The organism is Sphingobium fontiphilum, from assembly GCF_014196635.1.
Taxonomy (GTDB): domain Bacteria; phylum Pseudomonadota; class Alphaproteobacteria; order Sphingomonadales; family Sphingomonadaceae; genus Sphingobium; species Sphingobium fontiphilum.
On record NZ_JACIEB010000001.1, the window covers coordinates 56,983 to 172,325 of the forward strand.

The following is a 115,343-nucleotide window of genomic DNA, read 5'->3' on the forward strand; positions in this document are numbered from 1 at the left end:
CACCTGCGCGACATTGGCGAAGACGCCGCCGGTCACCAGGCTGAACAGATCCTTGAAGGCGTTGGAGGTCGTGCCGATATTGCCGCTGATCCCCAGCGAGGGATAAAGCTGGGCCTGCGCCACGCCGATGCGCGCGGTGGCGGCGGCCAGCGCCCGTTCGGCCGATCGCACGTCAGGCCGCTGGCGCAGCGTGTCGGCAGGGATGCCAGCGGCGATCGCGATGGGCGCGGCGGGCAGCGGGGCCGGGCTTTCCAGCGCGCGGGTGGCTTCGCCCGGCGCTTCGCCCGTCAACACGGCAATGCGATTGAGGCTGCCTTTCAGGTTCGCTTCAATCTGGGGGATGGCGGCGCTGGTCTGGGCCAGTTGGGCGCGGGCCTGCTGTTTGTCGAGCGAAGAGACGAGCCCGGCTTGCAAACGCCATCCGGCGATGTCGTAATTATCCTTCTGGATCGTCTGGCTATCGCGGGTGATGCGCAATTGTTCCTGCGCCAACCGCGCCTGCACATAATTATTCACCAGTTCCGCGATGATCGTCATCCGCACGGTGGCCAGGTCATAGCCCGACGCCTGCAACTGGGCGCGGGCCGCTTCCTTAGTGCGGGACAGTTCGCCGAACAGGTCGATCTGCCAACTGGCGCTCGCTCCCAGGGAATAGCTGCTCGACCAGTTGCTGGCGCCGGTGCTGATGACGTTGCCATTGCTATCAACACGGGTGCCCCCGGCCTCGCTGCGGTAATTCTTGCCGCCGCTGGCTGATCCGCTGACCTGCGGCAGGAAGGATGCATTGGCCTGACGCAGCGATTCCCGCGCCTGCCGCAACCGCGACTGCGCCTGGACAATGTCCAGATTGGCGGACACGGCCCGGTCGATCAGGGCGGACAGGGCCGGGTCGTCCAGCCGGGTCCACCATTGCGACAGGGCCGCTTCGTCCAGCGCCGCGCCGGGGCCGGTGCTGAACTGGTCGGGCAGTGCCAGCGCCGCGCCGGTGGGCGCGTGATAATCCGGCCCGGCGGCGCAGGCCGACAGCGTCAGCGCCGTTCCCGCCATCCATGCAATGCGATATCGCACCTTTTCCTTGCACTCCGTGATCGTTAAAGGGGCCTGCGTTTGTCCCGGAATGGTCCGGGGCGCGGGTCTGTTGGGGGGTAGTGCCCAAATCGCAGGGGCGCCTCAACGGCAATTGTGTCTCAAAGTGTAACGGCTTCGGAAAATGCGCTATTCCGGGGCGTGACGGTCAGAGGATGGAAGATGAGGGCATTTCTGTTTCCGGGGCAAGGCAGCCAGTCGGTGGGCATGGGCAAGGCGCTGGCCGAAGCCAGTCCGGCCGCGAAGGAATTGTTCCAGGAGGTCGACGATGCGCTGAACCAGCATCTCTTCCGCATCATGATGGAGGGGCCGGAAAACGACCTGACCCTGACTGAAAACGCCCAGCCCGCGATTATGGCGAACGCGCTCGCCACCCTGCGGGTGATGCAGAGGGAAGGCGGCTTTTCGCTGGCCGACAAGGGCGATTATGTCGCCGGGCACAGCCTTGGCGAATATAGCGCCTTGTGCGCGGCCGAAGCGTTCGACATTGCCACCACCGCGCGCCTTTTGAAGTTGCGCGGGCAGGCGATGCAGGCCGCCGTGCCGGTGGGCATGGGCGCGATGGCCGCCCTTCTGGGCGCGGACATCGAAAAGGCGCAGGCGCTGGCCGACGCCGCCGCGCAGGGCGAAGTGTGCACCGTCGCCAACGACAATGATCCGACCCAGGTTGTCATTTCCGGCCATCGGGGTGCGATCGAACGCGCGGTCGCCATGGTGAAGGACCATGGCATCAAGCGCGGCGTGCTGTTGCCCGTCTCCGCGCCCTTTCACTGTCCGCTGATGCAGCCCGCCGCCGACGCCATGGCCGATGCGCTGGGCAAGGCGGCGATCAGCGCGCCATTGTTGCCGGTCTACGCCAATGTGCTGGCCGCGCCGGTTGCCGACCCGGAAGAGATCAAGGCGCGGCTGGTGGAGCAGGTGACGGGCCGGGTGCGCTGGCGCGAATCCGTCGCCGCCATGTGGGACGCGGGCGTCACCGATTTCGTCGAACTGGGCGGCAAGGTGCTGGGCCCCATGGTCAAGCGCATCGCGCCGGATGCCAGGGTGACCAGCATCGTGACGATGGACGACATAGAGGCCGCGCTGGGGGCAATTTGAGTTTTTCGCGCAGAGGCGCAGAGGACGCGGAGACAATGTGAGGCCGATTGACGACATCACGCGGGATGTGATCGGGGTTGCGATGAACATTCTCGCGATCTGGGTCCCGGACTGCTGGAGAGCGTATATGAAGCCATATTGTTGGGGAAGCTCACCCGTCTGGGTTATAAGGTCGACCGGCAAATGCCGATCGACATTCAATTTGAGGATGTGCATTTCCAGGCTGCATTTCGTGTCGACATGTTGGTTGACGACCGACTGGTGCTTGAGATCAAGTCAGTCGATCAGTTGCATAAGGTTCATGCCAAGCAACTGTTGACCTATTTGCGGCTGATGAAACAGCCTGTTGGCCTGATCCTCAACTTTGGCGGCGAAACGATCAAGGAAGGCATTCGTCGTCTCGTCAATAGTCACACCGACTCTGCGCCCTCTGCGCCTTTGCGCGAATAAAAAACAACGGAGTAAAAGACATGTTCGACCTGACAGGCATGACCGCGCTGGTGACCGGCGCTTCGGGGGGGCTGGGTTCCTCCATCGCGCGGGCGCTGGCGGCGCAGGGGGCGACGCTGGCGCTGTCGGGCAGCAATGAGGAAAAGCTCAAGGCCTTTGCCGCCGAATTGGGGGGCGATCACAAGACGGTGGTCTGTAACCTGTCCGACGCGGCTTCGGTTGACGCGCTGGTGCCGCAGGCGGTGGAAGCCCTGGGCGGCAAGATCGACATCCTCGTCAACAATGCCGGCATCACCCGCGACAACCTGATCATGCGGATGAAGGATGACGAATGGAGCCAGGTGATCCAAGTCAATCTGGAGGCGACATTCCGCCTGTGCCGCGCGGCGGCCAAGCCGATGATGAAGGCGCGTTTCGGCCGGATCATCTCCATCACCTCGGTCGTGGGCGTCACCGGCAATCCGGGGCAGGCCAATTATTGCGCGTCTAAGGCTGGCATCATCGGCATGTCGAAGTCGCTCGGGCAGGAACTGGCGAGCCGCGGCATCACCGTGAACTGCGTCGCCCCCGGCTTCATGCGGTCGGCCATGACCGACGCGCTCAACGATGCGCAGAAGTCGACGATCCTGGCGAAGATTCCGGCGGGCGACCTGGGCAGCGGCGACGATATCGGCGCGGCGGTCGTCTATCTGGCGAGCAGGGAAGCGGGCTATGTCACCGGCCAGACGCTGCATGTGAATGGCGGCATGGCGATGATCTGATGCGTCTGGGCGGGGCTCAGGCGGCCAGCCGCCCGTCCCGCCAGCGCCTGAACGGAGCGAGCGCGTCGTCCATTTGGATCGCGCGCCGCATCGCCAGCGTCAGGACGGCAATCGCGGCGATCATGTTGACCGGAATATGCGTATATTCCGCTATCGCCCGACCAAAGAGCGGCGCGATCCAGGCATAGGCGAGCCAGCCCGGCTCGCCCGCCAACACGCCGCGCGCGCGCATGTCGGCATAGAGAAACGCGATGGCGACGCCCAGCAGCACGAAATCATAGTCCAGCACATAAGGGGTTGAGAGCAGCGCCGCGCTGAGCACCGCCGCGCCGCGCACCGCCATGGTTCCGCGCCGGCTCGCCAGCGCCGCGAGCGCGATGGCGATGGCTGTGATGACGCCCTGCACGCCATAGGCCAGCGCGATAGAGCCGCCCCATTGGCGGACGGCGGCGAAGGGGCTCTGGATTTTTTCCCAGCCCGTCGCGCCCGCTTCGATGATGATGTGGCGGGTCAGCGACAGCGAATCGATGAAGGCGGCCCAGACCGGCCAGCCCCATATGGCGAGGGTCAGCAGGCAAAGCCCCGCCACCGTCAGCCCGGCCGACAGGAAGGCGCGAATATTGCCGCGCGCCAGAATTACGATTGGGATCAGCACGGCGAATTGCGGCTTATAGACCAATGCGCCGAGCAACATGCCCGCGATCCATGGTCGCCGGTCGAGGAGCAGCATCCCTCCGCCCAGCAGGCTGGCCGTCATAAAGGCGTTCTGGCCATGGCCCAGACACACCAGCACCACTGGCGCGCCAGCCGCGACCAGCAACGCATCCCGGCAATCGGGCAATATGCGCCGCACCACCAGCAGCGCCAGCGCCAGCGTCATTCCCTGCCAGATCAGCAGCGCGGCGACATAGGGGAACTGCGCCAGCAGCGATGCGATGATCAGGAAAGGCGGGGGATAATGCCAGCCATAGAAGGGGATGGCGGGATCGTCGTGAATCTGTTTCTGCACCTCATGCTGGGTCGGCCAATCCCACGCCTGCGCGGCGCGGCCATGGTCGGCCATCCATCCGGCGGTCCAGACGTTGGAAAAATCCGTGCCCAGCGGACGACCCAGCGAATCCACCGTGCCATGGGCGGTTGCGAACAGGTAAAGCAGGCCGATCACGGTTGAAGCCAGCACCAGCGCGGCGGTCATCCGCACGCGCGCGGCCGTGACATGGCGGTCGATGGAAAGCCCTGCGATCATCGCGCTTTAGTGACAAGGCTGGCTCAACATTTGGTTAAGCATGATGGTGCGGGATCAAAAATGACCTATTTCATCCGCACAAGCGCGATAAAGCGTCTTGGCTCCCTTGCCTCTTGCCTCTATTCGCCCATGCCACTAGGGCAGTGGCTGAAAGCCATTCATAGACCCAGTGTACCAAGAAGAAGGACCACTCATGAGTGAGACCGCGGATCGCGTAAAGAAAATCGTCGTCGAGCATCTGGGCGTGGAAGCCGAGAAGGTGACGGAAGACGCCAGCTTCATCGACGATCTGGGCGCCGACAGCCTCGACATCGTTGAGCTGGTCATGGCGTTCGAAGAAGAATTCAGCGTCGAAATCCCCGACGATGCCGCCGAGAAGATCGCCACCGTCAAGGACGCGATCGATTATATCGACAGCAAGCTGTAAGGCGGATTTCCGGGGCGAGCCCATGTAGGCAGCCCCGGTTTGACCTAAATAACAGGCGGCTCTCCTGCCGGTCATGCCGGATCGTGGGGAGCCGTTTCGCATCTGGCCGTCTTTCACCCCTTCGACAAGCGGTCGCCAAGCCGCTATTGGAACGGCCGGGAGCAGGAATGAAGTTTGGAGCTACGCTATGCGTCGTGTCGTCGTAACAGGCCTTGGCATGATCAGCCCGCTGGGTGCGGATGTCGAGACCACATGGAAGAATATCCTCGCCTCCAAATCGGGCGCGGCCCAGATTACCCGGTTCGACGCCACCGACTATAAATGCCGCATCGCCTGTGAAGTGAAGCCCGTCGGCCATGAATATGGCTTCGACGCTTCGCTGGAGGTTGACCACAAGATCCAGCGGCAGGTCGATCCGTTCATCGTGTTTGGCATCGCCGCCGCCAGCGAGGCGCTGCGCGACGCGGGTCTGACCGACATGACCGAGGAGGAGCGTCTGCGCGCGGGCTGCTCCATCGGTTCGGGCATTGGCGGCCTGCCGGGCATTGAGAGCGAATCTCTGGTGCTGGCCAATAAGGGACCGGGCCGCGTGTCGCCGCACTTCGTTCACGGCCGCCTGATCAACCTGATCTCGGGCCAGGTTTCGATCAAATATGGCCTGATGGGCCCCAACCATGCCGTCGTCACCGCTTGCTCGACCGGCGCCCACTCGATCGGCGACGCCGCGCGGATGATCGCGATGGACGATGCCGACGTGATGCTGGCGGGCGGCGCGGAAAGCGCGATCTGCCCCATCGGCATCGCGGGTTTCGCGCAGGCGCGCGCGCTCTCCACCGGCTTCAACGATACGCCGGAAAAGGCAAGCCGCCCTTATGACGTCAACCGTGACGGCTTCGTCATGGGCGAAGGCGCGGGCGTGGTCGTGCTGGAGGAATATGAGCGGGCCAAGGCGCGCGGAGCGAAAATCTATGCCGAGGTCGTGGGCTATGGCCTGTCGGGCGACGCCTATCATGTGACGGCGCCGCATCCGGAAGGGTCGGGCGCCTATCGTTCGATGGAAATGGCGCTGAAGAAGTCGGGCCTGTCGCTGGCCGACATCGACTATGTGAACGCCCATGGCACATCGACCCCGCTGGGCGACGAACTGGAACTGGGCGCGGTCAAGCGGCTGTTCGGCGGCCATCTGGCCACCATGTCGATGTCGTCGACCAAGTCGGCCATCGGCCATCTGCTGGGCGGCGCGGGCGCGGTGGAGAGCATTTTCTGCATTCTCGCCCTGCGCGACCAGATCGTGCCGCCGACGCTGAACCTGGACGAACCGAGCGAGAGCTGCCTTGGCGTCGACCTGGTGCCCCATGTCGCCAAGCAGCGCAAGGTGCGCGCGGTGCTGAACAATAGTTTCGGTTTCGGCGGCACCAACGCCTCGCTGATCATGAAGGCGATCTGACGGTAACGCCATGCGTCGGCTGGGCTGCATCATCTTGCTGATCGGTCTGGCCGTCGCCGCTCTGGTGACGTTCCAGTTCGTGCGCGGCTGGACCGAGGATGGTCCGGGCAAGGACGTCATCGTCGTTGTTCCTGAAGGATCGACGCTGGCCGATGCCGCCATTATGTTGAAGGGGGCAGGGGTCATCCGCTCGGCCGACGCCTTCGTCGCCCGTGCGCGCGTCTTCGGCGGCGGCGCGTCGATCAAGGCGGGCGAGTTCCGAATCCCGGCCGGCGCCAGCAATCGCGACATATTGGCGATTTTGCAGGGGGGGAAGGCCGTCACCCGGCTGGTGACGATCCCCGAAGGGATGCCGTCCGTTCTGGTCCACGAGCGGCTGATGGCCAATGACCAGTTGACCGGGGACGTCGCGGTGCCGGAGGAAGGCACCGTCCTTCCCGACAGCTATGCCTTTGACAAGGGCGAGCCGCGCGCCGCCGTGCTGACGCGGATGCAGACGGCGATGACGAAGTTCCTGTCGGCCGAATGGCCCAAGCGGTCGCCACGCGCCGTAGTCAAGACCCCGCGCGAGGCGATCATCCTCGCCTCCATCGTCGAGAAGGAAACCAGCGTCGCGGCCGAACGGCCGATTGTCGCGGGCGTCTATGGCAACCGGCTGCGCGCCAACATGATGCTTCAGGCCGATCCGACGATCATCTACCCGATCACCAGGGGCAAGCCGCTGGGACGCCGGATCAGGAAGTCCGAAATCGCGGCGGTCAATGATTACAACACCTATGCAATGGTGGGTATGCCCAAGGGGCCGATCGCCAATCCGGGGCGGCTGTCCATCCGGGCGGTGTTGCAACCGGCTGACACCAGAGCGCTCTACTTCGTGGCCGACGGCAAGGGCGGGCATATATTTGCCAACACCTATCAGGAACATAATGAAAATGTCCGCCGCTGGTTCGAAATCCGGCGCGCGCGCGGGGAACTCTGACCGCGCGAAACGATCACCGGATGATGAGGGTTACCGTTTAGTCAACCTACTAGTGGTCAGTGTTTCCGCCATGACCTAAGCCTGCATTCGCCGATCAACGGCGGAGGGATTTACCCGAAAGAATAGCGGATTATGGCGCGGCTGTGCTGTTTGCCATGGCTGCAATCTCGACCTCCGTCGCTTCGGAGGGCGGGTTTCCTCCATGTCATCGAAGGAGATCAAGATGAAACGCGCGATCCTCATTGCCCTTGGTTGCGGCGCTGCATTCTGGGCCTTGCCCGCCAGCGCCGTGCCGTCGAGCTTTCAGCAGACCTGCACCGACATCAAGCTGACGACCACCCGCGGCTCGGCGACCATCTCGGCCAACTGCAAAAAGCGGGATGGCACCCCCATTCCGGCGTCGCTCAAGCTCAAGAACTTGACCAACATCAATGGCGTCCTGACCTTGAACCCGCAGGATCCGGGCGCGTCGTTCACGCTGACTTGCTTCACCCCGACACTGAAGCCGGAGTCGGTCACGCTGTCGGCGCGTTGCCAGGACTCAAAGGGTGTCACTTAGCCGTGGACGTCAGTTGTCTTGCAAAATATCGGCAATTTTGACGGCGTGCTGAAATACGCGGAGTAAGGCCCGGCGAGCGAGCCGGCTGTCGTCGATCCGCAAGCGGGTATCGGCTGCCTGGTCAATCGACAGGTGCCGAAAAGTGCCGAATGGCGAGGAAGGGCATGGTCGTGACCATGCCCTTTTTTGCATGACCCAGATCCGTTCCGGCCCGCGGCGCCATGGCCTGGGCCGGTTCGCCAGGGCAACGAAAGGCGGGTTGAAGGCGCGTAAAGATATGCCATCAATGGCTGATGCTTGCGCGCCGGGCGCAGCCGCCTATCTGTTCGCCATCACGAATCATCACGGGACTTTGCCGCCATGACCGCCACTCACTCCACCCGCATGTTGATCCTGGGTTCCGGCCCGGCTGGTCTGTCCGCCGCCATTTACGGCGCGCGCGCCGGCCTGGCCCCGATCGTGGTGCAGGGGATGCAGCCCGGCGGCCAGTTGACCATCACCACCGATGTCGAAAATTATCCGGGCTTCAAGGATGTGATCCAGGGCCCCTGGCTGATGGAACAGATGCAGGCGCAGGCCGAGCATGTCGGCGCGCAGATGATGTATGACCAGATTGTCGACGTCGACCTTTCCGAACGCCCCTTTCGCCTGCGTGGTGATGGCGGCACGCTCTATGTCGCCGACACGCTGGTCATCTGCACCGGCGCGCAGGCCAAATGGCTGGGCGCGGATGGGGAGCAGTTGTTGCAGGGCAAGGGTGTTTCGGCCTGCGCGACCTGCGACGGCTTTTTCTATCGCGGCAAGAAGGTGGTGGTCATCGGCGGGGGCAACACCGCGGTCGAAGAGGCGCTGTATCTCACCAACCACAGCCATGACGTGACGCTGATCCACCGTCGCGATTCGTTGCGCGCGGAAAAGATCCTGCAGCAGCGGCTGTTCGCCCATCCGAACATCAAGGTGCTGTGGAACAAGGCGATCGACCGTTTCGTCGGCGGTGGTCAGCCCGAGGGGCTGGTGGGTGTCGACCTGATCGACACCGTGACGGGCGAGAAGAGCCACATCGAAACCGACGGCGCGTTCGTCGCCATTGGCCATCAGCCCGCGACCGAGTTGTTTGTCGACAAGCTGCCGCTCGACGAAGGTTATCTGCTGGTGGAGAAGGGCACGACCCGCACGGCGGTGCCGGGCGTGTTCGCGGCGGGCGATGTGACCGACAAAATCTATCGTCAGGCGGTGACTGCGGCCGGCATGGGCTGCATGGCGGCGCTGGACGTGGAAAAATTCCTGGCGGAAGCGGATTTCGAAATGGTGGCAGCCGAATAAGCGGCTGCGCATGGGAAATGGGGGGCGGGATCAGCCCTCCAGCTTGCTTCCCAAAAAGGCGGTCAATGTGCCGAAGGTTTCGAACGTGTCGCCGTCAATATCCTCATCATCGATCAGGATGTCGAAGCGATCCTCCATTTCGGTCAGCAATGTAGCCACCGCCATGGAATCCAGTTCAGGCAGAGCGCCGAACAGCGGCGTTTCCGGGGTGAAGCCGTCGACCCGATCCTGCGACAGCGCCAGCGCGTCGCGCAACAGCGCGCGCACCTGCTGGGCGAGTTCCGACATGTGGTCGACCTGTTGCGGGTTGGTGGCGCGCATGGTGGCGGTCGCCTTAGCGGCTCAAGGTTCAGCCGACAAGCGCGGAAATGGCTGTTTTCGCGCTCGGTAGCCAACTGGATGCAAAGCGCGGGTTGAAACAGTCGACCCGCCACAACACTTCCCGCCGCTCCATCCAGTCCGCCTTGTAGCCATTGTCGCCCGTGCCGTAATCGATGCGGGTGACGCCATCGCGGTCGATGGCGTGGGCGAACATCGCATGGCCCAGCAGCGTGCCCGGCGATAAGGAATCGTGCGCCCGGTCGTGCGCCAGTTTGTGGATCAGCGCGCGGCCATGGTCGACCGTCCACAACTGCGTTGCGATCGGTTCCCCATGGAGTTCGGCAAAGCCGAAGCGCAGCGCGCCGGCCGCGCCCTCCCGCTCCGCCAATGCGCGCAGCAAAGGCAGGCCGGGGTCGGCCTCCTTCCAGCTTCGCGCATGAATGGCGACATAGGCGTGCCAGTTCTTCGGCGAAAAATGGTCAGCGATGCGGATGCGAAGCGGAGAGCGATGCGCCTTGCGCTTGATGGTGGTGCGAAGTTGCCCGGGGCGTCCGGCCCAATATTGAGCGAAATCGCGCCCGGCGAGGTCCAGATCGTGGCGCGCGCCATAGGCCCGTCGGAATGCCAGCCAGCCGGCGTGGCGAAACGCGCCCATGAGCAGCGGAGCCATGCCGTCGTCCAGCGTGACAGGATAGAAATCCGCCATCGCCACGTCCCGCTTCATCAGGCGGGCGATGGCTGTCAGCATCGCCTGTTGCCCGTCCCTGTCGGGATCGCCCAGAAATATGGGATTCCAGGAAAAACTATACCAGTTCGCCAGCGCCGATACGCGCCGCGATTCCCGGCCGACGAGGAACATCCATGCCTGCGCATCATCGTCGCCTTTGGCCTGAAATGCGCGGATCGGCAAGCGACCGAAACAATGGCGATGCAGCGATTCCAGCCAATCCAGCCGATCGAACAGGCAAGAGGCATGGGCGCGCGACAACCGGTCGCCGACCAGCGAGCGCACTTCCGACAGGCTTCGATATTCCCTTGCGACCTGCAACCGACTATCTCCCGGTTCATGCGGGCGGGGTTTAATGGGAAAAACTGGAGATGATGTTAACCACAGTCCCCGAAAATCCGCCGATTGCAAGGCCGATCGACCATATTTTGCTGGATGGCGCGCCAGACGCGCCGGCGCTGGACGGCCGATCGGGGCTGCACAGCTATGCCGAACTGGAGCTGTGCGTCGGTCGACTGGCGGCATGGCTCGCGGGTTTCGGCCTGCCGCCGGGCGCGCGGGTGGCGAGCTGGATCGCCAAGGGCCCGGTCGCCGCGCTGATGCCGCTGGCCGCGCCGCGAGCGGGACTGGTGCATGTGCCGGTCAATCCGCTGCTCAAACATGCGCAGGTCGCGCATATCCTTTTTGACAGTGGCGCGCGGCTGCTGATCGGCACGGAAAGCCGGATCGCCACGCTTGGGGCCGAGGACATTCCGCCCGATTGCGCGACCCATCGCGAGGATGATGCGGCCTGCGCCATGACGGGGGGCGAGGCGATACCGCCCTCCGATGCCGCTCCGGACGATCTGGCCGCCATCCTCTACACCAGCGGATCGACCGGGCGGCCCAAGGGGGTGATGCTGTCCCACGCCAATTTATGGCTGGGAGCGGCGGCGGTGGCCGATTATCTCCGCATGGGGCCGGATGACAGGACGCTGTGCGTGCTGCCGTTCAGTTTCGATTATGGCCAGAATCAGCTGTTTTCGACCTGGAAGGCGGGGGGATGCGTCTATCCGCTCGATTATCTGACGCCGCGCGATGTGATGAAGCTGGTCGACCGGCGCGATATCACCACGCTGGCGGGGGTGCCGCCGCTGTGGGTGCAACTGGTCGAGCTGGACTGGCCGGTGGAGGTGGCGGCCAAGCTCCGGCGGCTGACCAATAGCGGCGGCGCGCTGACCCGGCCGCTGGTGGCGCGGATGCGGGCGTTGTTCCCGCAGGCGGATCTTTATCCCATGTATGGGCTGACCGAGGCTTTCCGGTCCACTTACCTGCCGCCTGCTCTGGTCGACAGTCATCCCGATTCCATGGGATCGGCCATCCCCTTTGCCGAGATATTGGTGGTGCGGCCCGACGGCAGCGTCGCGGGGGATGATGAGCCGGGCGAACTGGTTCATTGCGGTCCGCTGGTGGCGCAGGGCTATTGGCGCGACCCTGAACGCACGGCTGAGCGTTTCCGGCCAGCCCCGCCCGCGTCAACCTATGGCGGCATGGCGGTATGGTCGGGCGACACGGTGCGGCGTGATGGGCAAGGCCTGCTCTATTTCGTCGGGCGCGACGACGCGATGATCAAGTCGGCTGGCAACCGGATCAGCCCGACCGAGATCGAGGAGGCGGCGGTCGCGGTCGAGGGCGTCTCCGAAGCGGTGGCGCTGGGCGTGCCCGACGACCGGTTGGGGCAGGCGGTGCTGCTGATGATCCGCGCGGCGCAGGATGTCGTGCCGCTGGTCGAGGCGCGGTTGAAGGCGGAGTTGCCCAATTTCATGCATCCGCGCGCCATCCGCGCCTTGCCATCCTTTCCGCGCAACCCCAATGGCAAGATTGATCGCGTGGCGCTGGCCCACGCGCAGTTGCACCCGGAGCAAGACGCATGAAGCCCATGGGGCCAATCCCCGCCTGGTTTGCCGGTGAAGAGGGCATGTTGCTGATCGGCGGATGCGGTGCGGCATCGCTGGTCGACGACGCGGGCGACACGCCGTTGTTCGTCTATGACATGGCGATTATGGAGGCGCAGGTGCGCCGGTTGCGCGACGCTATGCCAGAGGCGTTGGACATTCATTATGCGATCAAGGCCAATCCCTATCCGCCGCTGCTGGAACGGATGGCGACACTGGTGGACGGGTTCGACATTGCGTCCGGCGGCGAACTGGACCGGGCGCTGACGGCGGGCATGGCGGCCGACCACATCAGCTTTGCCGGGCCCGGCAAGCGCGACGACGAACTGGCCGCCGCCATTTTCGCGGGCGCGACCATCAACCTGGAATCGGAAGGCGAAGCTCAGAGGGCTCTGCGCTTCGCGGCGGAGCAGGGGCGGACGGCGCGGCTGGCGGTGCGGGTGAACCCGGATTTCGACCTCAAAGGCTCGGGCATGCGGATGGGCGGCGGGGCCAAGCCCTTTGGCGTTGATGCTGACCGGGCGGCGGCGTTGGCCCGTCATGTCATCGACGCCGGGGCCGACTGGCGGGGCTGGCATATCTTTGCCGGTAGTCAGAATCTGGACGCCATGGCGATCATTGAAGCGCAGGCGGCGACCATCGCGCTGGCGGCCCGTTTGTCCGAACAGGTGGGCGTTACGCCCCCGCTGGTCAATCTGGGCGGCGGCTTTGGCGTCGCCTATTTCCCTGGCGACGTGCCGCTCGACATCCGGCCGATCGGCGTGGCGCTGGGCGCGGTGCTGGACGAACGCCCGGCCATTTTGCGCGACAGCCGTTTCGCCATGGAACTGGGCCGCTGGCTGGTGGCGGAGGCGGGGGTTTACCTGACCCGTGTCGTGGATGTGAAGCAGAGCCAGGGCGAGACGTTCGTCGTCGTCGACGGCGGCCTGCACCATCAACTGGCCGCGAGCGGCAATTTCGGCACGGTCGTGCGCCGCAACTATCCGATCGCTATCGCCAATCATTTCGGCGCGCCGCCGGCCGGAGACGCGGTGAACGTGGTCGGGTGCCTGTGCACGCCGATCGACCGTCTTGGGGACAAGGTTGCGCTGCCGCTGGTCGCGGTCGGTGACCTTATCGCCATTTTTCTTGCCGGAGCCTATGGCGCTTCGGCAAGCCCCATGGCGTTTCTGGGGCATCCCGCGCCGCGCGAGATGCTGCTGGACTGACGGGTCAGGACGAAGGCTGGATGGCGCAGGTTCCCCGGTGAATCCAGCTGACGTCAACCGTCACGGCATCGGCGGCGCGTGATACGAATGCGCTCATCGTGCCGGGCGTGCCCGGCAATTCGTCGAGCAGGATGAAGGAAAAGGCCTTGCCCATGATCGTCTTGCCGACCTCGACATGGCGGGGCCAGTAGTCGGCGACGCGGTCGAATGTCGGGCCGGCCATGGCGAATAATTTCTGCGGGTCGCTGGCGATCTTGTAGGAAGGATCGGGCGCTGTGCCGGGCTCCGCCGTGCCGACGCCCACAGCCTTGGGAACATGGCCTGCGCCAAGGACCAGCGTGAACTGAGACGTTTGGCCGTAAATGATGTCGCTTTCGGCCTGCGCTTTTGCCGGGTCGATGTTGGTGGCGTGATGGACAGTGCAAAGCAGGGTGCGTTCGGGCGCGTCCTGATCGGGCACCTGTGGCGCGCCTTCGTTAAAGGGCACATCTTCCTTGTTCAGTTCCTGCGCTGCGACGGCGGGGGCGATTCCGCCCAGAAGGAGTAGCGTCGGCAGAGCGATGCGGAAGGAAGCGAACATGGTCATCCGATCAATGGGGCAAGAGGCAGAAAAAGGCCCGGCGCAATTGCGCCGGGCCAGTTTGTCGCATGTATTGCAGTGATTAGCCGCCGATCGGGCGACCGAATTCGCCGGTGTTCGGGCACCAGCTGCGCTGACCACGGGTGTGGATCGTCAGCTGCGTGCCATCGGGATCGGTCGGATCGTTGAAGGTGCGCTGGATGGCGACGCGCCAGGCCGGCGGCAGCGGCATGAAGCCGGACGAAACCAGCAAGCCAAGCGCGTTGTCCGAAATGGTGCGGTTCTTCATATAGTAGGTGATGAAGCCGTTCAGCACGGTGCGCGAAGAGTTCACTGCGTAGCAGCTATAACCCAGATAGTTGGACGTGCCGACGATGGCATAGGCGCGAACGTCGGTCGGGTTGGCCAGCGGGCTGGTCTTCGACGCGGGTTCGACCCAGTCCTGCGGCTGGTTGCGGCAACGGGCGCTGAGGTCGTTCGACGCACAGGCGCCGACCGGCGTGTAGACGCCGCTGCTGTTGGTTTCGGGCGGCAGGACCGAACCGAAGGCGGCGTTGATGGCGACCGGGGTCGGCGCACGGAACGCGCCGGCGGCGTTCTGGACGTCCGAGGTGTGCAGGTTGAAGGTGTTCTGTTCGGTGAACAGCACGCCGGGCAGCACATAGTCGGGGCCGACATAGCCCATACGGCCCTGGATCACCGTGTCACCGGGGGTCGAGGTCGGATCCTGGGTGAAGTCCAGATATTTGGCGACGCCGTCATTGCCATCGGCGACGGTGTACTTGCCCGCCACTTCGGCGTCGTTGCCGGTGTAGAAGACGCGGCCAGCGCCGAAATTGTCGGAGGTCTTGTCCCAGACCGCGCCGACCAGATCGTCGCCATTGGCGGCGGTGGTGGTGCGGGTCGAACCGCCGGCATCCTTGTAGGTGCCCGGCAGGCGGCTGGTCGAGTCGCCATAGTTGTTGCCCGGCACGGCGGCGCAGGCATTGGCCAGGAAGCGGGTCCACAGCGAGGTCGTGCCCGAGCTGTCCTGACGGCCGACGATCTGCAGCGGCACGCTGAACGTGTCGGAGTCGCTCGGATCCTTCAGCGAGACGTTGCCGTTCAGCTGAGTCAGGCGCGCAAAGTTCCAGTTCTTGATCTGGCCGTTGAAGATCTGGCAGACGGCGAGCTGGCTGAGGCGCAGACCGCCCGTGCCGTCGGCGCGGGGGAAGTTCAGGTTGTAGCTATATTCGGTGATCGAACCGTCGCCCTGGCGCACCTTCTTGTAGACCGGATCATAAGCGATGGTCACCGGCGCGATCAGCAGCGGGAACTGGACCATGGCGCCATAGTTGTAGCGCGGGTTGGGATACTGGCCCGACGGGGGCGTGACGCCCGGCGCGACAACGGTGACGCCCTGGACGGTGCCGCCATTGTTATAGGCGTTGACGTCGCTGGTGCCCAGCGAGGTTTCCGACAGCGCATAGTGGATCGCCGGGAACAGCTGCGTGCCTTCGGCGGGATCGATGTCGCCAGCGACGGCGGGCGAGTGGCTGTAGAAGGCGGCGATGCCGGTGCCCGAACCGGTCGACTTGTAGGTCACGCGGTGGTTGGGGTTGAAGTCGGTGGTGGCGCAATCCTGCGGCGGCGTGCCGGCAAAGTTGAAGTCGGGCAGCGTCTGCGTCGTCGGCGGGGTGCCGGCGAAGATCAGGTCGGTCTTGACGCCGTAGCAGTCAGCGGCCTGGCGCCAGTAGGGGGCAGGCAGCGACGCGCCGTTGCCATAGGCATTGAGAACGGTCTGGGCGCCGGAAACGGCCGGCAGGCCCGCCGCGACGACAACGGCCGCCGAAGCAAGAAACTGAACTGTACGAAGCATGAAATCCTCCTGTTCGAAACACAAGCGCATGCGCTTTCCGAATATTCAGGGCATGAATATTCGAAATTTTGCCGATACCGGCAAAACTGTCATAAAAATGAAACTTTAAATGGAGCGCCGGCCATGGCGCTGTTTCAGATGGCCTAGAATATACCCCACCAAATAACGACCTTTTTTGAGTCGCTATGACCAAAAGCCTTATTCTCGTAGGAGATTCGACTCTTCAATGCGGTATAGACACTAGGACAGTAACAATTTTATGACATGATTCGGTAAGGGGACTTTAGGGGCTGTCCTCTTGTCGCGTCGGGGGCGGGTCTGCGCCGGGTTCGGAGGGTTGCGTGGTGGGGGGAATGATTGTGTCGGCGCCGGCGCCCGATGATGGGCGGCCGGTCGCAGCGGTCGTCCACGAAGAATTTCACGATGTCATGATCGCGCGTCTGGTTGCCGCGGGCCTGCTCTCGCGGGAGGCCGGGCAGCGGGCGGGTCATGTACAGCAGGAAACGGGGGACAGGATCGAAACCGTGCTGACGCGCCTGGGCATGATATCCGAACGTCGCCTGGCCCAGTTTCTGTCTGAAACGGCAAGGGCGCCATTGATCCTTGCGCAGCAATTTCCCGATGATCCGGTCGGCGCCGGCGTCATCTCTCACCGTTTTCTGCGCGATCAGCGGGTGCTGCCGATTTCCGATGCCGGTGGCGTCATGGTGATCGCGGTCGCCAATCCGCTGGACCACTATGCCCGCGACGCCATCGCGTTCAGCACCGGGACGCCAGTGCGGGTGATGGTGGGCATGGCGACCGATATAGATGCGGCGCTGGAGCGCCTGTACGGAGAGGAGCGCGGTGGAGAGGCAGACCTGACCGAAATGGGCGAAGAGGATCTGGAGAGGCTGAAGGACCAGACCAGCGACGCTCCGGCGATCCGGGCAGTCAATCGTCTGATCGCGCGGGCGGGCGAGATGCAGGCGTCCGACATTCATCTGGAACCGACCGAAGACGGTTTGGCGGTGCGTTTCCGCATTGATGGCGTCATGCGCGAAATGGTGCCGCTGCCCGCATCGATGAAACAGTCGCTGGTCAGCCGGATCAAGGTGATGGCGTCGCTGAACATCGCCGAGCGGCGATTGCCGCAGGATGGGCGCCTGCGTCTGGCCGTGCGCGGGCACGAAATCGACCTGCGCGTCGCCACCTCGCCAACGATCCATGGCGAAAGCGTCGTGATGCGCCTGCTCGACCGGTCGAATGTCGCGCTCGACTTCAAGGCGCTGGGCTATGGTGAGGAACAGGCGGAGGCGCTTTTGCGCAATGTGCGCCGCCCGCACGGCATCGTTTTGGTCACCGGCCCCACGGGCAGCGGCAAGACGACCACGCTCTACGCTGCGCTCGACCAGATCAACACGCCCGAGCGCAAGATATTGACCATTGAGGATCCGATCGAATATCGACTGGCGGGCGTCAACCAGACCCAGGTGCAACCCGGCATCGGCCTGACCTTCGCTTCGGCGCTGCGATCCTTCCTGCGGCAGGATCCCGACGTTGTCATGGTCGGCGAAATTCGCGATCTGGAAACGGCGCAGATCGCCGTGCAGGCGGCCCTGACCGGCCACAGCATCCTGTCGACCCTGCATACAAACAGCGCCGCCGCCGCCGTGGCCCGGTTGATGGATATGGGAATCGAACCTTTCCTGCTGACCAGCACGCTCAACGCAGTGCTCGCCCAGCGACTGGTGCGGCGCCTGTGCCCCCATTGCAGCCAGCCGGCTCCTCATGCGGCGGCGCGTCTGGAAGCGGCCGGAATTGAACCGGCGCTGCTGGCGAATATCCCCCAGCATAGCGATTTTCGACAACCGGTCGGGTGCGATAGCTGTGGCGGATCCGGCTATCAGGGGCGTCTGGCGCTGGTCGAGCTGCTGGAGGTCGACGATCGGCTGGCGGAACTGATATTGCAGCGCGCCGAGGGTCGCGAGTTGCAGCGCGCGGCGCAGGCAGGCGGAATGCGGGTGATGCTGGCCGATGGTCTGGTCAAGGCGGCGGCGGGCGTGACCACGATCGAGGAAGTGTTGCGGGTGACGCGCGAGATCTGATGAGCATGGCCACGTTTCACTATCGTGCGGCATCCATGACCGGCGCCATTCGTGAAGGCGCGATAGAGGCCGCGTCGCTGGCGCAGGCGGTCGCCCAGTTGCAGGGGCAGGGGCTGCGCCCGATCCGCACGACGGAGGTCGTGGCGGGCGGCAAGACCGGGCGCAAGCGCAGGGTCGATCCCGATCAGATGGTCAAGGCGATCAACGAGATGGGCGTGCTGGTTGCAGCCGGCCTGTCGCTGGACCGCAGCCTCGTCATCGTTACCGACAATATAGAAGGTGCAGCGCTGAAGGCGACCTTTGGCGATGTTCATCGGCTGGTGAAGGAGGGCAAGCCGTTGTCGGAGGCTGTTCAATCCTTCGGCGATGTTTTCCCCGCGATGGCCGCCCCGATGATTGCGGCCGGCGAAGCCAATGGCGATCCCGGCGCGGCGCTGGCCAAGCTGGCGGCGACGCTGGAGCGGATGCAGAAATTGCGGCGTGAGGTGACATCCGCGCTTATCTACCCGGCGATATTGGTCGCGCTGGCCAGCAGCGTCATCATGTTGATGCTGTTGTTCGTGGTGCCCCAGTTCGAAGGGCTTTTCGCGGGCGCCGAAGACCGGCTGCCGGCGATGACCCGCATGGTTGTCGGCGCCAGCCGGGGTTTTCGCGCTTATGGGCTGGTGATGCTGCTGATTGCGGTGGGGGCCGTCGCCCTGCTTCGGCTGTGGCTGGCGCAGCCCGCCATGCGAGAGAGCATCGACCGCGCTTTGCTGGCGCTGCCGTTGCTTGGCGATCTGGTGCGCCGCATGGAGATTGGCCGTTTCGCGCGTGTGCTGGGCAATCTGCTGGGCGGCGGCGTGCCGTTGCCGACGGCGTTGGCGCTGGCCCAGCGCACGGTGGCCAACCGGGTCATCGGCGCGGCCATCGTCCAGATTGCCGAGCGCGTGCGCGAGGGCGGCCTGTTGTCGCAAATGGTCGCGCAATCGGGGCAATTTCCCCGCATGGCTTTGAGCTTTGTCCGCACCGGCGAGGAGACCGCTCGACTTGATACCATGCTGGATCGGCTGGCCGATGTACTGGATGATGAGGTGGCGTTGCGACTGAAGCGCCTCACCGCTATGCTGACGCCGATCATCACGATTGTCATGGGCGTGACCGTTGCCGTCATTATCGGCTCCATCATGACTGCGATTCTGGGTTTCAACGAGCTTGCACTGGAGTGATGATGATTGCGCGCGAACATGGGGCCGATGGTCGACCCGTCACGGGGGAAGGCGGCTTCACCCTGCTGGAACTGTTGGTGGTGATCGCCATTCTGGGACTGCTCGCGGCCATCGTCGCGCCGCAGGCGCTGCGTTATCTGGGCAGTTCGAAAAGCCAGACAGCCAAGGTGCAGATCAGGAATATCGCGTCGGCCATGGAATTATATCGTTTCGACAATGGCGGCCCGCCGCCGCAGGCGGCCGGGTTGGAAGCGCTGGTGAAGGCGCCTGCCAGTGCGGCGGCCTGGAACGGGCCCTATTTGCCGCAGGCGAGCGCGTTGATCGACCCATGGGGCAAGCCCTATCAGTTCAAGGCGCCGGGCGAACATGGCGAATTCGATATCTTCACCCTGGGGTCGGACGGCGCACCCGGCGGCACCGGCGAGGCCAAGGATGTCGGCAATTGGTGATTCGCCTTGACGCTGCTTGAAAGTCTGGTGACCGTCGCCATCACGCTGCTGCTGGCGACCATCGCCTTTCCCGCTATGGATCGCGCCGCCCAAAGTCTGGCGCAGGCGCAGGCGCGGGTGGCGTTGGTGGCCGATGTGCGGACCGCGCGCGCCAGCGCCTTGCGCGAAGGGCGGGCGGTGGCTCTGGTGATCGGCGAGAATGGCGACCGTTACATGGTCGACGGCCGGATTGTCGTTCTGCCCGACGGGTTGCGCCTCTCGTCGCGTCCGGGAAGGGCCATCGCCTTCTACCCGGACGGAACCGCCAATGGTTCGACACTGGCCCTGACCGGTCCAAAGAGCATCGGCCTTTGGCGGGTCGCACCCGCGACCGGCCTGATCGCGTCACTGGAGGCTGCACAGTGAACGAGCGGGGCTCCATCTTCATCGAGACGCTGATCGCATCGGCGATATTGGCGCTGATCCTGGGGGCCATGTTCCAGATATTGCAGGATAGCGCCCATCGGGCTGCGCGCGTCGCGGGACAGCGCGAGGCGCTGGCCATCGCCCAGTCGCGCCTGGCCGAATATCCTCTGAACCAACCGGCCGCGACGATGACGCGAAACGGTGTCGAAGGGCAATATCGCTGGCATGTGGAGGTGCGCGACGGCGTTCCGGGCGTTCCGGCGGGATTGGCCCGCGTTGTGGTGACGGTGGCGCGGGCTGGCGACCGGATGCCGCTGACCCGGATCGCGACGCTTCGTCCGGGCGGGCGGCCATGAACGCCGCTATGCGCGCGCAGGCTGGTTTCACGCTGGTGGAACTGCTGGTCAGCCTGGCGATCATGGGCATGATGGCGGCCATGCTGATGTCGGGGCTGGTGACCGGGCGGCGCGTGTGGGAGCGGGTGGAGCATCGCACACAGGCGGGCGAGGATGTCATGGCGGCGCAGGATGCGGTGCGGTCGCTGGTGCGGCGGTCGATCGCCCTGGGCAGCCTGGATGGCAGCCGGACGCGCGTGCTGTTCACGGGTGACGAACGGCAGATGCAGTTTCTTTCCGCCGCGCCCGACGCGCTGGCGCCCATGCCGCCCATGTCCTACCGGCTGGGGTTGTCGGCGGGTGGCGCGCTGACCCTCGACCGGCTGCCCGATCTTGCGACGGACGATAGTGGTGCATTGACCCGGCTGGTGCTGGCGCGCGGGATAACGGGTCTGGAATTCAGCTATTTTGGACCGACCCCGCCGGACAACAGCCTGCGCTGGCGAACAAGATGGGTCCGCCAGCCCACGATGCCGCGCCTCGTCCGCATTCGCGCCACCTATCGGCCGGGAGACAGGCGGGTGTGGCCCGACCTCATCATGCAACCCAGCGCGACGATCGATACCTTGTGCGTCTACGCGCCTGCGACCGGGCGTTGCCGGGGGCGGACATGACGATCAACGAGATATTGTCGGCTGACATGCCGACCATGCGCCGATGGATCGGGCAGGGCTGGCGTTGGTGGGTCGACCAGATGGCGTCAATGATCCCTATGGGCGCTCGCCTGTCCGGCCATCGCGGGCCGATCATCGAACGCTCTGCTGCCCATGAGGGCGGCTGGCGCGTGGCGGGTTCGGATCAGCCCGCGCTAATGCTGTCGGGCCGCCGCCGGGCGCGAGTGCTGATGGCGTTGACGCCTGACGATCTGCTGTGCCGGACCATAGAGGCTCCAGCATTGGGCCGCGGCGAGTTGCGCGCCATGCTGGAGATGGACATTGACAGGATCGGGCCGTTGACCGCCGATCAGGTCTGTTTCGACCATGAGATTGTCGCTCGGCCGGATCAGCGCCTGACCCTTCGCATCGCCATGACGCATCGCGCGCGACTGACAGGCTGGATCGGGGAACTGGCCGCGCTTGACATCGCCCCGACGCGCGTTGCCCTGCGCGAAGCGGATGGCGGACTGCATTTCGACTTTCTGCCGCAACTCGACAGGGGCGCTGGAGCGGCAAGCGGAGCGTGGCGTTGGTGGCTGGCCGTCGCCATGCTGTTCGCGCTCAATCTGGGCGCGATGGTGTGGCGCGACCGGGCGGCGGTGGATGCGATGCGCGCGACCATGGAGGAACAGGCGCCGGCGGGGCGGACCGCGCTTCTGATCCGCCAGCGCCTGCTGACCGAACAGCAGCGGCGCGCGCAACTGATAGCGGCCCGCGCCAACACCGATCCGTTACGGGTGATGGCGGCGGTCAGCGCCGCGCTGCCGCGCGGGGCGTGGGTGCAGCGGTTTGAACTGAAAGGGCGCAGCCTGCGCCTTGTCGGCTTTGCGCCCGCCGATGTGGATATTCTCGAAGCTCTCGGCCAATCGCCGGTTTTGCGGCAGGTGGCGGACAATGGCGGCGATTCCGCGCCGCCCGCCGATGCGGGCCAACTGGCGGCGTTCGACGTGGTGGCGAGCGTGGGAGCGAGCCGATGAAAACGCCCAGCCTGCGGGAGCAGCGCCTGATCGCCATCCTGATCTTGATCGGCGTCGTCGCGATTGTGTGGTTGGGCATGGCCCAACCCATGATCGACGGCTTTGCCGAGCGGCGGGCGGCGCGCGCGCAATTGCTGGCCCAGCATCAGCGAAACCAGCAAATGGCCGCTTCGCTGCCATTGCTGCGCGCGGCCGCACGACGGCAGCGCGAGGATGCCGCCCGTTTCGCTCTGCCAGCAGCATCCGCCGACGCGGCGCAAGGCCGCCTGCGCGATCTGGTCAGCAGGATCGCCGTTCGTAACAATATCGTCATCAAAAAGTCGCAGAGCGAAACCAGCCGACCGGGGTGGGCAAGCTTGCGGATCAATGGCGTTCTCATGCTGGATCAATTGGCGCGTTTCATGGCCGATATTCAGAATGAGCAACCCGTGATCCTGATTGAGTCGACCAGCATCGCGGCCAACGCGGCGCTCCAGAGCGGAGTGGCTGCGCCGATGGAGGTTCAACTTGAAATTTCCGCGCCTTTCGACGCTTCGGCGATCCGCTGAAGCCGCGCCGCTTCCGGCGGCGATGTCGGTGCTGCTGGCCATCGCGCTGCTGTTCCAGCTGCTGATGCCGGTGGACCCGGACTTGCCCGCGGTGCCGGTGGGTGCGGGCAAGGCGCTGACGCTGCCGCGCCAGGCCATTGCGACGGTGGAGATTCCCTCCGCCATTGGCGCGCGCGCCATGTTCGCCCCCGGCGGCGGCGGCGCGAAGAGCGATAGCGGCGTGCCCATGCTGATCGGGCTGGCGCGATCAAGGGGGGCGGGCGTCGCGGTGCTGCGCGGATCGGACGGGGTCGCCCATATGTTGACGATCGGCCAGTCCATCGGTCGCTGGCGACTGGTCGGTTTGGATAGCGCCTCTGTCAGGCTGAACGACGGCGAACGCAGCCTGTTGTTGCGGGTCGGGGAAGCCGCATCGACGGGAGCGCCGCAATGATGCGCGATCAGCTCAAGCGCATCGGGCTTGGCCTGTTGCTGGTCGCGCTTGTCGCGCCGGCCGCCGCGCAGGAGGACGATAGCGCACGCGATGTTCGGACGACCATCGTCCCGGGCAATGGCAATATCCCTGCGCCTCGCCTGAGCGGGGGAGACAAGCCACTGGCGCGCGGCGACATATCGCTGAATTTCCCGGGCGTCAGCGTGCAGCAGGTCGCGCGCGCCGTGCTGGGCGACATTTTGCACGTTCCCTTCAGCATTGATCCGACGCTCGATACGCCGGTCACGGTCGTGTCCGATCGGCCGATCGCACGGTCGGCGGTCATGCCGTTTCTGGAAGGGGCGTTTCGCGCCTCGGGCCTCGCCATTATCAACAGCAATGGCACCTACATCGTCACCACGGTCGAACAGGCGCGCCAGCAGGCGGGACTGGTGGGTGAAGGCAATAGCGGCTTTGGCAATGAAAGCTTCACCCTGCAGTTCGTCAGTGCGACGCTGTTGCAGCGGGTGCTGGAAACGGTCCTTCCGGGGCTGGTCGTCAACATCGATGCGGGTCAGAATGTGCTGACTATCGCTGGGACCACCGGCCAGCGCAGCGCGGTGCGCGATCTGGTGCAGCGGTTCGACGTCAACTGGCTGCGCAACATGTCCTTCGCGCTTTATGTGCCGCGCCGGACGGACGCGCGGCTGATCGTGCCCGAACTGGAAAAACTGGTCGACGGGCCGGGCGCGCCGACGGCGGGTCTGGTGAAGCTGATCGCGATGGACCGCCTCAACGGCATATTGGCGGTGTCGTCGCAACCCCAATATTTGCAGGATGTGCAGCGTTGGGTCGACATACTCGACCGCGAGGGCGAAAACAGCCAGCCGCGCATATTCGTCTATCGGGTGCAGAATGGCCGTTCGGCTGATCTGGCCAAAACGATACTGGCCGCGTTCGGCATGGCGCGCGGAGGCGCATCGGGGCAGGCGCGTGGCAACGCGACGGAAGACGGGCTTGCGACTGGCGCAGCCGGCAATGGTCGCGGCCTCTATGGCCAAAATCAGGCTGCCGACGCCGATGGGTCGGGCGGCGGGGGCGAAGCCATGCCGACCGTTGGCAATGGCCAGCAGGAGGGGGCCAGGGGAAGCGGCGGCCTGCCCACCGGCATGACCATCACCAGCGACGAAGCGAACAACGCGGTCGTCGTCTATGCCACGCCCCAGACCTACGCGATCATCGAGGATGCACTGCGCAAGTTGGACATTCCGCCGTTGCAGGTGTTGATCGAGGTGGCGATCACCGAAGTGTCGCTGAACGACGAACTGCGCTACGGCGTCCAGTGGCTGTTCCGCGACGGCAATGACGAGGCGGCGTTGACGCGCGGCACGAGCGCGGTGCCGACACGCATCTTTCCGGGACTTTCGCTCGGCTATTCCAATGGCGGCAGCGTGCAGGCGACGCTCAACGCGCTGGAGGGGCTGACCAAGGTCAATGTCGTGTCCGCACCCAAATTACTAGTCATCAACAATCAGACCGCCTCGCTTCAGGTCGGCGATCAGGTGCCCATATCCTCATCGTCGGCGGTCAGCGTGCAAAACCCGGACGCGCCGATCGTCAACGCGATCGAGTATAAGGATACGGGCGTCATCCTGAAGATCACGCCGCGCGTCAACAGCGGCGGCCTGGTCCTGCTCGACATCAGTCAGGAGGTGAGCGACGTGTCGTCGACCAGCACGTCCAATATCGATTCGCCCACCATTTCGACGCGCCGACTGGCCACATCCATCGCCGTGCAGGACAGCCAGACCATCGCGCTGGGCGGCCTGATCCGGGCGATCAAGACGCAGGGAAATGATGGCATTCCGCTGCTGTCGCGCATTCCGGTTCTGGGCGCGCTGTTCGGCACGAAGACGCAGAATGATCGACGCACCGAACTGCTCATCATGTTGCGGCCGCGCGTGGTGCGCACCGTGGACGACGGACGCGCCATCACCGACGAACTGCGGGACAAGATCCAGACGCTCAAGCCCGGCACCCGGGGTGCGGACCTTTAAAGCCCCGCCGCCCGGAGAGGCGGGCTATGCTTTACTAGCGGCCGTCGCCGGGCTGGCGGTGTTTGGCTATATCGCCTTTGCGATGCTCGCGGCCGAGCGCGGCGGCCTTTCGGGGACGATCGCGCAGGGGCAGCGCGCACGATTGTCCGCGGCGGCCGATGCCGGGCTGGTGCTTGCCGCGTCGAACCTTGCTGCTGGCGAATTCGGCCGGGAACCCTGGCGGATCGACGGGCGGCCCTATCATATCCGCTTTGAAGGTTTTGCGCTCACGATTCGGGTTGAGGACGAGAGGGGCAAAATCCGGATCAATCAGTTGAGCGAGGATCAGGTGCGACTGATGTTCCAGAGCGCCGGGATTGACGGGCGCCGACTGGACGAGGTCACCGATGCGTTTCTCGACTGGATCGACGTTGACAATGACCGGCGCCCCTATGGCGCGGAGGCAGAGGATTATGCCGGGCTGGGATATCGGCCGCGCAATGGTCCATTGCGATCGCTTGCGGAACTGGCGCTCATCAGGGGCGTTGACAAGCCGCTCCATGACCGGATCGCGCCAGCCGCGACGCTGTTCTTCGGTGGAGCGGGGGCATTCAGCCCGTCGACCGGCCACCCGCTCGCCATCGCCGTGATGACGGGAACCGGCATGGGTTCGCCCCAAGTGATTGAGCGTCAGCGCGCGATTGCGGGCCAGCGTGTCGCTATCGACCTGTCGGAAGGGGAGAGCCTCACCGCGCGACCGCTGACGGTGCGCGTCCTGGCTGAGGATGGCCAGCGCGGCAGGCTTGAGCGGGCAACCATCATCGAATTTCCTCGTGGCCCCGGTGGAGGCTGGGAAATACGCCAGGAGGAATAGCCTGGTTGCGGCGCCCGGACCGGCGCCGCAATCATGCGCCCGCACCCTTATTGCGCGGGGCAGTCGGCCGGGCGCGGGGTCTGGTCGCAACGGTCCTTGTCCCCCGCATAACCCTGAACATCGACGAAGATCTGCGTTCGTTGCTCGTCGCCCTTGCCAGCGGTGGCCGCCTTGGCGGCTTCGCTCGCCGCGGCCGAGGCCGCATTGGACGCCGCTACTGCGCCTGCATCGACCACGGGGGAGGATACGACGCCGATGCTGGCGCCGCCGACCTGGAAATTGTCGGCATTGGCGACCGCTGCTGCGGCGACGAACAGATTGCCCGCAACGCGCACGCCTGCATCGCCTGCGTCGACGGTGCCGCGCGGCGCGATCAGGAACACGTCGGGCGGGGTCACGCCCACGGCCGGAGCAAAGGCGGCGATGCCCGCGCCCGAAACGCCGCCCACGGCGTCGACCTGGCTAAAGCCATTTTCGTCGATCCGCACGACGACCGGCGGGAAGCTGGCGGCGCTCTTTGGCCCCTGCCCGGCGTTGAGGTCGCCGTTCGAGGACCAGAGCGTGATGTCGCCGCCGCCGCGCGTGAACAGGCGGCTCTGGTTGAGCAGCAGGCTGCCGTCGGTAAAGCTCATCAGGCGGCCGCCGCGCAGGGTGATGATGCCTTCATAACCCGCCGGGATCGACGAGATGGTAGCCGGGCTGATCTGGCTGAAGCCGAGCGCGGGGTTGCCGTTGGCCGAGAGCGAGACGGCGCGGTCGCCGGCGAACAGGCGGGTGCCGTCATAAGTGCGGCGGGCGGCCTGTTCCGACGTGCGTACGGTCGAGCCGGCGAGGATGCGTCCGCCCGGCCCCAACAGCGCGATGTCGCCGCCGCGCGCGGTCTGGATCGTCGCGATGCGGAGGTCAAGATTACCGGTTTCCACCGTGTCCGACGCCCCAGCCTCGCCCCCTTCCAGATTGTTGGCGGTATAGCCAAGATCGGGCGAAAACAGCGTGTTCACCGCACGATAGCCACGGCTATATTGGAGATAGGAGGGGCCGTCGGGCCGCGATGTCATTTCCAGCTCGTTGAAATAGATTTCCTTGATGAGGAAGCTGCGCTGGTTAAGTTCCGGCAGTGTCAGGAAGGCGTCATAAGCCTGCTGCGCCGTCACGGATGTGGAGCCATAGCGTTGCGACAGCAGATCGGCGGCGTGAGCCTTCATCCAGGCGATCAGGATCGGGCCATAGATGGGCTGGGTGCGATCAGCGATCAGGTTGCCGTTGGCGTCCTCCACCTGCACGAACAGGTCGTCGTCGAGGTCGGCGATGTTGGCCGGGTCGACATAGATGTCGCGCAAGCTGGCGTAATCAGCGCCCTTGCCTACGCCGAACAGCACGTTGATGTCTGCGCCGGTTTCGCCCAGCGCAGGGTTCCATTCATTGCCGATGGAGAGGATTCCGCCACCCATGGACAACTGGCCATAAAAGTCGATTTCGCCGTCACGAACCCGGCGCGGGTCGACTACCGCCGAATTGAGGAACGGTCCTGCATCGCGCCCTGCCTCCAGAACGAAAGCGCCGGGGCCGCCGATGACGAAGCTGTTGCCCTGAAGCGCGGGCAGCGGATCGCCAAAGACGCCATTGCCTAACTGCGCGCGCGTCAGTGTCGCGGTGGCGATGATGTCGCGCCCGGCGACAACGCGGGTGATGTCGTTGGCGGTGATATTCTGGTTGAACAACATCATGTTGACGATGTCGCGCCCGGCGCTGATCCGCGCCTGCTTGGGCAGGGACAGAATCAGGTCCAGGGCATCGCCACCGGCATGGACGCGCACCGGCTCATCGTCGCCCAGATGGGTGATGGCGCTGTTGTGCAGCGCGGCGCGCTCGGCCGTCGATGTATCGGGCAGGATGACCGGGAAACTGAAATCCTGACCGGCGACCAGCGTTGCCGGTTCGGTGACGCTGAACGCCGAGAAATAGCCGGGCAACTGGCCGGGATCGCGATCCTCCATGGTGATCGTTGTGGCGTTGATGTCGCCGCCCGCCAGCAGGCGCAACTGGCCCGTCGGGCTGGGGAAGAGGTTGATGGTGCGTGCGCCGCCCGGCTCGGCCCGCGCCGCCGTCAGCGTGAGGTCGCCGGTTAAAGAGGCGAGGTTGACTGTGGCGGGATAGACGGCCGTTGCCGCTTGCCCCGTGCGCCCGGTCACCACGGTCGCGCCCTGATCCAATATCGAAATGCCGCCATTGGCGATCAGGTCGATGGCCGAATTGGCCGAGTAGAAGCCAAAGGCATTGAGAGCCATGGTCGGGTCGCTGCCGTCGCCGCGCGCGCCCAGAGCGGCGATGCCTTGCAATTGGGCGGATCCGCCGACGTTGAAACGGATATGGGCGTCGTTGATGCGCACCCGCAGCAGATTTTGCGCCAGTTCGCCGCTGACGAAGCTGGCCAGCGTGCCTGCGCTTCGGATGGACCCGGCGATGGCCAGCGCGCCGTCGCCATGGGCCAGATCGATCCTGCCGCCCAGCAGGTCGCCGCCAGCATTGACCAGAATGTTGCCGCTGCCCCAGTTCATCAGCGTGCGGGTAACGGTCAGCCCGTCGCTGCTCACCGCGTCGGCGGTTGTCGTGCTGGACAGGGAAGCCAAGGTCAGGTCGGAAATGTCGCCGCCAGCACGGAGCGTGAGCGATCCGCCACCCAGTGCGCCGATGCCGGACGTAAAGAGCTGGGTGTTGATGCGCTGGTTGACGCTGTCGCCAATCGCGCCGATCCGCCAGGGCTGATCCGATGAACCAATGAATGAGAAGCCTGCGTTGGCGACGCGGGCTTCGCCATAGACGTCACGACGGCCCAGCACATCGCCCAGCGCACCGACGCCGATGTCGCCGCCGCCGGTCAGATAGGCAGGATCGTTGGCGAACAGGCCGGCAAGCGCCGATTGCGATCCACGGCCATAACGGAAGCTGCCGATTTCCTCATCGCTTGGCGCAGCGGCCAGATAGGATGAGGGGTCGACCGTCAAAACTTCGCCGGTCTGCATGTTGGTGGCCATGACCAGCCCCGTCGCGGCCAAATGGCCGACCGTGTAGACCGATGTCCCGCCCACCTGGTATCGAGTGCTGCCCACGGCGCGGGTTGTGACCGTGTCGCCGTTGCGCAGGTCGACGTCGCCCGCGGCGGCGATGCTGATGTCGCCGGTGCCCGTGCGGACCAGCGTGCGAACAAAGGCAGTCGTGGATGTTTGCGACGAGCCGCCCGACACGATGCCCGTTGCAGGATCAAGCACCAGCGCCGTCAGGTCCGCCTCAATCTCCGTCAGGAACGCTTCGGCCAGGGCGGCCGTGGTGCTGACCGCGGTGGGATTGGTCGATCCCCCTTCATAGCGATAGGCGCCAGTGGTCTGGGCGCCGAAATAGGCCAGGGCCCGCGCCCGCAGGAAGGAGGAAATGGCACCATAACGGCCGCCCGACAGGTTGATGGTGGTGTAGCCGTTTTCGCGCGGGCGCAGCGCGTCGCCATTTTCGCTGACCAGCTCGTCAAAGCCATAATAGAAGCGGCCGTTGCCCAGGACGATATCGCCACCGAAGGTCGCGCCGCCACCCGCGCCATAGCCATAGCTGCGTTCGCCTTCCACCGACACCTTGCCCAGCGATGCGGCGTCGACACGCAGCGGATCGATGGAGGGGAGGCCGCTGGTGCCCAAGCCCAGATCGGCGCCGCCGACAAGCGTGTAGCTCCACGAACCCGCGACGCTGCCATCAGACAGGATCGGGAACAGGCTGGCCGAACCGATTGGATCGCCCGCGCCATCCGTTCCAGCGCCCAGTGCGGCCGCACTGTTGGCAAGCGCATTATAAGGCATGTCGTTGGGCAGTGGCTGCGGCGGCACCGATACTTCGGTGCTGGTCGAGGACAGGGCGCTGAAATTGATCAGCGCGCGCAGCAGTTGGCCCGAGTTGGTGTAGGAGACGATGCCCGGGCAACTGCGTGGACCAAAGCAACTGAGCGGCACGACAATCTGACGCGAACCGCCCGTGCCGCCGATCACCTTGACCAGATAATCGGGATCGGACTGGTCGCCGAAGGTGAACATGCCGTCCGTGATCGAACCGGCGATGGTGAGGTCGCCACCGGCCCGCAGCGTCAGTGCTCCGGCCGCGCCATAGATGCTGCCGCCGACGCGATAGAGGAAATCGGCATGATTTTCGAGCAGTTCGGCCTCACGCCCGGCGTTCACGACGACCTTTCCGGGCAGCAATGTCGACTGGCGCATCACGCCAGCGGCCATTGCGCCGTCCACATCGATGTTCGCGGCGGCGAAATTCCAGTTCGACGCCAGCTTGATGTCGCCGCCATAGGTCAGTTCGATGCCGGGACGGGCGAGGAAGACCGGATTGTCCGACAGGGCGCCCAGATTGGCATAGGCCGCCGAAATATCGAAATTCTCGATGAACTGCGGAATCGTGCCGTCGCCGCGCGCCGCCAGGAAATTGACGAGGCCGGTTGCCGTCTGCGCGGTGTCGAGCACGGCCGTGCCGTTGACAATCGTGACGCCCGTATAGCGCCCGTCAGCGGCGATAGCGCCCAGATCATAGCGTTTGAACGCTTCCGCCGTAATCGCGCGTGCGCCGTTGATCGTGCCTGCGAAGCTGGCGTTGATGCTGTCCGCGCCATCCTGTTCGATGATCGGCGCGCGCAGCGTCAACGTGCCGCCCTGATCGGAATCGACATAGCTGAACAATGTTTCGCCGTTGCGGATGACCGGCACCAGCCGGTTGCCCGAACGCAGCGCCCGCAGGTCGATGGTCGCGCCGCTGTCGATCGTCAGCGCGCCTGTTCCATCGGTGCCGAGCAGCACATCCCCCGCGCTGGCCTGACGGGAATCGTCATTGGCATAGCCATCGGCGCTGGCGTCGATCAGCGATCCGGCACGCAAACGCACCCCGGTGCGACCATAGAGCGAAACGTCGCCGCCATTGATGCCCGAAGTGTCAATGGCGCCGCCAATGTCGACGCCGCCATTTTCCGACGCCAGCAACAGATTTTCAGCGATCAGCGTGCGTCCGGCGGAGAGGGTAAGATCGCCCGAGCCCGCATGGATATTGATCGTCCCGGTAAAGCCCTGGGGCGCGGCGCTGAAACCGTCCAGGTCGAATGCGCCCCCCGTATCGAGCGTCAGCGAGCCGCCGCCATCGGGGGCAGCGCCGTCGATGACACCGCCCAGCGTCACCAGACCCTTCGCCGCGCGAAGCGCCAGCGCGCCAGCCTTGCCCTGCGTTCCGCCCACGCTCATGCGGGTGCCGGTGCCGGCGATGATGCTGCCATCGACGCTGGTGAGGCTGAGCGTTCCACCCGGCGCCGACACCAGATACGGATCGGCTGAATCGCCAAATTGGCGAGCGTAGGACGGTGCTTCCAATATGGCGCCGTCGGTCAGGCTGATATCGCCCGTCGCCCTGGCGCTGAGCAAACCTGCGGTGGCGCGCAGATGCGTGCCCGAAATGAGAATGTCCTGCGCTGTCAAAGCCAGCTTTGCGCCGGGTGTGCCATCGGGCAGCACGACGCCCGCCGTGCCGGTGATCGACAGGCTGGCGTCGGTGCCCAGCGACAGTGACGGCAGCGTGGCTTCGACCCCCGGCAGCAGCGTGATCGCGGCGTCGGCGATGAACGGGGTGGCGAGAGACAGGTCCGCGCCACCCACCGACAGGCCGCCCACGCCGTCATAACGGATACCGTTCGTCGCGCTGATCGACACCGACTTGCCAAAGCCATCGACACCCAGAATGCCCGAGCCGAAGCTCAGCGCGCCGGTTTCGACAAACAGGGATCCTTCCGCGCAGGGCGCCGCACAATTGATCGTCGCGCCGCTGCTGTTGGCGAGGCGCAGCGAGTCCGAACGGATGGTGACCGATGCGGCGCTGTCACCGATCAGGCCAAAGCCGCTGCTGTCGAAGGTGACGGCGCCAAATTCATACAGGCTGCCGCCGTCCGCCGCTTCAAAGCGGATTGCGCCTGGCGAGCGGACGGTGAGGTGATCGGCGCCGGCAAAGGCGGCGCGCAGGCCAGGGGTGATGACCAGCCCGGAAAGGCCATCGCTACTGGCCGCGAAGCTGACTTCGCGGGCGTCGAGCGCGACATTGCTGGCGGTTAGCACAGCCGATGCGTCGATGGACAGATCGCCGCTGGAACTGGCCAGCACGGATGTGCCTGACAGGGTGGCGGAGCCCACCGCAAGAGCGGGCAGGGCGCTTATCGTATCGCTGTTGACGCGCGAAACCATCCGCTCCACGCCATTGGCGACGCGCAGCACCGCGCCTTGCCCGGTCATGCCGCTGGTCGCACCGTCGATCAGAAAATCGGCGTTGTTGGGATCGGCCAGCGCGCCACTGGCTTTGATCGCTACCCCATCCGCGACGGTCAGCGTCGAACCTGCGCCATCGGTCGCGAACAGCAGTTCGGGCGCGGACAGGATGTGATCGGCGTCGTTTTCGATGCTGATGCTGGAGGCGCGAATGGAGAGGGAGGTTTTGCCGCTGGCCGTTTCGGTCCGGATGCCGCCGATGAACAGGCTCTGCACGCCAAGGGCGGTCAGATTGTCGGCGTCAAGCCGGATCACGCCATCGCTGCCCGCGTCGGCGCTGAGGTCTGAAACGATGCGGAACGCCTGGCCGCTGATGTCGGCCTGCGCGCCGCGACCGTCCTTGCCGGGGGTGGTCAGCAGGCTGGCTTCCAGCAGCAGGTTCGCAATCGGTTCCAGGATGATCCGACCGGCGTCGATCGGCAAGCGCGGAATGGCGAGACCATCGCGCTTTGCGGCGGCGGCGAATACGCTGTTCGCCGAGGTCGTCACGATCTTCGAATATTGGCGGAACGTGTCGGATGTCTGGAGCGAGAATGTCCGCAGCGTCGATTCACGCTGGCCAGTGGCTTCCGATCCATAATAGCCGGTGACGATCTGCGACCCGTCGCGCAGTTTCGCCGAGGAACCGACGATCGCCTCCGTGCCGGTCTGTTCGACGATGCGTATGCCGCCGGGCAGAACGGCGTATTTGGCGGGCAGCAGCACATACCAGCCACTGGCGAGACCGGCGACATTTTCCAGATAGACGCTCTTGCCGACCGCAGACGCGCCATAAAGGTCGCCATAATCGGCGCCGAATATAGGATCGAACGCCGCCGCCGCGTCGCTGCTCAGGCCCGGGACGATGGCGTAGACCTGACGGCCGTCGGGGTAGCTCAGGCCATTGGTGCTGCTGTATGGGTCGGCGTTGAAGCGGTCGAGCACATCGCGCGAGCCGCCCGTGCCCGGCACGAATTCATAAGCGAAGACATCGCCCCCGCCGCTGAGGTCGATGGTCGCGCCCGATTGCGTCTCAACGCTGGTTCCCGCCAGCCGCAGCACGCCGGTGGGCGGCGCGGTGAGCGGATCGTTGCTGGTCGGGTTGAAATAATATTCGATCTCGTCCGTGGTGGTGCCATAGGGGATGGACAGTCCGCCTGCGGACACGGAGGTGATGCTGCCCGTTCCGATGACCACCGACGCGGTGACCGGGGCGAAGCGGCCGCTGCCGCCCGGCGTGAAGCTGGTTTCGTTCTCCAGCGCGGTGGTCGAACCCAGGGTGAGTTGGCCAAGCGGCGCATATAGGCTGCCATCCTGGACAATATTGGCGGCCTGCACCAGCAGGTTCGATCCCGCCGAATAGGGCGTTGTGGCGCTGCCGCCCTGGGGCCGGGCGAAGCGGATCGTCCCTTCATCGGCGGCGGAGGCGACCAGAAAGGACGAGCCGGTGGTGCTGTATGTGCGCGCTGCGCTCAATGTCAGGTCGCCGTTGACGACAAGCTGGCCGAGAAGCGAATTGCTGACCGCCGTGTCGAGTCCGAGCCGCTGTTCCACCGGCACGGCGCCGATCAGGCGCAGGTCGCCGGAACTCGCCAGGATGACATCCGAAATGCTGCGGTCGAACAGCACCGCGCCGCGCACGTCGACCGACTTTCCGGTGAAGCGAACCGTGCCTTCGCCGGTTGTGCCGACCAAGGGCGATGTCATGGCTTGAAGGAGGCTGTCGAAACGAATGAAGGGCGCGTCGATCGCCAGATCGCCCTCCGCCGAAACCGTGGGAAGATAGGCGCTGAAATCCGTCGCGTCCCCGTCAAACGGGCGCGACGAGAGGATGAAGGCGCGGCCGAGCGACAGCGACACATCGCCGCCGCCGGTCAGCGAACCATAGGCGATCAGGGTGTCAAAGCCCGATTGCATCACCTGATCGGCGGCGATCTGGCCCATACCATCGGCGTCTGCAATGCCCTGAACCAGTTGCGGGTCGACGAAGCTGAGCGTCCCCCCCTGCGCCAGCGCTGAACCGCCATGAGCGTCGATCAATGCGCCGCTGATCGATCCGCCGCCGCCGATCGACAGGGAACCGCCCGCGCTCCACGCAGCCTGGCTGACATAACGGTTATTGCTGTCGATCAGGTCATAAGTGTCGCTGGCGCCTGAAAGGTCGATGGTCGCGCCGGTCTCGGCCATGATCGTGCGTTCGGGGCGCACCGCGGCCGTGGCGATGGCGGTGCTGGCGAACACGCCTTCGCCCAGCAGGGGGCGATCAAAGAAGCTGCCTGCGCTGATCAGGCGGGACGCGGTGGACAGCGATCCGCCATCATAGAGATTGCCGGTGGCGCGCAGGGCGTTGGACCCGGCGATGGTGGGCGCGCGGGGATTGCGGATGCTGGCGCCCGACAGGTTGATGCTGCTGCCGCTCGACAGTCGAATGCCTTCGTCCGCGCCCAGTTCGCCGAGCAGATAGAGCGGCCGCAGGGCGAGTTGGGCGTTGGTGAGAAGTTGGCCCTCGTCGCTGATGCCCAGGGCGTTGACGCCATTTTCGGCGATCAGGCCGTCGCTTCTGACCGAGAAGAAATCGTTGAAGGCGCGGGCGCCGATGGCGTTGGCGTAAAGGGCGGGCAGCGTTTCCGCCTGGGTGACGCTGCCCCCGATCAGGCGAATCGACCCTTCGTTCCACAATTTGGGCGTTGTAAGCGCCGCGCGGGCGTCGCCGGTAATGCTGCCGCCCTGTTCGACATGCAGTTCCAGCAGCCCGCCCAGCGTCAGCGTCGCGCCCAGACGGTCATAAGCGTCGGGCATGACGAGCGGCGTCAGTATCGAATAGAGGCTGCCGCCGGTTTCCAGGTTCATCAGCGACAATTGCTGGGCTGCGGACAGGACCGGGGTGAAGCGGCTTTGCGTCAGGTTGAGCGTTTCGCCCGCGCCGATGGCCAGCGTCTGCGTCTTCAGCAGCGCATTATAGCCGTCCAGCCGGTTGATGAAGTTGTTTTCCGTCAGCGATGTGCCGAAGGAGGTGAGCGCGTAGTTGGCGAAACCGGTTTTTTCGAAAAAGTCGAGCGAGAGCGCGGTGCCGCTTTCGGCAGGCTCTTCGCCAAAGCTGAGCGCCGGGGTTTCGAGCGAGAATGTGCCGCCACCGGCGAAACCATGGGCCAGAATGGAGCCGTCGGCGATGCTGACGCGGGCGTTGATCGCATCGGGGTTGATGGCGTTTTCGGGCGCGGGATTATTGGTGACCCGGATTCCCGGAACATTGCCCTCCGCTTCCAGCCCCAGCAGCGGGATGGGCGAAAGCTGGAAATAATTGGTCTGGTTGATGAGGCTGACATCGCCGCCACGTGCGCGCATGTCGACGCGGCCGTTCACGTCGACATAGCCGCCGCCCGACACGTCCAGCGTCGCGCCGTCGTTGATCAGGATGCTGCCCGAAACATCCTCTCGCACCTTGTTGGTGCCCGCCACCGCTATGGCGACGCGCGGCGCCACGCGCAGGCTGATCGAACCGCCGTCGAGATAGGCCGCGCCGTCGATCAGACCGCTATTGCCGAAATCATTGGCCCAGCGGCCGCGCGTCGACAGCGTGCCGTTGACGACGATATCGAAGCTGCCCGCGGCAATGGGGTCGTCGGTGAAAACCGATCCTTGCGTGATCTGCACGGTGCGCAGGTCGATGGCGCCGCCATGCGTCGTGACCGAACCATCAATGCCGATCCCACGCCCAGCGATGCCGATGAAGGCGCCGCCATCGGCAAGGGAAATGGCGGCGTCGGCGTCGAGGCCGATCCGGCCGGAGGTTTGCAGCGTGAGTTGCGACAGGCCCGCTTCGTTGAGCATGTCGGCCGACAGCCAGATGCTGTCGCGCCGTCCCGCGTCGAGATAAGAGCCGGCGTCGCGTTCGGTGCGGACCAGCTTGCCATTTTCATCGAAGGAGAAGGATTGGCCGAAGGTCAGCGAAGAAGACAGGGGGGCGATGTCCGAAGCGCGGATGATGCGAATGTCGCCCGCGCCGCCCAGCACGTCCGTCGTGATCTGGCTCAGGCCCTGGACATTGAGATAGCCTGAAGCGGGAAGTTCGGAAGCGGAGCCCTGAAGCGCGCGGGTATCGCCATAAATGGTCGAGGCGGCAGTGCCCACTTTGGCTTCGGCGCGCTGGCGCGCGCCAGCGAACGCCTGTGCGCTCAGCGTGCCGTCAAAGGCGATGGCGGACCCTTTGAGGGTCAGCGAGCCTGCATCGCGCCCCTCTGTATAGGCGGCCTCCACGCGCGCGCCGGTAAGAACCGGATTGGCATAGGTGGTGGACAGGCCAAAGCGCGGCTGAACCTCGGTATAGCCTTCGACCAGGCCGACATAGTCGCCGTTGGGATCGGCCAGGCCGATGTCGACCAATTGCCCCGAACGGGTGAGCAGGCGGCTCGTCTGCACGGGGCCGCCTTCATACCGCACCCAGCCGCCCGATATGTCGATGCGCGCGCCGGACTTGACGATGATGTCGGGCGCCAGCGCGGAATCGGCGGCGCCATGGCCTGATACGCCCAGCGTCACATTGCCGCCGCTGGTCATCAATTCCGAAGCCGCGACGCCGACCTGCTCATAATAGCTCGCGGCTTCGATCAGCGGAGAGCCGATCCAGCGTACGCCGTCTTCGCGCACGCCCGACAGGCGCGGATCGATCAGAACGGTCGTTCCGTTCAGAAACTCCGCCCGGTAGAGGGGCGTGTCGCGCAGTTCATTGCCCTTGACCGGCGAAATGCGGATCAGGTTGCGGCTGGAGGGGACGACATAGTCCTTGACCCCGCCGACATCGATGGTCGCGCCGCTGTCGATGAAGATGCGCGATTGCCCGGCGGTGGCGTCCTCGGCCAATATGCCCGCCAGTCCGGCGTTCGCGCCAATCGTGACGTCGGCGCTGGGCGCCAGCAACAGGCTGTCCGAACCGATTTCGATCCGGGAGGTGGCGCTGCCGATCTGGATCTGCGACGTCTTGAAGCTGGCGATGGAGGCGGCCGATTGCGGAATGGTTTCCGCGCCGGTGTCGGGATTGAGCAGCAGCAGGCTGCCCGCATCCAGCCGGATGTCGCCGCCCGTCACCGAAATCATGCCGTTGCGCGCGACGCTGGTCGTCGAACGCAATATGCCGCTCTGAAGAACCGCGCCATTTTGCGATGCGCCCAGCGACACATAGCCGCGATCGGCGCTGATGATCGCGCCCGCGCCGTTGATGACGCTGTCGGGGGCGTCATTGGCCAGCGCCTGCGTGGTGATGACCAGCCCGCGAATAAAGGGGCTGATGCTGGTGGCCGTGCCTTCCGAACGGTCGAGGAAGAAGCGGCGTCCCGATTGCAGACTGACCTGACCGTTGGAGGAGGTCAGCGTGCCCATGTTGACGATGTCGGGGGCCAGGCCGATGATGAAACCGGAATCGCCGCTGGTGATGCGCGCGCCGCGCGCGATGGTGATGCCGCCCTCGCTGCCGTCCGATCCGGCCATGGGCGAGAAGGCGAAGGCGGATGGCCGCTCCGCGCTCGACGCCTGATCCCGGAAACCCAGCAGGCCATAGGCCAAATATTCGCGGTTGCGTTCGGCCAGCGTCAACGCCTGGCTGATCGACCCGTTCAGCGCGGTGGCGCGGCCGATTTCCATGCTGGAAACCAGCAGCGAATGGGTGTTGACCTGGGCGTTGGCGCCGAACATGACGCCCGCCTGATTGAGGATCAGGACGGTGCCGTCGGCCTTGATCGATCCCAGTATCTGGGTCGGGGACAGCGTGGACCCGGCCGTTCGCAGCCCCGTTGCGGGATCAATTTCGCCAACGATCCGGTTCAGCGCCACCCAGTCCTTCTGAGCGACGCCATTCTCCTTCTGGCTGAAGGTCAGCGTCGTGTTCGCGCCGACATTCATGCTTTCCCAGGACAGGATCGCGCGCTTTTCCGTCTGGGTGACGACAACGTCGCTCTTGCCGTTCGTTATCGTTTCAACCGGCGCCAGCGCGCCCTGCCATGTGCGCAGTCCGGTCAGGTCGCTGGCCATCGGCGTCGGATTGGCGACGGGCATCAATCCGCCCCTCACCAGGCCGTTGGGCACGGCGCCAGCGGCGGCGGCGGCCGCGCGCGCCGCCGCCTGCGCCTGCTGCGCCAGGTTCATCTGCTGCGCGGCCTTCGCCTGATTGGCGAGGGCGGACGCCGCCGCGCGCTGCTGTGCCGCGGTCAGCGGATTGGCGGACGCCGGACGCACGGTGACAGGCGAGGGCACGGGCGCGGTGTAGACGCCAGCAGCGCCGCGCAGAACCGATGCATTCTGGGCAAAGGCCGGGGCAGCCATGCTGACCAGGCTGACACCGATCAGCAGGCCGGCGCGAGGACGGTTGCGATTAGCCGGTTTCATCACTGGTCGTTTCCTTGGGTTAATTGCGCGCGCAAATATAATTCTTCGGCTCCCGCCCCGGATGCGATGATGCGCGGGGCGAGGGGCCGGTTCATGGCGATCAGAAGCCGGCCACCAGGTCGATCTGAAGCACGTCGATCGACAGCGGGTTGCCGTAAATTTCGTTGGAGCTGAGATAGCGGCCGGTCAGGCGCAGATTCTTCGCGATCATATAGTCGCCCGACACGATATAGCCTTGCGCATTGGTGCCGCCGAGGTGGAAATCGCTGTCGGCCAGGCTGTCGAGCACGGCGTCGGGCTCGATCCGGCGATAGGCGGCGCCCACGCGCCACTGGCCCGCCTTTTCCAGCGCCTTGCTGCCGAGCAGGGCCTGGACCATCCAGGCTGTGTCGCCGCTTTCATAGCGGGCGACGAGCGGGCCGCCGTCGACCGCCGTGCTGTTGGCGAGCGCCGCACAAGGATTGGTGTTGACGACATTGGTGCGCGATCCGGCGGGGTTGGACGGATCGACCGGGACCGACACGGTCACGCCGGTGATGTTGGTCACGGGCAGGCCGTCGGGCAGGTTGGCGCAGGCGTCGCTGCGGCGGTATGCCAGATTTTTGAGGAAGGTGCCGCTCAGCGAGAAGCGCAGATCCTCGCCTATGTCGGCATGAACCTCGGCGCTGGCTTCCAGGATGTTATAATCCTGCAACAGGCCGACGAACTGCGGCTGGGGCGAATTGAGCGGATCGGCCGGGTCGACCGCCAACCGGCGCAGCAGCATCAGCGTGTTGCCCTTGGCCAGGAAGGCGGGGCGGGTGTGATCGGTCGAACATTCGACCTCGCCCAGATAAGGCGAGCAAATGTCCGAAAGTTCGCCGCGGACATTGGAGAAATCGAAATATTTGGCCGACAGCCGCGCGCCGATGTCGCCGCCATCCCAAGCCAGCGCCGCTTCGCCGCCATAGATCCATTTGCCGTTGCGGCGAGTCTTGCCGACTGACGTCGACGGGTTGTCCTCACCCACATATTCGAAGGGGAAGGCGCCGCCCGTCAGCGCCAGGTTCAGGCCCGAACCCAGCCAGTCGCCGCTGTCCGCCCGCGCGGCGACGCCGTCGAAGTTCAGATCCTCGTCGAACAGGATTTCGTCGGTGATGAACGGGTTTTCAAACCGGCCGAAGCTCAGGCGCAACTGGTTGAAGGGCTGAAGCCGGACAAAGGCGCGATCGAGCCATATATCCTTCTTGGAAAAGCCGCCACCCAGCAGGGTGGTGACCGAAACCGGCCCGTTATTGTTGCCGCTGGCGAGCAGCAGGCCCGCCTCGACACCCTTGGTGATCTGCGCTTCGACACCCAGACGCGCGCGGATCGACAGCCGGTTCAGGCGATCCTGCCGGGTGTTGAGCAGGGGCAGGGTATTGAAGTTCGCGCTGCCCAGCAGGTCGGTCGGCCCGTTCTGGTTATAGGCGGCGAAATCGATGAAGTCGTTGGCGTTGCCATCGGCATAGATGTTCGACTGGCTGCGGAACCGCACGTCGCCGGTAATCTTGATGCGATCCACCCATTCGGGCACGGCGCCGGGGGTCGCCCAGCCTTCGCTTTGCGCCTGGGCCAGCACTTCCTTGCGGACCTCGTCGCGGATCTCGTCCTTCACCGCCTGCGGGACATAGGGGACGCGGACAGCGCCCGGCGCGGGCGGCGGCGGCACGGCGGCGGCCAGCTTGGCCTGGGCGGCGTCGGCCTCTGACTGCGCCTGCGCCAGCAGCGCCTCGCCAGCCTCCGCCGTGATGACCTTCTGTCCCACCAGCAGGCGGATCAGGTTAACCATGGCGTTGGGCGAAGGTTCGGCGGTCGCCGTCTGCGCCCATGCGGGCGTCGTCGCCGTCAGCAACGCCGCCAAACTTGCCGTCGCCGCCAGCGTGCGCGCGGCCTTGCCGTGAACGAGCCTGTTCATTTCGGTCCCTTTTCTTGCGGTCATCATGCTTGCCGCTCTCAACTTCTGGTGCCGCGCACCACGGTGCGCTGTGGAAACTGGATGCCCGGCTGGGGCGCGCGCAGCGAAGAAACGCCGCGCAGAGAGGCGATCACGCGATCGTCCAGATCGGCATTGCCGGTGCCGCTGACCTTCTCCGCGCGCGTCACACGGCCATTGCCGTCGACCCAGATCAGCACGGTCATGCTGAAGCGTTCGCGCTGGATGGCTTTGTCCCGCCGCAGGGCGTTTTGCAGGGCGGAACTGAGATACTGGCGATAGAAACTGTCGCTGACCCCGCCGCCACCGCCGCCGCGCCCGCAATTGGTGCCGATGCAGGTGCCAAGGCTGCCGGGGCTGCCCATGCCGCCGCCGGAACCGGCGCGCATTCCAAAGGCGTCGCTGCCCGCCGTAGCCGGCGCGTCGATGCTCATCGGCGCGGGTGCTTCGGGCGTGGGATCGGGCGTCGGTGTCGGGGTCGGATCGGGAGAGGGCGTGTCGAGCTTTTCCGGCGGCGTCTCTTCCTGTGGCGGGGGAGGCGGCGGCGGAGGCGGCGGCGGGAGCAGGTCGACGGTCGTCGATGGCGTTCGCGGCCGTTCCACGCCCGTCCGGCTGTCCATCGCCGACCACAGCCACAGGCCCGCAACCGTCATCAGCGTAAGGATGACGGCCGGGATCAGCAACCGTTGCCAACGGAAGCCAACTCTATCTTGCTCGGGTGCCGTTATGCTGGCCATGGGGGTTCCGATGTGTGGAAGGCGCCGCGCCGGTTCAGTTGCTCTTGCCCGTGGCAAGGCCGACCTTGTTCAGTTCCAGCTTGCGCAGCAGGTCCAGAACTTCGGTCACCTTGCCATATTGCACCACCTGGTCGCCTTTCAGCACGATGGGCACTTCCGGATTGGTCGCCTTTTCGGTGCGCAGCCGCGCCTCCAGTTCGGCAAGCGTCACCGGATAGGCGTCCATGAACACCTGCCCCTGATCGTTCACGGTGATCGCGATGGTCTTGGGCTTGGCCAGGTTTACGGCAGAACTGGCCTTGGGCAGATCGACCTTGATCCCCTGCACGCTGGCCGTGGTCATGATGATGAAGATGACCAGCAGCACGAAGGTCAGGTCGACCATCGGAGTGATGTTGATTTCGTTATATGCCTTGCGGCCGCCACCAACGTCCATGAATAATCTCCCTGATCTGTCGCTTATTCGGCGGCTTGCGCGATGGCGGCGTCGCCGGCCTGCGCGGGCGGCGGCGTCATGCTGTGGTGATGGGTTTCAGCCAGGCGGGTGATGAGACGGTCTACGAAGACGCGCATTTCGTTGGCGATGGTGACGACCCGCGAGTTCAGATAATTATATCCGAACAGCGCCGGGATCGCGACGCCGAGGCCCGCGACCGTCGCCAGCAGCGCGGCGGCGATGCCCGGTGCGATGGCGTTGATATTGACGTCGCCGGCGGCCGCAACTTCGCCGAACACCAGCATGACGCCCAGAACGGTGCCCAGCAGGCCGATGAAGGGGCCGCCGGAAATCGCGATGGTCAGCAGCACCATCCACTTGTCGAGCTTTTCGTTCTGTTGGACCTGTTCAGCATCGACCGAGGCGCGCATCGCTTCGATGGTTTCGGCGGTGAGGCCCTTTTTCTTGAGCTGCATGCCTTTGCGCAGGTCGAGCTCTTCCATGCCGACGTCGTAAAGCGCCTTGAGCGGCGCCTTGTCGATCAGGGCGCGCTCTTTCGCCTCGATCCCCTGAACCTGGGCGAAGGGGACGAGGTCATCGAGACGGCGGAAATGCTTCATGAAGGCGCGGTTGGCCTTGTCGGCTTCGCCCAGATAGGTCGCCTTGGCGAACATGACCCAGGCGGCGATGCCGAACATGATCATCAGGATGAAGATGACGACCCATGCGTCGAACGGCGTGTTCTGGACGATGGTCAGCAGCGGGCTGTGGCCGCCGCCCTGCTTTTCGTCCGCGCCGAACGCCACAAGCTTGTCGCCCGCGCCCTCGTTCTTCGCCTCGACCAGGATCGCGGCGGCGGAGCGCGCGACCTTCGACAACCGGACTTCGTCCATTTCGCCGACAAAGCCGCCGCCCAGCGCAATCGGTCCGGCCATGGCGGGCAGGGCGGTCGAGGCCGCCGCCGTTTCGACGCCGTCGACATAGATGCGCAGAGTCTTGCCGTCAGCGGCGACGGCGAGGTGCGACCAGTCGCCAGCTTTGAGCGGCTGGCTCGATTCGAGGCGCGCGCCGCCAGCAGTGACGAACGGGGCGGCGTTGTTGAGGCCAATGGCGAAATCGCCGCGGCCAAACAGGGTGGATTGGCCCGGCTGGCCAAGCTTGACCCAGGCGGAGAAAGTGAAGGCGCCGCCTGCGGGGATGGCAAGCGAAGGGCTGTCGGCGATGTTGAGCGGCGCGTTGCCCGGGAAGCGGGCGCCGCGCGCGATGATCGCGCCGTCATTTACGCCGGCGGGCGCGTTCTGGCTGTTGTTCTTATTGGCGGTCGCGTCGCTCGTCGGCTGGCCGGGACCGTCGGTGAAATGGAAGACGGCGGCGTAATCGGGGTCGAAACTGCCCGCGACATCCTGTCCCACGGGCGCATTCTTGTTGCCGTAATAGAGATGAATGTCCTGCTTTTCCCCGCCATTGAGGTTGGGGACGCTGACCCAGATCGTGGCGATCTGGTTCGCCGCGTCATATTTTTCGATGTGGAACGGCAAGGGCGTCTTGTCGTCGGCGGCGGTGAAGCGGAGGTCCGCGCCGGTGTCGAGGCTGTCGGAGAAGCCGAAATTGCCGCTGTGCAGCCGAACGAGGACCAGGGTGCGGCCCACCGCGCCCGGCACGTTCAGCCCTGACGCCGTCGTGTCCAGCGTAATGATCTTGCGATATGGCCAGTCATTTTCCCACCAGCCTTCGGCGGCGAGGGCGGGCGTGGTCAGCGAAATGCTGAGCAGCAAGGCTGCCAGCCAGGAACCCATACGCATAGTCTTTGCTCCCCAGACGCAAGCCCCATGGCGCGCCATCAATATTCTGCCTTGATGCTGAAAGTGGCGAAGGGCCCCTTGCCCCGCGCCGAGTCCTCGATCGGCCAGGCGACGACCGCCTCACCGCTCAAAATCCTGAAAAACTGGAACCTTGTGCCCAGGCCCGCACTCCAGAGGGTGAAGGAACCCGGCGCACCGGACGCCGCATCGCGCAGGCGGACGCGGGCGCCATCGGAAAAGCCGAAAAGCCGCCATTCATCGACGAAATCGCCCAAAAGGCGAGCGAAGGACGGGCTGCGCAGTTCGACCGTCCCGGTGACGCCATCGTCGCCGACTGCTTCGGACTGGTAATAGCCGCGCACCGACGAAAGGCCGCCTGCTGCAAATTGCTCGTTCGAGATGAGCGGGCTGTCGGCCAGTTGGGCCGACGACCGGAGGAACAGCGCAATGTCGTTGCCGAAAATATGGGTGTAATCGACGTCCAGGTTGAAGTGGACGAAATTGGGACGGGCGTCGAGGCTGCCGCGCTTGTTCCCGAATATCGGATAGGAAATGCCGTCGATCACCACCGATTCGCGGCCGATGCCGCGTATGCCCGCCGTCGCTGACAGGGTGGCGTTGGCGATGTCGTGATCGCGCGCCAGACCGATGGTGTAGGCGGCGCTGGCGGCGACATAGTCGATCGGCGTGCGGATCGCCTCCTCGACGTCGGGAAGGGTGATGGTTTCCTTGAAATTTTTATAGTCGAAGCCGAAATTGAGCGAACCGAACAGGCCCTTCGCCTTGAACGGGGTCGACAATATACCCCGAACGCCGATGGCATAACCGTCGCCCAGCACATTGGTGCCGCCCAGCGAGGCGATATTGCTGTTCGACTTGTAACCATAGAGCAGCGCGGACCATCGGCTGTTAGCCAGCGGCGCCAGATAGGAGCCGGAGACGACTTCCAAATTGTCGCGGTTCTGCGGCGCGGTCAGGTACGTCAGGCTCAGTTGATGGCCCACGCCCCAAAGGTCGGCATGGCGCAATGTGCCGAGAACACGGAGCGGGCGCGTGCCCTGGCTATAATCATTGCTTAGCTGCACCGTGCCATGGACGGGAAACTTGTCCTCGACGGTCAGTTCGACATTGATCGTTCCCGGTTCGGCTCCCGGCTCGATGAGCGGCGTGATCTGCCTGTCGGGGAAACGATTGGCCTCTTTCAGTTCCGCTTCCGTGCGGACCAGATTGGGCGCCGATCCGGGCTGAAGCGACGGAAAGCGTTCGGCAATGTCGGCCGTGCTGGCATGGCGGGCGCCGCTGATCCTGATTTCGCCGAGCCGCGCTTCCGTCACCTGCAGCGTCAGCAGGCCCGCTTCAGCGGTTTGTTCGGGTATCTGGACGATGACGGATTGATAGCCCTTGTCATGATAAGCCTTTTCCAGGGCTGCGCGCGCCGATTCCACGTCGGCGGCGGACTTGCCCGGCCCCATGTGGCGATAGATCGCCCGCTCAATCTCATCGGTGGTGAGCAGGCTGTTGCCGAGCACATCATAGGCCATGATGTCGAGGGCGGCAGTAGCCGATTGCTGCTGAGCGGGCTGTACCGGCGCATTAGATGTCTCTGGAGCGGATTGTGCAGCAATCGCAAACACAATGGCGCTCGCCCCCGCCAGGAACGGCATAAACCCTCATTTTCGTGAACCGGATTACGCCGGTGTTTCCCCCTGATGCACCCGAAGGCACGAGGATCGTCTATAAGGATATTTATTACTGTTATGAGACTATCTCGATCATTCCGATTTTGTAACAAAAATTGCATCAATATTAATTTAAAATGTCACAAATAATTCATCATAGATTGTTTTTGGCGGGGCAGATGTTGCCTTCCTCGCATGTTGGACGCGGAACAGTCGTGATGTTTTTTGCCTGGCGGAAAGGCCGCACCCGGCTATCATCAGGGGTGATCCCGGTTTCGATCATTTCCATTCTGTCCCACGCATCCGCCCTTGCTGCGCCGCCTTCCACTCCACCGGGTCGGATCGCCGCACCAGCGGACATGAATGCGAATGACCCTGATCAGCAGGGGCTTTGTCTGGCGTCGGCCATCTATTTCGAGGCCGCGCACGAGCCTCGGGCGGGGCAGGAGGCCGTCGCCCGCGTCGTTTTGAACCGGACGCATGACCCTGCCTATCCGGCAACCATCTGTGGGGTCGTTTGGCAGGGGCATGAGCGTGCGACGGGGTGCCAGTTCAGTTTCACCTGCGATGGATCGCTGGCCAGGGCGCCGGAGCCCCGATCATGGGCGCGCGTCGTGGCCCTTGCCCGGAACGTCCTCGACAACGCCGTATCGGCCACGGCGCCCCTATCGACCGGTCCGCTTGCGCGCGCGCTCCATTATCATGCCGATTATGTGCGGCCACGCTGGCGGGTCTCGATGACGGAAGTGGCGCGGATCGGACGGCACATATTCTATGCACCGCCTGGCACTGCGCCGGATCATCCGCAGCCGCAACGGACCGTCGCGCTCGTTTCGGAAGCCCGCGATGGAGGCCCGCCTCTGGTCTGGGGATTGCGCGTGGAGAAGATTGCGGCCGATGCAGAGGAAGGTCGTCGGTCGATTGCCGGGATGACGCGCTGAGCCAGTGGCCTCATCCATGCGATCGCGCTTCACTATTGCCTTGTCGATCTTTGGGAAGGGCAGGCGCTGACAAAGCATTGGCAGGGAAGGCCATCTTTACTTGAATGAGCGCCCGATGACTTAACTCCTAACGGTATCTTTACCCTTTCCGGGCAAGACAGGGGTCGAAGCCATGCGCCTCGACCCGTCGGTTCCTCTTTCGGCGGTGTTGTGTCGCACGGCGCGCGAAAGAGGTGAGTGGCATGCGTTTTCAACGGATTTCCAAGGTTTTCATCGGGGCGTCGCTGCCTGCGATCATCCTGTCCGGATGTGCGTCCACCAGCGCCACGGGGCCGCAATTGCCCCCGGCCTCGTTCGTCACCACCGATGAAGGACCGGGCGACGAATATATCATCGGTCCGCTCGACGATCTGACCATCTTTGTCTGGCGCAACCCGGAACTGGGCGCGAAGGTGCAGGTGCGGCCCGACGGGCGCATCACCACCCCGCTGATCAGCGACATGCCCGCCGTGGGCAAGACGCCCAAGCAATTGTCCGAAGACATCAAGGGCGCGCTGACCAAATATATCCAGAATCCGATGGTGTCGGTGATCGTCAACAATTTCTCCGGCACGTTCAGCCAGCAGGTGCGGATCGTCGGCGCGACCGAAAAGCCCGCTTCGCTGCCCTATCGCGCCAGCATGACGCTGCTCGACGCGATGATCGCGGTCGGCGGCCTGTCCGAATATGCGGCGGGCAACCGCGCGCGACTGGTCCGCTTCGACAAGGCGACGGGGCGCCAGAAGGAATATCATGTTCGCATCGGCGACCTGCTGAAGCGCGGCGACACCAAGGCCAACGTCCTGCTCGCGCCGGGCGATGTCATCATCATTCCCGAAAGCATGTTCTGATATGGCCGGTCTTTACGATGAAGTGCTGATCGCCTTTCACGGCGTATGGAACCGGCGCTGGATCGCGCTGGCGGTTGCGTGGGGCGTGGCGATGCTGGGCTGGCTGGTGGTGGCGCTGATCCCCAACAGCTATGAATCCAAGGCGAAGGTCTATGTCCAGACCCAGTCGCTGCTGGAGAGCAAGATCGGCATTACGCCGGTCGACGCGCAGCAGGATCTGGACCGGGTGCGGCAGACGCTGGCCAGCGCCGATAATCTGGAAAAGGTGGTGCGTGGCACTGACCTCGCCCAGACGGTGTCCGGCCCGCGCGACATTGCCGCGCGCATCACGACCCTGCGCGAAAATATCAAGGTCGCGGCACAGGCCGACCCCAGCATGATCGAAATCAGCGCCGTGTCGGCCGACAGCAGCCTGTCGGACGGCGCCAACGCCAAGATCGCGCCGCAGATCGTGCAGAAGCTGATCGACATTTTCCAGGAGGAAAATCTGTCGGGCGACCGTCGTGAAACGCGCCAGAGCCTGGCGTTCCTCGACCAGCAGATCGCCGGTCGCGCCAAGCAGCTTGAAGCTGCAGACCAGCGCCGTATCGAATTTGCCCAGCGTTATGCGGGGCTGCTGCCCGGCGCCGGCTCGATCGGTCAGCGCATGGATGCGGCGCGCAACGAACTGAACACCATCGATTCGCAACTCATCCAGGCGCAAAGCGCGCTGACCGCGATGAACGGCCAGTTGGCGGGCACGCCGCAGAGCCTGCCGGGCGTCGGGCCGGGCGGCGGCGCATCGGCGCTGTCGCAGGCGCAGGCCGACCTTGCCGCCATGCGCGCGCGCGGCTGGACATCCGAGCATCCCGACGTGATCGCGCAGCAGCGCCAGGTCGATTCGCTGCGCCGCCAGGGTGGCGGCGGTGGCGGCGCGGTCGCGGGCACGCCCAACCCGGCCTATCTGTCGATCAAGTCGATGCAGGCCGAACGCGCAGCGACGGTGCAGGCGTTGCAGGCGCGCAGGAGCCAGATTCAGGCGGACCTGAGCGCCATGACCGCCAAGCAGACCGACGAGCCGGGTCTGGCGTCCGAGCAGGAAAAGCTGGACCGCGATTACGAGGTTTTGAAAACCCAATATGACAAGCTGCTTTCCGACCGTGAGGAAATCCGCCTGCGCGGCGACGTGAAGTCGGAAACCAGCGCCGTCCAGTTCCGCGTCATCAATCCGCCGAGCGTGCCGACCGCGCCGACCGCCCCCAACCGGCCGCTGCTGCTGTTGGGCGTGCTGTTCGTCGCCATCGCTGCCGGTATCGGCGTGGCGTTCGCCATGGCGCATCTGCGCGGCACATTCGCCACCGTGTCGCGGCTGGAGCGCGCCGTGGGGATGTCGGTGATCGGTGCGATCACCCAGACGATCACTGCGGCGCAGGCCGCGCGCGAGAAACAGCGGCTCAAATGGTTCGCCGGGGCCAGCGGCGCGCTGGCGGGCATGTGCGTGCTGTTGATCGCGGTTGAATTTGTCCAGCGCAGCATGGCGTGAAGGGGAAGATGGACATGAACGAACATAGCCCCATCAAGGCCGCAGGATCGCTGATCGAACGGGCGGGCAACCTTTATGATTTCAGCGCCGCGTTGAAAGGGCGCGCTGCCCCCGCTCTGGACGTGTCGGCGGACCTGCCGCCCGCGCCGCCGGTCATTCCCGAAGCGGTTGCGCCGATATCGTTCGCGCCGGCAGCGCCGGTCGCGCCCGCTTGGACGGGGCCGGCCCAGATGGTCGATCGCGCGAAGCTGGTCGAGGCGGGCTATATCCTGCCCGATGGCCCGGTAACGGCGCTGGGCGAGGAGTTCCGCCTGCTCAAGCGCGAGTTGATGGCGCGGCTGGCCGAACAGGACCGGGGTAACCGAATTCTCGTCTGTTCCGCCCATAGCGGCGAGGGCAAGACATTCTGCGCGGTCAATCTGGCGCTCAGCCTGGCGGCAGAAAAGGAACGCGACGTGCTGCTGGTGGATGCCGATTTCGGCAAGCCCGGCATTCCCGCCGCCCTTGGCCTGCCCGACGGACCGGGCCTCATGGATGCGCTGGCTGATCGTCAAGTCGCGATCGAGGATTGCGTCATCCGAACCGACATTCCTTCATTAGCGATCCTGCCCGCCGGGCAGCGCAGCAACAACGATACCGAATATCTCTCCTCGGCGCGGACCGTCGCGCTGCTCGACCGGCTGACCATGGGCCGGCCGGAACGGATCGTCATTTTCGATTCTCCCCCGCTGCTGGCGGCTTCACCGGCGTCGTTCCTGGCGGGCCATGTCGCCATCGCCCTGCTGGTGGTGCGGGCCGATGTGACCGGGGAAAGCGCGCTGCGCGACGCGGCGGGAATGTTGAAGGGCGAGGCGCAGATCCAGTTGCTGCTGAACGGTGTCCAGTTTTCGTCCAGCGGCCGCCGCTTTGGCACCTATTATCAGAAGGGAAAATGAAGGATGCGCTACAAGCCCTTCATAACTGGCGTTTCATTGAGCTTCGTTGCGTTGGCCGCGACCGCCGCACAGGCGCAGGAAACGCGTGCCGACCGACGGCTCGACGTCACGCCCTATCTGGGTATCGACCAGGTGGTCATGGGGCCGATCAAAGGCGGCGGCGATGTGCTGACCTATACCAACCTGTCGGCTGGCCTGACGGCGGAGGTCAACAACCGCCGGGTCGAGGCGATGATCGACGTCCAGTATAATCACAGCTTCGGCTGGGGCAGCCAGGCGACGGATCAGGATGTCATCAGCGGCATTGGCCATGCGGACTTTCATGTTGCCAAGGGGCTGACCCTGTCGACCGGCGCGATGGCGACCCGGGTCCGCACCGATGGCCTGTCGGGTGCGCGGGTCGACAACAACAGCTTCAGCAGCCAGGTTTATTCGGCCTACATCGGCCCGACCTATACGACGCGGGTCGATCAACTGGATGTCACCGGCTCCTATCGCTTCGGTTACACGCGGGTGGACGACGATGTGAGCGTATCGTTGCCGGGTGCGCCTTCGGGCGGTTCCTACGCCGATTCCTATTCCCATCTTCTGACCGGGTCGGTCGGCTTCGGGCCCGGCACCTATCTCCCTGTGGGTCTGGTCGCCAGCGGCGCTTATGCCCGCGAGGATGCGAGCCAGCTCGACCAGCGGTTCGAGGATGTCTGGGGCCGGGTGGACGCAACCCTACCGCTCACCCCGACGGTCGCGGCCGTCGGCGGCGTGGGTTATGAGGATATCCAGATCAGCCAGCGTTCGCCGTTGCTGGACGAAGACGGCGCGCCACTGATCCGCAGGGGTCGCTACGTCACTGACAAAAGTTCGCCGCGCGCTCTGGTGTACGATCAGGATGGCCTGATCTGGGACGCGGGCGTGTTGTGGCGGCCCAGCCGCCGCACCTCGCTGGAGGCGCGCGTGGGGCAGCGTTATGGCGGCATGACCTATCAGGGCAGCTTTGTCTGGCAGGGTCGTGACAAATCCTTCGCGCTGGTCGTGTTCGACGGCATCGACAGCTTCGGTCGCGTGGTGAACGCCAATGTCGCCGCGCTTTCGGGTTCGTCGCTCAATGTCGTGCGCAACCCCTTCACCGGCGACCTTACCGGCTGCGCCTTCTCCACCACCGGCGGCGGGCAGTGCTTCAACGATGCGCTCGCCGGGATCAGCGACGCCAATTTCCGCTATCGCGGCGTTGCGATGCAATATTCGGCGCGGCGCGGGCCGTGGGGCTGGGGCCTGGGCGCTGGCTATTCGCAGCGCAAGTTCATCACGCCCAGCGGCGATGTCGTCTACATCACCGGATCGCGCGACGAAAACTGGTATGGCAACGGATCGGTCACCTATACGATCAACGACAGCTCCAGCATCGAAAGCGTGGGCTATATCAACTATTTCGATGCGAGCGGCGGTCGGCCGGACGTGTTGAACTGGGGCGGCTTCACCAGCTATTTCCGGGGCATCACACGACGGCTGTCGGCATCGGCGTCGCTGGGCGTGGACAGCGCCAAGGCCGACGATATCGACACCATCATCAGCGCCATGGGCCAGGTCGGCCTGCGTTACAGCTTCTGACCGGGGCGGAGGGAACAGCGATGTACGATCAGTTCTACGGATTACAGGGACGGCCTTTTCAGCTGACCCCCGACCCGCATTTCTATTTTGAAAGCGCGACGCACCGCAAGGCGCTGTCCTATCTCGGCTACGGGCTGGCGCAGGGTGAAGGCTTCATCGTCATCACCGGCGACATTGGCGCGGGCAAGACGACGCTGGTCGCCCATCTGATGGCGACGGTCGATCCTTCGCGGCTGACGGCGGTCAAGATCGTGTCGACGCAGGTCGGCGGCGACGACATGCTGCGCCTTGCCGCGCAGAGTTTTGGCCTGGCCAGCGATGGTGTTGAAAAGGCGCAGTTGCTCCAGCGCATCGAAGCCTTCCTTCATGGACAGGCGCGGGCCGGGCGGCGCACGCTGCTGATCGTCGACGAGGCGCAGAACCTGCCCGTGTCCGCGATCGAGGAATTGCGGATGCTGAGCAATTTCCAGCTGGGCGGCCAATCGCTGCTCCAGATCTTTCTGCTGGGCCAGCCGGAGTTTCGCGATCTGCTGAAATCGCCGCAGCTTGAGCAGCTCCGTCAGCGCGTCATTGCTACCCATCATCTGGAACCGATGATGGCGGGCGAGGTCGAACCCTATATCATCCATCGCCTGTCGGTGGCCGGATGGCAGGGCGATCCCGCCATCACGCAACAGGCCTTTGCCGCCATCTATGCGGCGACCGCAGGCGTGCCGCGCCGCGTCAACGCGCTGGCCAGCCGCGTGCTGTTGATGGGCGCCATCGAACAATTGCACAGTATCGACGTCGATGTCGTGAACGCCGTCGTCGCCGACATGGTCGTCGACACCGATGTATTGCCTGAGCCGGTCGCGCCTTCATCGCTCGACGAAGCGGTCGAGCCGGTGTTCGCGCCCTTGCAGGAAGAGGCCGGGATTCAACAGGCCGATGAGCTCGAAGCGAGCCAGGAATGGCCTATGCCGCCCATCGCGCAGGACCACGCGGAAGCCGTCGAGCCCGCGTCAGCGGTCAAACCCGAAATCGCCGTTGCGCCGGTTGCACCCTTCGCCGGTCCCGTCCCCAGCTTTGCCGCGCCATCCCCAGTGGCCGTTCATCAGCCGGATGCCGTCGCCCATGATGAGGACAAGGAGCCGGCCGAGGATGAGGTGCTGATCCTCGACGGCGACGAGGACGCCTGGCAGATTGACGAGGGTCCGGTTGCAGAGGTTGCGCCCTTTACCCACGCCCCGGTCGAGGACCGCGAAGCGCGCGACGAAATCGCCGAACTGCGCGCCGAGGTTGTCGGCTTGCGCGCCGCGATCGCGCAACTGAGCGTGCAACCCGCGCGCGAGGTGGTCGATCCGCAGGCGCTGCGCGATTGCCTGACGATTATCGACCAGCGCCTGAACACGCTGGAGCAGAGCGCGCAGGAACAGGAAAACGCCTTGCGCAAGGTGCTGGGCATGTTGATCGACTGGGTGGAGCGCGAAGACCGCATGACGGGCAGCGCCGCCGCCTGAGCAGCGCATTCGCGCACCGCTTGTCCAGCCGACCCCAAAGGGTCAGAAATGGGAAGAGATGCTGAACGCCCTGTCCGTCGACGTTGAAGACTGGTTCCAGGTCGGCGCCTTTGAGCGCACGATCACCCGAGGGGAGTGGGATGGTCTGGAGCACCGCGTCGAGCGCAACACCGATGCGGTGCTGGCGCTGTTCGATGATGCCGGGGTCAAGGGCACGTTCTTCACCCTGGGCTGGGTGGCCGAACGCTATCCCGCATTGATGCGGCGCATTGTCGCGGCGGGCCATGAACTGGCCAGCCATGGATATGACCATGCCCGCGTTTTCACCTTCACGCCCGAGGAATTTCGCGCCGACCTGCGCCGGTCGCGCGGCTTGCTGGAGGATGCAGGCGGCGTCGCCGTCACCGGCTATCGCGCCCCCAGCTTTTCGATCGACCCGCGCGCGCCCTGGGCGCACCGGGTGCTGGCGGAGGAGGGTTATCGCTATTCCAGCAGCGTCGCGCCGGTGCGGCACGACCATTATGGCTGGCCGGATTCGCCGCGCTTCGCCTGGCGGCCCTTGCCCGATTCGCCATTGCTCGAACTGCCGGTGACGACGGCGCTCTGGCATGGGCGCACGCTGGCGGCTGGGGGCGGGGGCTTTTTCCGCCTGTTGCCATACGGCTTTTCCCGCTGGGCGATCAGGCAGGTGAATGGCGAGGCGGGGCGACCCGCCATCATTTATTTCCATCCCTGGGAAATCGACCCGGATCAGCCGCGCGTCGCGGGCGCGCCGTTGCGTTCGCGCGTGCGCCATTACACCAACCTGAAAGCCATGGCGCCCAAGCTGCGGCGGCTGGCCAGTGACTTTCGTTGGACGCGGGTCGATGCGCTGGTCGATGGTGAAGCGGGGCGGGTCACATGATGGCGGGCAATCGCGCCGATCTGGCCATCGTCGCGATGGATCTGTCGGAGGAGGCGCAGGCGCGCGGTTGGGATGCTTTCGTGATGGCGCATCCGCGCGGCACGCCCTTTCATCGCACTGCCTGGCTGACCGGCGTGGCGGTCGCCACCGCCAATCCTTGCCATGCGCTGGCGGCGGTCGGGCCTTCGGGCCGCATCGTCGGCCTGCTGCCGTTGCATCATGTGCAAAGCCGGATTTTCGGGCAGGCGCTGGTGTCGTCGGCTTTCGCCGTGGATGGCGGCATATTGGCCGATGATCCGGCTGTCATCGCCATGCTGGCCCATGCGGCGCAGGATCTGGCCCGCGACAAAGGCGACTTGCCTGTGGAACTCCATGGCGGACCCGGTCCCGAAGGGTGGGAGGGTTATAGCGAGCATGTGACTTTCGCGCGGCCTCTGGCGGCTGACGACGAGGCGGAACTCAAGGCCGTGCCGCGCAAGCATCGAGCGGAACTGCGCAAGGCTCTGGCGAACGACGCGCTGCATATCCGCATCGGTCGGGACGAAAGGCTGATCCGCGACCATTATCGCGTCTATTCGGAAAGCGTCCGCAATCTGGGCACGCCGGTTTTCCCCGTGCGCCTGCTGCGCGAGATTTTGGACCGGTTCGGCGAGGATGCCGATATCATCGTCGTCTACGAGCGTGAGCGGCCGGTTTCGGCGGTGCTCAGCCTTTATCATGGCGGCGCGGTCATGCCCTATTGGGGCGGCGGCATCCATGATGCGCGTCGCTTGCGGTCGAACGAACTGGTCTATTATCGCCTGATGGGCCATGCGCGCGCGCGCGGCATGACGATGTTCGATTTCGGCCGGTCGAAGCTGGGCAGTGGCCAGGCGTCTTGGAAGAAGAGTTTCGGCTTCGAACCGCAGCCATTGCTGTATCATACATGGAACGCGGCCGGACGGGCGCGGGATATCGACCCGCGCAGCGCCAAATATCAGCGCCGGATCGACTTGTGGAAAAAACTGCCTCTGCCGGTCGCCAATCTGATCGGACCCTGGATTTCGCGGGGGCTGGGATGAACCGGATATTCAGCATCGCGGGCTATGATGGCGGCGCTAACAAGGAAATGATGTGGCGATGAGCGCTATGGTCGATTTGAGCCTGATTGTGGAGGAAGCGCCACTGCGCGACGCCGCCATGGCCGCGCGGCTGGACGCTTGGGTGTGCGAGCATCCCGATTCCACGCCCTTCCACCGGCCCGCCTGGATACAGGCGGTCCAGTCCGGGACCGGGCAGCGCGCGATCATGCTGGTGGCGACCCGCCCGTCTGGCGAGATCGAGGGCCTGTTGCCATTGACCTTCATCAAGTCGCCGCTGTTCGGCAAGGCGCTGGTGTCGTCGGGCTTCGCCGTCGATGGCGGTATTTTGGCGACCCATCGCAAGGCGCCCGCCTTGCTGGCCGATGCGGCATGGACTCTGGCGGAAAAACTGGGCGCATCGACCGTCGAGCTGCGCGGGGGCGGAGCGCCCGCCGACTGGACGGTGAAGGCCGACACCTATCTGGGCTTTGCCCGCGCGCTGGCCGCCGATGACGAGGCGGAATTGAAGGCCGTGCCCAAGCGGCACCGGGCCGAAATTCGCAAGGGGCTGGAAAAAGGGCTGGATTTCGAAGTCGGCCGCGACAAGCGCCTGCGCGACATTCATTACCGGCTTTATGCGATGAGCGTCCATCATCTGGGCACGCCGGTCTTCCCGCGCGCTCTGTTCGAGGCGGTCCTGGACCGGTTCGGCCCGGATGCCGACATCGGCATGGTGTCGAAGGATGGCGTGCCGTTGTCGGCTGTCATCAGCCTTTATCATCGCGGAGCCTGCATGCCCTATTGGCACGGGGCGGGGGAAGCCGCGCGGGCCATGCGGTCGAACGAGGTGCTCTATTTCCGAATGATGCGCGAAGCACGCGAGCGGGGCTGCACGATGTTCGATTTCGGCCGGTCGAAGGCGGGCACTGGACCCGCCGCCTGGAAGAAAAGCTGGGGTTTTGAGGGCGAGCCGCTGAATTACGCCGTGCGCACCGCGCCCGGCCAGGCGACCCGTGATGTCAATCCGCTGTCGCCGCAATATCGGCGCAAGGTGGAGCTGTGGAAGAAACTGCCGCTGTCGATCGCCAACATCATTGGCCCTCATATTGCGCGGGGGCTGGGGTGAGCGGGGAAATCCTCTTCCTCTGCCATCGCATCCCCTTTCCGCCCGATCGCGGGGACAAGATCCGCTCCTGTCATCTGCTGAAGGCGCTGGCGCAAATCGCGCCGGTCCATGTCGGTTGTTTCGCCGACGATGATCGCGACATGGGCTTTGCGCCCGATATGGCGGCGCTTACCGCCAGCCATTGCGTGTTGCGGCGTGATCGGTCGCGGGCTGTGGCGGGGTTGAAGGGGCTGGCGACCGGGCAATCGCTGCTCGTCACGCTGTTTGACCATCCCGGCCTGCACCGCTGGGTCGCGCGGATATTGCGAGAGCGCCCGATCCGCGCTGTGGTCGCCTATTCGGCGCAGATGGCGCATTTCGTGCCCCTGTTGCAGCCCGGCACCCGCTTTCTGATGGATTTCGTCGATTTCGATTCGGCCAAATATGCCGCCTATGGCGCGCAGGGCAGCGGTCCCATGGCTTGGATCAACCGGCGCGAAGGGCGGATGTTATTCGATTTCGAACGGGCCGTGGCGGCGCGCGCGGACCTGTGCACCTTTGTCAGCGAAGCCGAAGCCGCGCTGTTTCGCGACGCCATCGGGCCGGGCGTGGGGCGTATTGGCGCCATGGAAAATGGCGTCGACCTGGATTATTTCGATCCTGCCGCCGCCTTTCCCTCGGTCGAACGCGGGCAAGGGCCGCTGATCGCCTTCACCGGCCAGATGGACTATCGCCCTAATGTCGAGGCGGTGGAGAGTTTCGCGCGGGTCGCCATGCCCGCCATCCGCGCGGTGCATCCCGACGCCCGTTTCGCTATTGTCGGGCGCAATCCGACGCCCGCCGTAAAGGGGTTGGCGCAGCAGCCGGGAATAGTCGTGACTGGCGGCGTGCCCGACGTGCGCGGCTGGCTGGCGGCGGCGGATGTGGTCGTCGCGCCGCTGCGGATTGCGCGCGGCATCCAGAACAAGGTGCTGGAGGCGATGGCGATGGCGCGACCGGTGGTCGCTTCGCCGCATGCGGCAGAGGGCATTGATGCGGCGAACGGCCGCGAGTTCATCATCGCGCCCGATCCGGCGGCGGAGTCTGACGCGGTGCTGGCGCTGCTCGCTGATCCCGCGCGGGCGGCATCCATCGGCGCGGCGGCGCGGGCGCGGATGATAGCGCGCTATCGCTGGGACGCGACGCTGGCCGGGTTGCCCGCCATGATCGGTTGGGACGACGCGGCGCAGGCGGCGGCGTGAAGGCGGGCCTTTCCCTGCGCGCGCCCATCGGCATTGACCTGTCGGGATGGCGCGGTCACCTGATCGCGCTCGGCATCGTTTGGGCGGCGATTCTATTCACCTTTGCGGGCGATGTTGTCGACATGGTGGCGATCTGGTGGAACGCCTCCACCTTCGCCCATTGCCTGTTCATTCCCCCGATCATTGGCTGGCTGGTGCATCAGCGGCAGGATGGCCTGCGCCAGTTGACGCCGGTCGCCTGGGCGCCGGGGCTGGTCTGGCTGGGGCTGGGCGCTTTTGCCTGGATGCTGGGCGAGGCCGCCGGGGTCGCTATGGTGCGGCAGGGTGCGGTGGTGGTGATGATGCAGGGCGCTGCGATCGCGCTGCTTGGCCCCGCCGTCGCGCGGGCGCTGGCCTTCCCGCTATTCTATGCCTTCTTCATGGTGCCCTTTGGCGAGGAAGTGGTGCCCGCGCTCCAGCTTCTGACCGCAAAGCTCGCCATGGTGTTTCTTGGCTTGGCCGATGTGCCCGCTCATCTGGAGGGCATCTTTATCACCACGCCGACCGGCTATTTCGAGGTGGCCGAGGCCTGTTCGGGGGCGAAGTTTCTGATCGCCATGACCGCCTATGGCGTCCTTGTCTGCCACGTCTGCTTCCGCAGCTGGGGGCGGCGCCTCGCGTTCATGGGCGGGGCGCTGGCGCTGTCGGTGCTGGCCAATGGCGTGCGCGCCTTCGCCACCATATTGGTCGCCCACTGGACGACCGTCGACGCGGCCGTCGGTTTTGACCATGTCGTCTATGGCTGGGTATTCTTCGCCATCGTGATGACCGTGACCATGGCCGTCGCCTGGCCCTTCTTTGATCGCGGGCCGGGCGATCCGGTGTTTGATCCGCGCGCCCTGCAAGGGGTGGTGCGCGGCGACGGGCCGGTGTCGATGGTGCTGGGTGGCGGGCTGGCGCTGGCCTTTGTCGCGCCGTTGTGGCTGGGGTTGTCGGCAGCGTCGGGTGAGCCTTTGCCTGCAAGGCTGCCGACGCCGCGCGTCGCCGGGTGGGAGGCGACGACCGCGCCGATGGCCTATCCCTGGCGGCCGCGCTTTGATGGCGCGGATCATTTGATGACCATGCGTTATCGCAATGGCGCGGGGCAGGTAGTGGACCTGGCCATCGCCACCTATCGAACGCAGTCCGAAGGGCGCGAACTGGTGGGTTTTGCGCAGGGCGCGGCTGATCCGACGAGCGAATGGGTCTGGTCCTCGCCCGCGCCCGCGCCCGCCGATGCGCGCGGGGAACAGATCACCGCCCCCGGCCCGGTGGTGCGCCATGTCGTCAGCTATTACCGCGTCGGCCACGCGGCGCTGACCGGCGGACGGACGCGGGTGAAGATCGACACGCTGATCGCCCGGCTGCTGGGCCGTGACCAGCGCGCCGTCGCCATCCTGATTTCCGCCGAACAGCGCGACGGACAAGCGGCCGACGCCGCCATCGCCGCCTTCCTGCGCGATCTGGGACCGGTGCAGGATTTGGCTGACGCCAGCCTGGGCATGCGGTAAGGCCGCGATCATGTGTGGCATAGCAGGCATATTTCATCTGGAAATCGCCAAGCCCGTCGACCCCGCGCGGGTCGGCCGGATGCTGGAGGCGATGCCGCATCGCGGCCCGGACGGCGATGGCATATGGACAGCGCCGGGCGTTGGGCTGGGCCATTTGCGCCTGTCGATCATCGACCTGGCGGGCGGCGCGCAGCCGATGGTCACCGATGACGAGGCGCTGGCCGTCGTCTTCAACGGCGAAATCTATAATTTCGTGGACATCCGCGCGGAACTGGAGGCCAAGGGTCATGTGTTCCGCACTCACAGCGACACCGAAGTCATCCTGCACGGCTACCGCCAATGGGGCGAGGCTTGCGTCCAGAAGTTCATCGGCATGTTCGCCTTTGCCCTGTTCGATGCGCGGGCGGGGGCGCTGTGGCTGGTGCGCGACCGGCTGGGGGTGAAGCCGCTCCATTATGCGCCGCTGTCGGATGGCAGCGTGATTTTCGGGTCGGAACTCAAAAGCCTGCTGGCCCATCCGTTGCTGCGCCGCGCGCCCGACCTGACGGCGGTCGAGGATTATATGGCCTATGGCTATGTGCCCGACGACGCCTGTCTGGTCGCGGGCGTGAAAAAGCTGGGCGCGGGGGAGTCGCTGCGGCTGGTGCGCGGGCGGCCGCTGGGCGCGCCGCAACGCTATTGGGACGTCAGCTTCGCCGATCGCAGCCGGGCGAAGCCCGAGGCGCTGGAGGAGGAACTGGTCGCGCTGATGCGCGATGCCGTGCGGTCGCGCATGGTGTCGGATGTGCCGCTGGGCGCATTCCTGTCGGGCGGGGTGGACAGCTCGTCCGTCGTCGCGCTGATGGCGGAGGCATCGGCGCAGGCGGTCAAGACCTGCACCATCGGCTTTGACGTCGCCAGCCTGGACGAAACCGCCTATGCCGACCGCGTCGCCCGGCGTTTCGCCACGGATCATCGCACGCGGATCGTCTCTCCCGACGACTATGGCCTGATCGACAGGCTGGCCTTTCATTTCGACGAGCCCTTTGCCGACGCGTCCGCCTTGCCCACCTATCGGGTGTGCGAACTGGCGCGCGAACAGGTGACGGTGGCGCTGTCGGGCGATGGCGCGGACGAGGCCTTTGCGGGATACCGTCGTCACCGTTTCCAGATGCACGGCGAACGGCTGCGCGGCATGATCCCCGACGCCATCCGCAAGCCGGTGTTCGGTGCGCTGGGCCGTTATTATCCCAAGGCCGACTGGGCCCCGCGTTTCCTGCGGGCAAAATCAACCTTCCTGGAACTGGCGGGCGACGGCGGCGAAGCCTATGCCGCGTCGGTCGGCGTGACGCCGGGCGCGCTGCGCCAGCGCATCTACACTGACGCCATGCGCGCCAGCCTGCACGGGCACCGGGCCGAAGACCGCTATATCAAGGCGATGGCGGATGCGCCCGCGCGCGATCCGCTCGACCGCGCCCAATATGCCGACATCCGCCTCTGGCTGCCCGGCGACATATTGACCAAGACCGACCGGATGAGCATGGCCGTCAGCCTGGAGGCGCGCGAACCGTTGCTCGACCACCGGCTGGTCGAATTTGCCGCGCGCCTGCCCGTCAGCCAGCGCATTCGCGGCGCCAGCGGCAAATATCTGATGAAGAAGGCGATGGAAGCCTATCTGCCGCAGGACATTCTCTATCGCCCCAAAATGGGCTTTGTGACGCCGATCAGCCAGTGGTTTCGCGGCGCGCTGGCCGGGGAAGCGGCGGCGGTGGCGGGCGGATCGGCGCTGGCGCGGACCGGATGGTTCGATCCTGTCGCGCTCGGTCGCATTGCCGCCGATCACAAGGCGGGGCTGGCCGACCATGGCCGCTTGCTGTGGCAACTGGTGATGCTGGACAAGGCGCTGGGGCGACTGTTCGGGGCCTGATTTGTCCAATATGGCGGCGGCCGGCGTCATCCCCATTGCCCGGCGCGCCTGTCACGCTATGGTCGCGCCGCAACTCTAATCCATGGCAGGCATGAACACACCCTGGCTTCTTCCCGCGACCCTGCTGGTGCTCGGCTATCTGCTCGGCTCCATCCCTTTTGGCCTGCTGCTGACACGCATCGGCGGCGCGGGCGATTTGCGCCAGATCGGTTCGGGCAATATCGGCGCGACCAATGTGCTGCGGACGGGGCGCAAGGGCCTGGCGGCGGCGACATTGCTGCTGGATCTGGCCAAGGGCGCGGCGGCGGTCGGCGTCGGCGCATGGATGCTGGACGGTGGCGGGCCGATGGCGGGCGTGATGGCCTTTATCGGCCATTGCTACCCCGTCTGGCTGCGCTTTGCCGGGGGCAAGGGCGTGGCGACAATGATGGGCGTGGTGACGGCGCTTTACTGGCCTGCCGGGATCGTTTTTGCGGTCGTGTGGCTGGGCATGTTGTTCGGCACCAAATGGTCGTCGGTCGGCGGTATGTCGGCGGCGATCAGCGCGCCCGTCGCCCTGTGGTTCATGGGGCGCATTGATCTGGTTCCCGTGGCGCTGGCCATGGCGCTGATCCTGCTGTGGCGGCATCGCGCCAATATCGCCCGGCTGGTAAAGGGCACGGAGCCGAAAATCGGCCGGTCCAAGACGGAAACGCCTGCCGCATGAGCGAGCAGGAGCGGTTCGACCGGCTCCGCCTGATCCGATCCCCCCGGATCGGCCCCGTCACCTTCCGCCAGTTGCTCGCCCGCTTCGGTTCGGCGGGGGAGGCGTTGCGCGCCGTTCCCGATCTCGCCGCGCGCGGCGGCGGACGGGCGGTGCTGGCCGAAGCGGCCGTGGTCGAGCGGGAAATCGCCGCCAGCCGGGCGCTGGGCGCGCGCTACCTGTTGATGGGCGACACCGATTACCCCTTCCTCCTCGACCAGTTGGAGGGCGCGCCGCCCGCGCTGATCGTGCGGGGCGACGTGGCGCTGCCTGCGCGGCCCTGCGTCGCCATGGTGGGCGCACGCAATGCGTCGGCCGCCGCCATCCGTTTCGCGCGCGGGCTGGCGCAGGACTTGGGGCAGCGGGGCGCGGTGGTTGTTTCGGGCCTGGCGCGCGGCATCGACACCGCCGCGCATCAGGGGTCGCTCGACACCGGAACCATAGCGGTCATCGCCAGCGGCTTCGACATCGCCTTTCCGCCGGAAAACGCGACCTTGCAGGCGGAGGTGGCCGAGCGCGGCCTGCTGGTGACGGAGCATCCGCCGGGCGTCCAGCCGCTCGCCCGCCATTTCCCGGCGCGCAACCGCATCATCGCCGGGCTGGCCGCCGGGACTGTGGTGGTGGAGGCGGCGCCCAAGTCCGGGTCGCTCATCACCGCACGGATCGCGGCGGAGGCGGGACGGGAGGTGATGGCCGTGCCCGGATCCCCCATCGACCCGCGCGCGCAGGGCTGCAACCTGCTGATTCGCGAAGGCGCGACACTGGTGCAGAACGCCGCCGACGTGATGGAGGCGCTGGGCGCGATCGACGACCGCATGGTGCGGCAGGGGCGGCAGGACTTCAACGCGCCGCCCATGGGCAGCGACGTCGCGGAGCAGGAGCGCGCGGCGGTGATCGCCCTGTTGGGGCCGGTGGCCGTGCCGGTGGACGAAATCATCCGCCTGTCCGCCCTGTCCCCCGCCGTGGTGCAGACGGTGCTGCTGGAACTGGAACTGGCCGGACGGCTGGAACGGCAGGCGGGGGGAAGGGTGAGTTTGGGGTGACTTGCTGGCGCTACATTTGCCAACTGGAAAGATAGATGCGGGATATTGCGCCTCGATCTATAATGGCGATGCGCGCCAACTGACCGCCTCCTATATTGCCCGAAGCGCCAACAAGGTTTTTGGTTGCTGGCGGCAACCACCATGAGACGCCGCTATCACCATCAAGTAGAAAATTACTTAGGTCGTTCTGGTCGAGCGGTCTCATCGTTTGTCCGCTCAACGTTTCGGCGACTTCGCCAGCCTTCTCCGACGGAACATCGAAGCGCATTATCGCTTTACAGTCTATGCCGCAGCGTTCTTTGTAAAAAATGTTTCGGGCGAGTGACGGCAGTTTTGCACGATTATGGTAGATATAAACTTGGCTCGCTTCCCTTTGGCTGAGCGGACGGCTTGCATCGTTCTCCAAACAGATTTGGCAAACTTGCACTTCATTGCAACTCGCTAGAGCCATGGTTGCAAGCGGCAGAATGAAGGTCCGAAAGAAGATCATATCGTCTTTTCCCCATCAGAGCACAACGCCCAACGTCGCCCGCACGGTCGAAATCGATAGTCGCGAACGAACGGATTGGCTACGGTCGCGCGATGCAATATCCCACCGCTTGACGCCCGCCGTCATCGCCTTCCACACTCGCGCGCATACGTGAGAGACTTTTCTACTGGGGTTTGAATGCAGCTTGTCATCGTCGAATCGCCGGCCAAGGCGAAGACCATCGAGAAATATCTGGGCGGGGATTTTCATGTCCTTGCAAGCTACGGCCATATTCGCGACCTGCCGGCCAAGGACGGGTCTGTGGACCCGGACAATGGCTTTGCCATGTCGTGGGAAAATTATGGCGACAAGGGCAAGCAGCTCAAGGCCATCGCCGATGAGGCGAAGAAGGCGACGCGCCTCATCCTGGCGACCGACCCTGATCGCGAAGGGGAGGCGATAAGCTGGCATGTGCAGGAGGTGCTGCGCGCCAAGAAGGCGTTGCCGCAGACGGTTGACCGGGTGACCTTCAACGCGATCACCAAGGCGGCGGTGCTGGACGCCATGGCCCATCCGCGCGCGCTGGACGAGGATCTGATCGACGCCTATCGCGCGCGCCGGGCGCTCGACTATCTGGTGGGCTTCACCCTGTCGCCGGTGCTGTGGCGCAAGCTGCCCGGCGCCAAGTCGGCGGGGCGGGTGCAGTCGGTCGCGCTGCGGCTGGTGGTGGAGCGCGAGCGCGAAATCGAGAGCTTCAGCCCCCAGGAATATTGGTCGGTCGCGGCTGAAATGGAGCAGGACGGGCAGAGCTTCACCGCGCGCCTTGTCCGCTGGAAGGGCGAGAAGATCGAGCGGCTGACCATCGGCCGCGAAGGCGACGCCATGGCGGCGAAGGCGGATGTGGAGGCCGGGCGCTTCACCGTCGAGAAGGTCGAGACGAAGCCGCTCACCCGCAACCCGCCGCCGCCCTTCACCACATCGACCCTGCAACAGGAAGCCGCGCGCAAGCTGGGCTTTTCGGCCAGCCACACGATGCGGATCGCGCAGCAACTCTATGAGGATGGCGCGATCACCTATATGCGGACCGATGGCGTGCAGATGGACGGCAGCGCCATCTCCGCCGCGCGCAAGGCGATCGCGGAACGCTATGACGGCGGTTACCTGCCCGAAAAGCCGCGCCAATATCAGACCAAGGCGAAGAACGCGCAGGAAGCGCATGAGGCCATTCGCCCGACCGAATTCGGCCGCGACAAGGTGGGTTCGGGCGACCATGCGCGCCTTTACGACCTGATCTTCAAGCGCGCGCTGGCGAGCCAGATGGCGTCCGCCCGGCTTGAGCGCACCACGGTCGATCTGGTGGACGGCACGGGCAGCCACGCGCTGCGCGCTACAGGACAGGTGGTGATCTTCCCCGGCTTCCTCGCGCTTTATGAGGAAGGCCGCGACGATTCGGATGACGATGATTCCAGGCTGCTGCCGCGCATGGGCGCTGGCGATGCGCCCGCCAAGAAGAAGGTGATGGCCGACCAGCATTTCACCCAGCCGCCGCCGCGCTATTCCGAAGCGTCGCTGGTCAAGAAGCTGGAGGAACTGGGCATCGGCCGCCCGTCCACCTACGCCTCGACGCTTCAGGTGCTCAAGGACCGCGACTATGTGCGGATTGAGAAGAACCGTTTCTTCGCGGAAGAGAGCGGGCGGCTGGTCACGGCTTTCCTGGAGCGCTTCTTTGAGCGTTATGTCTCCTATGACTTCACCGCTGGGCTTGAGGACGAGCTTGACGACATCAGCGGCGGCCGCGCCCAATGGCAGCAGGTGCTCGAAGCCTTCTGGAAGGATTTCAAGCCCAAGACCGCCGAGGTGATGGAGCAGAAGCCGTCCGACATCACGGCGGAACTGGACAAGTTTCTGGAGCCGATGCTGTTCCCGCCCAGGGCGGACGGCAGCAACCCGCGCGCCTGCCCGCTCTGCGCGGACGGGCAGCTCTCGCTGCGCGGCGGGCGCTTTGGCGCGTTCATCGCCTGCTCCAACTATCCCGAATGCAAATATACCCGCAAATTCGGCCAACCGGGCGGCAGCGATGGCGCCGACACGGGGCCGGAGATTTTGGGCCAGCATCCCGAAACTGGCCAGGACATCGTCAAAAAGTCCGGCCGCTTTGGCCCCTATATCGAAATGGGTGAGGGGAAGGAAGCCAAGCGCGGCTCGATCCCGAAGGATCTGCCCGATGGCGAAATGACGCTGGACTGGGCGGTGAAGCTCTTGAGCCTGCCGCGCGAAGTGGGCCTGCATCCCGAAACGGGCAAGCCGATCGTCGCCAATATCGGCCGTTTCGGCCCCTATCTGCTGCATGACGGCAAATATGGGAAATTGTCGGGCACGGCCGAGATTTTCGAAATCGGCATGAACAGCGCGGTGGTGCGGCTGGCCGAAGCGGCCAACCGGGGCGGCCGTGGCGCGGCGCGTGAGCCGCTGAAGATGCTGGGCAAGCATCCGCGCACCGAGGCGGAGATCAAGCTGATGGAGGGGCGCTTTGGTCCCTATGTCACCGATGGCGCGACCAACGCGACGCTGCCCAAGACGATCGCGCCCGAGGCGCTGACACTGGAGGAAGCCGCGCAGTTGATCGACGCGCGCGCGGCGGCGGCGCCGGCCAAGAAGGGCAAGAAAAAGGCCTCGCCCAAGAAAGCAGCGCCGAAAAAGGATGCGGCGAAGAAGCCCGCCGCCAAAAAGGCTCCGGCCAGGAAAAAGGCCGCGGCGGAATAGACTACTGCCGCCAAGGCGCATGAAAAGGGCGACGACCGGGAGGCCGCCGCCCTTTTTTATGGGCTGATGGAAGATCAGTTCTTTGCGCTGACCCGCCAGATCACGCCACCGACATCGTCGCTGACCAGCAGCGCGCCGGTGGCGTCCGCGCTGACGTCGACCGGGCGGCCATGGGCTTTCCCATCGGCGCTGAGGAAACCGGTCAGCACGTCGACAGGCTTGCCCTTGCCCGCTTCGCCATTGTCGGCGAAGGGCACGAAGACGACCTTGTATCCCGCTGCGGGCTTGCGGTTCCAACTGCCATGGAGGCCGATAAAGGCGCCGTTCGTAAATCCCGCGCCCAGCTTCAAATCCTGGGCGAAAGTCAGGCCCAGCGGCGCGACATGATTGCCCAGCGCATAGTCGGGTCGCTTGGTATATTCGCGGACTTCAGGCCGCTGCGGCTGGACCCGGCGATCCTCATAACCGCCCCAGTAATTCCAAGGCCAGCCATAAAAGGCGCCGAATTCGACCCGGGTCAGATAATCGGGAACGAGATCGCTGCCGAGCATGTCGCGTTCGTTGACCACGCCCCACAGAGCGCCGCTATTGGGTTCGAACGCCAGCCCGACGGGATTGCGCAGACCGGCCGCGAAAATGCGGTAATAGCCGGTTTTCGGGTTCACTTCGAGCACGGCGGCGCGGTTCTGTTCGCTTTCCAGCCCGTTTTCGGCGATATTGCTGTTCGACCCGACGCCTACGTAGAGCAATCCTTCGGGGCTGGCCGCCAGACTGCGGGTCCAGTGCATGTTGGGCGCCTGCGCGGGCAGGTTCAATATCTTGCGGCCAGCGGCGGTGATCCGGGTGTCGCCCTCCTTGTAGGGAAAGGCCATCAGCGCGTCGGTGTTGGCGACGTAGAGCGTGTCGCCGACCAGGGCCATGCCATAGGGGGAGTTGAGGCCGCTCAGCAACACGCTGCGCAATTCAGGGCGTCCGTCGCCATCCTTGTCGCGCAACAATGTAATTCGGTTGGCGGAAGGGGCGCCAGCGCCGGCCTTGTCCATCAGATAGGCCATGACGCGCCCGGTGATGCCGGTGGCTGGCCGGGGGGGGCTGTTGGTTTCGGCCACCAATATGTCGCCATTGGGCAGGCGCAAGATGGAACGGGGATGGTCCAGACCATCGGCAAAGCGCGCGATTGACAGGCCGTTTGCGGGCGTGGGGGATTGGCCCGCTTTCCAACGGTCGACCTCCGCAATGTTGATCGTCGGGATCGCCTCGCTGCGCGGAGTCGTGAAGCGGGGTTCCTTGCCCACATCCTCCCCAGGGGAGAGTCGGGCGGTATCGCCGCGTCCGAAATAGAAAATGGCCGCCGCCAGCAGGACGACAAGGATAAGGCTGATCGCGAGAATATGCTTCTTCATGGCGATGTTCCTATGCGGCGTTCGGGCGGGCCGCAAGTTTTAGCGGCGCGTGTCGCGCCACCACAGTCCTATCGCGATCGCGGCGCCCACGGCCGCACCTGCGAGCAGCCCGGCGCTGGGCTGTCCCTTCAGGCCGCCGCCGATTGCGCCGGCCATGATGGCAAAGGCGATGATAGCGCCCGCACCGGTTGCGGGCCGTTTGTCCTTGGGCTTGGTCATGATGCTGCCCATGCCATGATGCGCGCGACCGCGCTAGCGCCAAGGCGGCACAAAATATGCGCCGCCAATATGTGCCGTTGCGGAACGATCCTGTCCCGAATTGCGCCAGTCGCGCCGGAACGGGACTTGGCTAACGCCGTCTTCACCCTTGTATCCCGCCGCCGTTCGTCGTGCGCCGATTCTGGCATGGCCCGTGCTTGCTTGCGCCATAACGAGCAATAAAGGCCGGGTCGGGGGTAAGAATGGATATGCCATATCTGGCAAGCCGCAAAAGCTATGATGATGCGGCGGAATTGATGACGATGTTCGGCGACGACGCCGGATATGAAGCCGCCGCGCGCGCGGATCGCAGCCGCGATCTGGGCAATTATATCCATTTCTGCCACTGGCGACAGATTGAACGGCTGATCGTGCTGTTGTCGGTCGAACGGTCGCTGGGCACTGTCCACTGAACAGCGCCCGGTTGACGGATCAGAGGCGCAGGCCGGTCGTTTCCGGCAGGCCCGCCAGAATGTTGAGATTCTGCACGGCCGCGCCCGCCGCGCCCTTGCCCAGATTGTCGAGGGCCGCAACCAGCCTAACCTGACCGCTATCGGCATTGCCAAATGCGAACAGCGCCAGTCGATCGGTCGCGCCGACATGTTCGATGGCGACGCCGCTCATGGCGGCGCTTTCCTCAGCCGTGGCGACTGAAACGATCGGCGATCCTTCATAAGCGGCGGCCAGCACGTCCTGCACCGCCGCCACGCTGGGCGAACCGGGCAGGGCGCTAAGGTGCAGCGGCACTTCCACAAGCATTCCGCGATACACATTGGCGACGGCGGGCGCGAATAGCGGCGCCATGGCGAGGCCGGCATAACGGTGCATTTCGGGGATATGCTTGTGCGCCAGCGTCAGGCCATAGGGGCGGAAGGCGCTGGGCGCGCTGTCCGCGCCTTCATAATCGGCGATCATGCCCTTGCCGCCGCCCGAATAGCCCGATGCGCCCGACAGGGTGACGGGCCATTCTGCGGGCAGCAGCCCGGCCAGCACCAGCGGCCGCACCAGCGCCAGAAAACCCGTCGGCCAACAGCCCGGATTGGCGACGAAGCGCGTCGCCGCCAACTTTTCCCGCTGACCCGGTTCCAGTTCGGGGAAGCCATAGGTCCAGCCATTGGCAACGCGGTGGGCGGTTGAGGCGTCGATCACCCTGGTCCGGTCGTTGGCGATCAGCGACACCGCTTCGCGCGCGGCCTCGTCCGGCAGGCACAGGATGACGACATCGGCGTCGTTGAGCGCGGTGCGACGCGCTTGGGCATCTTTACGCTGGTCGTCCGCCAGCGTGATGAACGACAGTTCGGGCCTGCCGGCCAGCCGCTCGGCGATCTCTATGCCGGTCGTCCCGGCGCCGCCGTCGATGAAAACATGGGTGGTCATGGCGCAATTCTCCGCCGGGCAAGCACCGGCTGTTCATGGTCGGGCGCCAGCCGGGCGATGACATCGGCCAGCGGTTCGATCATGGTTGTCATACAATGGGCGTTGGCGTGCAGCAGATGGGTGTCATCCGCCATGATGCCGACATGGCCTGGAAAGAAGATGAAGTCGCCCCGTCGCAGCGGCGCATCTTCCGCAATGGGATTGCCAATGGACTCGCGCTGCATGTCGCTGTCGCGCGGCGTGGCGATGCCGCACGCATCGAGCGCCACTTGCACCAGCCCGGAACAATCGACGCCATGGTGGCCCCGTCCTCCCCAGACATAGGGCTGACCAATATAAAGCTGTGCCACCGACACCCAGTCGCTTTCCACATCGGCGATCGGACGGACGTGGCGGGCATGGATGAAGCCTTCGGCGCAGGCGATGAAGTCGCCCTGCAATTCGCCGTTGAACAGCGCGCCCATCGGCCAGTGAACGGTGATCCAGCTTTTGATGTCGGGTGCGCTGAACACTGGAGCCCCACGTGCGATGACGCGCCAGGCAGGCGTTTCGACATGGTCCAGCGCCTCGCGCCGGACATAGCCGACATAGCCATCATGCCCGCAAAAGCCCCATGTCCAGTCGGTGGTGACGTCCAGAACGTGGAAAACTTCCCCGCGCAACAGTTCGCTGGAGGCCATGGCCCCATGCGCCGGGCTGGTCAGCACGCGCGAACCGCGCGCAACGCAGGTCATCGGCACGGCGCGGGCATAATGGGCGGAAAAGAGCACGCCCGCGAGCGCCATGTCGGCAAGGTCGCCGCGCGCGGCATGGACGCGGGGGTCAAGCGATACCGAACGGCCGGTCAGGCGGAAACGGGTGCGTTCAGGCGAGGGGCTCTGATGTGGGCTGGTGGGCAATGTCATCGCGTCCCGCTCCTGCGATGAAATCGTGAAATCCGTCAAGAAATTCCGCACCCTTCGGGGTGCGTACAATGAAAATATTGCGCCTGTCGGCTGCGTCGCGCTCGCGTCGGAGATAGCCGAGCGCCGAGAGCTTGTTGAGGGCGCGGGTAATGACCGGTTTTGACACCTGCAATGCATCGGCCAGTCCGCGCACGGTGTGTGGGCCAGACTGGGTATAGACCATCATCATCAACGCCATCTGGCGATTGGTCAGGTCGGGTTTTCCCGACCGGACATAGTTGACCAGCGTTCGCATCCAGCGGTTGAGCGAAGCGAAATGCTGGCCGTCGCGGGGCAGGGCGGGATCGATGCTGGAGGAGGCGGTCATGCCAATGGAACGCATGATTGCCGATCCGGTTGCGTAACGGCTCCGGCAAGCTGACGATTTTTGTGGCGGTCAGTTGGCGCCGTAACGGTTGCGCAGCAGGGTGAAGGCTGCGCGCAGGCCCAGCGCTTCGCCTCCCTTGGGCCGTCCCGGCTTTGCCGACGGGCGCCAGGCGAAAGTGTCGAAATGGGCCCATGGCGTGCCATCCCGGACGAAGCGGCGCAGGAACAGCGCGGCGGTGATCGCTCCGGCAAAACCGCCTTCCCCGGCATTGTTGATGTCGGCCACATCCGATTTCAGCATGTCGGCATAGCCGTCCCACAGCGGCAGCCGCCATGTCGGATCGTCTGCCGCCGCGCCCGCCGCGACCAGTTCGTCGGCGAGCGCATCGTCATTGGCGAACAGGGCGGGGAGGTCAGGCCCCAACGCCACGCGGGCCGCCCCGGTCAGGGTCGCGAAATCAAGGATCAACTGCGGCGCGGCTTCCCCGGCCAGCGTCAGCGCGTCGCCCAGCACCAGCCGCCCCTCGGCATCGGTATTGCCGATTTCGACGCTTATCCCCTTGCGGCTCGCCAATATGTCTCCGGGGCGGAAAGCATTGCCGCCTATGGCGTTTTCCGCAGCCGCGATCAACAGGTGCAGGCGCACGGGCAGGTTTGCCGCCATGACCATCTGGGCCAGCGCCAGCGCATGCGCCGCGCCGCCCATGTCCTTCTTCATCAGGCGCATGGCCGACGAAGGCTTGATGTCGAGGCCGCCGCTGTCGAAACAGATGCCCTTGCCGACAAGGGCCACGCGCGGATGATCTTCCAGGCCCCAATGGAGTTCGATCAGTCGGGGCGCGAAGGCGCGGTCGGCCGCCTTCCCCACCGCATGGATCATCGGGAAACCGCTGGCCAGATCGTCGCCTTTGGTCACGTCGATCCTTGCGCCGAACCGGCCGGCAAGGGTGCGGGCGGCGTCCTCCAGATGGGGCGGGCCCATATCGGCAGCGGGCGTGTTGACGAGATCGCGGACGAGAGCGATCGCCTCGGCCGCCTGCACCACCCGGTCTATGCGCGCGGCATCCGCAGTCAGCAGCACGCGAGGCCCGCGCTTGTCATCCGCCTTGCGATAACGGTCGAACCGGTATTGCGCGGTCAGCCAGCCCAGCGCCGCTTCGCCGGGGGAACGGTCGACCAGGCGATAGCTGCCCTCGACCAATGTCTCGGCCAGCCGGGCAAGACACCATGGGCCAAGCGCGCCCCGATCCCTGACACCCGCGACCACCAGCCATTCGCCCGCGCCTGCTCCGGGCAGGATCACCTGTTCACCGGCCTTGCCCGAAAAGCGCGCGGCTGCGACCATCGTGCGCACGGCCTCGGGCTGGCCCGAGAGCCATGCGTCGAAACCGGCGCTGTCGACGATGTGGACGGGGCGGGCGGGTTGGCCGGCGTCGGCCTTCAGCAGATCGGCATAAACAGTCATGTCATGGCTGTAATTAAAAGCGGCGCGTCAGGGAACGCGCAATTTTGCTGCGCGTTATCGGGGTGCGCCCTCTGGCGCGAATTGCATGGGCCGTTCTTCGGTCCTACAAGCAGCCTGATAAAGAATATGCAGGAGACATGGGATGCACATGATGGATGACAGGAGTTTGCGCGCCGCGCGTGACCGCGCCTATGTTCTGGCGGACAGCGGTCAGTTCGATGGCGCGCACGCGGTCGAAATGGCGCTCATCGCCGAGGGCTGGCCCAATGCGCGCCGCGCGATGGAAAGCGGGTTTGCGCGCAAGGCCGTGGGCGAGCGGTGCCAGGCGGCGCAGGCGCATTGATGGAGTGAAGATTTTGGGGGTGTCGAGGATGAAGACGGGCGGGCTCGCATACGCATGGATGGCGGCCGCCCTGTTGTCCGGTTGCACCCCCGACGCGCCGACCAACGCCGCCAACCAGGTGGCGAACGCCACCAGTTTTGCCGAAAAGATGACCGGCGGCAATCAGGCTGATCCGGTCGCAGAACCGTTTTCGGTGACGGACAAGGGCGAGGAACTGGAGTTCGCCTATAGCTATCCGGCCGAAGCGGCGGCCATCCCCGAACTGGTTCGACGGTTCAACCGCGAGATCAGGCAGAGCAAGGTCAGCGCCCTGAAGCTGGCGAAGGAGGATCAGGCCTCCGCAAAGAAGGACGGCTTTCCCTTCCACGGCCACGCGCTTGAAACCCATTGGAGCGTCGCAGGGAATACGCCTGCTTTTCTCAGCCTGTTATCGACCGGCTACAGCTTCACGGGCGGCGCCCATGGCATGACCGGCTATGAAGCGTTGATCTGGGATCGAAAGGCGAAGCGCGCGCTGGGCATGGAAGCGATGCTGTCCTCCCCCGCTGATTTCAAGGCGGCGATCAACGCCGATTTCTGCGCGGCGCTGGACAAGGAGCGGGCGGCGCGTCGCGGCGCCCCGGTCGAGGCGACCGACCCGGACGACGAGTTCACCCGCTGCGTCGACCCGATGGAGCAGGTGCTGGCGCCGACATCGCGCGACGGCAAGCTTTTCGACGCGGTGAAGGTGGTGATCGGCCCCTATGCCGCCGGGCCCTATGCCGAGGGCAGCTATGAAATCAGCCTGCCGGTGACGGCGGCCGTGCGCGCCACGATCAAGGATCATTATCAGGCGGCCTTTGCGGGCGGCTGATCGCCGCACGGGCAGATGGGCCGCCGACTGATCCGTCAGACGTTCTCTACCGGCGCGCCGAACAGGTCGTGCTCGTCCGCATCCTCGACGATGACGTCGATAATGTCGCCCGCCCGGCGGCCTTCGCCCACATCGCGCAGATAGACATGGCCGTCGATTTCCGGCGCGTCGGCCTGTGACCGGGCGGTCGCGCCGATGGAGCCATCCTCATCGTCGGGGTCGCCCACCTCGTCGATGATGACGGGAATGGTGCGACCGACCTTGGCTTCCAGCTTGGCGGCGCTGATTGCGGCGGTCTTTTCCATGATCCGCTGAAACCGTTCTTCCTTCACCTCTTCGGGCACGGCGCCGGGCAGGGCGTTGGCGGCCGCGCCCTCCACCGGTTCGAAGCGGAAGGCGCCGACGCGGTCGAGTTGCGCTTCGTCCAGCCAGTCGAGCAGATATTGGAAATCCGCCTCGGTCTCACCGGGGAAGCCGACCACGAAGCTGGAGCGGATCGCGATGTCCGGGCAGATGGCGCGCCATTTGCGGATGCGGTCGAGCACCTTCGCGTCATTGGCGGGGCGCTTCATCGCCTTGAGCACCGGGGGCGCGGCGTGCTGAAAGGGAATGTCGAGATAGGGCGTCAGCAACCCTTCCGCCATCAGCGGGATCACCTGATCGACATGGGGATAGGGATAGACATAATGCAGCCGCACCCAGGGCGTCTTGCCCTCGGCGGTGCGGAGCTGGCCCAGTTCGCGGGCGAGGTCGGTCATGTGCGCGCGGACTTCATGGCCCTTCCACATGCGTGGTTCGTGGCGGATATCGACGCCATAAGCCGACGTGTCCTGACTGATGACCAGCAATTCCTTCGTGCCCGCCGCGACCAATTTTTCCGCCTCGCGCAGCACCGCATCGATGCGACGGCTGACGAGGTCGCCGCGGATCGAGGGGATGATGCAGAAGGAGCAGCGATGGTTGCAGCCTTCGCTGATCTTCAGATAGCTGTAATGGCGTGGCGTGAGCTTCAGGCCCCCTTCGGGCACCAGGTCGACAAAGGCGTTGGGTACGGGCGGCGATGCGTCGTGCACGGCGTTGACCACCTGCTCATATTGATGCGCGCCGGTGACGGCCAGCACCTGCGGGAATTTCGCGCGGATCAGCTCCGCCTCGTCGCCCATGCAGCCGGTGACGATGACGCGGCCATTTTCCGCGATCGCCTCGCCAATGGCCTCCAGCGATTCTTCCTTGGCCGAATCAAGGAAACCACAGGTGTTGACCAGCACGACGTCGGCGCCGGCATAGTCGGCGGACATCTGATAGCCGTCGGATCGCAGCTTGGTCAGGATACGTTCGGAGTCGACCAGATTCTTGGGACAGCCGAGCGAAACCATGCCGATCTTCGGCGCGTCGGGGATTTTGGTTGCCATGATCGCCGCGCACATAGGGTTTTTCGCGCCAAATGTCACGGGGCGCGAATGGGGCGTGGATCAGCCTTCGTCGCCCGCCACGATTTCGATCAGGTGATCGCCGCTTTCAAGCCTCCGCGCGCCTTCTTCCCAGAAGCCGATGGGCCGCCCGCCGCGATAGATGCGCACGCCAAGGCCAGACGCGATGGCCGACAGCGGCAGTCCCACTTCCTCGCTCAGGACCGAGCGTTCGTTGAGCTTCACCCGGCCGCCCGAAGCCGCCAGATCGGCCATGTAATCGGCGATATGTCGCCCGCTGGTGCTGCCCGCCAGCAGCAGTCCGGCAAAGCTGACTGGGTTGATGACGGTGGTTGCCCCAGCCTGGCGTGCGGGCAGTTCATTATCCTCGTTCCGCACCACGATGCTGATCGGGATTTGGGGGGCAAGGTGCCGGGCGGTCAACGTGATCAGGATGGAGGTGTCGTCGCGACCCGCCGACACGATCATGGAACGGGCGCGATGGATGGCGACGTCCTTCAACGTCTTGTCCCGCGTCGAATCGCCGCACAGCACGTTGCAGCCCAGCGCCTCCGCCTCTGCCAGAGCGCGTTCATCAGGGTCGATGACAACGATTTCGCTGGCATCGGCGCCGCGCGCCAGCAATTCGCGCGCCGCTTCGCTGCCGCTGGTCCCGAAACCGGTGATGATGATGTGATTGTGCAGATCGGCCTGGATGCGTGCCATGCGCCACCTGTGGATGATGTTGCGGAAAAAGAGATTATAGGCGGTGCCAAGGAAAATCAGCCAGACGAACAGGCGAATGGGCGTGACGAGCAGGGCCTCGAACAGGCGCGCCTGCGGACTGACCGGGACGATGTCGCCATAGCCCACCGTCGTCACCGTGACGGTGGTGAAATAAAGGACGTCGATGAAGCTGATATGATTGTCGAGATTGTCCTTCAGCCCGTCCCGGTCGATCCAGTGGACAACAAGGACAAAGCTGACCAGCCCCGCGACCAGCGCAATCCGCCAGAGCAGGTCGATCCAGACCGGCAGGGACGATCGGCGGCGCAGGAAGCCGGGGTCGCCAGCCGACTTCCTGGGCGCGACATTCATGCAGGGGGCAGTTGCGCGATCGGGTTGACCGGCGCGCGATCCTTGCGCAGTTCGAAATGCAGCTTGGGCTGGCTGGCATAGCCACTGTCGCCCGACAGGCCGATCACCTCGCCCTTCATCACTTTCTGTCCGCGGACCACGTCGACCCGGCTGGCATGGCCATAGGCGCTGACCCAGCCGCTGCCATGGGTGATGAGGATCAGGCCGCCGAACACCGCCACCTTGTCCCCGGCATAGGCGACGACGCCGTCCGCCGTGGCGCGAATGGGGGTGCCAAGGGGGGCGGCGATGTCGATGCCGTCATTGCGCGCACCGCTGGCGCCGGGGCCGAAGCGCGACAGGATGGCGCCCCGCACCGGCCAGGCGAAACTGCCCTGGAAAGCGCCCGGCGTGGCGGCGGGCACATTGGAGGGCAGGGGCGTGGCGTCGGCGCGCGCCGTCGGGGCGGGCGCGTTGTCCGCTGGCGCGGGCTGGCCGCCGGTCAGCACATCGTCAATGTCGATGCGGAAGGCGGCGGCGCGCTGCTCCAGCGTCATGTCGCGCGCGGGCGCCTCGCCGGGCAGCAGCAGGCGTTGGCCACGGCGCAGGGTGAAGGGCTCGGTCAGTCCGTTGGCCTCCACCACCTGTCGCCATGGCACGCCATAGGCCACCGCAATGGCGATGCCCGTTTCCCCTTCCTGCACCAGATGATAGCGGCCGCCAGGGATCGTCAGCCGCTGACCGGGATGGATGACATAGGGCGGGGCGAGGCCGTTGGCCATCGCGATCATTTCCGATCCCGCGCCAGTGCGGTTGCCGATGCCGCGCAACGTGTCGCCGCCCTGCACGATATAGACGCTTGGCGCCACGGTCTGGGCGCGGGGCACGACCTGTTGCGCGCTCCAGACCGGATCGGGCTCGCGCAGATCGACGGCGGCGGCATCGGCGCCGATGGCGGGCGGCGGAGTCGGGGCGGGGGCCGGGGCAGGTTGCGGCCAAGGGCGGGCGGGTTCGGCCGACCGGGGGATGCAGCCGGGCAGCAGGAACAGCAGGGCGGTCGCGCCGATGGGCCGAAGCATCCTCATCGCCTGCACTCTAGCGGCTGGAGAGCAAAGCGCCATCCCCCCTCGGCCCATGCGAGTCAGTCAGCGAAGGCGGCCGCTGCGGCGGCCAGCCCGCTGTCCTGCGTCAGGTCGTAATGCAACGGCGTTACCGTCACATAGCCCTGGGCGATGCCTTCCAGATCGGTGCCTTCGGGCACGGAGCCGCTGCTGCCCAGCGCGAACCAGTAATAGGGGTAGCCCCGCGGATCGAGTCCCTCGACAATGCGGGTGCGGTCGACATCGTGAAAGCCCTGGCGAACCACCTTGATGCCCTTCACCTCGTCCGGCTCGATGGCCGGGAAGTTGACGTTGAACAGCATTCGGGGGCTGGCGGGCAGGGCGATCAGCGGGCGCAGCACCCGATCGCCCCATGCGCGAGCGGCGGCGAAGGGCACAGCGTCGCCCATGCCTTCGCGGCGATAGACCTGACTGAGCGCGATGGAGCGGACGCCAGAGATCGCGCCCTCCATCGCCGCCGCGACGGTGCCGGAATAGGTGACGTCCTCGGCCAGATTGGCGCCGCGATTGACGCCGGACAGGATCAGGTCGGGCGGCGTATCCTTCATCAGATGGCCGACTGCCATCATCACCGCATCGGTGGGGGTGCCGGTGACGCTGTAATGCTGTTCGCCATGTTTGCGGATGCGCAGCGGGCGGGTCAGCGTCAGGCTGTGGCCCGCGCCCGACTGTTCCTCGCTCGGCGCGACGATCCAGATGTCGTCGGACAGGGTGCGGGCGATCTCCTCCAGCACTTTCAGGCCAGGCGCGTGCACGCCATCGTCATTGGTCAGCAGGATTCGCAAGAACGGGCACTCCAGACGTTGGTTTTCAGCGTGGCTCCAGCTTGGTGATGCCGCCCATATAGGGGGCCAGCACGTCGGGCACGATCACGCTGCCGTCGGCCTGCTGGTAATTTTCGAGCACGGCGACGAGCGTGCGGCCGACCGCCAACCCCGAACCGTTCAGCGTGTGGAGGAAGCGCGTCGCCTTCTCGCCTTCGGGCTTGCAGCGGGCGTTCATGCGCCGCGCCTGAAAATCGCCGCAGTTGGAGACGGAACTGATTTCGCGATACGTCTTCTGGCTGGGCAGCCAGACCTCCAGATCCCAAGTTTTGCGGGCGCCAAAGCCCATGTCGCCGGTGCATAGCAGCATCTTGCGATAGGGCAGGTTCAGCGCCTGCAATATGCCCTCGGCCGCCGCGCACATGCGTTCATGCTCGGCCTCCGACTCCTCCGGCTTGCAGATCGCGACCAGTTCGACCTTCTCGAACTGATGCTGGCGGATGAAGCCGCGCGTGTCGCGCCCGGCGGACCCGGCTTCGGACCGGAAACAGGGGGTGAGCGCGGTCAGGCGAACGGGCAGGCTGTCGACCGGCACGATCTGTTCGCGGACAAGATTGGTCAGGCTGACTTCGGCGGTGGGGATCAGCCAGCGGCCATCAGTGGTCTTGAACAGATCTTCGGCGAATTTGGGCAATTGTCCGGTGCCAAAAAGCGCGTCATCCTTCACCAGAAGCGGGACGATGGTTTCCTGATAGCCGTTGGTCGCGGTCTGGGTATCCAGCATATATTGCGCCAGCGCCCGGTGCAGGCGCGCCATTGGGCCGCGCAGCGCGGTGAAGCGCGCGCCGGAGAGGGCCGCGCCGCCTTCGAAATCCAGCCCCAGCGCCGGGCCGAAATCGGCATGATCCTGCGGCGCGAAGTCGAAGTGGCGCGGCGTGCCCCAGCGCAGCACTTCGACATTGTCGGCCTCGTCCGCGCCCATGGGCACGTCGTCGGCGGGCAGGTTGGGGATGGCGGCCAGCATCGCGGTCAGCGCCTCGCCAGCTACGCGGTCCTCGGTCTCCATCGCCGCCATCCGCTCCTTGAGCGCGGCGACCTCCGCCTTCAGTTCGTCCGCCCTCGCCATGTCCTTCGCGCCCATAGCCTGGCCGATGGCTTTGCTCGCTTCGTTGCGGCGGGCCTGATCCTGCTGCAACTGGGTCTTGATGGCCCGGCTGCGCTCGTCCGCCGCCAATATCTCGGCGGACCATGGCGACAGCCCGCGACGGGCCAGAGCGGCGTCGAAAGCGGCGGGATTTTCGCGGATGAAGCGTATGTCGTGCATGGGCTGGCGCTATGCCGCGCGGGGCTGCGCCGTGCAAGCCTGCGCGCCCTCGCCCGAATCAAAAAGGGCCCGAATCAAAAAGGGGCGCCCCGTTCAGGAGCGCCCCTTTGATGCCTGCGAGCCTGAAGTTTAGGCTTCCGCCTTCGCCTTGCCGAAGCGGCGACGGGCCACCAGCGCCGCCGCAGCCGCACCGAACAACAAAACCATCGGCGGGGCGGGAACGTCGGTGCCGCCGCTCGAACTGCCGCCGCCCGAGCTGGAGCTGCTCGAGGACGATGAGGAGGACGACGAGGAACTGGAGCTGCTGCTGGAACCCGTGCTGCCGAAGCTGGACGATCCGCCCGAACTGCTCGACGACGAGGAGCTGCCAGACGAACCGGAACTGCCGCTCGATCCATGCCCGCCGCTCGAACCATGGCCACCATTCGAGCCGCCGCCCGACGAAGAGGAGGACGAGGAGGAACTGGACGAGGATGAGGACGACGAACTGGACGAGGATGAACTGGTCGAACTGATCCCGCTCGAGGTGGAGACGTTGCCGCTGGACGTCGAAACGCCGCCGGTCGAGGTGCTGACCCCGCCGGTGGAGGTCGACACGCCGCCCGTCGACGTCGAAACGCCGCCGGTGGTCGAACTGGTCGAGGAGCTGATGCCGCCGGTCGAGCTGCTGGTCGACGAGATCACGACGCTGCCGCCGCCGCCACCGCCGCTGCCGCCAAAGAAACCGCCGATGAAGCCGCCGCCGCCAAAGCCGCCGCCGCCCATGACCACCGGCACAGCGCCGCCGCCGCCGCCGGACATCACGGGCATTTCCTGCGGCATCGGCATGGGTGCGGGCAAGGGGATGGGAGCGGGCTGGCTGGTCACGGTCACGGTCTGCGGCGCGCAGGCGGTGACGGTGCGCACGACCTTGCGCTTCACGGTCCGCACGGCGTAGCGCTTCTTGCTATATCCGGCCTTGACGCCCTTGGTGGCGTGGACCACCGCCGGTCGCGGCGTTTCAGCGACATGGACAGCGCCGCCGCCAATGATCGCGCCACCGCAGGTGCAGGCGCACAATTTAGCCAATGCCATCCGAACCGACATAGGATCCACTCTTATTGCTATGTTGTCGCGGAGACCGGTGACTGGCGGACCCAGTAAACGAACCCCTGCAACTCCCTAACGCCATGAACGCAAAATAAAGCGTTAACTGCAATGGCGTTAACCCTGAATGTCCTTGTGAAGTCGAGCCAAATCATAACCTTCTATGAAGGGATTTGGTTAACGTCCCAATTTGGAACGATTGGCGGCTTATCGGTGAATTGTCCCGCTATCCTGTCGCGCGCGGATCGAATCGTTGTGGATCCGGCTTCTTCGGTTGCGCCGGGCAAAAGCGGCCAACCGATGATGGCGCTTGCGTATTACGATGTTTGCCGGGTTGTGTCCGCCCGGGCGGAGGGCTATAGGCCGCGCAACATCTAATAGTCCCCGGGTTTCATGGCCGGGGTCGACCAATCGGAGAGCCCCCAGATGGCCGTGCTCCAGAATGCCGACAAGAGCGGTGAAAAGCCGTCCAAAGCCGCCGTGAACCTGCCCCCCGATTATCGTCCATCGGCCGATGAAGAGTTCATGAACCCGCTGCAGCTGGAATATTTCCGGCGGCGGTTGCTGGACTGGAAGAAGCAGATTCTGGCGGAAGCGGAAGGCACGCTTGCCGTGCTGCAAAGCGAACCGCTGCGCGAACCCGATCTGAACGATCGCGCGTCAAGCGAAACCGACTGGTCGATCGAACTGCGGACCCGCGATCGTCAGCGCAAGCTGATTTCGAAGATCGATGCGGCGCTGCGCCGGATCGACGATGGCGAATATGGTTATTGCGAAGTCACCGGCGAACCGATTTCGCTCGGTCGGCTGGAGGCGCGTCCCATCGCCACGATGACCGTTGAGGCGCAGGAGCGCCATGAGCGCCAGGAAAAGATTTCGCGCGACGATTAACGCTTTGTCCACCTCCCAGTGTCACTAATTCTGTCATTGCATCCACGCATTTGTCTGGATTCACAGGCACGGATTAGGGTTCGATGGACAAGGAACAGGGTTTTTCGGAAGATCGCGGCCCCGCACGTTCAGCAGCACGGGACAGCCTGTTTTTGCTGACGAGCATCATGTCGGCCGATGGCGTCGATCTGGGCAAGGCCCGGGTCCGCAACCTGTCGGCGACCGGCCTGATGGCCGATTGCGAGCGCGCCATTCCGGCGGATATCGCCATCGTCGTCGAACTGCGCGGCGTGGGTCGCGTGTCGGGCCGCATCGCCTGGTCGCGCGAGCACAAGATCGGCATGGCCTTTGACGAGGTGATCGACCCGCAACTTGCCCGTCGTCCTGTTTCCCAGGGCGCGAGCCGGGCCGCCTTGCCTGACTATCTTCGCTCACAGACTTTACGACGCTGATCGCCGGGCGCGCTGGCGGTTGAGAGCGTGATGGAGGGGCTTTGCGCCCCTTTTGCTGTTCAGGCCGGTATCGCGCCCCGCCGCGCAAGGGCCTTTGGTTGCGCCGCCGACAGCATCGGAAGGCTGATTTCCATCAATAACCCCCGCGGCCATGTCTGGCGCGCGGGGGTCGTTATGTCATTGTCGGGATGAGGCTCAGTGCGTCTGCGCCATCTCTTCCTTCAGCCGCAATTTCTGCTTCTTGAGCGTCGCCACCAACGTCATGTCGGGCAATGGGCGACTCGACTCCGCCTTGATTCGGGCGTCAAGCCCGGCATGCTTGGCCATAAGTGCTGAAATGTGGCTGTTTTCCATGACATTCTCCTTACAAGAGGCTGTTGGATGATCGAGTAAATCACGAAAATGCCCTTCTGTCTTGCGTTGTTTCCGGCTGTGCGACGGGCGTGCGCGAAAATGCGATGGCCCGTCGTGGCGGACGGCGCTATCACTTGGGAAACGCCTTGGGAGTTGCTTGCCCGTGAATCAGGAAGACATGATGCGCCGGCTGGAGTTGCTCCGGGTGGAGCATCGCGATCTGGACAGCGCGATATTCGCGCTGGCCGAAAGCGGATCGTCCGATCAGTTGCAGATCGCCCGCCTGAAGAAGCGCAAGCTGCGTCTGCGCGACGAAATGTCGATGCTGGAGGATGCGCTGGTCCCGGACATCATCGCCTGATTGCAGGATCGACCGGGCGGTCAGCGGGCGGCATGGTTAATCCTGCGGTAACCGACCCTGTTTGGGACAGTGGATAAAGAGGCGCTGTCACGGGACTGACAAATTTATCGGATTGTGGCAGCAGAGCATTTCATGCCCGCATCGCTCCGCCTTGATCCCGGCCTGCATCGCCGTCTGGTCGACAGCCTCTATGTCGAAGCCATGGTCATGGCGGATGAAGCGCGTTCCTATTTCGATAGTCCGGAGGGAGGCGACGGCGATCTGGCCGACCCTCTGCGGCGTATCGCCTTCACCTGCGAATCGTTGAAGGTTACGACCCGGTTGATGCATGTGATCGCCTGGCTGCTTGTGCAGCGCGCCTGCCAGCGTGGCGAAATCGAGGCGGATGTCCTGCGGGATGAGAAATACCGGTTGGGCCAGGCGCAGTTGAGCGATGCGATCCTGACCGACGGTTTTCCTTTCGCTGCACGGTCGCTGATCGAGGCCAGTCAGGAACTTTATAGCCGGGTGGCACGGTTGCAGGACCGGTTGTTGCGATCCGATGGTGATCAGGGTGAGGACGCCCCCAGTCCGGCTCGCGCTTTGATGGACCGGTTGCACACCGCGTTTTGAAACAGGCCGGCATCCGCTGCATTTTGTCGCATTCTGGCCGATCATCGCTGGCGTCGGCCGCAATTTTTGGGCTAAGCACGGGCCATGATCCAAGCCATGCGGACATCCCGCCGCGCCATCGGTCGTCCGTTCGCGATCAGCCTCCTGCTTGCCGGCATTGCTGCACCGGTGGGCGTCGGCGCACAGATCGCCGGCGATGCGCCTGCACAGCCGGGCGATGCGATCCCGCCAGCGGATATGGCGGCCATGCCCGACATCGGGATCGACTGGCCGGACATGGATGGCGCCGATCTGGTCCAGCCGATTTCGCCCGACCCCTCCGATCCGCCATTGTCGGCCGCTGATGTCGCCGCCGATGCCGCAGCGCTGGAACAGGATGCGGCGGCGGCCGCGCAAGACAGTGCGGCAAGCTTTGCCGACACGGGCGAGGAACGGCGTTATGCTGTTGCGCTGACGGGTCTGGAGGATGTGGCCGACGCGCAGTTCAAGGGCCGTTTCGACCAATTGTCGGTCCTGAAACAGGGGGAGGACAAGCCCGCCAATCTGGCGCAGATAAACCGGCGCATGAAGGAGGATCAGGATCTTCTCGACCGGCTGCTGCGCGCCAAGGGCTATTATGCTGCGCGCATCCGCGGCGCTGTTGCCGCGCCGGCTGAGGGGCAGGACAAGCTGGCGGTGACGTTCGATGTGACGCCGGGGCAGCAATATCTGCTGTCGTCGGTCGACCTGAACGGCATTGACGCGACAGGGCCGCGCGAGCCGGAAATGCGCGCCGCCTTCCCGGTTGCCGTCGGCGATCCGGTGGACGCGGACAGGATTTTCGCGGCGCGCGATTCGCTGGCGGCGGCGCTGGGCGAACATGGCTATCCCTTTGCAAAGATAGGTGAGCCCGACGCCCGGATCGACCATGAAGCGCGCAAGGGCGATCTGGACGTGCCGGTCGAAACGGGCGGTTATCGCACCTTTGGCCGGATCATCCTGGACGACGAGCAACTGATGGATGCGCGCCATGTGCAGAGCATCGCCCGCTTCCGTCCCGGCGACGTCTATGCCGTTTCGGATGTCGAGGATTTGCAAAAGGCGCTGGTGACCACTGGCCTTGTTTCTTCCGTCAAGCTGGAGCCGCGCGAGGCCGGGGATGGCGAGCATGTCGACATGTTTGTCGAAATGCGTCCCGCGCCGCTTCGCACGATCGCGGGGGAACTGGGCTATGGCACGGGCGAAGGCTATCGCGCCGAGGTGAGCTGGCAGCATCGCAACCTGTTCCCGCCCGAAGGGTCGCTGTTGCTGCGCGGCGTGCTGGGGACGCAGGAACAGACCGCGTCGGCCACCTATCGCCGCAATAATTTCAAGCGTCGCGACAATGTGCTGACGGGGCTGGTGTCGGTCAGCAATGTTCGCCGCGACGCCTATGACGCGCGCACCCTCACTGTGTCGGGCGGGTTGGAGCGGCAGAGCAACATTCTGTTCCAGAAAAAATGGGCATGGCACTTCGGCGGCGAACTGGTCGCGTCGGATGAAGCCGACAGCTTCAGCAAGATCGTCGGCGGGCGCCGCACCTTCTTTATTGCGGCCCTGCCGGTGAGCCTGGCCTATGACGGCAGCGATGATTTGCTGAACCCGACCAGGGGCTTTCGCCTGGGTGGTCGGTTGAGCCCCGAATTGTCGTTTCAGGGCGGCACCTTCGGCTATGCCAGGGCGCAACTGGACGGCAGCGTCTATCAGCCTTTCGGGAACAGCGTGGTGTTGGCCGCGCGCGCCCGTTTTGGCAGCATATTGGGATCGCAGGTCAGCCAGATTGCGCCATCGCGGCGTTTCTATGCCGGCGGCGGCGGGTCGGTGCGCGGCTATGGCTATCAGGCGATCGGGCCGCGCGACAGCAACAACGACCCGATCGGGGGCAAGAGCCTGGCTGAGTTTTCGCTCGAAACGCGCGTTCGTTTCGGCAATTTCGGCGTCGTTCCCTTTGTCGACGCGGGCAATATTTCCACCAGTTTCCTGCCGCGATTCCGCGATCTGCGTGTCGGGGCCGGGGTCGGTCTGCGCTATTACAGCAGTTTCGGGCCGATCCGTTTCGACGTCGGAACGCCCATCAACCCGCAAAAGGGCGATCCAAAAGTCGCCGTTTATGTCTCGCTGGGGCAGGCCTTCTGATGGCGGAGGAAGCCATCGAAGCGACACCGGTCAAGGTGCGGCGCAAGGGGCTGTGGCAGGCATGGGTGCTGGCCGCGGTTCTGGCCATGCTGTCGATCGTCGCTGGCGCGCTCCTTTGGCTGGACACGGCGGCGGGGCACCGTTTCCTCGTCACCCGCATCGAACGGATCGCGCCGGCATCGGGCCTGAAAATTCGGATCGGCGCGATCGAAGGCAGCATCTACCGCAATGCGGTGTTGCGCGACCTGACCTTGTCGGACCCTCGCGGCGCGTTTCTGAGTGCGCGACGGGTGGAACTGGACTGGTGGCCATTCGCCTGGCTGTCCAACCGGCTGGACATCGACCGGCTCGTGATCCCTGCCGCCATGCTGCATAAATTGCCCAAATTGAACCCCTCGACCGAGCAGGGGCCGATCCTGCCCGATTTCGACATCAGGTTGATGGAATTTTCCGTTGGGCGGCTGACCGTGGCGAAGGGCATTGCCGGGCCGGAGCGGATTGCAACGCTGCGCGGGGACGCGGACATCCGGTCGGGTCGCGCGATCATCGATTTCGACGCGCGCGTTCTCGATGGCGACGACGCCCTCAAATTCACGCTCGACAGTCGCCCCGATGACGACAGGTTCCGGCTCGACGGGGTGCTCAACGCGCCTGCGGGCGGCGTGCTCGCCGCGATGCTTGGCACGAAGCAGGACGCCAATCTCAGCCTTTCGGGCAAAGGCGGCTGGACCCGGTGGGACGGGCAGGCGACGGCGACCCTCAACGCTCAATCGGTCGCCGCGCTCAGGCTGACCGCGCGCAGCGGCGAATATGGACTGGACGGGTCGATTGACGGCGCCGCGCTGCCCGGAGAAGGCCTGTTGCAGCGCATGGCCGCGCCCCGCTTGCTGCTGAGTGGTAAGGGCACGCTCGTTAATCGGTTGCTGGACGGCCATTTCACTGTTCGGTCGGAAGCGGTCGACCTGAGGGCCGACGGCGCCATCGACCTGGGCCGCAGCGCGTTCGATAATCTGCGCGTGGACGCGCGGCTGGCGCGACCGCAGGCATTGCTCAAGAGCCTGAGCGGGCGCGATGTGATCGCGAGCCTTCGTCTGGACGGCGCTTTTGCATCGCCCGCTTTTGAATATTTGTTGAAGGCGACAACGCTGACCTTTGACAAGACCACCATCCACGAGGTGCGCGCGGCGGGCAAGGGGCGCGTCGCTGAAGCGGGTATGGCGCTGATCCCGGTGCAATTGTCGGCCGCGCGGCTGGTCGGTCAGGGCGAACTCGTCGAGGGGCTTGCCCGAAATTTCCGTCTGGACGGCGTGCTACAGCTCAAGGACGGCAAGATCATCAGTAACGCGATGCCGTTCCGCACCGATCGGTCGCGGGGCGAACTGGTCATGATCGCGGACCTTGGCACTGGCCAATATGATCTGGGCCTGACCGGCCGGATCGACAATCTGACCGTTCCCGGGCTGGGCATTGTCGACCTGCAGACGAAAATGCGGGCGGCGCCTGCGGCCGGTGGGGCGTTTGGCCTGTCGGGCGAGGCAGAGGCGCGGATGCGTCGCCTCGACATCGGCTTTCTCCAGACGCTGGCGGGCGGCCTGCCCACGTTGCGCACGGCGCTGGCGCTGCGGCCCAATGGCGAACTGGCCTTTACCAACATGCGCGTGAACGGTCCGGTCATCGCTCTGTCGGCCAATGGCGTCCGACGGGTGGACGGAACATTCCATTTCGAAGGCGACGGCAAGCATGACCGATATGGACCGCTCAACCTGACGCTGGACGGGCGGATCGACCGGCCGACAGTCGACCTGCTGCTGGATCGGCCGATGGATGCCGCCGGGCTGCGCGCGGTCCATCTGTTGCTGGAGCCTGATGCGACCGGCTTTGCGATGAGGGCGTCCGGCCAATCCATGCTGGGCGCATTTGATGGCAGCGGCGCAATCCTTCTGCCCGAAGGCGGCCAGACAATCATCCGCATAGGCAGGTTGTCGGTGGCCGATGTGCTGCTGTCGGGAGACATCCTGCCCGTGACTGGCGGCTTGACCGGGCATCTGGCCGTTGCCGGCGCGGTGAAGGGCGGCATCGACCTTAAGCCGCTTGGCGAGGGGCAAAGCGTCGTCCTGGCGCTCAAGGCCACGGATGCCAGCTTCGATGGCCCCACCCTGATCGAGGTGCGGCGCGGGCAACTGGACGCCACGCTGTTGCTCGATCCGGCAGGCACGTCGATCAATGCGACCGCGCAGGCGCGCGGTCTGCGCGTCGGCGGGATGCGGCTGGGCCGCCTTGCCCTCAATGCCGATCTGCGCGATGGCGCGGGCAAGGTGACGGCCAGCCTCAATGGCCAACGCGGGCGCATGTTCGACCTTCAGGCGCAGGCGCAGATTGATGCCGACACCGTGCGGCTGGCGCTGTCGGGCACGATCGACAAACGGCCCATCCGCATATTGCGCACCGCGCTGTTCACCCGAACCGGCAATGGGTGGCGGCTGTCGCCCGCAACGATCAGCTATGCGGGCGGGTCGCTGCGCCTGTCGGGCCTCATGGGTGGCGATGAACGGCGCGTTGAGGCGCGGCTCGACAAGATGCCCCTGTCGTTGCTCGACATCGGGTTTGACGATCTGGGGCTGGGCGGCACGGCGACGGGATCGCTGAGCCTGTCTCACCCGCCCGGCGGCGTGCCTTCGGGCAAGGCGGAATTGCGCCTGCGCGGCCTGTCGCGTTCGGGCCTGTCCTTGAGTTCGCGCCCGGTCGACATCGGAATCAACGCAGTGCTGACGCCCGACCGGCTGGCGGCGCGCATGGCCTTCGTTGCCGATGGCGCAACGATCGGGCGCGGTCAGGCGTTGATGACGCCTCTGGGCAGCGGCGACTTTCTTCAGCGCATCTATAATGCGCCGCTGATGGCGCAGTTGCGCTACAACGGCACGGCCGACACGCTGTGGCGGCTGACCGGGGTCGAAATCGTCGACATCGGCGGACCTGTCGCGATCAGCGCGGACGCGCGGGGCACAGCGGCCGATCCGATCATTACCGGCACCGTCGCCACCGACAAGGCGACGATGAACAGCCCGGTGACGGGCATGCGCCTGACCGACGTCAAGGTGCGCGGGCGTTTTGCGGGGTCGCAACTGATCCTGAGCAGCGTCAGCGCCAATGCCGGGTCGGGCGGAACCATCACGGGCAGCGGTCGCTTCGATCTGGGCGCTGGGCAGGGGGTGGGCATGGACCTGAGGCTTCAGGCGAATGCGGCGCCGTTGCTGCGGCGCGACGACATTTCGGCGACGGTCACCGGGCCGATCACGCTGCAATCCAATGGGATCGGCGGCACGATCGGCGGGGATCTCGTTCTCGACAAGAGCAGCTTCGTCATGGGCCGGGCGGCGGCGGTCGCCCAAATTCCCGAACTTAAGGTGGTGGAGGTCAATCGCCGGGGCGAGGAGTTTGAACGGACGCCGAGCAGCCGTGCGGCCTGGACGATGGCGGTCAAGGCCAGGGCGCGCAATCGCCTGATGGTCAGCGGCATGGGTCTGGACAGCGAATGGCGCGCGGACCTCACCATTGGCGGCACAGTGACCAGCCCGGCCATCGCCGGAACGGCCGATCTGGTGCGCGGCGGCTATGAATTTGCCGGGCGACGTTTCGAATTGAGCGAAGGGCGGATAAGGTTCGACGGGCGCACCCCGGTCAATCCGACGCTGGACATCGTGGCGGAGGCGGATGTCAGCGACCTATCGGCAACGATCCGCGTGACGGGCACGGGACTTGCGCCGGTCATCAGCTTCTCCAGCGTTCCCGCACTGCCGGAGGACGAACTGCTCTCCCGCATCCTCTTCGGCACGTCGATCACCAACCTGTCCGCGCCCGAAGCGCTGCAACTGGCGGCGGCGGTGGGGTCGCTTCAGGGCGGCGGCGGCCTCGATCCGATCAACGCGGTGCGCAAGGCGGCAGGGCTCGACCGACTGCGCATCATCGCCGCCGATCCGACGCAGGGGCAGGGCACGTCGATTGCGGCGGGCAAATATCTGACGCGCAAGACTTATGTCGAGTTGATTACCGATGGGCAGGGCTATTCCGCGACGCGCATCGAATATCAGGTGACGCGCTGGCTGTCGTTGCTGGGCGCGATTTCCACGCTGGGCCGTCAAAGCGCGAACGTCCGCGTCTCCAAGGATTATTGAGGCGCGTTCAACTGACCGCAAATGGTGCACGATATTGCGTCGAACGGCGCGTTAAAGTGTTAAATATGCAACATAAGCTGCTGTTTATCCTGGGTTAATGAAACAAACGGGTCTGCGGATTCTTCAACGTCTCACCCCTGACAGGGGAAGATGATGAACGGAGTTTCCAATGAAAAAGATCATGGTCGCAGCATTGATGGCAAGCGCAGGGCTGGCCGCCCCGGCAATGGCGCAGAGCGACAATCCGGTGTTCACCGGCCCCAGGGTGGAAGGCATATTGGGCTATGACCATGTCGGCGCGGGCAGCGACATCGACAATGACAATGGCAATGACGATCAGTCGATCGACGGCCTGCTTTATGGCGTCGGCGTCGGCTATGATGTGGCGGTGGGCAGCGCCGTGCTGGGCGCGGAAGCCGAACTGACCGATTCGACCGCCAAGAGCGATCGCCGCGATTATACCGACCGTTTCGGTTTCGGCCGGGTCAGCGCCGGACGCGACATCTATGTCGGCGCAAGGGCAGGCGTTCTGGTCAATCCGGCGACGCTGCTTTACGTGAAGGGTGGTTACACCAACGCCAAGCTGAACGTGCTGGCCGGCGACACCAATCAGGAAACCGACACCGCCTTCAAGCTTGACGGCTGGCGCGTCGGCGCGGGCGTGGAACGGTCGCTTGGCGCGAACAGCTTTGCGAAGCTGGAATATCGTTACTCCAAATATGACAGCAGCCATATCGACTATGCCAGCGGCGCGACGAGCAGCGAATTCGACATCGACACTGACCGGCATCAGGTCGTCGCCAGCATGGGCTGGCGCTTCTGAAGCCAGCGCATATCACACAAAGGAAGGGGCCGGATTGTCCGGCCCCTTTTCGTCATTCGGGCTATAGCGTTACCGGCAATATCCCTCCTTGGCGACCTCCACGATCAGGCAATCGGTCTTGCCTGCAAGATATTTAAACCCGGTTTCGTCGCCCTTGCCCGGCCGCAAGGTCAATTGCCTGCCGTCGCGGTCAAAGCGAATGGCCTCGCCATCGGCGATCCCGGAATAGTTGGCTTCGCGATCCAGATTGTCGCGGTTGATGATGGCATATTGACCCGGCCTGCCGTCGGGCGCGGGCTGAATGTCCAGAAAAAGACCCTCGGGTCCCGTCCAGCGCCCTACCCACGCATCGGTGGGCAGAACGGCCGGGGCGGCGCCGGCCATGTTGATCGAATCATTGTCCTCGATCGATTCGACGCCAGGGGCAGCGCTGTTGTCGGCGGCCGCTCCGTTCATGCTGTCGGGATTGCCGCCACAGGCCGTCAGGACCAGCGCCAGCATTGTGGCGGCAAGCAGGGGATATCGCATCGTCATTTCTCCTCTCGCCGGCCAACTCGTGGGGTGGCTGTTTTGATCCGGCTGCGGCCAATCCGGCTGGTGAAGATTATATGACGGTTTCGATCAATATGGATTGTTTTGATCGATTTTCTCTATTTCAAAGTGGGAGAAAACCAATTTCCCACCTGCCGGGCCTTTCCCTACATAGGCTCTGCAATCTGCAACCATCGTTACCGAATTGGAGAGCCCATGGCGCTGATCAACACCCCCCTCAAGCCGTTCAAGGCGACCGCGTTCAAGGAAGGCAAGTTTGTCGACGTCACCGATGCCGATGTGAAGGGCAAGTGGGCCGTCTTTTTCTTCTATCCCGCCGACTTCACCTTTGTCTGCCCGACCGAGTTGGAAGACCTGGCCGACATCTATCCCACGCTGCAGGGCATGGGCGTGGAAGTCTATTCGGTGTCGACCGACACGCATTTCTGCCACAAGGCATGGCACGACACCTCGCCGGCCATCAGCAAGATCAACTATTACATGCTGGGCGACCAAAACCACGACATTTCGAACATGTTCGGCGTTCTGCGCGAAGGCGTCGGCCTGGCTGACCGCGGCACTTTCGTGCTTGATCCCGAAGGCGTGATCCAGCTCGTTGAAATCACGCCCGAAGGCGTGGGCCGCAACGCCGCCGAACTGCTGCGCAAGATCAAGGCTCTGCAATATTGGACAAGCCATCCGGGCGAAGTGTGCCCCGCCAAGTGGGAAGAGGGTGAAAAGACCCTGGCTCCCTCGCTGGACCTGGTCGGCAAGATCTAATTCGAACCGCGTTTGGCCGCGCGCCGGAATATAGGGATATAACCCGATATTCCGGCGCCGGATGAACCCTATCAATTTTGCCGGGGACTTTGGGTCGCACCATTCCCGGTGGGATGGCGCGCGACCGCAAAAATGGTCGCCGCCGTCCCCCCATCCACGGAGCACAGACGATGTTGGAAGCCAATCTCAAGGAACAGCTCAAGGGCTATCTTGCAAACGTCACCCAGCCGGTCGAGCTGGTGGCTTCGCTGGATGACAGCCCGAAATCCGCAGAATTGAACGCGCTGCTGGATGATATTGCGTCACTGTCCGACAAGGTCAGCGTGGTGCGCAAGGATGACGACAAGCGCAAGCCCAGCTTCATGATCCGCCGTGCTGGCACCGACATCGGCGTCCGCTTCGCGGGCATCCCGATGGGCCATGAATTCACTTCGCTGGTGTTGGCGCTGTTGCAGGTCGGCGGTCACCCGTCGAAGGCCGCGCCCGAACTCATACAGCAGATCAGGGATTTGGACGGCGATTTCGCCTTCGAAACCTATTTCTCGCTGTCGTGCCAGAATTGCCCGGACGTGGTGCAGGCATTGAACCTGATGAGCGTGCTCAACCCGCGCGTCAGCCATGTCGCCATCGACGGCGCGCTGTTCAAGGATGAGGTGGATGCGCGCAAGGTGATGGCGGTGCCCACCATCTTCCTGAACGGCGAACCCTTTGGCCAGGGTCGCATGGAACTGGAACAGATCGTCGCTAAGATCGACAGCGGCGCGGAGGCCAAGGCGGCGGCGAAGATCGCGAAGAAGGAGGCGTTTGACGTTCTGATCGTGGGCGGCGGCCCCGCCGGAGCTGCGGCGGCCATTTATGCCGCGCGCAAGGGCATCCGCACGGGCATCGCGGCTGAACGCTTCGGCGGTCAGGTGCTCGACACGATGGACATCGAAAACTTCATTTCGGTGCCTCATACCGAAGGGCCGAAACTCGCCGCCCATCTGGAACAACATGTGAAGGATTATGATGTCGACATCATGAATCTTCAGAAGGCGTCGAAGCTCGTGCCGGCCAAGACCGAAGGCGGCCTGCACGAAGTGGTGCTTGAAAATGGCGCGTCGCTGAGAGCCAAAACCGTCATCCTGTCGACGGGCGCGCGCTGGCGCCAGATGAACGTGCCGGGCGAGGACGATTATCGCAACAAGGGCGTTGCCTATTGTCCGCACTGCGACGGTCCGCTGTTCAAGGGCAAGCGCGTGGCGGTGATCGGCGGCGGCAATAGCGGTGTGGAAGCCGCCATCGACCTGGCGGGCATCGTCGCCCATGTGACGCTGATCGAATTTGACAGCCAGCTTCGCGCCGACGCCGTGTTGCAGCGCAAGCTTGCCAGCCTGCCCAATGTGAAGATCATCACCTCTGCCCTGACGACGCAGGTGCATGGTGATGGCCAGCGGGTGACGGGCCTGTCCTACAAGGACCGGAACAGCGACGCGCTGCACCAGATCGAACTGGAAGGCATATTCGTTCAGATCGGCCTTGTCCCCAACACCGAATGGCTGAAAGATACGGTCGCGCTGAGCCCCCGTGGCGAAATCCAGGTGGATGCGCGTGGCGAAACCAGCCAGCCAGGCATTTTTGCGGCAGGCGACTGCACGACCGTGCCCTATAAGCAGATCGTGATCGCCATGGGCGAAGGGTCGAAGGCTTCGCTGTCGGCGTTCGACTATCTCATCCGCCTGCCCGCCGAGGCCCGGGAGGTGGAAGCGGCCTGAGCCTGAACGGCCCGCCGACCGCGCTTAACGCGTCCGGTCGCTCGACAGGCGTGGAATGAAGATCGCTGGATCAATGGCCAGCCGGGGCGCCTGCTCCGACTGGTCTTTCATTGCCGGGCTGATCGTCAAAGGCTGCGCTGCTGTCGCGGGCGGCGGCGTGAAGGGCGTTGAGCGCGGCGTGAAGCCGACGATGACCGTTGCAGACCGATCATTCAACACCAGCGGGTCAAGCGCGATTGTCGCGTTCAGCCGGTCCGGCGCCACCGTGACCAATGTGCCAAGCTGCGTCAGCCCGAACAGTTTTTGCGCAAAGGCATAGGGCAGGCGGATGCAGCCATGGCTGGCCGGATAACCCGGATTATGGCCGGCATGAAGAGCGATGCCGCCCCATGTCAGCCGCTGCATGAAGGGCATGGGCGCGTTGCTGTAGATGTTGGACCGGTGTTTTACGCGCTTTTGCAGGATCGGGAAGTCGCCCGTAGGGGTGCTGTGTCCCTTCGTTCCCGTCGAGACGGCCGCCGCCGCGATCAGGCGGTCGCCGTCATAAACATGAATCTGTTGCCGGGAGATGCTGACCACCATGTAAATCGGGCCGACAAAGGGACCATCGGCCAGCCATTGCCAGGCGCCCGGCGATTGGATCGCCACCTGCTGCGCGGGGGCTGTCGCCGCTTCTGAGGGCTGGAGTCCGGCCCAGCCGACTATCGCAGACAATGCGGCCACAGCGCTGCTCAGAGGGGCAAGGGGGCGGGCGGTCATTTACGACCTATTAACCACGGCTTTCCGACGAGGACAATGCTATTGGATCGGCCCTTTGATCCCATGATGGGACGGCCGCAATGCAGGGAGCGAACGCCTGGCGTTATCGCGACAGCATTGATCCAATAATCTATTCAGTCGATCATATTGATGATTTTAATGCAGTGGACGAATTAGTCGCGCGGAGCCTATCCTTGCCCATCATTCGAAGGAGAAGACGCCATGACAATGATTCATCCCGATGCGGGCCAATGTCCCGTGTCGCATCTGACGACCGCATTCGGCGCCCCGGTTCCCAATAATCAGGACAGCCTGACCGCCGGTGCGCGTGGGCCCTTGCTGGCGCAGGACGTGTGGCTGAACGAGAAGCTGGCGAATTTCGTGCGCGAAGTCATCCCCGAACGACGGATGCACGCCAAGGGTTCGGGCGCCTTCGGCACCTTCACCGTCACCCATGACATCACCCGCTATACCCGCGCCAAGATTTTCAGCGAAGTGGGCAAGAAGACCGAGATGTTCGCGCGCTTCACCACCGTCGCGGGCGAACGCGGCGCGGCCGATGCAGAGCGCGACATTCGCGGCTTTGCCCTGAAATTCTATACGGAGGAAGGCAATTGGGACATGGTGGGCAACAATACGCCCGTCTTCTTCCTGCGCGATCCTCGCAAATTCCCGGATCTTAACAAGGCGGTGAAGCGCGACCCGCGCACCAACATGCGCAGCGCCACCAACAACTGGGATTTCTGGACGCTGCTGCCCGAAGCCTTCCACCAGGTGACGGTGGTGATGTCGGATCGCGGCATCCCCAAAAGCTACCGGACGATGCATGGCTTTGGCAGCCATACCTACAGCTTCTGGAACGAGGCGGGTGAGCGTTTCTGGGTGAAGTTCCACTTCAAGACCCAGCAGGGCATTGAGAACCTGACCGATGCGGAAGCGGCGGCGATCGTCGGCGGCGATCGGGAATCGCATCAGCGCGACCTGTATGACGCGATAGAGCGGGGCGATTTCCCGAAATGGACGATGTTCGTGCAGATCATGCCGGAGGCGGAGGCCGAAACCTATCGCTTCCACCCCTTCGACCTTACGAAGGTCTGGTACAAGGAGGATTATCCGCTGATCGAGGTGGGCGAGTTTGAACTGAACCGAAATTCCGACAATTACTTCATGGACATCGAACAGAGCGCCTTCGCCCCGTCGAACCTGGTGCCGGGCATAGGCGTGTCGCCTGACAGGATGTTGCAGGCGCGGCTCATCAACTATGCCGACGCCCAGCGTTATCGGTTGGGGGTGAATTATCATCAGATTCCGGTCAACGCGGCGCGCTGCCCGGTGATGAGCAATCATCGCGACGGCTATGGCCGGATGGACGGCAATTATGGCAGCCGCCCGCATTATGAACCCAACAGCTTCAGCCAGTGGCAGGAGCAGCCCGACTATGCCGAGCCGCCGCTGCGTATTTCGGGTGACGCGAAACATTGGAATTTCCGCGAGGATGACGATGATTATTTCACTCAGCCGCGCAAGCTGTTCCAGCAGATGAGCGCGCAGCAGCAGCAGGCCCTGTTCGACAATACGGCGCGGGCGATGGGCGATGCGCCTGATTTCATCAAGCAGCGCCACATCGACAATTGCATGCGCTGTGATCCGGCCTATGGCGCCGGCGTGGCGACGGCGCTTGGCATGGCGGGATAGGTTCTGGCGAACGGGCGCGCAACGGAATTGCTGACGCCCGTTCGCGCAAGCGCGCGCTGTGGATCGCCATCTTCGGGGCGCTACCCCAGTTGCGGCAGCAACGCGCCGATGAGGCAAGCGGCGAGGGCAAATCCCAGCAATTGCCGTAACCGGGGCTTTGCCGCGCGCTGCGGCGGCCAGGCGATGCACAGGCCCAGGATGAGGGCCAACAGGCTCCAGAAGATGGGGATGAGGGGCGCGTCCTGTCCCGCGATCAGTCGCACGGCCAGCGTGATCCCCAGCGCCGCCGGGATGCCCCAGACCACCCCGTCCCATCCATTGCGCAGGCGTGGATGATACAGACCCCGGCGTTCACGCTTGCCGAGCCAGATGGAGGTTCCCGTGGCGATGATGGCGCACAGGGCTATGCCGAAGGCGAGATAGGCGATCTTGACGATCAGGCCGCCATAATTGCCGAAATGGAGGTTATAGCTGGACGCAGCCACCTGTTGCCCCAAAGCGCCATCGGACAGGCCCGCCTTGCCCCGGAAACGACCGGCGGCGTCAAAATCATAATATTCGCCAAAAATCAGCCGCCGGGGATGGGTGGCGATGATCTGGACATGCTGGCCCCTGGTCAGCGGATCATGGATGATGGCGTAATAGGGCTGCGCCTGCGGAGCGCGGCTGGCCATGTCGCGCAAGGCGGCGGCGACATCGGGCGGGGGCGCGTCATGCGCGTCCAGCTTGCCCTCTCCGCCGAATATCGGAGCATAGACCTTTTCCAGATTGCCTTCGTAGAAGCTGGCGGCAAGGCCATAGCCCGTGACGGACGCCAAACCGATCATCGCGCCCGTCAGCGCAATGGCGAGCGAAAAGGGCAGCGTCCACACGCCCAGCCGGTTGTGCCAGTCGGCAAGGGCGATGCCGCCCCGGTCGCGGGCACGCAGGCGGAAGGCGTCGCGGAAAATGCGCGGATGGGCGATGACGCCGGACAGCGACAGCGCGATCATCATCACGCCCAATATGCCGACAATGGCGAGGCCAATTATGCCCGGCAGGTGCAGTTGATAGTGAAGCGCGCCGAGAAATTCGGTCCAGCCATTTTCCTCGCGGCCGGCGATCTCGCCGGTCCGTTCCACATGCACGGCGCGATGATCGGTGGTGATCGTCGTGCGCGGAAGGCCGGGGGTTGGCAGGTGGACGTAGAGATGGCTCGTCTTCTTCAGCGCCTTTTCGTCGTCCAGAATCTGCGTCACCGCCTTTTGCACCGCTTCGGGCGCGATGGCGGGCATTTCCGGCGCATCGGGCTGTTCGATGCGCTGCCATTCCTCGCTAATGACGGCGAGCGCGCCGGTCAGGCAAACGAGGTAGAGCATGGCGCTCGCCAGCAGGCCGATGGCGGCATGGGCGGACAGCGCCTGTTTGACGGCATCCTTGCCGATGGGGGAGTTCATGCCAGCCTCTCCAGCAGGAGAATGAGGATCGGAATGCTGGCGAGCGCCGCCAGCACACGGGCTTGCGCGCGACGGCCCTGTGTCATCAACAGGGCGAAGAGCAGAAGCGCCCAGCATAGCGGCATCAGGAAGAGGGTGAGGACGTTGCTGTCGGCCTCTCCCCAACCGGCTGCGCTGGCAATCGCCCGCGCCGCCAGCGCGAGGAGGAGGGCGACGGCCAGCGCCACGGGCACGCAGAGGAGGAAGGTTGCGATGCGCCGCCACAGGTGCAGCGCCTCCCCCTTTTCCGGCAGCATGTGCGCGCGCCGGGTCGATGCGCTGGCCTTGCCGGTCGGAGCGGTGATCGCCGCCTGCGCGAGCAATATGAACGCGCAGGCCGTTCCAGCGAGCGACACCACCGCCATGCCCCAGGCGCCTGCCGCCGCCCAGCCGATGGCGAGCGCAAGGCCCATAAAACCCCAGCATAGGGCGTTGGCAGTGGTCGACCTATGCTGGCGCGACCACGCGGCGCGCAGGCCCAGCACGGCCATCGTCGCAGCGAGGCCGCCCACCCAGAGCCAAAGGGCTGGCATGATCATCAGAAACGATAGCTCATCGTGCCGAAGATATTGCGTTCGGCCCCGATGAAGCAATCGCCCCGCGCCAGGCAAGCCGCATAATATTTCTTGCCCAGCAGGTTGTTGGCGTTGATCGCGAACGTCCACTGTTTCCAGCCGATTTCGGCCAGCGCGTCGACAATGGTGTAGGCGGGGGTGCGGACGCCTTCGGGGAAGGCGGCGCCATAGGATCGACTGACGCCCGAATGGCGCACACCGCTGCCCAGGCGCAGGGTGGCGCCGTCACCGACGCCAAAGCTTTTCGTCGCCCAGATCGATGCATTGGTGCGCGGCACATTGTCCAGCTGCCGTCCGGATCCCTTGAGTTCCGCCTTGTTGCGGCTGTAGTTGACGATGATCTGATAATCGCCGGGCAGCATCCTGCTGGCTTCGACCTCAAAGCCCTTCGACGTCGCCTTGCCCGCCTGAGTCTGGCCCACCGGCGTGCCGATGAGGCGGCCATTCTCACGGATATGATAGCCCGTGACGGTCATCAGCGTCGCTTCGTCGGGGTGGAATTTAACGCCGACCTCGAACTGCTTGCCGGTCTTGGGCTTGAAGCTGTCGCCATCGTCGTCGAGGCCCGCCAGCGGCTCAAAGGATTCGGTATAGCTGAAGAAGGGTGAAACGCCCTTTGCCAGCTCCGCGATGATGCCCGCGCGGAAGGTGGTGGCGTTGGTTTCTTCAGTCGTTCCGCCCAGGTCGCGCGCGCGGAAATTGTCGCGACGCCCGCCCAGCACGACCGAAACACGATCCCATAGTCGAATTTGGTCCTGAAGGTAGAAGCCCAGTTGCTTCTGGGTCGTGCCGGACGTGGTGATGCCAAAAGTATCGGGCAGGCCGCCGCCATAGTCCGGCAGAGCGTCATAATCGGGAGTGTAAATATCGATATATTCATAGCCGAAACCACCGGTCTTGCGCACCCGGTTCCAGCTATAATCGACCCCGGCCAGCAGCACATGCTCAATCCCTTCGCCGGTATTGAAGTCGACGCGAAGGTTGTTGTCGGTCGAAAACACGTTCATCCGCGCATAGCTGCCATCGGCATAAAGGCCCATGATCCGCTGGTCGGCATCGACGAAGGGACTGGTCGGATTGGAATAATTGTCAGGATAATGGGTGAGGTAGGTCAGATCGCTGTCGATATAGCGCGCCTTGAGGCTCAGCTTCACATGCTCGTTGAAACGGTGGTCGAGGATCGCCGTACCTTCAATCAGCCTGCCATCATAACGGTCCCACCCCGGTTTGCCGATGAAGCGGTTGTTGGGCAGCTTGCCATTGGGATTGGCGTATAGCGTGCCATAGAGCGGCAGGAATTGCGACGTCGATCCGCCGTCATCCTCCTGATATAGCCCAATGAGCGTGATGTCGGTTTTGGCGCCCGCCTGCCAGCGGAGCGACGGGGCGATCATCACCCGGTCGTCATCAACATGGTCGACCTGCGTCCCTGCGTCGCGCACCCGCGCCACGATGCGGCCAGCAAGGCCGTCCGCCAGCACGCCTTGCACGTCCGCCAGCGCCTCCCTGAGGTCGAAGGAGCCATAGCGCAACTGCATTTCCCCGCCATTTTCGAATTCGGGCACTTTCGACACCATGTTGATGAGGCCGCCGATCGAGCCATTGCCGAACAGCACTGAAGCCGGACCGCGCACCACCTCCACTTGCGAGAAATTATAGGGGTCGGACCGGATGCTGGCATAATAGCTGAACAGGTCGCGCATCCCGTCGCGGAACTGGATCGGGTTGATGCCGCGAATGAAGCCGCCGTCCACCCGGCCGTCGGGGCCATAGGGATTGGCCTGAACCCCGGCGACATAGCGCAGCGTTTCCGAAATCGAGAGCGCGCCCTGCGCCAGATAGACATCATCGGTCACGATGGTGACGGGTTGGGGCGTATGGATGGCCGGCGTGTCGGTCTTGGTCGCTGCGCCGCTTGCCTGAAGCGCGCCGGTGACGACGATGTCGTCGCGTGCGCCCTCTGTCTCCACCTCTTCCGCCAGCGCGGGAAAGCTGACCATGGCCGTGCAGGCCAGCAGGGCGGATCGGGCGAATGTCATGGCGCTTCCTTTGAAAGTCCGAGGAAAGATCGAATGCCACGACTCACTAATAAGAATCATTATCATTATCAAGATGAAATGACGGCCATCCAAGTTGACTTGGACTGAGATTTCTATATTTCGATATTTATCGAATCATTGAGGTGAATGGATGAACGCCATGGAAGTGGTTCGCGCCTTGGGGGCTCTGGCGCAGGAGCATCGGCTGGCTGTGTATCGCCTGCTGGTGCAAGCCGGGCCGGATGGCATGGCGGCGGGCGCGCTGGCCGATGCGCTCGGCGTGCCGGCGTCGTCGATGAGCTTTCATCTGGCGCAACTCGCCTATGCCGGGCTTGTCTCGCAGCGGCGGCAGAGCCGATCCATCATCTACACGGCCGATTATCAGGCGATGAACGCCCTGATGGCCTACATGACCGAAAATTGCTGCGGCGGGGTCGCCTGCGCCCCCGACGCGCCCTGCAATCCTGCTGCTGCCGAAGAAGGCGCGCTACCATGAGCGAACGGCCATTCCACATATTGGTTCTGTGCACCGGCAATTCGGCCCGTTCCATACTGGGCGAGGCTATATTGGGCGAACGGGGCAAAGGGCGCATCGCCGCCTTCAGCGCGGGCAGCAAGCCCAAGGGCGCGCCGCATCCCGGCGCCCTGCGTCTGCTGGAGCGCCGCGGCATCGACACCGCGCCGTTCCGATCGAAAAGCTGGGACGAATTCACCGGCCCGGATGCGCCGCCGATCGACCTGGCCATCACGGTTTGCGGCAACGCGGCTGGCGAGGCCTGTCCGATTTTTCTCGGCGCGCCGGTCAAGGCGCATTGGGGGCTGCCCGATCCCGCCGATGTGGATGGTGACGAGGCGAATGTCGACGCAGCGTTCGAACAGACATGGCGCTGGCTGGACTTGCGCGTTCGTGCGCTGCTCGACCTGCCGTTCGAAACCATGGACCGCAAGGCGCTGGCCAGCGAACTGGCGCGGATCGGCGCGATGGAAGGAGCCGCATGATGGCCACGATAGCCCTCGATCAACCCCGTCCGCGTCTGTCCTTTCTCGACCGTTATCTGACGATATGGATATTCGCCGCGATGGCGGCAGGCATCGCCATCGGATCGCTGGCCCCGGCCGTGCCCGCTGCGCTGGGCGCCATGTCGGTCGGCTCCACCAGCATCCCCATCGCCATCGGCCTTATCCTGATGATGTTCCCGCCGCTGGCGAAGGTGCGTTACGAGGCGTTGGGGCAGGTGTTTCGCGACGGGCGGACGCTGCTGCTGTCGTTCCTGCTATGCTGGGTGGTTGCGCCCGCCTTCATGTTCGGTCTGGCGGCGCTGCTGCTGCCTGACCGCCCCGATTATATGACCGGCCTGATCCTGATCGGCATCGCGCCCTGCATCGCCATGGTGCTGGTGTGGAACCAACTGGCCGGGGGCAGCCCGGAATATGTGACCGGTCTGGTCGCCTTCAACTCGCTGTTCCAGATCGTCTTCTATGTGCCCTATGCCTGGTTCTACCTGACCGTGCTGCCGCCGCTGTTCGGGCTGGAGGGGCACATCGTGAACATTGACTTCGCGATGATCGCCAAGGCGGTGCTGACCTATCTGGGCATACCTTTCCTCGCCGGGTTTCTGGTTCGTCGCAGCCTGATGAAGGCGCGGGGCGCGGCTTGGTATGAAGGGACTTTCCTGCCGGCCATCAGCCCGCTGACACTGGTCGCGCTGCTCTTTACCATCGTCGCGATGTTCAGCCTTAAAGGCGGAGAGATATTGGCGCTGCCCATGGATGCGTTGCGCGTGGCGATACCGCTGATGCTGTTCTTCGTCGTCATGTTCGTGCTGGCCTTCGCCAGCGGCCGCGCCATCGGCGCGGATTATCCCCGCACGGCGGCGCTGTCCTTCACGGCGGCTTCCAACAATTTCGAACTGGCGATCGCGGTGGCCATCGCCGCCTTCGGTCTGGCTTCACCCGTCGCCTTCGCGGCGGTGATCGGCCCGCTGGTTGAGGTGCCGGTGCTGATCGCGCTGGTCAACCTGGCCCTGTGGTTCCGGCGAAACTGGTTCGCGCCGATGCAATAGCGGACGACGGCTCCGGCCCTGCGCCGCGCCATCGCCGGGGATGGCTCAGCCTGTCGGGGTCTGCTGCGCGATGAAGGCGCGCCAGCCGCCCAGATGGGTGATGTCCTCCGCGCCGTCGATGGCGCGCGGTTCGGCGACAAAGCCCTTTACGCTGGAGCCATCGCTTAAGGTCACCGTGCCGATGGCGAGCGGGGCGGGCACTTCGACGACGAAGCTGCCAAAGGCGGCGACGTCCAGTTCATAAACCTCCACCTTGATCGGCGCGCCTTCCGCGCTGTGGATCAACGCCGGCTTGGGCGGCACGCTGTTGGCGATGGCATAGAGCCGGTAATTGGGCGCGGTCTCGAACGCGCCGACAAAAGTCGCGTCGCGCGAGGTCAACTGCCAGTGTAGCGGCATATCCTTCAAGTGCGCGCCGACGACGGCGAGTTTCACGGTCTGCATTCTTCCCTCCAGATCGAGTGGTGGCGGTGGCGGCAAGGCGGCTGTGGCGAGGTGGCGTTCGGCAACCTCCAGCAGCGCCTGATCGGTGTCGGCGGGGGCGATCAGCGTGATGCCAAAGCCCGTGCCATTGGCGCGGACCCCTGCGGGGATGGCGGCCGCCGCCATGTCCAGCAGATTGACGAAATTGGTGTAGCGCCCGAATGCGCTGTTGAGCGCGATGGGGGCCGCCAGCATCTCGATCACGCGATAGGTGGTTCCGGCGGTGGGGAAGGCGAGCATGTCCAGATTTGCCCAAATCGCGTCGGCGTGGCGCTTGAGCTCCGCGAGGCGATAAATGCCCTTCCACAGGTCGACGGCGCGCATGTCCCGCCCCGCCTCCACGATTTCACGCACGGTCGGGTCGATGGCTTCGGGATTGCGGGTCAGCAGGTCGTCCAGAGCGGCCGTGCGTTCTGCAACCCACGGCCCTTCATAGAGCAGCCGGGCCGCCTCCAGCAGCGGTTCGATGTCGATCTCGACGATTTCCGCCGTCGCGCCGAGCGTGTCCAGAGCCCGGTCATAGAGATATTCGGATTCCGCGTCGCCAAAGAAGAGGCGCTGGTCGAGGCGCGGCACGCCGATGCGGCGGGGCGTAACCGGGCTGTCCGCGCGCTCCTTCGAATAGGGATCGGCGGGGTCAAAGGCCGCGATCACATCGTCCAATAGCCGTGCGTCGGCAATCCCGTCGGTGAACACGGTGATGCAGTCGAGCGTTCGGCAGGCGGGGACCAGCCCGCGCGTGCTCCACCGGCCCTTGCTGGGCTTGAAGCCGATCAGATGATTGAAGGCGGCGGGCACCCGGCCCGACCCGGCGGTGTCGGTGCCCAGCGCAAAGGGCACCAGCCCCGCCGCCACCGCGACCGCCGAGCCGGAGCTGGAGCCGCCGCTGACATAGGCGAGGTTATAGGCGTTGCGCGGTATGCCATAGGGGCTGCGCGATCCGTTGAGGCCGGTGGCGAACTGGTCGAGATTGGTCTTGCCGACGCAGATAGCTCCGGCCGCCTCCAGCCGCTCGATGACCCCGGCCGATGCGTCCGGGCGATAGGCGAAGGCGGGGCATGCGGCTGTCGTTTTGAGCCCGGCGACGTCGATATTGTCCTTGGCGGCATAGGGCACGCCCGCCAGCGGCAGATGCTCGCCCGCCGCGATCCGTGCGTCGATGGCACGGGCGGCGGCCAGCAGGGCTTCGGGCGCGGCGCGGCTGATCCACACCTGCGGCTGGATCGCGTCATAGGCGGCGATCCGCGCCAGCGTGTCCTGCATCGTGGCAAGCGCGCTGGTCCGGCCGTTGTTGACGGCTTCGGCGATGGCCGCGACGCTTTGCCGGTCGAGTGCGGTCAAGCGTCCCTCCGCAATGCCATAAGAGGGGATCCGGGCTGCAGGGACTGGCGTTCCTGCATGTAAAGCGCCTCGATCTTGCCGCTTCCGGGGCTTTCGAGCGGGCACTCCATCTTCATCGCCTCGATCACTGCGATGACATCGCCCGCCTTGACCGTGTCGCCGGGGGCGACCAGCAATTTCCAGACACTGCCGCCAAAGGGGGCTTCGATCAGGTCGGTGCCTTCCGGGATTTCGATGGCGGCGGCTTCCGTCGCGCCATCGGCCTGAGCCGTCAGGTCGGTGATGCGGTCGAATTCGCCCGAACGCCGCCATTCCGCGCGCTCTTCGTCGAAGGCGGCCTGACGGCTTCGTTCGAAAGCCGCGATCGACCCGGCATTTTCGGACAGGAAAGCGCGATAGTCGGACAGACGGAATTCCGATTCCTCGATCCTGATCGACCGTCGGCCGGTCGGGAAGTCGCGCCGCCATTCGACCAGTTCCTCCGCGCTCACCTTGTAGAAGCGGATCTGGTCGAAGAAGCGCAGCAGCCAAGGCTTTCCGTCGACAAAGGCGTCGGTCTGGCGATGGGTGTTCCAGACCTGGATGGTGCGGCCGAAAAGCTGATAGCCGCCCGGCCCCTCCATCCCGTAAATGCACATATAGGCGCCGCCGATGCCGACAACATTGGGCGGGGTCCATGTGCGGGCGGGATTATATTTGGTCGTCACCAGCCGGTGGCGCGGATCGACCGGCGTGGCGACCGGCGCGCCCAGATAGACGTCGCCCAGGCCCATCACCAGATAGCTGGCGTCGAAGATCAGGTCTTCCACCGCCTGCGCGTCGGGCAGGCCGTTGATGCGCCGGATGAACTCGATATTGTCGGGGCACCATGGCGCATCGTCGCGCACCGCGCCCATATATTTCTCGATCGTCTCGATGGTCGCCGGGTCGCGCCAGCTGAGCGGCAGGTGGACGATGCGCGAGGGCACCGAAAAATCCTCCAGATCGCCGAGCCGCTCCTCCGCCGCGATCAGGGCCGCCAGAGCGCCTTTCTGGTCCAACGTGCTGCCGTCGAAATGCAGTTGCAGCGAACGGATGCCAGGCACGATGTCGATCACGCCGGGCAGCGCGAGCCGTTCCAGTTCCGTCATCAAAGCATGGACGCGGATCCGCAGTTCGATGTCGAGCATGATCGGGCCATATTCGACCAGGATGTTGCGGTCGCCCTGTTGCCGGTAAACCGTGCGCGGGCAGATGCCGCGCGCGGGTATCTCCGCCAATATGGGGGACAGCATAGCGACGTTGCGCGGGCTGACAGGGCCTGTCGGTTCCAGACCCGCGCTGTCGGCGGCGGCGGCGTCTTCCGCCGTCACCGGCACGAAGCGCAGCCGGTCGCCGGGGCTGAGCTGGCCGATTTTCCAGCGGTCGGCCGCAATCACCACGAATGGGCAGACAAAACCGCCGAGCGATGGGCCGTCGGGCCCCAGGATGATCGGCATGTCGCCGGTGAAGTCGACCGCGCCGATGGCATAGGGATTGTCGTGTATGTTGGATGGGTGCAGACCCGCCTCGCCGCCGTCGGTGCGGGCCCATTGCGGCTTTGGCCCGACCAGCCGCACGCCGGTGCGGTTGCTGTTATAATGGACCTGCCAGTCGGCGGAAACGATGGTGGCGATATCGTCGTCGGTGAAGAAATCGGGTGCGCCATGCGGCCCGTAAAGGACGCGCAGTTCCCAGCTTTCGCCAAGGGCGGGGAGGGCGAGCGAGGGCGCTTGCGCCAGCGTCTCGCCGTCGCCCAAATGCAGCGTGTCGCCCGCCAGCAGACGCCGTGCGGCATGGCCGCCGAACTGGCCCAGTTCGAACGTGCTCTGGCTGTCCAGATAGGGCGCGATGTCGAGGCCGCCTGCGAACAATATGTATCCGCGCATCCCGCCGCCGGTCGCGCGGCCGAGGGAAAGCGTCTGTCCCGCCGCGATGTCGATCACCGCGCCGCGCTCGACCGCCTTGTCGTCCAGCTTTGCGCCGAAATCCGCGCCGGTCAGGCAAATGCGCGCTGGCGCGTTGAAAAATAGGGTCGGCCCGCTGACCGTCATTTCCAGCCCAGCCGTGCCTTCGGCGTTGCCCAGCAAGCGATTGCCGATGCGGAAGGACCGGTCGTCCATCGGCCCTGAAGGCGGCACGCCGATGGCCCACAGGCCCTGACGACCCGGCCAGTCCTGCACGGTGGTGGCGGTGCCGCCGCTCACCACGCGGATGCTGCGCGGGTTATAGGTGATGGTGTCGAGCAGCTTGGTCGAAACCTCGCCCCCGACGAAATCGGGGTTGCGAACGACGTCACGCAGCCAGCGCAAATTGGTTTCGATGCCGTCCACCCGGCTCTGGCCGAGCGCGGCCTGCATGGCGGCAATCGCGGCGTCGCGGTCGGGCGCATGGACGATCAGCTTGGCCAGCATCGGATCATACCAGGCGCTGACCGCCGTGCCCGCGCTGACCCATGTTTCCGCGCGAATATCGTCGGGGAATTCGACCGCCGTCAGATTGCCCGATGTCGGGCGATAATCCTGTGCCGGATCTTCGGCATAGAGACGCACCTGCACCGCATGGCCTTTTGGCGTCGGGGCGGGAGCGTCGAGAAACGCGAAGTCGCCCGCGCCGCCGCGGATCATCCATTCGACGAGGTCAATGCCCATCACCTCTTCGGTGACGCCATGTTCGACCTGAAGCCGGGTGTTCATCTCCAGAAAGAAGAATTGCTGCCGCTCGGCGTCGTAAAGGAACTCGACGGTGCCGGCCGAACGATAAGCGGCGGCCTGCCCCAGACGGACGGCGGCGGCGAACAGGTCGGCGCGCACGGCGTCGGGCAGCAGTGGGGCGGGGGCTTCCTCCACTACCTTCTGGTTGCGGCGCTGGAGCGAACAGTCGCGCTCGCCCAACGCCATGACCCGGCCCGCGCCATCACCGAAAATCTGCACCTCGATATGGCGGGCGCGGCCGATATAGCGTTCCAGAAACACGCCCGCGTCGCCGAAATTGCCCGCGCCCAGCCGCGCTACACCGGCAAAGCCTTCGCGCACGGCGGCTTCATCCTCGCAGATGCGCATGCCGATGCCGCCGCCGCCCGCCGTCGCCTTCAGAATGACGGGATAGCCAATGTCGTTCGCCGCCTTCGCGGCCTCCTCCGCATCGGTCAGCAGGCCCGTGCCCGGCGCCAACGGCACGTCATTGGCGGCGGCCAGCGTGCGGGCGCTGTGCTTCAGTCCGAATGTGCGGATATTGTCCGCCGTCGGCCCGATGAAGACAATGCCGGCTGCGGCGCAGGCTTCGGCAAAATCGGCATTTTCGGCCAGAAAGCCGTAACCGGGATGGATCGCGCCAGCGCCATTTTCCTTCGCCGCCTTCAATATCGCCGCGCTGTCGAGATAGCTTTCCGTCGCGGGAGCGGGGCCGATACACACCGCCACGTCCGCCTGAGCGACGTGGAGCGAACCGGCGTCGGCTTCCGAATAAATGGCGACCGAGCGAAGACCCATGCGGCGCAGGGTGCGGATGATACGGGTGGCGATCGCGCCGCGATTGGCGACCAGAACGGTGTCGAAGCTCATGCGGCCACGATCATCCGCACGGGGGTCGGGTTGAAACCGTTGCAGGGATTGTTGATCTGAGGGCAGTTGGACACGACGACGATGACGTCCATCTCCGCGCGCAGGTCTACGGTCAGGCCTGGGGCCGATATGCCATCGACAATGCCCAGCGAACCGTCTTCCTCCACCGGAACATTCATGAAGAAGTTGATGTTCGATACGATGTCGCGCTTGCTTCGTCCCTCGATCAGGTTCGCCTCCAGGAAATTGTCGACGCAGGCATGTTGCGACTTGGTGTGATGACCATAACGCAAGGTATTGGATTCACAGGAACATGCGCCGCCGATCGTGTCGTGATAATCGACCGCTGTGGCGGTGATCGTCATCATTGGGCGGCCTTCATTCGACCGCAGGATGGTGCCCGTGCGCAGGAACAGATTGCCCTGCGCCGAAACCGTATCCTGCGCGCTGTAGCGTTCGCTGTCGTCGGCGGCCGAATAGAGCAGGAAGTCGACTGCCTGATTGCCTTCCAGATCGACGATGCGCAGCGTCTGTCCGGCGGCAATATGATGCAGCCAGGGTGCGCGGGCCGGAACGACCTCGTCATGGACGATAGAGCCCGAAAGGCCAGCGATATGCGGGTCGGCGGTCATGGCGCCATGCTCCCTTTGTTCAGCGACGGAAATAATCTTCGACATTCAGGAAGGCGCGCATGCCTTCCGGCGTTGCGTTGCGCACGGCGTCATCAGCGGCCGTTATGGCCCCGCGCCAGGCGGATGCGCGCAGCGGCGTCACCGTCCATTCTTCGCGCGGGTCCAGCACATGCGGACAGTTGGCGATCACGACGATCACGTCCATTTCCGCGCGCAGGATCATCGTGCGTCCAGCGGCATAGGGGCCGATCAGCGGCGTGATCGCGCCATCCGCCTCGATCCGGACGCCCTTGAACAGGTTGATGCACGGGTGGACATCCCGCCGCCCCAGGCCATGCTTGGCCGCGCCCAGCAAAAGCCGGTCTCGGCCATTGGGGAAAGCGCCGCTGTTGCGCCCTTCGCCATATTTGGCGGCGTTGGCGGCGGCGTTGGATGGGCCGCAAAAGGCGTCATGGGTGCCCGCGCTATCCTCCAGGATCGACATCAGCACGCGGCCCATGTCGGACAGGAACAGCTTGCCCGCGCCCAGATAGGCGTTCCACTGCACCTTCACCGTGTCGGCGACATTCAGCCGTTCGGTCGGCATCTCCGCGTTGAAGATCATCATCGATGCGCAGGCGTCACCCTGAAGGTCAATGAGGCGCAGGCGCGATCCGCGCGACAACCGGCGCGAGCTGTAGCCCCCGGCAGCAATCGTTTCTTCCCACAATATGTCGTCGGGCGCGGCGACGGCCGCCAGATCGGGGGCGATCGGTGGCAGGATCGGCATGGCTTCGACCACTGTGCCCGCCATGGCGCGGGCATGGTCGCGCGCGGCCTTCGGATCGGCGAGTTGCCCGCTCATGCGGCGGCTTCCTTGGCTGACTTGCCCTTGGCGGAGACGGCTTTTTCGACGCCATCCTGTTCATGCAATGGCGGAAGCAGCGCCGTGGTGCTGACCAGTTGCAACTGCTGGACGCCGCGAATGGAGCGCAGCGCGTCGCACAGGTCTTTCAGGCGCGCCGCCGGTCCCTGAACCAGCAGCACTTCGAGCGACTGGTCGCCCTCCAGAAAGACATGCTGAGAGGAGATGACTTCCTTCAGATAGTCGACCTGTGTCTGGGCCAGTTGATGGCGCACACGGCCGCTGTCGCCGCGGTAAACCAGCGTGATGGTGCCCGCGAGCATATTTTCCGGACGGGTCAGCGCCTCATGTTCGGCCAGAGCGTGGCGGATCAGTTCCGCGATGAGCTGCGAGCGCGAGGGAAGGCCGCGCTCTTCCACCATCATATCCAGCTGGCGGAAGAGATCGGCAGGAAGGCTCATGCTGAGCCGGGCGAGGCTGGCTGGTTCAGTGGTCATGCCTATGCCTTGTCAATTATTACCAGAAACGTCAACAGTAATACTTTTGTCACCATCCGCAACAGGCTGAATCTTCCTGGAAAGTTCCAGATCATAGACGGCGGTGGCGCCATATCGGTGCGGCGCATGCGGGTCGCGTCGCCGCTTGTCGATGGTCAGCACGCGGGTGCCCAGCGAGAATGCTTCCTTGATGTCGTGCGTGACCATGATGATCGTCAAAGCATAATCGCGCCAAAGGCGGGTGATGAGCCCATGCATGTCCGCCCGGATGCCCGGATCGAGCGCGCCAAAGGGTTCGTCCAGCAACAGGATGCGCGGACGTTTGATCAGGGCCTGGGCGATCGCCAGCCGTTGCTGCATCCCGCCCGACATCTGCGCGGGATAAATGTCGCGGCTGTCGCCCAGGCCGACGGCGTCGAGCATGGCTTCCGCTTCGGCAATGGCCGTGCGTCTGTGGGCGCCCAGCAGGCGGCTCAGGAACGGCGATTGCGCGCACTCCAGACCGAACAGCATATTGCCCAGCACGGTCAGGTGCGGGAAAACCGAATAGCGCTGGAACACGACCCCCCGGTCCGGCCCGCATTCAGGGGGAAGCGGCGCGCCATCCAGCCATATCTGGCCCCGCGTGGGCGCTTCCTGCCCCAATATAACGCGCAGCAGGGTGCTTTTGCCCGCGCCCGAAGGCCCGACGATCGACACGAAGGAACCGGTGGCGATGTCGAGGTTGACCCGCTCCAGCACGACCTTGTCGCCATATTCGACCCAGATGTTCTGCAGGCTCAGCAAGTTGCTCAATGCTGCGCTCCATGCGCCCAGGGGAAGATGCGGCGACTGCACCGGACAAGCGCCAGGTCCATGATGATGGCGAGCAGCGCGATCCATGCGACATAGGGCAGGATGACGTCCATCGACAGATATCGGCGCACCAGGAAGATGCGATAGCCAAGGCCGATGTCGGACGCGATAGCCTCCGCCGAGATCAGGAACACCCATGCCGGGCCAAGCGACAGGCGGACAGACTGGATCAGGCGGGGCATCGCCTGCGGCAGGGCGACGCGCAGCATTACCTGCCAACTGCTGGCCCCCAGCGTCAGCGCCTTGACGATCTGCTCGCGGGGCAGGGCGGCGATATGGGCGGCGATATCGCGGATCATGAAGGGCGCGATGCCGATCACGATCAGCGCGACCTTAGCCGTTTCACCCAGGCCAAAGGCGATGAACAGGATGGGAAGCAGCGCGATCGGCGGGATGACGGCGATACCCGTCACCAGCGGGGAGAAGGTCGCGCGAACTGGGGGCAGGACGCCCAGCAGCAAGCCCACTAGCAACGCTGAAGCGGTTGAAATGCCAAGCCCTATACCCAGCCGGCCAAGGCTGGCCATCGTGTCGGCGAGGAAAATGAACTGGCCCGTCAACTGATCCGGCTGGAACAGCAGCGCCGACATTGCATCCGCCATGCCGCCGGGCAGGGGCAGAATCTTGTCATTGGGGTTCGCCTGGTGCCGACTTGCGGCCATGATCAGGTAGAGCAGGATCAGCAGGGCGATCGGGATCGCGCCCAACAATATGCTCGTCCCCCGCCGGGGGCGCCGGTTCACCCAACGCATATGATGCTGTCCATCAAGCGGGTTGACCGGTCAGAGTTTGCCATCGGCGGCCATCTGCATGAAACTCTCATCGAAACGCAGCGTCACATGGTTGGCGTCGCCCAGCGTCTTCTTACCTGGGAAGGACATGCCCACCGCGTCGGCGGACTTGGCGCCCTGACCGAACAGGCCCTTGGAAAAGCTGAAATCGCGAACCCGGGTCATGGTGGTGATGAGCGCGGGGGCGGATGTTGCGGCGACCGCCGCCTTGGGATCGGCATAGAGATAGGTGGTCGCCAGTTGCTGGTCGAACAGCTCGGGGGTGGACCCGGCCAGCTTCGCCATGGCGGCGCGGGCCGCCTTGCCCTGTTCGTCCTGCCGCTGCATCAACGCGGTGGTTTCATACCAGATGCCGGCAAGCGCCTTGCCCAGATTGGGGTTGGCCTTCAGCGTTTCGGTATCGACCACCAGCAGGTCGAGAATTTCGCCGGGAATGTCGGCGGAACTGAAGACCTGCCTGGCGCCCGGCGTCCCTTTCATCACCGAAAGCTGCGGGTTCCAGGCGACGGCGGCGGTGACCGCAGGTGTCTGGAACGCGCCGACGATGTCCGCGTCAGCGGTGTTCACCGTCTTGACGTCGGTCAGCGCCATGCCCACCGAATTGAGGCCGCGAGCGAGCAGATAATGCGACACCGAAAGCTCGACCAGATAGACTTGCCGGCCCTTTATGGCGCTCAGCTTGTCCGCCCCCTTCAGCATGATGCCGTCATTGCCGTTGGAATAATCTCCGACGATGATGGCGCTGGTATCCTTGCCGCCCGCCGCCGGGATGGTGAGCGCGTCCATATTGGCCACGGTCACGCCGTCCAGCTTGCCGGCGGTATATTGGTTCACCGACTCCACATAATCGTTGACCTGAACGATGTTGATCTTGAGGCCATATTTGTCGGCCCATTTCTTCACGATCCCGGCCTGCTGCGCATAGGGCCAGGGCATCCAGCCGGCATAGATCGACCAGCCGATATTGAATTCGGTGCGGGCCTTCGGCGCCTCGGCCGAAGGCGAGCAGGACGCCACCATGAGAGAGCAGGCCACAAGGATGAGTTTTCCTGCGCCGCCGATCCTTTTCAACATGATTCGTCCCCTTTCGCACTGCAGCATTGCCGCAAAAACATCGCTTGTCCATCTTGATTATTACTATTGCGCGCCTTTGTAATATCGGTAGGCTGACCGTCGCGCAGCCCTGACGGAGAACCGCCGGGCCAGCGTTTTTGGGGGGAGGGGAGTTTCAGCTTCGCAGCCGGTTTGCGGTCGCCGCCGCGCCGCGCCCCTTTGGGAGAATATGATGCCGCAAAGCCCGATCAGCGCCGCTTCGCCGCCTTCCGTCTCGACGCGGACCTACCCAAACGGCAATCCGGAACTGCAATATAATCCGCCGGGCGTGCGCAACACCGACAGCGCCATTCCGCTGCATCCAAAGGCGCCGGTGATGCACCATTATGATTGCGAGGGGCCTGCGCCCGGCGATCTGGCCTTCCGCTGGATTTTCGGGTCGAGCGTCGCCGCCACCAACAGGGATCCGCGCGTTCAGGTGGTGCAATATAATGAGGATAGCTTCGTCCTGCGGCAGAATGTCTGCGTCCATTGGGAGGCGCCCTTCACCTATCTGCTGTTTGGCAACAAGGGCGCGCTGCTGATCGACAGCGGGGCCACGGACAATGCGCAGCATTATCCACTGCGGGCGACGGTCGACGCCATCATAACGCGTTGGAGCCAGATGCGCGGGCGCAGCAAGGTGCCGCTGACGGTGGCGCTGACATCGGGCGAAGACGTGGCGCAGAACCAGGGACTGGTGCAGTTTGCGGGTCGGCCCGATACGGTCATTGTTCCCCGACCGCTGGAGGTGATGAAGCGGTTCTACGGCCTTGGGAACAGCTGGCCGTCAGGGACGGGGCGCATCGACCTGGGCGACCGGGTGATAGAGGTGATCCCGACGCCCGGAACGCACAAGGATGGCGTGACCTTCTACGATCCCTATTGCGATTTCCTGTTCACCGGCGACCTTCTGTTCCCCGGCCGAATCAACATCGGCAATGACAAGGATTTTCTAGCGTCGCTGGAGCGGTTGAAGGCGTTCGCCGCCACCCGTCCGGTCAAATGGATATTGGGCGGTCATATCGACATGATGTTCGTGCCCGGCAAATATTATCGCCGCTTCGTCAATTACAAACCCTATGAGCGCGTGCTGGAACTGCCGCCGGCGATCATCGACGAGGTGATCGAGTCGACGCGAGAGGTGCTGGGCAAGGAGACGATGCTGATCCAGCCCGAATATGTGCTCTTCAACGGTGTCAGCCCGGACCAGCGCACGCGCGTCTGGCCGCAGGGCGTGCCCAACATCACGCCGCCTTTCCACTTCTGATCCTGTCGGAGACCGTCCATGGACCGTCGCTCTTTCCTGACCGCCAACGCCGCAGTCGCGGTCGGCGCCAGCCTGACCAGCATTGCGCAGGTTGCGTCCGCCGCCGCCCGTCCGGCGCCTGTCGACTTCAAAACCAATCTGCCCGCGCCCGGCGTCTTTCCCGACAGGTGGATATGCGGTTCGTCGTCCTGCATGGACAACACCGATCCGCCGGTGCAGGTGCATTGGTATAACGAGCACACCGCGATCCTGCGGCAGAACAAGGCCTATAGCTACGAAGCGCCGTTCGCGCCGCTCTATTTCGGCAATGATCGTGTGCTGCTGCTCGATGAAGGCTTTACCCAGTTGCGCAACGAGTGGGATTTGCGCGGCGTGGTGGACGAATGCATCGATCAATGGTGCGGTCGCAACGGGCGCGATCCCGCCAGCCTGGAACTGCTGGTCGCCTTCAGCCATCTGCACGGCGACCATTATCTGGCGGTCAACCAGTTCGCCGACCGGCCCAACACCCGCTATATGGGGCAGACCCATGAAGAGATGGTCGGCTTCTGGGGCATGACCCATTTTCCCGAAGAGCGTGTGACGCTGGACCTGGGCGGGCGGGACATATTGATCTGGGGATCGCCCGGTCATGTCGTGTCGGAATTCGCCTATTATGACAGCTACAGCCAGATCCTTTATACCGGCGACATGTTCTACAGGGGGCGGTGCTACATCAGCTTCTGGGAACCCTGGTTCGAGAGCATGAAGCGGCTCATCGCCTTTTGCGATACCCATCCGGTCGCCCATGTCATGGGGTGCCATGTCGAAATCAGCAAGGACGGTCAGGATTATCCCTATGGCATGACCTGGCAGCCCGATGAGGCGCCGGTGCAGATGACCGTGCAGCAACTGCGCGACGCTTTCGAGATGGCCAAGACCATTACCGAACCGGGCATCTATTTCACCGGCACGGTGTTCCTGTGCAACCAGACGCGGGGCACGACCACGATCGACCGGAACCCCTATCGTTACTGATACCCCCAACAGCCATCGCGATCAGCGCAGGAGTGAAACCATGATGAAACCCGTCGGCCTTCCCCTTGCCCTGATGGCGCTGTGCGCGGCCGGATCGCCCGATTCCGCCGCGCTGACCGAAAAGGTGCTGGATGTGCCCGGCTTCGCCGATTTTCTGGCGGTGGACGGCAACACGGTTTGGACCACCAATGACGGGCGGGTCGAACAATGGTCGACGGGCGGCAAGATCGCCTTCGTGACGATGCCCAAGCCGTGCGGCGCGATGACCATGGGCTTCGGTTCGCTGTGGGTGGGCAATTGCAAGGGCGGGGAGGTTTATCGGATCGATCCGCAGACCGCCGCCGTTCAGGCGACCATCCCGGCCGGAATCGGCCCCAGTGGGGAATTGAACGTCGTTTCGGGTGCCGGTTCGATCTGGGCGCCCGATCAGACAGCGGGCAAGATTTCCCGCATCGACCCCGCCATCAACAGCGTCATCGCGACGATCGACGTCACCGCCGACGCCTCCTATCTCGCCTTCGGCTTCGACGCCCTGTGGGTGGTGAGCGGCAAGGGGCAGACGCTGCAGCGCATAGACCCGGCGACCAACAGCGTGACCCACAGCCTGACGCTGGGCAAGATGCCCGGCTTTCTTGCGGCGGGCGAAGGGGCGGTATGGGTGCAGGAACAGGGCGAAGGCACGGTGGCGAAAATCGACCCGGTTACGGTGTCTATGGTCGGCCGGGTCAAGGTCGGCGACAACCTGAAATGGGGCGACATCGACACTGGCGGCGGCATGGTATGGCTGCGCACGACCGACGATCAGACCTTCGTGGCGATCAACGCCGCCAGCATGGAAATCGTTACGCGCGCGGGCAAGGCGTCGGGCAGCGGCGCGCTCCGCTACACGCCATCGGGCATATGGACGACCGCGCATGACCTCAAGACCATGTCCTGGTGGAGCCACGCGCCGCAGTAGACGGTCCGCGCCTTTCGTCCGAATCCCGAACGAATCGCCGGATGCGTCAGTCCAATTCGCAACTGCAAAACCAATATATTGCACTGCTTCAAAAATGGCTCAAAGTCACAATCATCGTGAAAATCGCCGTTTCAAGCCGTTTTCCATAAAATTTCGCCGGTGCGGCAGCGATCATAATAATACTCTTGACGCAATTGGTAATATCAATACCGTGTCTGCATCATGGTCTGGATGGCGAAATCGCCGGAAAGCGGGATCACCCACATCGGGGCGCTTGGCGGCCTGATACAGGAGCAATGCGATGGATCGAAAGCAGGCCGATGGCGCTATTCTTCCCAGCGAACTCGCATCACCTGTAGACGACGTTCGCGCATCCGTGCAATCGGGCGGAGTGGAAATGGCCGCGGCGCCAGCCAGCAGCCTCACTCAATCGCTGATCAATCTCATCCCGCCGTTGTTCGTGGTGCTGGTCTGCCTGTTCTGGTATTTCGCGCCGCCATCCCTGGTCGATCAGCCCGCGACCCTGATTTTGGTCGGCCTTGCGATCAGCTTTTCGGTGCTGGGGCTGGAATATCTTTTCGAACGGCATGTCGGCTGGCGGATCAACAGGCGCGAATTCCTGACCGACCTCTTCTATGTCGTGCTCAGCTATACGGTCATAGCGTGGGCGACCAACCTGTTCGCCGAAGCGCCGCTTAAGGCGATCAAGGCGTCGCTGGGCATGGCAACGCCATGGGCCGCCGCCCTGCCTTTCTTCGTGCAGACCGCGCTGGTCGTTTTCCTCATCGAATTCGGCCAATATTGGATGCACAGGCTGATGCACAACTGGACTCCGTTCTGGCTGACCCATGCGCCGCATCACCACATCACCCAGCTCAATGCGATGAAGGGTTATGTCGGCAATCCGGTCGAACTGTTCCTGATCAGCCTGAGTGTGGTGGCGCTGTTTGATTTCGACACCGCACCGATTTTCTGCGCGGTCAACATATTGGGTGTGGTGTCGACCTTTGCGCACGCCAATGTGCGCGCCGATCCACCGCCATTTTATTCATTCATCTTTACGACGATCCGCCATCACAGCCTGCATCATTCGGTCGGCTATGAAGAAACGCGCTGCAACTATGGCAATTCGCTGATCCTGATCGACCGGGTGCTGGGCACCTATCGCGAGGGCGAGGGGGTTCTGGTCGGGCAGGATGAACGCAGGCGTCTGTCGATCCGGGAGC

The 115,343-nt window shown here is 64.6% G+C and carries 94 protein-coding genes and 1 pseudogene (2 of these 95 only partly in view); 57 read left to right on the top strand and 38 right to left on the bottom strand.

Going from position 1 to position 115,343, the window contains the following annotated elements; translation table 11 throughout:
- Positions 1 to 1,068: the 5' portion of an efflux transporter outer membrane subunit gene (locus GGR44_RS00265; RefSeq protein ID WP_343052275.1), read on the bottom strand. 384 nt of this gene lie to the left of the window's left edge; the window shows 1,068 of its 1,452 coding nt (coding positions 1-1,068); the start codon lies at positions 1,066 to 1,068; its stop codon lies beyond the left edge, outside the window.
- Positions 1,069 to 1,248: 180 nt separating this feature from the next.
- On the opposite strand from GGR44_RS00265, the gene fabD reads away from it, so the two are divergent.
- The 3 genes from fabD (at position 1,249) to fabG (ending at position 3,395) form a co-directional block, all read left to right on the top strand.
- Positions 1,249 to 2,184 (top strand): ACP S-malonyltransferase, encoded by a 936-nt coding sequence (gene fabD, locus GGR44_RS00270; RefSeq protein WP_183953456.1) that lies wholly within the window; start codon positions 1,249 to 1,251, stop codon positions 2,182 to 2,184.
- A 141-nt stretch (positions 2,185 to 2,325) separates the two neighbouring features.
- The gene (locus GGR44_RS00275; protein ID WP_343052276.1) at positions 2,326 to 2,634 is read left to right on the top strand and encodes a GxxExxY protein; all 309 of its coding nucleotides are present in this window, start codon (positions 2,326 to 2,328) and stop codon (positions 2,632 to 2,634) included.
- 20 nt (positions 2,635 to 2,654) lie between these two features.
- Positions 2,655 to 3,395: a 3-oxoacyl-[acyl-carrier-protein] reductase gene (gene fabG / locus GGR44_RS00280; RefSeq protein ID WP_183953457.1), complete on the top strand. Its 741-nt coding sequence runs from the start codon at positions 2,655 to 2,657 to the stop codon at positions 3,393 to 3,395.
- Between the two features lie 16 nt (positions 3,396 to 3,411).
- Here the strand turns inward: fabG and GGR44_RS00285 are convergent, their stop codons facing one another.
- On the bottom strand, positions 3,412 to 4,641 hold the full coding sequence (locus GGR44_RS00285) for a glycosyltransferase family 87 protein (RefSeq protein ID WP_183953458.1): 1,230 nt from the start codon (positions 4,639 to 4,641) through the stop codon (positions 3,412 to 3,414).
- A 193-nt stretch (positions 4,642 to 4,834) separates the two neighbouring features.
- Between GGR44_RS00285 and GGR44_RS00290 the strand changes: the two genes are divergently transcribed.
- The 5 genes from GGR44_RS00290 to trxB all read left to right on the top strand — a co-directional run bounded on the left by GGR44_RS00290 (position 4,835) and on the right by trxB (position 9,376).
- Positions 4,835 to 5,068, top strand: a complete 234-nt coding sequence (locus GGR44_RS00290; RefSeq protein ID WP_183953459.1) for an acyl carrier protein — start codon at positions 4,835 to 4,837, stop codon at positions 5,066 to 5,068.
- Between the two features lie 187 nt (positions 5,069 to 5,255).
- A complete protein-coding gene (fabF, locus tag GGR44_RS00295; protein WP_183953460.1) occupies positions 5,256 to 6,515 on the top strand; it encodes a beta-ketoacyl-ACP synthase II in 1,260 nt (419 codons plus the stop codon).
- A gap of 10 nt (positions 6,516 to 6,525) precedes the next feature.
- Positions 6,526 to 7,494 (top strand): endolytic transglycosylase MltG, encoded by a 969-nt coding sequence (gene mltG / locus GGR44_RS00300; protein ID WP_183953461.1) that lies wholly within the window; start codon positions 6,526 to 6,528, stop codon positions 7,492 to 7,494.
- A 223-nt stretch (positions 7,495 to 7,717) separates the two neighbouring features.
- Positions 7,718 to 8,053, top strand: a complete 336-nt coding sequence (locus GGR44_RS00305) for a CVNH domain-containing protein (protein ID WP_183953462.1) — start codon at positions 7,718 to 7,720, stop codon at positions 8,051 to 8,053.
- A gap of 360 nt (positions 8,054 to 8,413) precedes the next feature.
- Positions 8,414 to 9,376, top strand: coding sequence for a thioredoxin-disulfide reductase (gene trxB, locus GGR44_RS00310; protein WP_183953463.1), 963 nt, complete (start codon positions 8,414 to 8,416; stop codon positions 9,374 to 9,376).
- Positions 9,377 to 9,406: 30 nt separating this feature from the next.
- Here trxB and GGR44_RS00315 read toward each other — a convergent pair whose 3' ends face one another.
- Together GGR44_RS00315 and GGR44_RS00320 are read right to left on the bottom strand one after the other, a co-directional pair.
- A complete protein-coding gene (locus GGR44_RS00315) occupies positions 9,407 to 9,697 on the bottom strand; it encodes an acyl carrier protein (RefSeq protein ID WP_183953464.1) in 291 nt (96 codons plus the stop codon).
- A gap of 28 nt (positions 9,698 to 9,725) precedes the next feature.
- The gene (locus GGR44_RS00320; RefSeq protein ID WP_183953465.1) at positions 9,726 to 10,745 is read right to left on the bottom strand and encodes a GNAT family N-acetyltransferase; all 1,020 of its coding nucleotides are present in this window, start codon (positions 10,743 to 10,745) and stop codon (positions 9,726 to 9,728) included.
- 50 nt (positions 10,746 to 10,795) lie between these two features.
- Here GGR44_RS00320 and GGR44_RS00325 point away from each other — a divergent pair, with 50 nt between their 5' ends.
- Complete coding sequence (locus GGR44_RS00325) at positions 10,796 to 12,337, top strand: acyl-CoA ligase (AMP-forming), exosortase A system-associated (RefSeq protein ID WP_183953466.1); 1,542 nt, start codon at positions 10,796 to 10,798, stop codon at positions 12,335 to 12,337.
- Positions 12,334 to 13,566 carry a pyridoxal-dependent decarboxylase, exosortase A system-associated gene (locus GGR44_RS00330; RefSeq protein ID WP_183953467.1) on the top strand — a complete coding sequence of 411 codons (1,233 nt, stop codon included), beginning with the start codon at positions 12,334 to 12,336 and terminating at the stop codon, positions 13,564 to 13,566. The genes GGR44_RS00325 and GGR44_RS00330 overlap by 4 nt, the downstream gene beginning before the upstream one ends.
- Positions 13,567 to 13,570: 4 nt before the next feature.
- On the opposite strand, the gene GGR44_RS00335 is transcribed toward GGR44_RS00330, so the two are convergent.
- Positions 13,571 to 14,152, bottom strand: a complete 582-nt coding sequence (locus GGR44_RS00335) for a hypothetical protein (RefSeq protein ID WP_183953468.1) — start codon at positions 14,150 to 14,152, stop codon at positions 13,571 to 13,573.
- 76 nt (positions 14,153 to 14,228) lie between these two features.
- Positions 14,229 to 16,004 (bottom strand): substrate-binding domain-containing protein, encoded by a 1,776-nt coding sequence (locus tag GGR44_RS00340; RefSeq protein ID WP_183953469.1) that lies wholly within the window; start codon positions 16,002 to 16,004, stop codon positions 14,229 to 14,231.
- 359 nt (positions 16,005 to 16,363) lie between these two features.
- Between GGR44_RS00340 and GGR44_RS00345 the strand changes: the two genes are divergently transcribed.
- From GGR44_RS00345 to GGR44_RS00395, 11 genes are read left to right on the top strand one after another with little or no spacing between them, the layout of a single operon-like run.
- The gene (locus tag GGR44_RS00345; protein WP_343052277.1) at positions 16,364 to 18,091 is read left to right on the top strand and encodes a GspE/PulE family protein; all 1,728 of its coding nucleotides are present in this window, start codon (positions 16,364 to 16,366) and stop codon (positions 18,089 to 18,091) included.
- Positions 18,091 to 19,299, top strand: a complete 1,209-nt coding sequence (locus GGR44_RS00350) for a type II secretion system F family protein (protein ID WP_221214226.1) — start codon at positions 18,091 to 18,093, stop codon at positions 19,297 to 19,299. The genes GGR44_RS00345 and GGR44_RS00350 overlap by 1 nt, the downstream gene beginning before the upstream one ends.
- On the top strand, positions 19,299 to 19,748 hold the full coding sequence (gene gspG / locus GGR44_RS00355; RefSeq protein WP_246344252.1) for a type II secretion system major pseudopilin GspG: 450 nt from the start codon (positions 19,299 to 19,301) through the stop codon (positions 19,746 to 19,748). Before GGR44_RS00350 ends, gspG begins: the two co-directional genes overlap by 1 nt.
- Positions 19,749 to 19,754: 6 nt before the next feature.
- Positions 19,755 to 20,153: a pilus assembly FimT family protein gene (locus GGR44_RS00360; protein WP_183953471.1), complete on the top strand. Its 399-nt coding sequence runs from the start codon at positions 19,755 to 19,757 to the stop codon at positions 20,151 to 20,153.
- Positions 20,150 to 20,509 carry a hypothetical protein gene (locus GGR44_RS00365; protein ID WP_183953472.1) on the top strand — a complete coding sequence of 120 codons (360 nt, stop codon included), beginning with the start codon at positions 20,150 to 20,152 and terminating at the stop codon, positions 20,507 to 20,509. The genes GGR44_RS00360 and GGR44_RS00365 overlap by 4 nt, the downstream gene beginning before the upstream one ends.
- Positions 20,506 to 21,162, top strand: a complete 657-nt coding sequence (locus tag GGR44_RS00370; RefSeq protein ID WP_183953473.1) for a prepilin-type N-terminal cleavage/methylation domain-containing protein — start codon at positions 20,506 to 20,508, stop codon at positions 21,160 to 21,162. The genes GGR44_RS00365 and GGR44_RS00370 overlap by 4 nt, the downstream gene beginning before the upstream one ends.
- Positions 21,159 to 22,181 carry a PilN domain-containing protein gene (locus tag GGR44_RS00375; protein ID WP_183953474.1) on the top strand — a complete coding sequence of 341 codons (1,023 nt, stop codon included), beginning with the start codon at positions 21,159 to 21,161 and terminating at the stop codon, positions 22,179 to 22,181. The genes GGR44_RS00370 and GGR44_RS00375 overlap by 4 nt, the downstream gene beginning before the upstream one ends.
- Positions 22,178 to 22,729 carry a type II secretion system protein GspM gene (gene gspM, locus GGR44_RS00380; RefSeq protein WP_183953475.1) on the top strand — a complete coding sequence of 184 codons (552 nt, stop codon included), beginning with the start codon at positions 22,178 to 22,180 and terminating at the stop codon, positions 22,727 to 22,729. Before GGR44_RS00375 ends, gspM begins: the two co-directional genes overlap by 4 nt.
- Positions 22,689 to 23,162, top strand: coding sequence for a hypothetical protein (locus GGR44_RS00385; RefSeq protein WP_183953476.1), 474 nt, complete (start codon positions 22,689 to 22,691; stop codon positions 23,160 to 23,162). Before gspM ends, GGR44_RS00385 begins: the two co-directional genes overlap by 41 nt.
- Complete coding sequence (gene gspD / locus GGR44_RS00390) at positions 23,159 to 25,198, top strand: type II secretion system secretin GspD (RefSeq protein WP_183953477.1); 2,040 nt, start codon at positions 23,159 to 23,161, stop codon at positions 25,196 to 25,198. The genes GGR44_RS00385 and gspD overlap by 4 nt, the downstream gene beginning before the upstream one ends.
- On the top strand, positions 25,185 to 26,051 hold the full coding sequence (locus GGR44_RS00395) for a type II secretion system protein GspK (RefSeq protein WP_183953478.1): 867 nt from the start codon (positions 25,185 to 25,187) through the stop codon (positions 26,049 to 26,051). The genes gspD and GGR44_RS00395 overlap by 14 nt, the downstream gene beginning before the upstream one ends.
- Before the next feature lie 47 nt (positions 26,052 to 26,098).
- Here GGR44_RS00395 and GGR44_RS00400 read toward each other — a convergent pair whose 3' ends face one another.
- From GGR44_RS00400 to GGR44_RS00425, 6 genes are all read right to left on the bottom strand, one after another.
- A complete protein-coding gene (locus GGR44_RS00400; RefSeq protein ID WP_246344294.1) occupies positions 26,099 to 38,752 on the bottom strand; it encodes a filamentous haemagglutinin family protein in 12,654 nt (4,217 codons plus the stop codon).
- 100 nt (positions 38,753 to 38,852) lie between these two features.
- The gene (locus GGR44_RS00405) at positions 38,853 to 40,688 is read right to left on the bottom strand and encodes a putative porin (RefSeq protein WP_183953480.1); all 1,836 of its coding nucleotides are present in this window, start codon (positions 40,686 to 40,688) and stop codon (positions 38,853 to 38,855) included.
- A gap of 38 nt (positions 40,689 to 40,726) precedes the next feature.
- Positions 40,727 to 41,359: an energy transducer TonB family protein gene (locus tag GGR44_RS00410; protein ID WP_183953481.1), complete on the bottom strand. Its 633-nt coding sequence runs from the start codon at positions 41,357 to 41,359 to the stop codon at positions 40,727 to 40,729.
- A 118-nt stretch (positions 41,360 to 41,477) separates the two neighbouring features.
- The gene (locus GGR44_RS00415) at positions 41,478 to 41,879 is read right to left on the bottom strand and encodes an ExbD/TolR family protein (protein ID WP_183953482.1); all 402 of its coding nucleotides are present in this window, start codon (positions 41,877 to 41,879) and stop codon (positions 41,478 to 41,480) included.
- A gap of 23 nt (positions 41,880 to 41,902) precedes the next feature.
- Entirely contained in the window at positions 41,903 to 43,681 is a 1,779-nt protein-coding gene (locus GGR44_RS00420) for a DUF2341 domain-containing protein (protein WP_183953483.1), read from the bottom strand.
- A gap of 38 nt (positions 43,682 to 43,719) precedes the next feature.
- Positions 43,720 to 45,222 (bottom strand): ShlB/FhaC/HecB family hemolysin secretion/activation protein, encoded by a 1,503-nt coding sequence (locus tag GGR44_RS00425; RefSeq protein WP_183953484.1) that lies wholly within the window; start codon positions 45,220 to 45,222, stop codon positions 43,720 to 43,722.
- A gap of 497 nt (positions 45,223 to 45,719) precedes the next feature.
- Between GGR44_RS00425 and GGR44_RS00430 the strand changes: the two genes are divergently transcribed.
- The 14 genes and pseudogenes from GGR44_RS00430 to dprA all read left to right on the top strand — a co-directional run bounded on the left by GGR44_RS00430 (position 45,720) and on the right by dprA (position 62,283).
- Complete coding sequence (locus GGR44_RS00430; RefSeq protein WP_246344253.1) at positions 45,720 to 46,301, top strand: cell wall hydrolase; 582 nt, start codon at positions 45,720 to 45,722, stop codon at positions 46,299 to 46,301.
- A 242-nt stretch (positions 46,302 to 46,543) separates the two neighbouring features.
- Entirely contained in the window at positions 46,544 to 47,191 is a 648-nt protein-coding gene (locus GGR44_RS00435) for an XrtA/PEP-CTERM system exopolysaccharide export protein (RefSeq protein ID WP_183953485.1), read from the top strand.
- Between the two features lies 1 nt (position 47,192).
- Complete coding sequence (locus tag GGR44_RS00440; RefSeq protein WP_183953486.1) at positions 47,193 to 48,713, top strand: XrtA system polysaccharide chain length determinant; 1,521 nt, start codon at positions 47,193 to 47,195, stop codon at positions 48,711 to 48,713.
- Between the two features lie 14 nt (positions 48,714 to 48,727).
- Positions 48,728 to 49,648: a nucleotide-binding protein gene (locus GGR44_RS00445; RefSeq protein WP_183953487.1), complete on the top strand. Its 921-nt coding sequence runs from the start codon at positions 48,728 to 48,730 to the stop codon at positions 49,646 to 49,648.
- Between the two features lie 3 nt (positions 49,649 to 49,651).
- Positions 49,652 to 51,253 carry a hypothetical protein gene (locus tag GGR44_RS00450; protein ID WP_183953488.1) on the top strand — a complete coding sequence of 534 codons (1,602 nt, stop codon included), beginning with the start codon at positions 49,652 to 49,654 and terminating at the stop codon, positions 51,251 to 51,253.
- 20 nt (positions 51,254 to 51,273) lie between these two features.
- Positions 51,274 to 52,128 (top strand): annotated as a pseudogene (locus tag GGR44_RS17170) (XrtA/PEP-CTERM system-associated ATPase); the annotation flags it as partial.
- 682 nt (positions 52,129 to 52,810) lie between these two features.
- Entirely contained in the window at positions 52,811 to 53,656 is an 846-nt protein-coding gene (locus GGR44_RS00460; protein WP_183953490.1) for an XrtA system polysaccharide deacetylase, read from the top strand.
- A complete protein-coding gene (locus GGR44_RS00465) occupies positions 53,653 to 54,717 on the top strand; it encodes a FemAB family XrtA/PEP-CTERM system-associated protein (RefSeq protein ID WP_183953491.1) in 1,065 nt (354 codons plus the stop codon). Before GGR44_RS00460 ends, GGR44_RS00465 begins: the two co-directional genes overlap by 4 nt.
- 58 nt (positions 54,718 to 54,775) lie before the next feature.
- On the top strand, positions 54,776 to 55,843 hold the full coding sequence (locus GGR44_RS00470) for a FemAB family XrtA/PEP-CTERM system-associated protein (protein ID WP_183953492.1): 1,068 nt from the start codon (positions 54,776 to 54,778) through the stop codon (positions 55,841 to 55,843).
- Positions 55,840 to 57,063, top strand: coding sequence for a TIGR03087 family PEP-CTERM/XrtA system glycosyltransferase (locus tag GGR44_RS00475; protein WP_183953493.1), 1,224 nt, complete (start codon positions 55,840 to 55,842; stop codon positions 57,061 to 57,063). Before GGR44_RS00470 ends, GGR44_RS00475 begins: the two co-directional genes overlap by 4 nt.
- Entirely contained in the window at positions 57,060 to 58,592 is a 1,533-nt protein-coding gene (xrtA, locus tag GGR44_RS00480; protein WP_183953494.1) for an exosortase A, read from the top strand. The genes GGR44_RS00475 and xrtA overlap by 4 nt, the downstream gene beginning before the upstream one ends.
- Positions 58,593 to 58,602: 10 nt before the next feature.
- Positions 58,603 to 60,498: an XrtA/PEP-CTERM system amidotransferase gene (locus GGR44_RS00485; RefSeq protein WP_183953495.1), complete on the top strand. Its 1,896-nt coding sequence runs from the start codon at positions 58,603 to 58,605 to the stop codon at positions 60,496 to 60,498.
- 91 nt (positions 60,499 to 60,589) lie between these two features.
- Complete coding sequence (gene plsY, locus GGR44_RS00490; RefSeq protein ID WP_183953496.1) at positions 60,590 to 61,204, top strand: glycerol-3-phosphate 1-O-acyltransferase PlsY; 615 nt, start codon at positions 60,590 to 60,592, stop codon at positions 61,202 to 61,204.
- Positions 61,201 to 62,283 (top strand): DNA-processing protein DprA, encoded by a 1,083-nt coding sequence (gene dprA, locus GGR44_RS00495; protein ID WP_183953497.1) that lies wholly within the window; start codon positions 61,201 to 61,203, stop codon positions 62,281 to 62,283. Before plsY ends, dprA begins: the two co-directional genes overlap by 4 nt.
- A gap of 10 nt (positions 62,284 to 62,293) precedes the next feature.
- On the opposite strand, the gene GGR44_RS00500 is transcribed toward dprA, so the two are convergent.
- Complete coding sequence (locus GGR44_RS00500; protein ID WP_183953498.1) at positions 62,294 to 62,773, bottom strand: hypothetical protein; 480 nt, start codon at positions 62,771 to 62,773, stop codon at positions 62,294 to 62,296.
- A 177-nt stretch (positions 62,774 to 62,950) separates the two neighbouring features.
- Here GGR44_RS00500 and topA point away from each other — a divergent pair, with 177 nt between their 5' ends.
- Positions 62,951 to 65,515 (top strand): type I DNA topoisomerase, encoded by a 2,565-nt coding sequence (gene topA / locus GGR44_RS00505; protein ID WP_183953499.1) that lies wholly within the window; start codon positions 62,951 to 62,953, stop codon positions 65,513 to 65,515.
- A gap of 74 nt (positions 65,516 to 65,589) precedes the next feature.
- Here the strand turns inward: topA and GGR44_RS00510 are convergent, their stop codons facing one another.
- Positions 65,590 to 66,918, bottom strand: coding sequence for a PQQ-dependent sugar dehydrogenase (locus GGR44_RS00510; protein WP_183953500.1), 1,329 nt, complete (start codon positions 66,916 to 66,918; stop codon positions 65,590 to 65,592).
- Positions 66,919 to 66,957: 39 nt separating this feature from the next.
- The gene (locus GGR44_RS00515; RefSeq protein WP_183953501.1) at positions 66,958 to 67,137 is read right to left on the bottom strand and encodes a hypothetical protein; all 180 of its coding nucleotides are present in this window, start codon (positions 67,135 to 67,137) and stop codon (positions 66,958 to 66,960) included.
- A gap of 248 nt (positions 67,138 to 67,385) precedes the next feature.
- On the opposite strand from GGR44_RS00515, the gene GGR44_RS00520 reads away from it, so the two are divergent.
- A complete protein-coding gene (locus GGR44_RS00520) occupies positions 67,386 to 67,589 on the top strand; it encodes a hypothetical protein (protein ID WP_183954174.1) in 204 nt (67 codons plus the stop codon).
- 19 nt (positions 67,590 to 67,608) lie between these two features.
- Here the strand turns inward: GGR44_RS00520 and argC are convergent, their stop codons facing one another.
- From argC to GGR44_RS00540, 4 genes are all read right to left on the bottom strand, one after another.
- On the bottom strand, positions 67,609 to 68,553 hold the full coding sequence (gene argC / locus GGR44_RS00525) for an N-acetyl-gamma-glutamyl-phosphate reductase (protein WP_183953502.1): 945 nt from the start codon (positions 68,551 to 68,553) through the stop codon (positions 67,609 to 67,611).
- Positions 68,550 to 69,458, bottom strand: a complete 909-nt coding sequence (locus tag GGR44_RS00530; RefSeq protein WP_183953503.1) for a C40 family peptidase — start codon at positions 69,456 to 69,458, stop codon at positions 68,550 to 68,552. The genes argC and GGR44_RS00530 overlap by 4 nt, the downstream gene beginning before the upstream one ends.
- A complete protein-coding gene (locus GGR44_RS00535; RefSeq protein ID WP_425511295.1) occupies positions 69,418 to 69,825 on the bottom strand; it encodes a MarR family transcriptional regulator in 408 nt (135 codons plus the stop codon). The genes GGR44_RS00530 and GGR44_RS00535 overlap by 41 nt, the downstream gene beginning before the upstream one ends.
- Positions 69,826 to 69,894: 69 nt before the next feature.
- Positions 69,895 to 71,289: a leucyl aminopeptidase family protein gene (locus GGR44_RS00540; protein WP_183953504.1), complete on the bottom strand. Its 1,395-nt coding sequence runs from the start codon at positions 71,287 to 71,289 to the stop codon at positions 69,895 to 69,897.
- A 142-nt stretch (positions 71,290 to 71,431) separates the two neighbouring features.
- On the opposite strand from GGR44_RS00540, the gene GGR44_RS00545 reads away from it, so the two are divergent.
- Positions 71,432 to 71,632 (top strand): hypothetical protein, encoded by a 201-nt coding sequence (locus GGR44_RS00545; RefSeq protein WP_183953505.1) that lies wholly within the window; start codon positions 71,432 to 71,434, stop codon positions 71,630 to 71,632.
- Positions 71,633 to 71,660: 28 nt separating this feature from the next.
- Complete coding sequence (locus tag GGR44_RS00550) at positions 71,661 to 72,485, top strand: DUF4163 domain-containing protein (protein WP_183953506.1); 825 nt, start codon at positions 71,661 to 71,663, stop codon at positions 72,483 to 72,485.
- A gap of 35 nt (positions 72,486 to 72,520) precedes the next feature.
- Here GGR44_RS00550 and rimO read toward each other — a convergent pair whose 3' ends face one another.
- The 5 genes from rimO to serS all read right to left on the bottom strand — a co-directional run bounded on the left by rimO (position 72,521) and on the right by serS (position 78,180).
- Positions 72,521 to 73,912, bottom strand: a complete 1,392-nt coding sequence (gene rimO, locus GGR44_RS00555; RefSeq protein ID WP_183953507.1) for a 30S ribosomal protein S12 methylthiotransferase RimO — start codon at positions 73,910 to 73,912, stop codon at positions 72,521 to 72,523.
- A 45-nt stretch (positions 73,913 to 73,957) separates the two neighbouring features.
- Positions 73,958 to 74,992: a potassium channel family protein gene (locus GGR44_RS00560; protein WP_183953508.1), complete on the bottom strand. Its 1,035-nt coding sequence runs from the start codon at positions 74,990 to 74,992 to the stop codon at positions 73,958 to 73,960.
- Positions 74,989 to 76,050 (bottom strand): LysM peptidoglycan-binding domain-containing M23 family metallopeptidase, encoded by a 1,062-nt coding sequence (locus tag GGR44_RS00565; protein WP_183953509.1) that lies wholly within the window; start codon positions 76,048 to 76,050, stop codon positions 74,989 to 74,991. Before GGR44_RS00565 ends, GGR44_RS00560 begins: the two co-directional genes overlap by 4 nt.
- A 62-nt stretch (positions 76,051 to 76,112) precedes the next feature.
- On the bottom strand, positions 76,113 to 76,877 hold the full coding sequence (gene surE / locus GGR44_RS00570; RefSeq protein ID WP_183953510.1) for a 5'/3'-nucleotidase SurE: 765 nt from the start codon (positions 76,875 to 76,877) through the stop codon (positions 76,113 to 76,115).
- A gap of 25 nt (positions 76,878 to 76,902) precedes the next feature.
- Positions 76,903 to 78,180 carry a serine--tRNA ligase gene (gene serS / locus GGR44_RS00575; RefSeq protein ID WP_183953511.1) on the bottom strand — a complete coding sequence of 426 codons (1,278 nt, stop codon included), beginning with the start codon at positions 78,178 to 78,180 and terminating at the stop codon, positions 76,903 to 76,905.
- A 148-nt stretch (positions 78,181 to 78,328) separates the two neighbouring features.
- Here serS and GGR44_RS00580 point away from each other — a divergent pair, with 148 nt between their 5' ends.
- The 3 genes from GGR44_RS00580 to GGR44_RS00590 all read left to right on the top strand — a co-directional run bounded on the left by GGR44_RS00580 (position 78,329) and on the right by GGR44_RS00590 (position 80,609).
- On the top strand, positions 78,329 to 79,117 hold the full coding sequence (locus GGR44_RS00580; RefSeq protein ID WP_246344254.1) for a hypothetical protein: 789 nt from the start codon (positions 78,329 to 78,331) through the stop codon (positions 79,115 to 79,117).
- A gap of 575 nt (positions 79,118 to 79,692) precedes the next feature.
- A complete protein-coding gene (dksA, locus tag GGR44_RS00585; RefSeq protein ID WP_183954177.1) occupies positions 79,693 to 80,157 on the top strand; it encodes an RNA polymerase-binding protein DksA in 465 nt (154 codons plus the stop codon).
- Between the two features lie 83 nt (positions 80,158 to 80,240).
- The gene (locus tag GGR44_RS00590) at positions 80,241 to 80,609 is read left to right on the top strand and encodes a PilZ domain-containing protein (protein WP_183953512.1); all 369 of its coding nucleotides are present in this window, start codon (positions 80,241 to 80,243) and stop codon (positions 80,607 to 80,609) included.
- Between the two features lie 195 nt (positions 80,610 to 80,804).
- On the opposite strand, the gene GGR44_RS00595 is transcribed toward GGR44_RS00590, so the two are convergent.
- Positions 80,805 to 80,963 carry a YdcH family protein gene (locus GGR44_RS00595; RefSeq protein ID WP_183953513.1) on the bottom strand — a complete coding sequence of 53 codons (159 nt, stop codon included), beginning with the start codon at positions 80,961 to 80,963 and terminating at the stop codon, positions 80,805 to 80,807.
- Between the two features lie 181 nt (positions 80,964 to 81,144).
- On the opposite strand from GGR44_RS00595, the gene GGR44_RS00600 reads away from it, so the two are divergent.
- The 5 genes from GGR44_RS00600 (at position 81,145) to GGR44_RS00620 (ending at position 89,085) form a co-directional block, all read left to right on the top strand.
- Complete coding sequence (locus tag GGR44_RS00600) at positions 81,145 to 81,324, top strand: YdcH family protein (RefSeq protein WP_183954178.1); 180 nt, start codon at positions 81,145 to 81,147, stop codon at positions 81,322 to 81,324.
- 132 nt (positions 81,325 to 81,456) lie between these two features.
- Positions 81,457 to 81,936, top strand: coding sequence for a DUF1465 family protein (locus GGR44_RS00605; RefSeq protein WP_183953514.1), 480 nt, complete (start codon positions 81,457 to 81,459; stop codon positions 81,934 to 81,936).
- Positions 81,937 to 82,020: 84 nt separating this feature from the next.
- A complete protein-coding gene (locus tag GGR44_RS00610; protein ID WP_183953515.1) occupies positions 82,021 to 84,090 on the top strand; it encodes an autotransporter assembly complex protein TamA in 2,070 nt (689 codons plus the stop codon).
- The gene (locus GGR44_RS00615) at positions 84,090 to 88,262 is read left to right on the top strand and encodes a translocation/assembly module TamB domain-containing protein (protein WP_183953516.1); all 4,173 of its coding nucleotides are present in this window, start codon (positions 84,090 to 84,092) and stop codon (positions 88,260 to 88,262) included. The genes GGR44_RS00610 and GGR44_RS00615 overlap by 1 nt, the downstream gene beginning before the upstream one ends.
- A gap of 169 nt (positions 88,263 to 88,431) precedes the next feature.
- A complete protein-coding gene (locus tag GGR44_RS00620) occupies positions 88,432 to 89,085 on the top strand; it encodes an outer membrane protein (protein WP_183953517.1) in 654 nt (217 codons plus the stop codon).
- A gap of 69 nt (positions 89,086 to 89,154) precedes the next feature.
- Here the strand turns inward: GGR44_RS00620 and GGR44_RS00625 are convergent, their stop codons facing one another.
- Positions 89,155 to 89,613 carry a hypothetical protein gene (locus tag GGR44_RS00625; protein ID WP_246344255.1) on the bottom strand — a complete coding sequence of 153 codons (459 nt, stop codon included), beginning with the start codon at positions 89,611 to 89,613 and terminating at the stop codon, positions 89,155 to 89,157.
- Between the two features lie 219 nt (positions 89,614 to 89,832).
- Here GGR44_RS00625 and ahpC point away from each other — a divergent pair, with 219 nt between their 5' ends.
- Both ahpC and ahpF read left to right on the top strand, forming a co-directional pair.
- Positions 89,833 to 90,396: an alkyl hydroperoxide reductase subunit C gene (gene ahpC, locus GGR44_RS00630; protein WP_183953519.1), complete on the top strand. Its 564-nt coding sequence runs from the start codon at positions 89,833 to 89,835 to the stop codon at positions 90,394 to 90,396.
- A 170-nt stretch (positions 90,397 to 90,566) separates the two neighbouring features.
- Positions 90,567 to 92,150, top strand: coding sequence for an alkyl hydroperoxide reductase subunit F (gene ahpF / locus GGR44_RS00635; RefSeq protein ID WP_183953520.1), 1,584 nt, complete (start codon positions 90,567 to 90,569; stop codon positions 92,148 to 92,150).
- 24 nt (positions 92,151 to 92,174) lie between these two features.
- On the opposite strand, the gene GGR44_RS00640 is transcribed toward ahpF, so the two are convergent.
- Positions 92,175 to 92,873 carry a L,D-transpeptidase family protein gene (locus tag GGR44_RS00640; protein WP_343052278.1) on the bottom strand — a complete coding sequence of 233 codons (699 nt, stop codon included), beginning with the start codon at positions 92,871 to 92,873 and terminating at the stop codon, positions 92,175 to 92,177.
- Between the two features lie 258 nt (positions 92,874 to 93,131).
- On the opposite strand from GGR44_RS00640, the gene GGR44_RS00645 reads away from it, so the two are divergent.
- Positions 93,132 to 94,604, top strand: a complete 1,473-nt coding sequence (locus GGR44_RS00645; protein ID WP_221214228.1) for a catalase — start codon at positions 93,132 to 93,134, stop codon at positions 94,602 to 94,604.
- Between the two features lie 80 nt (positions 94,605 to 94,684).
- On the opposite strand, the gene GGR44_RS00650 is transcribed toward GGR44_RS00645, so the two are convergent.
- Genes GGR44_RS00650 through GGR44_RS00660 form a run of 3 tightly spaced genes read right to left on the bottom strand, consistent with a single transcriptional unit; the run spans position 94,685 to position 98,693 of the window.
- Positions 94,685 to 96,040, bottom strand: a complete 1,356-nt coding sequence (locus tag GGR44_RS00650; RefSeq protein ID WP_183953522.1) for a PepSY-associated TM helix domain-containing protein — start codon at positions 96,038 to 96,040, stop codon at positions 94,685 to 94,687.
- Positions 96,037 to 96,618 (bottom strand): hypothetical protein, encoded by a 582-nt coding sequence (locus GGR44_RS00655; RefSeq protein WP_183953523.1) that lies wholly within the window; start codon positions 96,616 to 96,618, stop codon positions 96,037 to 96,039. Before GGR44_RS00655 ends, GGR44_RS00650 begins: the two co-directional genes overlap by 4 nt.
- On the bottom strand, positions 96,618 to 98,693 hold the full coding sequence (locus GGR44_RS00660; RefSeq protein ID WP_183953524.1) for a TonB-dependent siderophore receptor: 2,076 nt from the start codon (positions 98,691 to 98,693) through the stop codon (positions 96,618 to 96,620). Before GGR44_RS00660 ends, GGR44_RS00655 begins: the two co-directional genes overlap by 1 nt.
- 151 nt (positions 98,694 to 98,844) lie before the next feature.
- Here GGR44_RS00660 and GGR44_RS00665 point away from each other — a divergent pair, with 151 nt between their 5' ends.
- The 3 genes from GGR44_RS00665 to arsB are packed head-to-tail and all read left to right on the top strand — an operon-like array spanning position 98,845 to position 100,756.
- A complete protein-coding gene (locus GGR44_RS00665) occupies positions 98,845 to 99,189 on the top strand; it encodes an ArsR/SmtB family transcription factor (RefSeq protein ID WP_183953525.1) in 345 nt (114 codons plus the stop codon).
- Positions 99,186 to 99,692 (top strand): arsenate reductase ArsC, encoded by a 507-nt coding sequence (locus tag GGR44_RS00670; protein ID WP_183953526.1) that lies wholly within the window; start codon positions 99,186 to 99,188, stop codon positions 99,690 to 99,692. Before GGR44_RS00665 ends, GGR44_RS00670 begins: the two co-directional genes overlap by 4 nt.
- Positions 99,689 to 100,756, top strand: coding sequence for an ACR3 family arsenite efflux transporter (gene arsB / locus GGR44_RS00675; RefSeq protein ID WP_281374167.1), 1,068 nt, complete (start codon positions 99,689 to 99,691; stop codon positions 100,754 to 100,756). The genes GGR44_RS00670 and arsB overlap by 4 nt, the downstream gene beginning before the upstream one ends.
- A gap of 45 nt (positions 100,757 to 100,801) precedes the next feature.
- Here arsB and atzF read toward each other — a convergent pair whose 3' ends face one another.
- Genes atzF through GGR44_RS00715 form a run of 8 tightly spaced genes read right to left on the bottom strand, consistent with a single transcriptional unit; the run spans position 100,802 to position 110,854 of the window.
- Entirely contained in the window at positions 100,802 to 102,580 is a 1,779-nt protein-coding gene (gene atzF, locus GGR44_RS00680; protein WP_183953527.1) for an allophanate hydrolase, read from the bottom strand.
- Positions 102,577 to 106,161, bottom strand: a complete 3,585-nt coding sequence (gene uca, locus GGR44_RS00685; RefSeq protein WP_183953528.1) for an urea carboxylase — start codon at positions 106,159 to 106,161, stop codon at positions 102,577 to 102,579. The genes atzF and uca overlap by 4 nt, the downstream gene beginning before the upstream one ends.
- Positions 106,158 to 106,793 (bottom strand): urea amidolyase associated protein UAAP2, encoded by a 636-nt coding sequence (locus tag GGR44_RS00690; protein WP_183953529.1) that lies wholly within the window; start codon positions 106,791 to 106,793, stop codon positions 106,158 to 106,160. Before GGR44_RS00690 ends, uca begins: the two co-directional genes overlap by 4 nt.
- 19 nt (positions 106,794 to 106,812) lie before the next feature.
- The gene (locus GGR44_RS00695) at positions 106,813 to 107,637 is read right to left on the bottom strand and encodes an urea amidolyase associated protein UAAP1 (RefSeq protein WP_183953530.1); all 825 of its coding nucleotides are present in this window, start codon (positions 107,635 to 107,637) and stop codon (positions 106,813 to 106,815) included.
- Entirely contained in the window at positions 107,634 to 108,134 is a 501-nt protein-coding gene (locus GGR44_RS00700; protein WP_183953531.1) for a CopG family ribbon-helix-helix protein, read from the bottom strand. The genes GGR44_RS00695 and GGR44_RS00700 overlap by 4 nt, the downstream gene beginning before the upstream one ends.
- A gap of 12 nt (positions 108,135 to 108,146) precedes the next feature.
- The gene (locus GGR44_RS00705) at positions 108,147 to 108,929 is read right to left on the bottom strand and encodes an ABC transporter ATP-binding protein (RefSeq protein ID WP_183953532.1); all 783 of its coding nucleotides are present in this window, start codon (positions 108,927 to 108,929) and stop codon (positions 108,147 to 108,149) included.
- Positions 108,926 to 109,741, bottom strand: a complete 816-nt coding sequence (locus tag GGR44_RS00710) for an ABC transporter permease (RefSeq protein ID WP_183953533.1) — start codon at positions 109,739 to 109,741, stop codon at positions 108,926 to 108,928. Before GGR44_RS00710 ends, GGR44_RS00705 begins: the two co-directional genes overlap by 4 nt.
- A 30-nt stretch (positions 109,742 to 109,771) precedes the next feature.
- Complete coding sequence (locus tag GGR44_RS00715) at positions 109,772 to 110,854, bottom strand: putative urea ABC transporter substrate-binding protein (protein ID WP_183953534.1); 1,083 nt, start codon at positions 110,852 to 110,854, stop codon at positions 109,772 to 109,774.
- Positions 110,855 to 111,062: 208 nt separating this feature from the next.
- Between GGR44_RS00715 and GGR44_RS00720 the strand changes: the two genes are divergently transcribed.
- The 4 genes from GGR44_RS00720 to GGR44_RS00735 form a co-directional block, all read left to right on the top strand.
- On the top strand, positions 111,063 to 112,142 hold the full coding sequence (locus tag GGR44_RS00720) for an MBL fold metallo-hydrolase (RefSeq protein ID WP_183953535.1): 1,080 nt from the start codon (positions 111,063 to 111,065) through the stop codon (positions 112,140 to 112,142).
- An 18-nt stretch (positions 112,143 to 112,160) separates the two neighbouring features.
- Positions 112,161 to 113,159: an MBL fold metallo-hydrolase gene (locus tag GGR44_RS00725; RefSeq protein ID WP_183953536.1), complete on the top strand. Its 999-nt coding sequence runs from the start codon at positions 112,161 to 112,163 to the stop codon at positions 113,157 to 113,159.
- 40 nt (positions 113,160 to 113,199) lie between these two features.
- Positions 113,200 to 114,117 carry a Vgb family protein gene (locus GGR44_RS00730; protein ID WP_425511284.1) on the top strand — a complete coding sequence of 306 codons (918 nt, stop codon included), beginning with the start codon at positions 113,200 to 113,202 and terminating at the stop codon, positions 114,115 to 114,117.
- 301 nt (positions 114,118 to 114,418) lie between these two features.
- Positions 114,419 to 115,343, top strand: the 5' portion of a protein-coding gene (locus GGR44_RS00735; RefSeq protein WP_425511285.1) for a sterol desaturase family protein. 77 nt of this gene lie beyond the right edge of the window; the window shows 925 of its 1,002 coding nt (coding positions 1-925); its start codon is at positions 114,419 to 114,421; its stop codon lies off the right edge, out of view.

Excerpts from the sequence above, each read along its gene's own strand:
- GGR44_RS00560 (WP_183953508.1), bottom strand. The coding sequence starts at position 74,992 with ATGAATGTCGCGCCCAGGAAGTCGGCTGGCGACCCCGGCTTCCTGCGC.
- GGR44_RS00690 (WP_183953529.1), bottom strand. The coding sequence starts at position 106,793 with ATGACCGCCGACCCGCATATCGCTGGCCTTTCGGGCTCTATCGTCCAT.
- GGR44_RS00515 (WP_183953501.1), bottom strand. The coding sequence starts at position 67,137 with ATGACCAAGCCCAAGGACAAACGGCCCGCAACCGGTGCGGGCGCTATC.
- GGR44_RS00645 (WP_221214228.1), top strand. The coding sequence starts at position 93,132 with ATGACAATGATTCATCCCGATGCGGGCCAATGTCCCGTGTCGCATCTG.
- ahpC (WP_183953519.1), top strand. The coding sequence starts at position 89,833 with ATGGCGCTGATCAACACCCCCCTCAAGCCGTTCAAGGCGACCGCGTTC.
- GGR44_RS00710 (WP_183953533.1), bottom strand. The coding sequence starts at position 109,741 with ATGCGTTGGGTGAACCGGCGCCCCCGGCGGGGGACGAGCATATTGTTG.
- plsY (WP_183953496.1), top strand. The coding sequence starts at position 60,590 with ATGAACACACCCTGGCTTCTTCCCGCGACCCTGCTGGTGCTCGGCTAT.
- GGR44_RS00465 (WP_183953491.1), top strand. The coding sequence starts at position 53,653 with ATGATGGCGGGCAATCGCGCCGATCTGGCCATCGTCGCGATGGATCTG.
- GGR44_RS00650 (WP_183953522.1), bottom strand. The coding sequence starts at position 96,040 with ATGAACTCCCCCATCGGCAAGGATGCCGTCAAACAGGCGCTGTCCGCC.
- serS (WP_183953511.1), bottom strand. The coding sequence starts at position 78,180 with ATGCACGACATACGCTTCATCCGCGAAAATCCCGCCGCTTTCGACGCC.
- GGR44_RS00535 (WP_425511295.1), bottom strand. The coding sequence starts at position 69,825 with ATGACCGCCTCCTCCAGCATCGATCCCGCCCTGCCCCGCGACGGCCAG.
- GGR44_RS00315 (WP_183953464.1), bottom strand. The coding sequence starts at position 9,697 with ATGCGCGCCACCAACCCGCAACAGGTCGACCACATGTCGGAACTCGCC.
- trxB (WP_183953463.1), top strand. The coding sequence starts at position 8,414 with ATGACCGCCACTCACTCCACCCGCATGTTGATCCTGGGTTCCGGCCCG.
- GGR44_RS00720 (WP_183953535.1), top strand. The coding sequence starts at position 111,063 with ATGATGCCGCAAAGCCCGATCAGCGCCGCTTCGCCGCCTTCCGTCTCG.
- gspG (WP_246344252.1), top strand. The coding sequence starts at position 19,299 with ATGATGATTGCGCGCGAACATGGGGCCGATGGTCGACCCGTCACGGGG.
- GGR44_RS00445 (WP_183953487.1), top strand. The coding sequence starts at position 48,728 with ATGAACGAACATAGCCCCATCAAGGCCGCAGGATCGCTGATCGAACGG.
- GGR44_RS00590 (WP_183953512.1), top strand. The coding sequence starts at position 80,241 with ATGGACAAGGAACAGGGTTTTTCGGAAGATCGCGGCCCCGCACGTTCA.
- rimO (WP_183953507.1), bottom strand. The coding sequence starts at position 73,912 with ATGTGCGCGGCGATCATGGCAACCAAAATCCCCGACGCGCCGAAGATC.
- uca (WP_183953528.1), bottom strand. The coding sequence starts at position 106,161 with ATGAGCTTCGACACCGTTCTGGTCGCCAATCGCGGCGCGATCGCCACC.
- GGR44_RS00695 (WP_183953530.1), bottom strand. The coding sequence starts at position 107,637 with ATGAGCGGGCAACTCGCCGATCCGAAGGCCGCGCGCGACCATGCCCGC.
- GGR44_RS00545 (WP_183953505.1), top strand. The coding sequence starts at position 71,432 with ATGCACATGATGGATGACAGGAGTTTGCGCGCCGCGCGTGACCGCGCC.
- GGR44_RS00665 (WP_183953525.1), top strand. The coding sequence starts at position 98,845 with ATGAACGCCATGGAAGTGGTTCGCGCCTTGGGGGCTCTGGCGCAGGAG.
- GGR44_RS00370 (WP_183953473.1), top strand. The coding sequence starts at position 20,506 with ATGAACGCCGCTATGCGCGCGCAGGCTGGTTTCACGCTGGTGGAACTG.
- GGR44_RS00330 (WP_183953467.1), top strand. The coding sequence starts at position 12,334 with ATGAAGCCCATGGGGCCAATCCCCGCCTGGTTTGCCGGTGAAGAGGGC.
- GGR44_RS00400 (WP_246344294.1), bottom strand. The coding sequence starts at position 38,752 with ATGAAACCGGCTAATCGCAACCGTCCTCGCGCCGGCCTGCTGATCGGT.
- GGR44_RS00605 (WP_183953514.1), top strand. The coding sequence starts at position 81,457 with ATGCCCGCATCGCTCCGCCTTGATCCCGGCCTGCATCGCCGTCTGGTC.
- GGR44_RS00730 (WP_425511284.1), top strand. The coding sequence starts at position 113,200 with ATGATGAAACCCGTCGGCCTTCCCCTTGCCCTGATGGCGCTGTGCGCG.
- GGR44_RS00715 (WP_183953534.1), bottom strand. The coding sequence starts at position 110,854 with ATGTTGAAAAGGATCGGCGGCGCAGGAAAACTCATCCTTGTGGCCTGC.
- fabG (WP_183953457.1), top strand. The coding sequence starts at position 2,655 with ATGTTCGACCTGACAGGCATGACCGCGCTGGTGACCGGCGCTTCGGGG.
- GGR44_RS00610 (WP_183953515.1), top strand. The coding sequence starts at position 82,021 with ATGATCCAAGCCATGCGGACATCCCGCCGCGCCATCGGTCGTCCGTTC.
- GGR44_RS00405 (WP_183953480.1), bottom strand. The coding sequence starts at position 40,688 with ATGAACAGGCTCGTTCACGGCAAGGCCGCGCGCACGCTGGCGGCGACG.
- fabF (WP_183953460.1), top strand. The coding sequence starts at position 5,256 with ATGCGTCGTGTCGTCGTAACAGGCCTTGGCATGATCAGCCCGCTGGGT.
- ahpF (WP_183953520.1), top strand. The coding sequence starts at position 90,567 with ATGTTGGAAGCCAATCTCAAGGAACAGCTCAAGGGCTATCTTGCAAAC.
- GGR44_RS00420 (WP_183953483.1), bottom strand. The coding sequence starts at position 43,681 with ATGCGTATGGGTTCCTGGCTGGCAGCCTTGCTGCTCAGCATTTCGCTG.
- GGR44_RS00540 (WP_183953504.1), bottom strand. The coding sequence starts at position 71,289 with ATGACTGTTTATGCCGATCTGCTGAAGGCCGACGCCGGCCAACCCGCC.
- dksA (WP_183954177.1), top strand. The coding sequence starts at position 79,693 with ATGGCCGTGCTCCAGAATGCCGACAAGAGCGGTGAAAAGCCGTCCAAA.
- GGR44_RS00530 (WP_183953503.1), bottom strand. The coding sequence starts at position 69,458 with ATGACATTGCCCACCAGCCCACATCAGAGCCCCTCGCCTGAACGCACC.
- GGR44_RS00425 (WP_183953484.1), bottom strand. The coding sequence starts at position 45,222 with ATGGCCTATGATGTGCTCGGCAACAGCCTGCTCACCACCGATGAGATT.
- topA (WP_183953499.1), top strand. The coding sequence starts at position 62,951 with ATGCAGCTTGTCATCGTCGAATCGCCGGCCAAGGCGAAGACCATCGAG.
- GGR44_RS00410 (WP_183953481.1), bottom strand. The coding sequence starts at position 41,359 with ATGACGGTTGCGGGCCTGTGGCTGTGGTCGGCGATGGACAGCCGGACG.
- GGR44_RS00725 (WP_183953536.1), top strand. The coding sequence starts at position 112,161 with ATGGACCGTCGCTCTTTCCTGACCGCCAACGCCGCAGTCGCGGTCGGC.
- GGR44_RS00470 (WP_183953492.1), top strand. The coding sequence starts at position 54,776 with ATGAGCGCTATGGTCGATTTGAGCCTGATTGTGGAGGAAGCGCCACTG.
- GGR44_RS00325 (WP_183953466.1), top strand. The coding sequence starts at position 10,796 with ATGATGTTAACCACAGTCCCCGAAAATCCGCCGATTGCAAGGCCGATC.
- fabD (WP_183953456.1), top strand. The coding sequence starts at position 1,249 with ATGAGGGCATTTCTGTTTCCGGGGCAAGGCAGCCAGTCGGTGGGCATG.
- GGR44_RS00305 (WP_183953462.1), top strand. The coding sequence starts at position 7,718 with ATGAAACGCGCGATCCTCATTGCCCTTGGTTGCGGCGCTGCATTCTGG.
- GGR44_RS00565 (WP_183953509.1), bottom strand. The coding sequence starts at position 76,050 with ATGCTTCGGCCCATCGGCGCGACCGCCCTGCTGTTCCTGCTGCCCGGC.
- GGR44_RS00500 (WP_183953498.1), bottom strand. The coding sequence starts at position 62,773 with ATGATCTTCTTTCGGACCTTCATTCTGCCGCTTGCAACCATGGCTCTA.
- GGR44_RS00435 (WP_183953485.1), top strand. The coding sequence starts at position 46,544 with ATGCGTTTTCAACGGATTTCCAAGGTTTTCATCGGGGCGTCGCTGCCT.
- GGR44_RS00700 (WP_183953531.1), bottom strand. The coding sequence starts at position 108,134 with ATGACCACTGAACCAGCCAGCCTCGCCCGGCTCAGCATGAGCCTTCCT.
- GGR44_RS00485 (WP_183953495.1), top strand. The coding sequence starts at position 58,603 with ATGTGTGGCATAGCAGGCATATTTCATCTGGAAATCGCCAAGCCCGTC.
- GGR44_RS00460 (WP_183953490.1), top strand. The coding sequence starts at position 52,811 with ATGCTGAACGCCCTGTCCGTCGACGTTGAAGACTGGTTCCAGGTCGGC.
- GGR44_RS00520 (WP_183954174.1), top strand. The coding sequence starts at position 67,386 with ATGCCATATCTGGCAAGCCGCAAAAGCTATGATGATGCGGCGGAATTG.
- gspD (WP_183953477.1), top strand. The coding sequence starts at position 23,159 with ATGATGCGCGATCAGCTCAAGCGCATCGGGCTTGGCCTGTTGCTGGTC.
- GGR44_RS00655 (WP_183953523.1), bottom strand. The coding sequence starts at position 96,618 with ATGATCATGCCAGCCCTTTGGCTCTGGGTGGGCGGCCTCGCTGCGACG.
- GGR44_RS00510 (WP_183953500.1), bottom strand. The coding sequence starts at position 66,918 with ATGAAGAAGCATATTCTCGCGATCAGCCTTATCCTTGTCGTCCTGCTG.
- GGR44_RS00450 (WP_183953488.1), top strand. The coding sequence starts at position 49,652 with ATGCGCTACAAGCCCTTCATAACTGGCGTTTCATTGAGCTTCGTTGCG.
- GGR44_RS00430 (WP_246344253.1), top strand. The coding sequence starts at position 45,720 with ATGAATGCGAATGACCCTGATCAGCAGGGGCTTTGTCTGGCGTCGGCC.
- GGR44_RS00335 (WP_183953468.1), bottom strand. The coding sequence starts at position 14,152 with ATGACCATGTTCGCTTCCTTCCGCATCGCTCTGCCGACGCTACTCCTT.
- GGR44_RS00620 (WP_183953517.1), top strand. The coding sequence starts at position 88,432 with ATGAAAAAGATCATGGTCGCAGCATTGATGGCAAGCGCAGGGCTGGCC.
- GGR44_RS00415 (WP_183953482.1), bottom strand. The coding sequence starts at position 41,879 with ATGGACGTTGGTGGCGGCCGCAAGGCATATAACGAAATCAACATCACT.
- GGR44_RS00375 (WP_183953474.1), top strand. The coding sequence starts at position 21,159 with ATGACGATCAACGAGATATTGTCGGCTGACATGCCGACCATGCGCCGA.
- GGR44_RS00550 (WP_183953506.1), top strand. The coding sequence starts at position 71,661 with ATGAAGACGGGCGGGCTCGCATACGCATGGATGGCGGCCGCCCTGTTG.
- GGR44_RS00285 (WP_183953458.1), bottom strand. The coding sequence starts at position 4,641 with ATGATCGCAGGGCTTTCCATCGACCGCCATGTCACGGCCGCGCGCGTG.
- GGR44_RS00595 (WP_183953513.1), bottom strand. The coding sequence starts at position 80,963 with ATGGAAAACAGCCACATTTCAGCACTTATGGCCAAGCATGCCGGGCTT.
- dprA (WP_183953497.1), top strand. The coding sequence starts at position 61,201 with ATGAGCGAGCAGGAGCGGTTCGACCGGCTCCGCCTGATCCGATCCCCC.
- gspM (WP_183953475.1), top strand. The coding sequence starts at position 22,178 with ATGAAAACGCCCAGCCTGCGGGAGCAGCGCCTGATCGCCATCCTGATC.
- GGR44_RS00615 (WP_183953516.1), top strand. The coding sequence starts at position 84,090 with ATGGCGGAGGAAGCCATCGAAGCGACACCGGTCAAGGTGCGGCGCAAG.
- GGR44_RS00350 (WP_221214226.1), top strand. The coding sequence starts at position 18,091 with ATGAGCATGGCCACGTTTCACTATCGTGCGGCATCCATGACCGGCGCC.
- arsB (WP_281374167.1), top strand. The coding sequence starts at position 99,689 with ATGATGGCCACGATAGCCCTCGATCAACCCCGTCCGCGTCTGTCCTTT.
- argC (WP_183953502.1), bottom strand. The coding sequence starts at position 68,553 with ATGACCACCCATGTTTTCATCGACGGCGGCGCCGGGACGACCGGCATA.
- GGR44_RS00670 (WP_183953526.1), top strand. The coding sequence starts at position 99,186 with ATGAGCGAACGGCCATTCCACATATTGGTTCTGTGCACCGGCAATTCG.
- GGR44_RS00440 (WP_183953486.1), top strand. The coding sequence starts at position 47,193 with ATGGCCGGTCTTTACGATGAAGTGCTGATCGCCTTTCACGGCGTATGG.
- GGR44_RS00290 (WP_183953459.1), top strand. The coding sequence starts at position 4,835 with ATGAGTGAGACCGCGGATCGCGTAAAGAAAATCGTCGTCGAGCATCTG.
- mltG (WP_183953461.1), top strand. The coding sequence starts at position 6,526 with ATGCGTCGGCTGGGCTGCATCATCTTGCTGATCGGTCTGGCCGTCGCC.
- GGR44_RS00340 (WP_183953469.1), bottom strand. The coding sequence starts at position 16,004 with ATGCTTCGTACAGTTCAGTTTCTTGCTTCGGCGGCCGTTGTCGTCGCG.
- GGR44_RS00600 (WP_183954178.1), top strand. The coding sequence starts at position 81,145 with ATGCGCCGGCTGGAGTTGCTCCGGGTGGAGCATCGCGATCTGGACAGC.
- GGR44_RS00660 (WP_183953524.1), bottom strand. The coding sequence starts at position 98,693 with ATGACATTCGCCCGATCCGCCCTGCTGGCCTGCACGGCCATGGTCAGC.
- GGR44_RS00625 (WP_246344255.1), bottom strand. The coding sequence starts at position 89,613 with ATGCGATATCCCCTGCTTGCCGCCACAATGCTGGCGCTGGTCCTGACG.